This window comes from Prescottella equi, assembly GCF_002094305.1.
In the GTDB taxonomy this organism is placed as follows: domain Bacteria; phylum Actinomycetota; class Actinomycetes; order Mycobacteriales; family Mycobacteriaceae; genus Prescottella; species Prescottella equi.
This window is the reverse complement of the sequence record NZ_LWTX01000004.1, coordinates 1-115,343: the sequence shown is the minus strand read 5'-3', so window position 1 is coordinate 115,343 and position 115,343 is coordinate 1. Positions and strand designations below refer to the sequence as shown.

Genomic DNA, 115,343 nt, shown 5'->3' with positions numbered 1-115,343 from the left:
CCGTACCAGCGCAGCGTGGCGCCTGTGCGCCGGGCAAGCTCCTGCCACGGAACGAGATTCGCGTGGTGCTCGAGTTCGGTGACCACGATCTCGTCGCCGGGCCCGACCACCTTGTCGAAGCGGTCGTCACCGAACACGTACGCGACCAGGTTGAGTGACTCGGTGGCGTTCTTGGTGAACACCAGCTCGTCGGAATCGACGCCGACGAACGAGGCGATCGCGGCACGGGCACCCTCGTACGCGTCGGTGGCCTCCTCGGCCAGCTGATGCGCACCGCGGTGCACCGCCGCGTTGCACGTGGTCAGGAACTCCCGCTCGGCGTCGAGCACCTGCACCGGACGCTGCGAGGTGGCACCGGAATCCAGGTACACCAAGGGCTTTCCGTCACGCACGGTCCGCCCCAGGATCGGGAAGTCCTCCCGGATCCTGGTGACGTCCAGCGCAGCCGCCGTAGTGGTCATCGCGGACTACGCTCCCGCCCCGGCCTGGGTGAAGCGCACGTAGCCGTTGGTCTCGAGCTCGTCGGCGAGCTCGGGTCCACCCGACTCGACGATCTGGCCGTTCACGAACACATGCACGAACTCCGGCTCGATGTAGCGCAGGATCCGGGTGTAGTGCGTGATCAGCAGGATGCCGCCGTTCTCACGCTCCTTGAAACGGTTGACGCCCTCGGACACGACGCGCAGCGCGTCGACGTCCAGGCCCGAGTCGGTCTCGTCGAGGATCGCGATCTTCGGCTTGAGCAGGCCCAGCTGCAGGATCTCGTGGCGCTTCTTCTCGCCGCCCGAGAAGCCCTCGTTGACGCTGCGCTCACCGAAGGTCGGATCGATCTCGAGCTCGCTCATCGCCTCCTTGACCTCCTTGACCCAGTGCCGCAGCTTCGGGGCCTCGCCGCGGACCGAGGTAGCGGCGGTGCGCAGGAAGTTCGACATCGAGACGCCGGGCACCTCGACCGGGTACTGCATCGCGAGGAACAGGCCCGCACGGGCGCGCTCGTCGACACTCATCTCCAGGACGTTCTCGCCGTCGAGGGTGATGGTGCCCGAGGTCACCTCGTACTTGGGGTGACCGGCGATCGCGTACGACAGCGTCGACTTGCCCGAACCGTTGGGGCCCATGATGGCGTGGGTCTCGCCCGAACGGACGGTGAGGTTCACACCCTTGAGGATGTTGATCGGCTCGGCGTTCTCGTCCGAGTTGGCGACGTTGACGTGCAGGTCGCGGATTTCAAGCGTAGACATTCGATTTCCTATGCGGGTATCGGCGAAGTATCTGTGTAAGGGCGGCGAACCGGATCAGGCGCCGACCGCGGCCAGCTCGGCCTCGACAGCGGCCTCGAGACGCTCGCGCACCTCGGGGACGGCGATGCGATTGATGATCTCGTGGAAGAAGCCACGAACGACCAGCCGCCGGGCCTGGTCCTCGGGGATACCCCGGGCCCGCAGGTAGAACAGCTGCTCGTCGTCGAAACGTCCCGTGGCGCTGGCGTGTCCGGCGCCGACGATCTCGCCGGTCTCGATCTCGAGGTTCGGCACCGAATCGGCGCGCGCGCCGTCGGTGAGCACGAGATTGCGGTTGAGCTCGAACGTATCGGTGCCCTCCGCCTCGGCGCGGATCAGCACGTCGCCGATCCACACGGTGTGCGCGTCCGGCTTGCCCGACTCCGGATCACCTTGCAGCGCACCCTTGTACACGACGTTGGACTTGCAGTGCGGCTGCGAGTGGTCCACGAGCAGCCGGTGTTCGAAGTGCTGGCCGGCATCGGCGAAGTAGAGGCCGAGCATCTCGGCGTCGCCACCGGGCGCGGCGTACTTGACCGTCGGGGTGATGCGAACGAGGTCGCCGCCGAGGCTCACCGACGTGTGCCGCAGCACCGAGTCACGACCGAGCCGAGCGTGGTGCGCGGCGGTGTGGACGGCGTCGTCGGCCCAGTCCTGCACCGCGACGACGGTCAGCGACGCGCTGTCGCCGATCACGAACTCCACGTTCTCCGCGTAGGTGCCGCTGCCCTTCTGGTCGAGGACGATCGTGGCCTTCGCGAACTCCTCGAGCCGGATCTGCAGGTGTCCGAACGCGACCTCGCCCTCGCCCGGTCCGGTGACCTCGATGTGGACCGGAGCGGCCACCTCGGTCTCCCGACCGACGGTCACCACGGTGGCAGACTCGAACGACGAGTAGGCCTGCGCGGCAACCCGGTCGAACGGAACGCCACCCTGCCCGAGGCGGGCGTCGTCACGGCCGACGGTCTCGACCTGGACGTCGCCGTGGACCGCGACGACCGCCGGGGCCGTCGCGACGGCGCTGCCGTCGTGCAGCCCGCGCAGCCGGCGCAGCGGCGTGAAGCGCCACGCCTCGTCCCGGCCGGCGGGCACCTCGAACGCGTTGACGTCGAACGAGGTGAAGACCTCACCCTTGTTGGTCGCGGGGGCGACGTTCTCGCCGGCCGCCGCGCCCTGTACTCCCGTCACGGGGGTGCTCACTAGCCCACCGCCCCTTCCATCTGCAGTTCGATCAGGCGGTTGAGCTCGAGGGCGTACTCCATCGGCAGCTCCTTGGCGATGGGTTCGACGAACCCGCGCACCACCATGGCCATCGCCTCGTCCTCGGTCAGACCGCGGCTCATGAGGTAGAACAACTGGTCGTCGCTGACCTTCGAGACCGTGGCCTCGTGACCCATCGTCACGTCGTCCTCGCGGACGTCGACGTACGGGTAGGTGTCCGAGCGGCTGATCTGGTCGACCAGCAGGGCGTCACACTTGACGGTCGCCTTCGACCCGTGGGCGCCCTTGTTGACCTGGACCAGGCCGCGGTACGACGCGCGACCGCCGCCGCGGGCCACCGACTTCGACACGATGGTCGACGACGTGTGCGGCGCAAGGTGCAGCATCTTCGCGCCCGTGTCCTGGTGCTGGCCCTCGCCGGCGAACGCGACGGAGAGGACCTCGCCGCGGGCGTGCTCGCCCATCATCCACACGGCCGGGTACTTCATCGTGACCTTGGAGCCGATGTTGCCGTCGATCCACTCCATCGAGCCGCCCGCCTCGACCTTGGTGCGCTTGGTCACCAGGTTGTAGACGTTGTTCGACCAGTTCTGGATCGTCGTGTAGCGGCAGTGGCCGCCCTTCTTGACGATGATCTCGACCACCGCGGAGTGCAGCGAGTCGGACTTGTAGATCGGGGCCGTGCAGCCCTCGACGTAGTGCACCGAAGCGCCCTCGTCGACGATGATGAGCGTCCGCTCGAACTGACCCATGTTCTCGGTGTTGATCCGGAAGTAGGCCTGGAGCGGAATGTCGACGTGCACACCCGGCGGCACGTAGATGAATGATCCACCGGACCACACCGCGGTGTTCAGCGCGGAGAACTTGTTGTCGCCGGCCGGGATGACCGTGCCGAAGTACTCACGGAACAGTTCCGGGTGCTCACGCAGACCCGAATCGGTGTCGAGGAAGATGACGCCCTGCGCCTCGAGATCCTCACGGATCTGGTGGTACACGACCTCGGACTCGTACTGCGCTGCGACACCGGCGATCAGGCGCTGCTTCTCCGCCTCCGGGATGCCCAGCTTGTCGTACGTGTTCTTGATGTCCTCGGGCAGGTCTTCCCAGCTCTCGGCCTGCTTCTCCGTGGACCGCACGAAGTACTTGATGTTGTCGAAATCGATGCCGTCGAGATTCGAGCCCCAGTGCGGCATCGGCTTCTTGTCGAAGGTGCGCAGTGCCTTGAGCCGGATGTCGAGCATCCAGTCGGGTTCGTTCTTCTTTGCGGAGATGTCCCGCACGACGTCCTCGGACAGACCTCGCTGCGCACTGGCACCGGCGACGTCGGCGTCCGCCCAGCCGTACTCGTAGTTGCCCAGCGAGGCGATCGTCTCTTCTTGAGACAGGGGCGCCTCGGGTGTCACCTGGTCTGGTGTGACGGTCATGCGAGCTCCTTCCGGAGTCTTGTTACGTACCGGTGTGAGCTGTCCACCGGAGAGAACATCTATGAGGTCTTTCGGGGTAATGCGAGAGGAACGTGGGTGGTGCAGGCGCAGTCGCCGTTCGCGATGGTCGCCAACTGCTGGACGTGGGTGCCGAGCAGTTCCGCGAACGCGGCCCGCTCCGCCTCGCAGAGTTCGGGGAACTCCTCCGCGACGTGCGAGATCGGGCAGTGGTGCTGACAGATCTGCACACCGTTGCCGACCGGACGGATCGAGGCGGCGAAACCGGCCGAGGTGAACGCCTCGGCGATCTCCTCCGCCGTCGACTCGACGGCCTCCGGTTCGTCGTCGTCGACCGGAGCGACCGAACCGACGATCGACTGCACCCGGCGACGGGCGAAGTCCTCGATGGCCGCGTCTCCACCGATCTCGCGCAACTGACGCATGGCCGCGCCCGCGAGATCGTCGTACGTGTGGCCGAGCTTTCCGCGGCCCGCCGCCGTGATCTGGAACAGTTTCGCCGGCCGGCCGCGGCCACGCTGGCGCCAGCTGGCGGCACTGGCTTCCTGTGCCTCCCCCGCCTCGATGAGGACGTCGAGATGGCGTCGGACACCGGCCGCACTGAGGCCGAGTCGCGCGCCGATGTCGGTGGCCGAGATCGGCCCCTCCTCGACGAGCAACTGCACGACCGCGGCGCGAGTGTGTCCCTCGTGCGCGCCGGTCACGGGCAGCGCCGCGCCCGTGGACGTCTGAGCAGGCACGTGACCTGCCCTTTCCCCACTCGCGCGTCGAGCCGCTTCCGATTTCACAACACCAGTGTGACGGAATTAAGCGCATCGGTCCACGAAGGGTTACCTGCGTGATCCGGGACACACCCGATTCGGGGCCTGCCCGCACGACCCCGGCCGGGACCCCTCGTTCGCACCGCTACGCTGCACCGTGTGCCGCAGACCGAGATGGAACACGAGTCGGAAGCCCCGGCCCCGTCTCGGGCCGAGAAGGTGACCGCCTTCGCCAAGCGTGCGCTCGGCGTCGACGGCCGCTCCCACCGACCCTCCGTGTCGGACCGCCTGCACGGCGACGAACCGGAGGCGCCCGGACTCGACGGGCACGAGACGCGGCAGCTTCATCGGATTCGCCTCTTCGGCGCGACCGGTGCCGTCCTCATGGCGGTCGGCGCCCTCGGCGCCGGCGCGCAGCCCGTCCTGCAGAACCCGGTCCAGGGGCTGCGCATCCTCGGACTTCCCGCCCGCATGCCCAGCGCGACGCTGAGCATGGCGATGACCGGCACGGTGATGGTCGTGTTGGCCTGGCTGCTGCTGGGGCGGTTCGCGGTCGGCAGCATGCGGGGCGGACGTGCGATCCGCCAGCTCAGTCGGTCCCAACTCGATCGGACGCTGCTCCTGTGGGTGATCCCGCTCACGGTGGCGCCGCCGATGTTCAGCCGGGACGTCTACTCCTACCTCGCCCAGAGCGAGATCACGGCCCGCGGACTGGACCCGTACGAGATCGGTCCGGCCGGCGCACTGGGCGTCGACCACGTCCTCACCCGCACGGTGCCCAACATCTGGCGGGACACCCCCGCGCCGTACGGCCCCCTGTTCCTCTGGATGGGCCGCGGGATCACCTGGCTCACCGGCGACAACATCGTGGCGGGCATCTTCCTGCACCGCCTCCTGGCCCTCGCCGGCGTCGCGATGATCGTGTGGGCGCTGCCCCGGCTCGCCCGGCGCTGCGGGGTGTCGAGCGTGAGTGCCCTCTGGCTCGGCGCCGCGAACCCGCTCGTGCTGTTCCACCTGGTCGCCGGGATCCACAACGAAGCGCTGATGATCGGCCTCATGCTCGCCGGCGTGGAACTCGCGTTGCGCGCCGTCGAGGGCAAGGATCCGATCCGCGGGCGCGCGCTCGTGCTGCTGCTGGCGGGTGCGACGCTGATCGCGCTGTCGTCGACGATCAAGATTCCGTCCCTGCTCGCGCTCGGGTTCGTGGGGATGGCGCTCGCCCGCAGGTGGGGCTCGAACACGAAGGCACTCGCGTCCGCCGCCGCACTGCTGGGTGTGGTCGCGATTGCGGTGACCGTCTTCGTCAGTGTCGCCAGCGGGCTCGGCATGGGCTGGACCCAGACCCTGGGTACGGCGACCGAGGTGCGCAGTTGGATGTCCATTCCGACCCTGCTGGGACTCGGGACCGGGCTCGTCGGCGTCCTGCTGGGACTCGGCGACCACACCACCGCAGTGCTGAGCCTGACCCGCCCGATCGCATCGCTGGTCGCGGCATTCATCACGCTGCGCATGCTGGTCGCCGTGCTCGTCGGCCGCATCCACCCGGTGGGCGCGCTGGGCGTCTCGCTCGGAGCGATCGTGTTGCTGTTCCCGGTGGTCCAGCCGTGGTACCTGCTCTGGGCGGTGATCCCGCTGGCCGCATGGGCGACCCGGCCGGTGTTCCGAGTCCCGACCATCGCCTTCTCGTCGGTCGTCGGCGTGATCCTGATGCCCAACGGGGCCGAGTATCAGCCGTTCATGATCGTGCAGGCCGCGGTGGCGACGACCCTCACCTGCCTGACCGTCATAATCCTCACCCGGAACCTGCTGCCGTGGCGGGCGCAGCAGACCACCGCACCGGTCTGATCGGGCCGGGGCTTAGGCTGGATCCTCGTGATTGGCAGAACGTCGGCGACGACGTTGAAGAAGGGTGAGCCCGCGGTGCGGCTCGAGGGCGTCGTCAAGACGTTCGGCGAGGTACGGGCCGTCGACGGGTTGGAACTCCGGGTCGAGCGGGCCCAGGTGCTCGCGCTCCTCGGCCCGAACGGTGCGGGCAAGACCACCACCGTCGAGATGTGTGAGGGCTTCGTCGCACCCGACACCGGTTCGGTGCGGGTGCTGGGACTCGACCCGATCGCCGACTCGGCGGCCCTCCGGCCACGCATCGGTGTGATGCTGCAGGGCGGCGGCGCATATCCGGGTTCCAAGGCGGGCGAAATGCTCGACCTGGTCGCGTCGTACTCGGCGAATCCACTCGATCCCGAGTGGCTGCTGCGCAGCCTCGGCCTGCAGGACGCCCGCCGTACCCCGTACCGCCGTCTGTCCGGCGGACAGCAGCAGCGACTGTCGCTGGCGTGCGCTCTCGTCGGACGCCCCGAACTGGTCTTCCTCGACGAGCCGACCGCCGGGCTGGACGCGCAGGCGCGCCTGCTGGTCTGGGAGCTGGTCGACGCGCTGCGCCGGGACGGTGTCAGTGTGCTGCTGACCACGCACCTGATGGACGAGGCCGAGGAGCTGGCCGACGAACTCGTCATCATCGACCACGGCAGGATCGTCGCGTCCGGCACCCCGTCCGAGGTGACCCGAACCGGCGCGGAGGGTCTGTTGAGCCTCGTCGCCCCGCCCGGGCTCGATCTGACGCCGCTGCAGGCGGCACTGCCCGCCGACTTCCAGGCGCAGGAGGTCTCCCCCGGCGACTACGTCGTGCGCGGCGCGATCGATCCACACATCGTCGCGGCGGTCACGTCGTGGTGCGCGGGTCAGGACGCCCTCGCCACGGAGATCCGGGTCGACCAGCGCCGGCTCGAGGACGTCTTCCTCGAACTCACGGGACGGGATCTGAGGGGATGAGCGTGACGAACCACGAACGTTTGGCCGACAACCGTTTCGCCGCCGGCACGTTCGCCCCGAATCCGCAGCCGGCGCCTCCCGCTCGGATGCTGGCCTCGCAGACCAAGCTGGAGCTGACGCTGCTGCTCCGCAACGGCGAGCAGCTGCTCATCACGATGTTGATCCCCATCACGCTGCTGATCGGCCTCACGCTGCTGCCGATCGGCGACTTCGGGACCGATCGGGTCGACACGATCGTTCCGGCGGTGATGATGGTGGCGATCATGTCGACCGCGTTCACCGGACAGGCCATCGCCGTCGGCTTCGACCGGCGGTACGGGGCGCTCAAACGCCTGGGCGCGACCCCGTTGCCCAAGTGGGGCATCATCGCCGGTAAGAGCGCCGCGGTGGTGATCGTCGTTGCGATGCAGACGCTGATCCTCGGCGCGATCGGCTTCGCGCTCGGCTGGCGGCCGAGCGTGCTCGGCCTGGCCCTCGGCGCCGTCGTGATCGCGCTCGGCACCGTCACGTTCGCGTGCATGGGTCTGCTGCTCGGCGGCTCACTGCGGGCCGAGATCGTCCTCGCCCTCGCGAACATCCTGTGGTTCGCGATGGCGGGCATCGGCAGCGTGATCTTCGCGGACCAGATCAACGACGGCGTCCGGATCGCTGCCCAGATCGTCCCCTCCGGCGCGCTGGCTCAAGCCCTCGAGGACGCCACCGGCGGGACCGTCAACTTCGCTTGCGTGGCCATCCTCGCGGCATGGGCCGCAGTGACCGGTTTCGTCGCGACCAGGACTTTCAAGTTCGTCTGACACGAGTATTCGTGCATTCGGCGCGTGTCCGGCGAAACACTTCCCGGAACCGACCGGCCGGATCGACAATGACCGGCGTGACCGATTCCCTGATGACCGGACTCCGCCGAACCTCCGTCGCGGCGTGCGGCGCACTCGCCCTCGCCCTGGCACCGCTGACGGCCGACGCGGCCCCCGTGTGGGGCCCGCTCGCTTCCCCGAACCCGCACCTCGGCCCCGACGGGACGTCGACCATGCACGGCGACGCGGGCTCCTCGGACGCAACCCGCCTCGCCGGCCCGGGAACGGGGGACGTCTCGATCGCGCAGTACCCGCTGGCGTCGGCCTGCCCGACGCTGCTGCAGGGTTCCGACGGTCTGGTCGTGGCGCTGTGCACGACGATGATCGGGCAGAACCCCACGGTCCACCTGATCGACCCGGAGGCGCCGACATTCCCGGTCGGCGGCTCACTCGCCCAACTGCAGCTCACCAAGGGCAGCCTGCTCGGCGGGGTGTACGCGTACCTCGACTCCGACGATCGTCTCGTCGTCGTCGACGGCACCCGGCACCTGTTGCGCATCGGGCACGAGCAGGTGAACGGCACGTGGCAGCTCGCCGTCGACACCAGCGTCGATCTGACCACTGCGATCCCGGACGGTGACAACGTCACGGGTCTCGCACCGGACTGGGCGGGCAACGTGTGGTTCGCGACGGGCGGCGGGATCGTCGGCACCGTCGACGCCCAGGGCGCCGCCCGCACGATTGCACTGCCGGACGGCGAGCAGGTGCAGAACAGCATCTCGACCTCTGAGTACGGCACCGCGGTGGCGACCACCCACGCCACCTATCAGCTCAGCGCGGGACCGGACGCCCAGCCCGCGATCGACTGGCGGCGGGAGTACGACCGAGGATCGGCACGCAAGCCCGGGCAGCTCAGCTGGGGCACCGGTTCCACGCCCACCTACTTCGGTCCGGTGACCGGCTCCGAGTACCTGACGATCGTCGACAACGCCGACGGCCAGGTCAACCTGCTGGTGTACCGTTCGGCGTCCGGCGAGGAGGTCTGCAAGGAACCGGTACTGCCTCCAGGTGACGGCGGCAGCCTGTCGGGCAGCAGCGACAGCTTCGGCGGTTCGGGCGGCAGCCTGTCCGGCAGCGTGAGTGGCAGTGTCGGGTCGGGCAGCGGCAGCGAGAACTCCCCCATCGGCGTCGGTAACTCTGTCTTCGTCGCAAGCACCTACGGCTACCCGTACCCGACGGTCCCCGCCGGCGCCGGTGAAGCGGTGCCCGCCTCGGCGCCGTTCCGCGGCGGAATGACCCGGGTGGACGTCGACGCGGACGGCAACGGCTGCGAGACGAAATGGCAGAACCAGGTCCGCAGCTCCGCGGTCCCGCACCTGTCCATCGCCGACGGCAACATCTACACGATGGTCCGCCAGGGCCTCGACACCACGACGCCGCTCGACGGTTTCGCGTACGCCGTCCTCGATCCCGAGACGGGCGCAGTGAAGACCACCAGGACGGCTACCGGCACGCTGCTCGGCGACACGCTGCAGATGTCGGCGCTCATCACCGACGACGGCCGGTACATGCAGGGAACCATCTCCGGCATCGTGTCCATCGCTCCCGGCGCCGGTGGTTCCGGTGGGTCGACCGGATCGTCGGGGTCGTGAGCGCCGTCGAACGTCACACCGACCGAACCGGGGCCAACTACACCTCGTAGTGGATCGCCCTCTACCATCGGGGCGTGCTGTATCGCGGGTTTGTGAACCTGGTCAACCGTCTACCGCTGCCGTCGCTGGCGGTCCAGAAGTGGATCGCGATCGCGGTGATCGTGACGCAGGGCGGAATCGCCGTCACCGGATCGGTGGTCCGGGTCACGGCGTCCGGTCTGGGCTGCACGACGTGGCCGCAGTGCTACCCGGGTAGCTTCGTTCCGACCGGCGACTCCACGGCGCCCTGGATGCACCAGTTCATCGAGTTCGGTAACCGGCTGCTCACGTTCCTGGTGGTCGCCACCGCGGCGGCGGTCGTCCTGGCCGTGACCCGTGCCGGACGCCGTCGCGAGGTCCTCACCTACGCGTGGCTGATGCCACTGTCGACCGTGGCCCAGGCCGTCCTCGGCGGCATCACGGTGCTCACCGGGCTCCTCTGGTGGACCGTCGCGCTGCACCTGCTGGTGTCGATGGCGATGGTGTGGCTGTCGGTGATGCTCTACCACAAGATCGACCAGCCGGACGACGGCGTCGAGGTGACCACTCTCCCCAAGCAACTCCGCTGGCTGACGGCGCTGACCGGCGTCGCACTGGCCGGCACGCTCGTCGCGGGCACCATGGTGACCGGCGCCGGGCCGCACGCGGGCGACAAGAACCCGGAACGAACCGTCGAACGTCTCGACCTCGACATCACCAACCTCGTGCACCTGCACGCCGAGTTGCTCGTCGCCTACCTCGCTCTGCTCGTCGGGCTGGGCTTCGCGCTCTACGCCGTCGGTGCGAGCGCCGCGGTGAAGTTGCGGCTGAAGGTAGTCGTCGGGCTCGTCGTCGCGCAGGCGTGTGTCGGGCTGGTGCAGTTCTGGACGCACGTCCCGGCAGCACTGGTGACCATCCACGTCGCGCTCGCGGGTGCCTGCACCGCCGCGACCGCGGCCCTGTACGCGGCCGGCCGGGTCCGCGTGCCGGTCGACGCCCGCACCGACGCCGAGGCGGTCACCTCCGTCTGAGCGGCGGCACCCACCGACGACGAAGGCCGGGACCCTGCATCGCAGGATCCCGGCCTTCTCGGTATGTCAGCGCTCGTTGCGCGCCTTGGGGAAGCGCGTCTGATGGGCCACCCACCCGGCCATCTTCGCGAAGTGGCCCTTACGCGGCGTCACGACGCTCGTCAGCGCACGGTCCCACTCGGAGACGGTGAGCTCGTCGATGGACGCGACAATCGCGTTCGCGATCGCGACGTTGTCGACGACCTCGTCGCCGAGGATGCCGTCGGCGCCGACGAGCGTGATCCGCACGCCCGCCCGACCCACCGGCTGGATGACCGCGCTCGCGGATCCGCCGTGCTCGGAGACGAACTTCCGGATGGCGGCGACCGTGCCCGAGGGCAGGACCGGGGCCGCAGCGGTGCTCTGGGTATCGGTGCTCATGGGGTCAGACTACTGTGCGGTAGCCGCGGAGCCGACACGACCGTCCGCCGACGCGACCGTGGGGTCGGTGTAGAACAAGAACATGCGTGCAATCGTGGTGTCCCGGTTCGGCGGTCCGGAGGTTCTCGTCCCCTCGGAGGTGCCCGATCCGCCGGTCGGCCCGAACGATCTACTGGTGGCCACCGAGGCCGTCGGCGTCAACTTCATCGACACGTACTTCCGCACCGGCACATACGCGCGCGAGGTGCCGTACATCCCCGGCGACGAGGGGTCGGGTGTCGTCCTCGAGGTGGGCTCGCAGGTGTCGGAGTTCGGCGTCGGGGACCGCGTAGCGTGGGCGGCCGCGCCCGGAAGTTACGCCGAGAAGGTCGTCGTCCCGGCCGCCGTCGCAGTGGACGTCCCGGACGCGGTCGCGCCCGAGTCGGCGGCGTCGGCGTTGCTGCAGGGCATGACCGCCCACTACCTGATCGAATCCGCTCATCCTGCCCGGGCCGGCGAGACGGTGCTCGTCCACGCCGGAGCGGGCGGCGTGGGACTGCTGCTGACACAGATGGCGGCCGCGAAGGGCGTCAAGGTCATCTCGACGGTGTCGACGGACGAGAAGGAGGCGCTGGCGCGGGAAGCCGGGGCCTGGCGGGTCCTGCGCTACGACGCCGGCCTCGCCGACAAGGTTCGTGAGCTCACCGGCGGCGAGGGCGTGGCCGCGGTGTACGACGGCGTCGGCAAGGACACCTTCGATGCCAGCCTCGACTCGCTCCGCATTCGCGGCACGCTGGTGCTGTTCGGTGCCGCCAGCGGGCCGGTGCCCCCGTTCGACCTCCAACGCCTGAACTCGGGGGGCTCACTCTTCGTCACCAGGCCGACCCTCGCCCACTACGTGCGCGACCGCGAGGAGCTCACGTGGCGGGCCGGCGCCGTCCTCGACGCGATCGCGGCCGGGACGCTGAAGCTGCGGGTGGGCGGCAGCTACCCGCTCGACCGGGCGGCGGACGCGCACCGGGATCTCGAGGGGCGACGCACCACCGGTTCGATCGTGCTGGTGCCGTAACGCCTGCACGTACGACGAAGGCCCGCTCCGGAGAGCGGGCCTTCGTCGTACGCGTCCGGTCAGAAGAGGCTGCCGATGGTGTCCCAGCCGAGGACCGAGTCGACGGCCAGCCCGCAGCACACCACCGCAAGGTAGTTGTTGGACTGCAGGAACAGCTTGAGTGGCTTGATCGGTGTGCCGCCGCGGACGCTGTTGTACAGCTGGTGCGCGACGAACAGGAACCAGGCACCGGCGAGCAGAGTGACGATCGCGTAGATCCAGCCCGCGGCCGGGACCAGCGCCAGCGACGCGAGCACCGTCGCCCACGTGTAGACGACGATCTGCTTGGTGACGTGGGTTTCGGAGGCGATGACCGGGAGCATGGGCACGCCGGCCGCCTTGTAGTCCTCCTTGTACCGCATCGCGAGTGCCCACGTGTGCGGCGGCGTCCAGAAGAAGATGATCAGGAACAGGACCACCGGCTCCCAGCTGAGTGAGCCGGTGACCGCGGCCCAGCCGACCATGACCGGCATGCAGCCCGCCGCGCCGCCCCAGATCACGTTCTGCCACGTGCGGCGCTTGAGCACCATCGTGTAGACGAGCACGTAGAACGCGATCGTCAGGACGACAAGGAAGCCCGCGAGCAGGTTCGCCCGCCACCACAGCCACACGAAGGAGGCGACGCCCAACGTCATACCGAACACGAACGCGTGCTTGGTCGGGACGGCCTGACGCGCGAGAGGACGCAGCGCAGTGCGCTTCATGACCTTGTCGATGTCGGCGTCCACCACACAGTTCAGCGAGTTGGCGCTCGCGGCACCCATCCAGCCGCCGAACAGCGTGCTCAGGATGAGGACCAGGTCGATGTGCCCGCGATCGGCCAGCAGCATCGCCGGAATGGTCGCGACCAGCAGCAGCTCGATCACCCGCGGCTTCGTCAGCGCGACGTACGCCAGAATCGTCGCCGTCACCCGCCCCCACAGCGTGGTGGTGTCCCGCGCAGCCTTCGCCTCGGATGCGCCGGAGGGGCCGCCGAAGCCGTGTCCGCTCGGCCGATGCCCTGTACGCACGCTTTCTCCTTGCCCCACGCGACTACATCCTCGCTTACTACTTCACTACTACAAACGATGGTAGACGGCGGCTACCCCTGAACCGAATCGACCCGATCGGGGCGGCACACTAGGCTGGAGGCGCACTCGAGGTCGGGCGACGCCCACTGCACCCTCCGGACAACCTCCGGCTCCACGTACAACCATGTCAGGAGACATCTGCCCGTGTCGATCACAGACGAGATCCGCGTCCTCACGCAACCGGTCCACCCCACCGATTGGACCGACCTGGACACCAGAGCCGTCGACACCGCCCGTGTACTCGCCGCGGACGCAGTCCAGAAGGTGGGCAACGGCCACCCCGGCACCGCGATGAGCCTCGCGCCGCTGGCCTACACGCTGTTCCAGCGTGTCATGCGGCACGACCCCGCGGACGCCGACTGGATCGGCCGGGACCGCTTCGTCCTCTCCTGTGGTCACTCGAGCCTGACCCTGTACGTCCAGCTGTACCTCGCCGGTTACGGCCTCGAACTGGAAGATCTCGAGTCGCTGCGCACGTGGGGTTCCAAGACCCCCGGCCACCCTGAGCACGGCCACACCCGCGGTGTCGAGATCACCACCGGTCCCCTCGGGCAGGGTCTGGCGTCGGCCGTCGGCATGGCGATGGCCGCTCGTCGGGAGCGCGGCCTGTTCGATCCCGAGGCGGCGCCGGGCGAGAGCCCCTTCGACCATCACATCTACGTCGTCGCGTCCGACGGTGACATCGAGGAGGGTGTGACGTCGGAGGCGTCCTCGATCGCCGGGGTGCAGCAGCTGGGCAATCTGACGGTCATCTACGACGACAACAAGATCTCGATCGAGGACGACACGGCGATCGCGCTGTCCGAGGACACCGCGGCTCGCTACGAGTCCTACGGCTGGCACGTCCAGGTCGTCGAAGGCGGCGAGAACGTCGTGGCCATCGAGCAGGCGCTCGAGAAGGCCCGCGAGGTCACCGACCGGCCCTCGCTGGTCCTGCTGCGCACGATCATCGGATACCCGGCGCCGACCAAGATGAACACCGGCGCTGCGCACGGCGCCGCTCTGGGCGCCGACGAAGTCGCCGCGGTCAAGAAGGCACTCGGGTTCGATCCCGAGCGGAGCTTCGAGGTGGCGCCCGAGGTCATCGCGCACACTCGCAAGGTCGTCGATCGCGGCGTGCAGGCGCACAAGGAGTGGCAGGCGCTGTACGACGAGTGGGTCCAGCGCGCGCCCGAGGGCAAGAAGCTCCTCGACCGTCTGACCGGCCGCGACCTGCCCGCCGACTGGGCCGACGTCCTCCCCACGTGGGAGCCGGACGCCAAGGGCCTGGCCACCCGCAAGGCGTCCGCCGCGGTACTCAACGCCGTCGGTCCGGTCCTGCCCGAGCTGTGGGGCGGCTCGGCGGACCTCGCGGAGAGTAACAACACCACGATCAAGGGCTCCGATTCGTTCGGTCCCGAATCCATCTCGACGGACATGTGGAAGGCCCAGCCGTACGGCCGGACCCTGCACTTCGGCGTTCGCGAGCACGCGATGGGCTCGATCCTCAACGGCATCGCCCTGCACGGCCCGACCCGCCCCTACGGCGGCACGTTCCTCGTCTTCAGTGACTACATGCGTCCCGCCGTCCGTCTCGCGGCGATCATGAAGACCCCGGTGGTCTACGTCTGGACGCACGACTCGATCGGTCTCGGCGAGGACGGTCCGACGCATCAGCCGATCGAGCACCTGGCGGCACTGCGGGCCATTCCCGGTCTGTACGTGGTCCGCCCCGGCGACGCCAACGAGACCGCCCACGCCTGGCGGGCCGTTCTGGAGAAGGGTTCCGACGAGGCCACCCGCGCTCCGGCCGGCCTGGCCCTGACCCGCCAGGATCTCCCGGTCCTCGAGGGAACCCACTACGAGGGTGTCTCGCGCGGCGGTTACGTGCTGGCCGAGGCCTCGACCGGCACCCCCGAGGTCGTGCTCATCGGAACGGGTTCGGAGCTGCAGCTCGCCGTCGCCGCCCGCGAGGCGCTCGAGGCCGAGGGCGTTCCCACTCGCGTCGTGTCGATGCCGTGTGTCGAGTGGTTCGACGCGCAGGACCAGGCGTACCGAGACGGCGTCCTTCCCCCCACGGTCAAGGCGCGGGTCGCGGTCGAGGCCGGTATCGCGATGCCGTGGTACCGCTTCGTCGGAGACGCGGGCGAGATCGTCTCGATCGAGCACTTCGGCGCGTCCGCCGACTACAAGACCCTGTTCCGCGAGTTCGGCATCACCGCCGAGGCCGTCACCGCTGCTGCGCAGCGCTCGCTCGCTCGAGTGAAGGGATGAATCGCACCATGACTCAGAACGCGAATCTGCAGAAGCTGTCCGAGGCCGGCGTCTCGGTGTGGCTCGACGATCTCTCGCGGGACCGTATCCAGTCGGGCAATCTCGCCGAGCTCGTCGCCACCAAGAGCGTCGTCGGCGTCACCACCAACCCGTCGATCTTCCAGGCCGCCCTGAGCAAGGGGCACGTCTACGACGCCCAGGTTCGTGAGCTCGCGGCCCGCGGCGCCGATGTCGAGGACACCATCCGCACGGTGACCACCGACGACGTCCGCGCGGCGTGCGACGTGCTCGCTCCGCAGTTCGAGGCCAGCAACGGCAAGGACGGCCGCGTGTCGATCGAGGTCGACCCGCGGCTGGCGCACGACGCCGACAAGACCGTCGCGCAGGCGGTCGAGCTGTGGAAGATCGTGGACCGGCCCAACCTGTTCATCAAGATCCCGGCCACGGAGGCCGGGCTGCCCGCGATCACGAAGGTGATCGGCGAGGGCATCAGCGTCAACGTGACGCTGATCTTCTCCGTGGAGCGGTACCGCAAGGTCATGGACGCCTACCTGACCGGGCTCGAGGCTGCCGTGACCGCAGGTCACGATCTGTCCGAGATCCACTCGGTGGCGTCGTTCTTCGTCTCCCGCGTCGACACCGAGATCGACAAGCGGCTCGACAAGATCGGCACCCCGCAGGCGCTCGAGTTGCGCGGCAAGGCGGGCGTGGCGAACGCGCGCCTCGCGTACGCCGCCTACCAGGAGGTGTTCGAGGTCGACGCCCGCTTCCACGCTCTGCTCGAGCGCGGCGCGCGCCCCCAGCGTGCGCTGTGGGCGTCGACGGGTGTGAAGAATCCCGCGTACCCCGACACCCTCTACGTCACCGAGCTGGTTGCGCCCAACACGGTCAACACCATGCCGGAGAGCACCCTCGACGCGGTCGCCGACCACGGCGTGGTCACCGGGGACACCACGTCCGGGACGGCGGTCGCCTCGCAGCAGGTGTTCGACGAGCTCGCGGCCGTCGGCATCGATCTCACCGACGTCTTCCTGGTGCTCGAGAACGAGGGCGTCGAGAAGTTCGAGGTTTCGTGGAACGAGCTGCTCGACGCGACCTCGCAGCAGCTCGCCGCTGCCCGAGAGAGCTGATCAGTGAGCGGACCCGCGGCGGACGATTGGATCAACCCACTCCGGGACAGCAGGGACCGGCGACTACCTCGCATCGCCGGCCCCTGTGGCCTCGTGATCTTCGGGGTCACAGGCGATTTGGCACGCAAGAAGCTGATGCCCGCGGTGTACGACCTCGCCAACAGAGGGCTTCTGCCGCCCGGGTTCGCTCTCGTCGGGTTCGCCCGGCGCGACTGGGCGGACCAGGATTTCGCGCAGGTGGTGCACGACGCCGTGCGCGAACACTCCCGCACCCCCTTCAGCGAGGACGTGTGGGAGCAGCTCGCGAAGGGCATCCGCTTCGTCCACGGCAGCTTCGACGACGCCGAGGCCTTCACCGAGTTGTCGCACACTCTCGACGCACTGGACCGCGAACGCGGGACACGCGGTAATCACGCGTTCTACCTGTCGATTCCACCGGCCCAGTTCCCGACGGTCTGCGAGCAGTTGTCGCGGTCGGGACTGGCGAAGTCGGCGGACGGCCAGTGGCGGCGCGTGGTGATCGAGAAGCCGTTCGGCCACGACCTCGAGAGCGCTCGTGAACTGAACGCTGTCGTGAACAACGTGTTCCCCGAGGACACCGTGTTCCGGATCGACCACTACCTGGGCAAGGAGACGGTCCAGAACATCCTGGCGCTGCGGTTCGCCAACCAGTTGTTCGACCCGATCTGGAACGCCCACTACGTCGACCACGTGCAGATCACGATGGCCGAGGACATCGGTCTCGGCGGCCGGGCCGGCTACTACGACGGCATCGGTGCGGCGCGCGATGTGATCCAGAACCACCTGCTCCAGTTGCTCGCGTTCACCGCGATGGAGGAGCCGATCAGCTTCGAGCCCGCCGAACTGCAGGCGGAGAAGATCAAGGTGCTGTCGGCGACCCGCCTCGCGGAACCGCTCGACGAGACCACCGCCCGCGGCCAGTACGCCGGCGGTTGGCAGGGCGGCCGCAAGGTCGTCGGACTCCTCGAGGAGGAGGGTTTCGCGAAGGACTCGAAGACGGAGACCTACGCGGCGATCACCCTCGAGGTGGATACCCGCCGCTGGGCGGGCGTGCCGTTCTACCTGCGCACCGGTAAGCGTCTGGGCCGCCGGGTCACCGAGATCGCCGTGGTGTTCAAGCGGGCGCCGCATCTGCCGTTCGACGCCACCATGACCGAGGATCTCGGTCAGAACGCGCTCGTGATCCGGGTCCAGCCCGACGAGGGCGTCACCATGCGGTTCGGTTCCAAGGTGCCCGGGTCGAGCATGGAGGTCCGGGACGTCAACATGGACTTCAGCTACGGGCAGGCGTTCACGGAGTCGTCGCCCGAGGCCTACGAGCGACTGATCCTCGACGTTCTGCTCGGTGAGCCGTCGCTGTTCCCGGTCAATGCCGAGGTGGAGCTGTCCTGGAAGATCCTCGATCCCGTCCTCGAGCACTGGGCGGAGAACGGCAAACCCGAGCCGTACGAGGCAGGAACCTGGGGTCCGCCGTCCGCGCAGGAAATGATGCGCCGCACCGGTCGTGAATGGAGAAGGCCGTGATCATCGAGCTGCCCGGAACCACCACCGGGGCGATCAACAAGAAGCTCGTGGAGCTTCGTGAATCCGGTGGCGCCGTGACGTTGGGCCGGGTCCTGACGCTGGTCGTGTGCACGCGGGACAGCAAGAACTCCGAGGACGTCATCGACGCCGCGAACGAGGCCAGCCGGGAGCACCCGTGTCGCGTCATCGTCGTTGCGCGCGGATCTCGTTCGGAGGAAACACATCTCGACGCCGAGATCCGGGTCGGCGGCGACGCCGGCGCGTCCGAGGTCGTGATCCTGCGCGTGTTCGGCGAGCTCGCCGACCACGAGGCGAGTGTCGTGGTGCCGTTCCTGCTGCCCGACACCCCCGTCGTGGCGTGGTGGCCGGACGACGCCCCCACCGTGCCGGCACTGGATCCGGTGGGACGGTTGGCGATCCGCCGGATCACCGATGCGACCGGTGCGGACGATCCGACCGCGACCATCAAGAGCCGACTCGGCTCGTACACCGCCGGCGACACCGACCTGGCGTGGAGTCGAATCACCTACTGGCGTGCGCTGCTGACGTCGGCGCTGGATCAGCCGCCGCACGAGCAGATCGTGTCTGCGACGGTGTCGGGGCTGGCCACCGAGCCTGCGCTCGACATCCTGGCGGGCTGGCTTGCGGACCGTATCGACGGCCCGGTCCGGAGGCAGACGGGTCCGCTGTTCGTCGAACTGCAGCTCACCAACGACGACCGCATCGCGATCAGCCGTCCGCAGGTCGAGACCACCGCAACCCTGAGCCGCGTCGGGCAGCCGGATGCACTGGTTGCCCTGGCGCGACGCGAGACCCGGGACTGCCTCGCGGAGGAACTGCGTCGTCTCGATCCCGACGAGATCTACGAGGCCGCCCTGACCGGACTGTCGAAGGTGGAATATGTCTGATCCGAACGAGATTCACCGCTTCGCCGACACCGACGCCCTCGTGCGCGCGGCCGCCGAGCGTTTCGTCGATGCAGTGGTCGCGGCCCAACGGTCGCGCGGTTCCGCCGCCGTCGTCCTCACCGGCGGCGGTACGGGGATCGCCCTTCTCGAACATGTCCGCGCCGACCCGGGGGCGATCGACTGGGCCGCGCTGGACGTGTTCTTCGGCGACGAGCGCTTCCTGCCCACCGGCGATCCGGAGCGTAACGAGGTCCAGGCGCACCGGGCACTGCTCGATCACGTGCCGGTCGATCCGGCGCGCGTGCACGTCATGGCGGCGTCGGACGGCGCGTACAACAGCGATCCGGTCACGGCCGCAGCCGCGTACGGAGAGGTGCTCGAGACGTTCGCCGCCGGCCGCACCGGTCCCCTGTTCGACGTGCACCTGCTCGGCATGGGCGGAGAGGGGCACGTCAATTCGCTGTTCCCCCACACCGACGCGGTTCGTGAGGCGGAACAGTTGGTGGTGGCGGTCACCGATTCCCCCAAGCCGCCCCCGGTGCGGGTGACGCTCACGCTGCCGGCGTTGCAATCTGCGCGCGAGGTGTGGCTGATCGTCTCGGGTGAGGCGAAGGCCGACGCGGTCGCCGCGGCGGTCGGCGGCGCCCGTCCCGACGAGATCCCGGCCGCGGGCGCTCGGGGTATCGAGAAGACCGTGTGGCTGCTCGACGAGGGCGCGGCGAGCGGACTCCCCCGCTCCTGAGCTCACCGGTCACTCCGACTCGTCCTCGAGAGCCGTTCCCGGATTCCACGGCGGCGCAAGCTCTCCGGTGTCGGTCACGTTCGCGCGTGGCCGACACCCGGCAGCCAGCAGCGCCCGGCTCCGTGGTCCGCTCACGCCACGCGATCCGAGACGCCGGTACGTCGTCTCCCTCGGCCGTCGCTCCATGTTCCGACTCCCCTCTCGTTCGCCAGACCTCTTCCGTTCGATCAGTAGGACGTGGGCGGAGGTCGATCGGTTCCCTGCGGACCGCGGGGACGATTCCGGCGGTAGTCTGCGGCAGTGGACCGTGACGAGTACCTGACGACGCTGGCTGCCGTGCTGGACGCACACACCGATGCCGCTGCCGCGAAACTGTCGGCGATTCTCGATGCGCTGCCGGCGGAGGCGACCGAACTGTGCATCGACGTGTTCCCCGATCAGGACGGTGAGGGCACGTTCGACGTCTGGGTTCGCCTGGAAGGGCCCGACTACTTCACGCTCAACAAGCACATCGACGCCCACCGACACCTTTTCGGCATCGTATACACGGAGGACGGGGTCGTACCCGACGTGCCACTGATGTCCCGCAATGCGCCGTTCGTCGTCGAGGATGCGGTCGTCGATGCCGCCGCGGCGTGGCTGACGGACCTGTGGACACGCGTCGGCGCCTCCCGTTCCTCGGTGCCGTGGCTGATCGACGGCGAAGACGGCAGCGGCACCGTCACACCACTGGCGTTCGAGCCCACCGGCACCTGACGAGGACCACGCCACCACGCCCGCTCACCCGCGCAGGGCGTCGGACAGGGCCACGGTCGACTCGGCACCCGCCATCGGCAGGGTGTAGTGCGAGACGCCGGCCACCGTCTCGATCCCGGCGTGGGGCAGTCTCCTCCGGACACCCGCCTCCACCTTCCCGATGTCGTGGATCCGGCTGCGCCCGGCGAGCAGCACCGTCGTCGGGCACACCACCCGCTCGAGGTCCCCCGGTCGTGGACGTCCGGGCACGACCGGCCGCGTCGACGGAAAGTGTTCGGCGCCGTAAGCGACGAGATCGAGCCAGTCCCGGTCGATCTCCGATCCTGCTGTCTCCCAGCCGATCAGCGCTCGCTGCCGTGCAGCAGTGGGACGCGACAGCAGGGGCACCGCCCGCAGGAGGTAGTCCGGGCGAAAACCGGCGAAACAGGAGTTCGGGTCGAGCAGGACCAGACGGTCGACCCGTCCGGAGTGCCGCACCGCGAAGGCGAGGGCAACCATCGCCCCGTACGAATGCCCCACGACGGCCACGGATTCGAGCCCGAGTGCGCCCAGCACGTCGCTCAGCCACGACATCAGGTCCTCGACCGAGCGCAGTCGCTCGCCGACGACGCTGCGACCGGGATCGCCGAGGAAGTCGATCGCGTACACGCGGTGCTCGTCGGCGAGTTGGCTCGCGCCGACGAACCACGACGTCGACGTCGCCCCGCCGCCGCTCAGCAGCACTACCGGCGCCGCATCGGTCGGACCGCACGCGTTGACACGGGTGATCCCGTGCCGAGTCGGGACGTCGACGCCGACGGTCCCGGCGGGCCACTTGGCCAGGACCCGGTCGTAGCGCTGCAGGAAACCCAGCCCCGCCGCCGTGACGGCGAAGTCTTCGGTGGTGCCGCGCCTCATCTCGTCCCCCTCAACCCATTATCTCGATGATCGAGAGACTAGACTAGCGAGAGAACCACGTCGAGGATCGGAGCCCACGCGCATGACCCACAGTCGGGACGACGACGCAATGGCGCTCGTGCACCGGGTCCGGGCACTCACCGTCGAACTGAACCTCCTGGGCGCAGAGTTCGCGAACCGGAACGACCTGCACACCACCGATCTGCGGGCCCTCATCTGCCTGCTCGACGCCGCGCGTTCCGGCACTCCGTCCACACCCGGATGGCTGGGCGGGCAGTTGTCCCTCAGCTCGGCCTCGACGACCGCACTGATCGACCGACTGGAGACGGCGGGACTTCTCGAGCGGGGCCGCGACACGGCGGATCGCCGGCGGGTCCTGGTGACGGTGACGCCGAAGGCGGAAGAACTCGGGTGGTCCTTCTTCGGCCCGCTGATCGGCCGGGCCGTGGCCGCGATCGAGACGTTCTCGCACGAGGAGCGGGAAACCGTCTCGGCGTTCCTCACCCGGATGCGCGAGGCCGCCGCCGACGCCCGAACCGAGCTCGCACCGGATCGCTGAGGGACGGGGCTGCGCCGCGGACCCGGCGCTACCCGCTGTTGCGCAGCGCCGTCGCGAGCCCGTTCATGGTGAGCTGGATCCCGCGCCGGACATTGTCCGAGTCGTCACCGGCGCGGTAGCGGCGCAACAGCTCCACCTGCAGATGGTTGAGCGGCTCGAGATACGGGAAGCGGTTGTGCACCGACCGATCCAGCGCGGGGTTGTCCCACAGCAGGTTGTCGTGACCGGTGACGGCCCGGTACATCGCGAGGGTGCGCGCGTGTTCGGCGGAGATCTTGCCGAACACCTCTTCGCGTAGCTCCGCGTCGGGCACGAGTTCGGAATACCGTGCAGCCAGCCCCATGTCGGACTTCGACAGCACCTGCGCCATGTTCGAGAGCACCGTTCGGAAGAACGGCCACCGCTCGTACAGATCGGTCAGTGTCGCCAGCCGACCCGCGTCGTCGCCGACCCACTTCTCGAACGCCGTTCCGGTGCCGTACCAGCCGGGCAGCATGACCCGCGACTGGCTCCACGACAACACCCACGGGATGGCGCGCAGATCCGAGATCGACTGCGTCTGTTTGCGTGACGCCGGCCTGCTGCCGATGTTGAGTGCGCCGATCTCCGCGACCGGCGTCGACGCCTCGAAGTACTCGACGAACCCCGGGGTGTCGTGCACGAGATCGGCGTACGCGACCCGTGCCAGTTCCGCGAGTTCGTCGAGGACGGCGTACGCCGGCGCGGCGTCGTCGCCCAGGCCCTCGACGTCGAGCAGGGTCGATTCGAGGGTCGCCGACACCAGTGCCTCGAGGTTGCGCCGCGCCAGACGCGGCTCGGCGTACTTCGCGGCGATGATCTCGCCCTGCTCGGTGATCCGGAGCGATCCCTCGACGGCACCGGGAGGCTGCGCGAGGATCGCGTCGTAGCTGGGGCCACCGCCGCGTCCCACGGTGCCGCCGCGACCGTGGAACAGTCGCAGCCTGATTCCCTTCTCGCGGGCCACTCGGACGAGGTCCAGCTCGGCCCGGTACAGCGCCCAGTTCGCGGCGAGGTAGCCGCCGTCCTTGTTGGAGTCGGAGTAGCCGAGCATCACTTCCTGGCTGTCCCCGCGGTTGGCGACGAGAGCCCGGTACAGCGGGACATCCAGGGTGGCGGTGAGGGTTTCCGCGCCGTGCCGCAGATCCTCGATCGTCTCGAACAGCGGAACGATTCCCACCGGGCACCGCGGTCCGGCCTCGCCGTCCGGGTCGAACAATCCCACCTCGGCCAGCAGGATCGCCACCTCGAGCATGTCGCTGACCGACTCGCACATGCTGATGACGTAGTTCGGGATCGCCTCGGGGCCGATCCGGTCCACGGCGTCGGCGGCGGCGCGCAGGATGCCGAGTTCCTTCGTGGTGAGTTCGCTGAACTCGGCGTGCGGGCCGGCGAGAGGACGACGCGTCGCCAGCTCGCGCGTCAGCAACGCGATCCGCTCGTCCTCCGGCAGCGACGCGTAGTCCGGGTGTACGCCGGACCAGGCCAGCAACTCCGCCACCACCGTCTCGTGTACTTCCGAGTTCTGCCGCATGTCGAGACCACACAGGTGGAACCCGAACACTTCCACGGAGTTTCGCAGCTGGGCCAGGCGGTCGTCGGCCACGGTGCCGTCGCCGTGCGAGCGCAGCGACGTGTCGATGATCTCGAGATCCGCGAGCAGCTCGGCGGGGTCGCGGTAGTCCGGAAGCTCTCCGGCGACCGCATGCGCGGCCGGGTGACCGAGGATGCGTGCCGCCGTGCCGGTGAGCCTCGCCCGCAGGCCCCGCACGGCCCGGCGGTACGGCTCGTCCGCCCGGAACGCCGACTCGTCACCGGACTCGTCGGCCAGCCGGTTCAGCTCCGGGGTGACGGTGACCAGCCTCGCCGACATCGACAGCTCCCGCTCGAGGACCTCCAGTTCGGCGAGATGGTGTTCGAGCGCGGTCTCCGATGCGCGGTGGGTGGCACGTGCGACCACGTCGGCGGTGACGTACGGGTTGCCGTCGCGGTCGCCGCCGATCCACGAGCCGGGCCGCAGCATCGGCTCGGTGAGCACTCCCGAATCCGGCCAGCGGCTGCGCAGCGCATCGCGCAGTTCCGCATTGATCCTCGGCACCACCTCGAACAGGGACGCGTCGTAGTACCGCAGTCCCACCTCGATCTCGTCCTGGATCCGCAAGCGCGACAGCCGGATCAGCGCCGTCTGCCACAGGGTGAGGATCTGCCGCCGCAACTGCCGGTCGACGGCGTCTGCCTCGGCGGGATCGACGGACACCCACTCCCGCCTCCGCATCAGTTCCATGATCCGGTTCTGGGTCTCGAAAACCGTCCGTCGGCGCGTTTCGGTGGGATGAGCGGTGATGACTGGTGCGACGAGGGCACCCGCGAGCGCACCCGCAGCGATCTCCGGATCCACCGGTGCGGCATCGAGTTTCGCGTAGGTGGCCGCGAGGGTGCTGTCCTGCGGAGGTTCGCCTGCCCGGACGTGGATCGCCCGCCGGCGTTCGCGGTGGATGTCCTCGGCGACGTTCGCAAGCAACGCGAAGTGACTGAAGGCACGAATGACAGGGATCGCGTCGGCGGTGTCGACGGTCGAGAAGAGCTCGGCCAGCTCGGCCCGGTCGATCTCCGAGCGGCGGACCCGGAACGACTCGACACGGGCTCGTTCGACCAGGTCGAAGACGTCCTCGCCGGCCTGCTCGCGGACGATGTCGCCGAGGATCCCGCCGAGGAGGCGGATGTCGTCACGCAGCGGCTCGGTGGCGGCGCGCGGCGCGGACGTGACGGAAGAGGCTGCAGATGAATCCGAGGTCCCGGTCATCCCCCGATTATCGGCCGACGGCCGGTCCCCCGCACAGCAACGACGCGACGGCGTCAGCCCTTCCAGATCACCTTCGACGGGGTCAACCGGACGATGACCCGCGGGGTGTCGGGGGCGTCGTGTTCCCACCGCTGCGCGCCGGTGTACTTCCGGGCCAGCTTGTGGATGAGGGATCCGCCGGGGTCGTCGGCGATCGTGGTGGTGCCGCGGATCTCGACGTAGCTGTACGGGCCACTCGCCGGGTAGATGAGCACCGTCGCACGAGGATCGCGCAGGAGGTTGTCCGTCTTGCGGCGTCCCCGGACAGTGGATATGAGGACGTCGTCACCGTCCCGCTCGAGCCAGACGACGGACAGCTGCGGCTGGCCGCCCGGTTCGACGGTGGCGAGCGTCGCGAACTCCGGCGCATCGATCAGCGCCGCAGCAGCATCGGGGATGGTCGCGGAACTGTGGTACCCCGCCATCGTCAGCTGAACTTGATCTCGAGTCCGATGCCGAGGATCGCGATCAGCCAGATCGCCGCCGTGAAGACCGTCATACGGTCGAGGTTCTTCTCGACGACGCTCGAACCGGCCAGACTCGACTGGACACCGCCACCGAAGAGGCTGGACAGACCGCCGCCCTTACCGCGATGCAGCAGAATCAGGAGAATCAGCAGCAGGCTGGTGATGACCAGCAGGATGTCCAGGAACAGTGCCATTTCGGTATTCGCTGCCCTTCACGCACGACGGAATTCGGCCACTAGCGCGCCCAGCTTACCTGGTACTCCCCCGGCGAGCCGCAAGCCCGACATCCGGAGCGCCTCGGCGTCGGCCAGGGGGTGGATGCCGGGCGCCACAGTCCTCCCGCACAGTGAGATGCCCCACTTTTGTGGCACAACGTGCCGCACTACCTTCCGTGCTGTCAGCACCCCGACGAGGAAGGCCTCACCATGACGCACCGCTCCACAGCTCTGCGCCGCACCACCCGAGCCGCCACGGCAATCGCCGTGTCCGGCTCGTTCCTGTTCGCCGGAACCGCCGCCGCCGAGGCCGCCGGGTCGGTCGACCTGCCGTCGTTCGGCTCGCTCGGGACGTTCGGCTCGTCGGCTCCGACGACGGTGGAGGCTCCGCGGCTCGCGACCGTCGACAACTTCCGCGACGTCGCGGGCCCCGGCTACGAGACCCCTTTCGGCCACATGCGCACCGGCGTGTTCTATCGCGCGAACGCGATCACGCCCGACGACGCGGGCCTCGCCACCCTCGACGGGCTGAAGCTGTCGGCGGTCTACGACCTGCGGACGAACGAGGAAGTGGCGCAGAAGGCCGACCGGCTCCCCGACGGACCCGAGTACGTCCGCATCCCGATTCTGTCCGGCGACCTTGCCGCCGGCGTCGCCCAGTTGCGGACCCCCGACGACGCCCGACGCTTCATGCAGGACATGAACCGCTCGTTCGTCACCGATCCGGCCGCGCGCGCAGGCTTCGCGCAACTGCTCACGGACTTGGCGAGCACCGCCGGACCGCAGGTCTACCACTGCACCGCCGGCAAGGACCGGACCGGCTGGACGTCGGCACTACTGCAGAGCATCGCCGGGGTTTCCGGTGCCGACATCATGAGCGACTACCTGCTCACCAACGAGTACACGGCCGCGTCGATGGAACGCACCTACGAGGGCATCAAGGCGAGCCGGGGGCAGGCCGTCGCGGACATCTATCGCCCCCTGCTCGGTGTGGACGCCGGCTATCTGCAGGCGGGCCTCGACGAGCTCGCGGCGAAGTACGGCAGTGTGCAGAACTATCTGCTCGACGGTCTCGACCTGTCGCCGGTGACGATCGCCAAGCTGCGTATCAAGCTGTTCGCCTGACCCCGCAGACGAACAGCGCTGGGCGTGAGCGAATCTCGCGCACGCCCAGCACGGCGCCCAACCGCTGAGTGAGACGCGTCACATCGACCGTCCGTCCACGCGCTACCTTCCGGGCGGAAGCCACCATCGCGGAAGGACTCACTGTGACGAAACCTGTGCACGACAAGCGTTTTTCGCGCACCCGCGCCACGACCACCCTCGCCCTCACAGCCGCACTGCTGCTCGCCGGACCTGTCGTCGCCGAAGCGTCGTCGCTCCCCGGCTTCGGATCGTCGGGATCCGGATCCGCCGCGGTCGATACGCCCGAGACCCCGAGACTGGCGTCGGTGAACAATTTCCGGGACATCGCCGGCACCGGAGCCGGCTACGAAGGTCTCGGCGGCCTGCACGTCAACCGCGGCGTGTTCTATCGCTCGAACACTCTCGCCCCGACGCCTGCAGACCTGCAGACACTCGGTTCGCTCGGACTGACCGCCGTGTACGACCTGCGCACCGACCAGGAGATCGCCGCGAACCCGGACGTGCTCCCGGACGGCGTCCGGTACCAGCAGATCCAGGTCCTGTCGGCCGACCCCAGTGGCGACATCGCCGGGCTGCGCAGCCCCGAGGAGGCCCGCGCCTACGTAGAGGCCGGTTACCGTGACACCGTCACGGACGAGACGTCCCGCCGCGGCTACGCACTGCTACTCACGCAACTTGCGAACACCTCCGGGCCGCAGGTCTTCCACTGCACCGCCGGCAAGGACCGCACCGGTTGGGCCACCGCCCTGCTCCTCGGCATCGCCGGTGTGCCCCGGCAGACGATCGTGGACGATTACCTGCTCTCGAACGAATACTCCGCCGAGACGATCCGGGCCACCCTGGACCGGATCACCGCCACGAAGGGTCCCGAGGCAGCCGAGATCTACCGGCAGCTGATCGGGGTCGACGCCGGCTACCTCGAGGCGTCGTTCGACGAACTCGAACGCACCTACGGCTCGTTCGACCGCTATCTGACGGAGGGACTGGGACTGACGATCGGCACCGTCACCGAGCTCCGACTGAAACTGCTCGCCTGACGCTGCACACTGTCGCCCTGATCCACCAAGAGCGCGGGGCGCGTGACCTTTCCGGCCACGCGCCCCGCGCATCGTTCAGTCGCTACCCGGCCACGGGAGCGGTCCGCCGGCCGCGATGGCCGACAGGGTCGCGAACTCGTCCGCCTTGAGCGAGGCCCCGCCGACGAGGCCACCGTCGATGTCGGGCTGAGCGATGAGCTCGCCGACGTTCTTGGCGTTGACCGAACCGCCGTAGAGGACCCGCACGGCCTGGGCGATCTCCGCTGACGCCAGCTCGGCGAGCGTGTCACGCACCGCCTTGCAGACTTCCTGCGCGTCGGCAGCCGAGGCCACCTTGCCGGTGCCGATGGCCCAGACGGGTTCGTACGCGACGACGATCTTCGAGATCTCGTCGGGCGACAGACCCGCCAGCGAAGCCTTCAGCTGCGCAACGTTGAACGACACGTGCTCGCCGGCCTCGCGGATGTTCAGGCCCTCACCGATGCAGACGATCGGGGTGATCCCGTATCGCAGCGCGGCCTTGGTCTTGGCGAGGACGGTCTCGTCGGACTCGCCGTGCAGCGTGCGCCGCTCGGAGTGGCCGACGACCACGAACGTGCAGCCCAGCTTGGCCAGCATCGAGCCGCTGATCTCGCCGGTGTACGCACCCGACTCGTGGGCGGAGACGTCCTGGGCACCGTAGGTGAGCAGGAGCTTGTCGCCCTCGACCAGCGTCTGCACGGTGCGGATGTCGGTGAACGGCGGGAGCACGGTCACGTCGACCTTCTCGAAGTACTTCGCGGGCAACGAGAAAGCGATCTTCTGCACCAGAGCGATGGCCTCGAGATGGTTGAGGTTCATCTTCCAGTTGCCGGCGATCAAAGGCTTACGTGCCATGCCTCAGTCCTCCAGCGCTCGGTCTTCGAGGGCACTGATGCCGGGAAGCGTCTTGCCCTCGAGGTACTCGAGGGACGCGCCGCCGCCGGTCGAGATGTGCGAGAAGCCGTCCTCGGGCAGGCCGAGCTGACGCACGGCCGCCGCGGAGTCGCCGCCGCCGACGACGCTGAACGCGCCCTTGCCGGTGGCCTCGATGATCGCTTCGGCGACACCCTTGGTGCCGGCCGCGAACTTCTCGAACTCGAACACGCCCATCGGGCCGTTCCAGAACACCGTCTTGGCACCCGAGAGGATCGCCGCGAAGCGCTCCACCGACTGCGGTCCGATGTCCAGTCCCATCCAGCCGTCCGGGATGTCCAGGACGGAGACCGTCTTCGACTCGGCGTCCGCCGAGAACGAATCGGCGATCACCACGTCCTGCGGGATGTGGATGACGTCCGCGTAGCGCTCGAGCAGGCCCTTGCAGGTCTCGATCATCTCTTCCTGGCACAGCGAGTTACCGACCGAAACACCCTGTGCGGCAAGGAAGGTGTAGTACATGCCGCCACCGATGACGAGGGTGTCGACCTTGGGTGCCAGCGCCTCGATCACCGCGAGCTTGTCCGACACCTTCGAACCGCCGAGCACGACCGCGTACGGACGCTCGGAGTCCTGCGTCAGCTTCTGCAGGACGTCGACCTCGGCCGCGACCAGGTTGCCCGCGTAGTGGGGCAGCAGTCTGGCAATGTCGTAAACCGACGCCTGCTTGCGGTGCACGACACCGAAACCGTCGGAGACGAACGCGCCTTCCCCGTCGACCAGGTCGACGAGCGCCTTCGCGAGCGCCTCGCGCTCGGCGTCGTCCTTGCTGGTCTCACGCGGATCGAAGCGGATGTTCTCGAGCAGGAGGACATCGCCGTCCGTCAGGCCCTCGGACCGCGCGAGCGCATCCTGGCCGACGACGTCACCTGCGAGCTGGACGTTGCGCCCCAGCACCTCACCGAGTTTCGCGGCGACCGGCGCCAGCGACAGCGCGGGGTCGAACTCACCCTTGGGACGGCCCAGGTGCGCCATCACGATCACCTTGGCGCCGGCCTCGGCCAGTGCCGAGATGGTCGGCGCCGAAGCGATGATGCGGCCCGGATCGGTGATGGTTCCGTTGTCCAGCGGGACATTCAGGTCGGAGCGCACCAGCACGGTACGGCCCTCGACACCTTCGTCCAACAGGTCTTGCAGAGTCTTGACAGACATAGTTGTAGTAGTGCTTCCGTTCAGAGTGACTTGGCGACGAGGCCGACGAGATCCGCCAGGCGGTTCGAATAGCCCCACTCGTTGTCGTACCAGGAGACAACCTTGGCCTGATCATCGATGACCTTGGTGAGGCCGGCGTCGAAGATCGAGGAATGGGGGTCGGTGACGATGTCCGACGACACGATGGGTGCCTCGGTGTACTTCAGGATGCCCTTCAGCCGGCCCTCGGCGGCAGACTTCATGGCGGCGTTGATCTCCGCAGTCGTGGCCGGTTTCGACAGGTTGACGGTGAGGTCGGTGACCGAGCCCGTCGGGATCGGCACGCGCAACGCGTATCCGTCCAGCTTGCCCTGCAACTGCGGGAGGACCAGGCCGATGGCCTTGGCGGCACCCGTGCTGGTCGGGACGACGTTCAACGCGGCCGCGCGGGCGCGACGCAGATCTCTGTGTGGGCCGTCCTGCAGATTCTGGTCCTGCGTGTAAGCGTGGACCGTGGTCATCAGACCCTTGACGATTCCGAACTCGTCGTCGAGGACCTTGGCGATCGGGCCGAGGCAGTTGGTGGTGCAGGACGCGTTGGAGATGATGTTCTGGCTGCCGTCGTACTCGTCGTCGTTGACGCCCATGACGATGGTGATGTCCTCGCCCTTTGCGGGCGCGGAGATGACGACCTTCTCGGCACCGGCCTCGAGGTGCCCCTTGGCCTTCTCGGCGTCCGTGAAGATGCCCGTGGACTCGACGACGACGTCGACACCCAGATCGCCCCAGGGAAGTTCGCTGAGCGGACCGCGGTGCGCCAGTGCCTTGATCTTGGTATCGCCGACGACGATGGTGTCGTCGCCCTCGAGCGAGACCTCGTGCGGCAGGCGACCCAGGATCGAGTCGTACTTGAGCAGGTGAGCCAGCGTTGCGTTGTCCGTGAGGTCGTTGACCGCCACGATTTCGATGTCGGTGGTGCCGAGCGCCTTCTGCGCATCGACTGCCCTGAAGAAGTTACGCCCGATACGACCGAAGCCGTTGATGCCTACCCGGACCGTCACAGTTCGCTCCTTTGCTCATCAGTCGGTGCGCATCCCACCCTAGTTGGCGGACGCTGTTCGGCGCGCAACTGTGAGGACATCGGATCGGGCGTAGGACACCGTGGACGGAACGTGACCTCGACGAGACCGTTCCGGGCGCCGTCATGCCTCCTCGAGCAACTCCGGCGTCACGGCGGACTCCGTGTCCGGGAGCCCGAGATCCTTCGCCTTGCGGTCCGCCATCGACAGCAGCCGACGGATGCGGCCCGCCACCGCGTCCTTCGTCATCGGCGGATCCGCAAGTTGGCCGAGTTCCTCGAGCGAGGCCTGCCGATGCTTGGCCCGCAGCGTGCCCGCCGCCGCCAGATGGTCCGGAACGTCCTCCCCGAGGATCTCGAGCGCCCGCTCCACCCGTGCCGCCGCCGCGACCGCCGCTCGCGCCGAGCGGCGCAGGTTGGCGTCGTCGAAGTTCGCGAGGCGGTTGGCCGTCGCGCGCACCTCGCGGCGCATCCGACGTTCCTCCCAGGTCAGGCGCGTGTCCTGCGCACCCATCCGGGTGAGCAGGGCGCCGATCGCCTCACCGTCGCGGACCACCACCCGGTCGGTGCCGCGCACCTCGCGTGCCTTGGCCGCGATACCCAGGCGCCGGGCGGCGCCGACCAGCGCCAGTGCGGCCTCCGGACCGGGGCAGCTGATCTCGAGCGCCGACGAGCGCCCCGGCTCGGTGAGCGAACCATGAGCCAGGAAGGCGCCGCGCCACGCGGCCTCCGCGTCGCCGACGCTGCCTCCGACCACCTGAGCCGGCAGCCCCCGCACGGGACGCCCGCGCATGTCGAGCAGCCCGGTCCGGCGCGCCAGCGCCTCACCGTCCTTGGCGACGCGGACCACGTATCGCGAACTCTTGCGCAGCCCGCCGGCACTGAGCACGTGCACGTCCGACTGGTATCCGTACAGGTCGAGGATCTCGCCGCGCAGCCGCCGGGCGGTCGAGCCGAGATCCACCTCGGCCTCCACCACGACGCGGCCGCCGACGATGTGCAGGCCGCCCGCGAATCGGAGCAGCGCCGACACCTCCGCCTTGCGGCAGCTGACCTGCGTGACCGTGAGCCTGCTGAGCTCGTCCTTGACCTCGGCTGTCATCGCCACGAGGCGCTCTCCCTTCCCCCGGCCGTCCGTTCGGTGGCTCGTTCGATGTCGTCGTATCCGGTTGCCGACCCGGCCGGCGCCCGCCGGTCCACGAGGCCCGCCAGCACATCCGCGAGTTTGCCCGCGTGGTGCTTGTGGGTGCCGTCCTCGGCGACGTCCGCGTAGACCACCTCGGCGCCCAGATGTGTCGCGGCGCGGCAGAGATGGTCACGCTCGCGACCCGCCGGGACCGACGCCGAATCGACGACGACGTGGTCGACACGGAATTCGGGCGCGTGTTGGCACAGTACGTGCAGATGACGCTCGGCGGAGAATCCGGCGGTCTCCCCCGGCTCCGGCGCCAGGTTGAGAACGAGCACCTTCCGGGCCGGCGTCCGCAACAACCCGTCGAGAAGTTCGGGAACCAGCACGTGCGGAATGACGCTCGAGAACCAGGATCCGGGTCCGAGAACCGCGAGATCCGCGGCGCCGAGAGCCGCGAGCGCGTCCGGGCACGCCGGAGGGTCGGCCGGCAGCAGACGCACACGGCGCACCTTGCCCGGTGTGGTCGCCACCGCCACCTGACCCCGGATGCACCGGCTGACCCGCGGATCCGTCTCCAGACCCACGACGTCGGCCTCGATCTGCAGCGCCTGCGTCGACATCGGCAGCACTCGCCCCTCGACCTGGAGGAGGCGGGCGACAGTGTCGAGCGCGGCGACCGGGTCGCCCAGGACCTCGGTCAGCCCCGCGAGGATGAGGTTGCCGACGGAGTGGCCCGCGAGTGCGCCGGACCCTCCGAAGCGGTGCTGCACGGTCTCCGTCCACGACCGGACATCAGGGGTCTGCGCGGCGAGCGCCGCGAGCGCCATCCGCAGATCGCCGGGCGGGATCATGCCGAGCTCGTTGCGCAACCGGCCGGACGAGCCGCCGTCGTCGGCGACGGTGACGACGGCCGTCACGTCGGAGCTGAGCCGACGCGCCGCACTCAGGGTCGCGTACAACCCGTGTCCGCCGCCGAACGCGACGATCCGGGGCGCCCGGGAGTCGGTGGTGGTCGATGCGTCCGTCATTCGCGACCCACATCGCGGTGGACGACCCGGACGGCCAGGCCGTCCTCAGTGCCGAGGCGCGCCGCGAGCGCCTCGGACATCGCGACGCTCCGATGCTTGCCGCCGGTGCAACCGACCGCGATCGTCATGTAGCGCTTTCCCTCCCGGCGGTATCCCGCCGTCGTCAGTTCGAGGAGCCGCCGGAAGGTGTCGAGGTACTCCTCGGCACCGTCACGGGACAGGACGTAGTCCCGTACCGCCTCCTCCAGTCCGGTGTGCGGACGCAGTTCCGGGATCCAGTGCGGATTCGGCAGGAACCGCACGTCGCACACCAGATCGGCGTCCATCGGCAGCCCGTGCTTGAAACCGAAGGACTGCACCGTCACCTGGATCACGCTGCTGGCCTCGCCACCGAACGCGGTCTCGATCTTCTCCCGCAACTCGCGCACGGCGAGGGCGGAGGTGTCGACGACCAGATCCGCGGACGCCCGAACCTGCGCCAGCTTGGCCCGCTCGGCTGCGATTCCCTCGGACAGCGTGCCTTCCTTGCTGTCGCTCTGCAACGGATGGCTGCGACGCACGTGCTCGAATCGGCGGATCAGCACGGGATCGTTGGCCTCGAGGTAGAGCACCCGGATCTGCACCGGCATGGCTTCGAGCGCCGCGACGACCTGCCCCAGGTCACCTGTGAAGGGGCGGCTGCGGACGTCGACGACGACAGCCAGGCGGCGGATCGGTGGATCGGATTCGACGCCGAGTTCGACCATCCGCGTGATCAGTTCGGGCGGAAGATTGTCGACGACATACCAGCCGAGGTCCTCGAGCACCTTCGCCGCGGTGCTCAGCCCTGCCCCGGAAAGACCCGTGACGAGCGCGACCTCCACATCTGCCCCACCGCGTTCCTGCTGGTCGTTCACTCGCGACTGTGTCCTGTTCGTTCCGATGCGCCGATGTCCGTCACATCATCCCCCACCACGTCGCCTCCCGCAGCCACATCTGCGCTGGGTTCGGCCTCGGCCACGGCCGCGGTCCGGTCCGATTGCGGTTCGGCGAGCGCCGCGAGCACGGCCTGCGCGGTGGCCACGCCGATGCCGGGTACCGCCGTGATCTCCTCGACCGTCGCCTCGCGCAGCTTGGCCACCGAACCGAAGTGTGTGACGAGCGCGGTCCGCCGCGTCTCGCCGAGACCGCGAACCGAATCGAGCGCCGACGCCGTCATCCGCCGCGACCGCTTGCTGCGGTGGAACGTGATCGCGAAGCGGTGTGCCTCGTCGCGAATTCGCTGCAACAGGTACAGCGACTCGCTGGTGCGGGGCAGGATCACCGGATCTTCCTCCCCCGGCACCCACACCTCCTCGAGGCGTTTGGCCAGCCCGATCACCGCGACGTCGGTGACGCCGAGTTCGTCGAGCACCTCAGCGGCCGCGTTGACCTGCGGAGAACCGCCGTCGACGACGAACAGGTTCGGCGGATACGCGAACCGGCGCGGCCGTCCCGTCTGCGGATCCAGTGCGGCTTCGGGGGCCTGGTCGCCACCGTCGGCACCGCCGCCGGCCGCGACGTCGCGGTTGTGCCGCAGGAAGCGCCGCCGGGTCACCTCGGCGATGCTGGCCACGTCGTCCGAGCGGCCGTCGCCGGCGGCCTCCCGGATCGCGTAGTGCCGGTAGTCGGACTTGCGCGGCAGACCGTCCTCGAACACCACGAGGGACGCCACGACATCGGTGCCCTGCACGTGGCTGATGTCGACACACTCGATTCGCAGCGGCGCGGAATCGAGATCGAGCGCCTCCTGGATGCCTTGCAGCGCTGCAGATCTCGACGTGAAGTCGCCGGCGCGCCGCAACTTGTGCTGCGCCAGCGCCTCCTTCGCGTTCCGTTCGACGGTCTCCGCGAGCGCCTTCTTGTCGCCGCGTTGCGGCACACGGAGCTTGACCGAACTGCCCCGCAGCCCACCGAGCCACTGCTGCAGGCCCTCGACGTCCCGCGGGAGCGCGGGCACGAGCACCTCCCGTGGAACCGCGTTCGTGGGTTGGTCGGCCGCCGCGCCGCTGTCGGACAGCGCGGCCTGCTCTCCGTAGAACTGGGTGAGGAACTGCTCGACGAGCAGCGCCAGCTCCGATTCCGCCCCGGCGTCGGCAGCGACCGCGTCGCGTTCGATGACGTCGCCGGCCTTCTCGACCACCCAGCCGCGCTGTCCACGCACGCGTCCACCGCGGACGTGGAAGACCTGCACGGCCACCTCGAGTTCGTCGGAGGCGAACGCCACCAGGTCGGCGTCGGTGCCGTCGCCGAGCACGACCGCTTGCTTCTCCAGTGCCTTCTTCAGCGCGCCGACGTCGTCACGCAGGCGCGCCGCCGTCTCGAAGTCGAGGTCCTCGGCCGCCTCCTGCATGCGGGTCTCGAGCTGCCGCACGAGACGGTCCGTACGGCCCGACAGGAAGTCGCAGAAGTCCTCGACGATCTCCCGGTGCTCGGCCGCACTCACGCGGCCGACGCACGGAGCCGAGCACTTGTCGATGTAACCGAGCAGGCACGGTCTGCCGATCTGGTTGTGCCGCTTGAACACTCCGGCCGAGCACGTGCGCGCCGGGAAGACGCGCAGCAGCAGGTCGAGTGTCTCGCGGATCGCCCACGCGTGCGAGTAGGGCCCGAAATAGCGCACGCCCTTGCGCCGCGGACCGCGGTACACGAACAGCCGCGGGTACTCCTCGTTCAGGGTCACCGCCAGCACCGGGTAGGTCTTGTCGTCGCGGTAACGGACGTTGAACCGCGGATCGAACTCCTTGATCCAGTTGTACTCGAGCTGGAGCGCCTCGACCTCGGTACTGACTACCGTCCACTCGACACTGCCCGCCGTCGTGACCATCTGCCGGGTGCGCGGATGCAGCGACGAGACGTCGGCGAAGTACGAGTTGAGTCGCGACCGCAGACTCTTCGCCTTGCCGACGTAGATCACCCGGCCGTGCGGGTCGCGGAACTTGTAGACACCCGGTGCCACCGGGATGCTTCCCGGCGCGGGTCGATAAGTGGAGGGATCGGGCACGATTCCAGGCTAGTCGGCGGTACCGACGGTATTCACTCGGCGCGCGAGCTCGTGTACTTCGCCTCGAGCTCGCGGAACCGGCGAACGGCCTGCACAGCGTGCTCGCGGTCGTTGGCCTGGATCGCCATGACCGGGACGTACTCGTCGTCGGGCAGCTCGATCCGCGCCCACGAGGCCCCGTCCCGGAAGGACAGTCCCTGGTCGAGATCCCAGTCGACGATGCGCTCACCCAGGATGTTGCGCACAGCGATGCCGCGCGGGCCGACACGCAGACGCGGCCGGGTGAGCAGAAGCACGCCACCCGCCAGCAGCAGACCGATGCCCGCCATGGCGAACTGGTCCACCAGACGGAAGTACACGCCCGTGGCGGAGGTGCGCAGCAGGATCGCCAAGGTGACGTGCACCAGCACGAGCACTCCGGCCGCGACCATCGCGTAGCGCGCCGACTTCTTGGACCGGACCTCGAACTCCCAGTCACCGTTGGTGCTCATCGCGACGCCGACCCCGTCCGCTTACGTCGCAGCTGCGCCAGGGTGACGGCAGTGTCGATCGCCGCCGCGCACGCCTCGCCGCCCTTGTCCTCCACCGAGCCCAGCAGACCCGAACGGTCCAGTGCCTGCTTCTCGGTGTCGGTGGTGAGTACCCCGTTGCCGACCGGAACGCCCTCGTCGAGCGCGACCCGGGTCAGCCCGGCCGTCACGGCGTCACACACGTACTCGAAATGCGGTGTGCCGCCACGGATCACGACTCCCAACGCCACGACGGCGTCGTGCGACTTCGCCAGTTCCTGCACGACGACCGGCAACTCGATGGCACCGGCGACGCGGACGAGCGTCGGATCCTCGATCTGCGCCTGCTTGGCGACCCGCTTGGCGCCCGCGACGAGCGCCTCACTGATCTCGGGATGCCACTGTCCGGCGACGATCGCCAGCTTCAGATTCTTCGCCATCCCCAGCTGGAGATCGGGGCGTCCCTCGCCACTCACAGCGCGTCACCGGCCTCGAACTCGTCCAGACCGATCAGGTCGTGGCCCATGCGGTCGCGCTTGGTGCGCAGGTACGTGAGGTTCTCGGCGTTCGCGCGCAGCGGCATCGGGACCCGATCGGTGATCTGGAGTCCGTAACCGTCGAGGCCGACGCGTTTGGCCGGGTTGTTGGTGAGCAGGCGCATCGACTTGATACCGAGATCGACCAGTATCTGCGCACCGATGCCGTAGTCGCGGGCGTCGGCCGGCAGGCCGAGCTGCAGGTTGGCGTCGACCGTGTCGGAACCCGCGTCCTGCAGCTGGTAGGCCTGCAACTTGTGCATCAGACCGATGCCGCGGCCCTCGTGGCCCCGCATGTACAGGACGACGCCGCGGCCCTCCTGCGCGATCATGTCGAGCGCGGCGTCGAGTTGCGGGCCGCAGTCGCAGCGCAGCGAACCGAACACATCGCCGGTCAGGCACTCCGAGTGCACGCGGACCAGGACGTCGCTACCGTCACCCTCGGCGATGTCGCCGCGCACGAGCGCGACGTGCTCCACCTCGTCGTAGATGCTCTTGTACCCCACGGCCGTGAAGTCGCCGTGCCGGGTGGGGATCCGCGCCTCGGCGACGCGGACGACGTGCTTCTCGTGCTTGCGACGCCACGCGATGAGGTCTGCGATCGAGATCAGGGCCAGGTCGTGGTCGTCGGCGAACACCCGCAGCTCGTCGACCTTGGCCATGTGGCCTTCGTCCTTCTGGCTGACGATCTCGCAGATCACGCCCGCCGGACGCAGATCCGCCATCCGGGCGAGGTCGACGGCCGCCTCGGTGTGACCGGGACGACGCAGGACGCCGCCCTCCTTCGCGCGCAGCGGGACGACGTGGCCCGGACGGGTGAAGTCGTTGGCGCCGGTCGTCGGGTCGGCCAGCAGGCGCATCGTCGCCGCGCGGTCGGATGCCGAGATTCCGGTACCGATTCCCTCGCGCGCATCGACGGTCACGGTGTACGCGGTACCGTGCTTGTCCTGGTTGGTCGCGTACATGGGCGGGAGCCCCAGCCGGTCGCAGTCCTCGCCGTCGAGCGGGACACACAGGTAGCCCGACGTGTAGCGCACCATGAACGCCACGAGTTCGGGGGTGGCCTTCTCGGCCGCGAAGATGAGGTCGCCCTCGTTCTCGCGGTCCTCGTCGTCGACGACCACAACCGCCTTACCTGCGGCGATGTCTGCGACTGCGCGCTCGATGCTGTCGAACCTGGTCACGTGCTTGGGCTCCAAAATCTTGAACTGGCGTGCTCGAGTATGTCCCGGCGCATCGCTTCAGATGCACCTCAACAGTACGACCTCGCGTGACGAGGTCGTTATTCCGGCTAGCGGCCCGCGGCCGTGTGCAGGCGTTCGACGTACTTGGCGATGACGTCGACTTCCAGATTGACCGGCGTGCCGGGCTCGGCAGCGCCGAGCGTGGTCAGTCCCAGCGTCGTCGGGATCAGCGAGATCTCGAAGTACTCGTCGCCCGGCTCCCCGCCGAGCGCGGACACCGTCAACGAGACGCCGTCGACGGTGATCGAGCCCTTCTCCACGACGTACCGGGAAATGCTCGACGGCAGCGAGATCCGCACCACGGTCCAGTTCTCGGACGGGCTACGGCTGATGACCTCACCGGTGCCGTCGACATGGCCCTGGACGATGTGACCGCCGAGCCGGCTGTTGACTGCGGCGGCGCGTTCGAGGTTGACCCGACTTCCGATCCCCAAGGAGCCGAGACTGGAGCGGACCAGCGTCTCCCGCATGACGTCCGCGGTGAACGCCTCGCCGTCGAGCACGTCGACCACCGTCAGGCACACACCGTTGACGGCGATCGAGTCACCGTGGCCGGCGTCCGAGGTGACCAGCGGTCCCTTGACTGTGAAGCGGGCCGCGTCGGCCAGGTCTTCCTTGGCGACGATCTCGCCGAGTTCCTCGACGATTCCCGTGAACATGTCTTCGCTCACTCCTTGGATCGATAACTACTGAGCCCGAGGGATCAGGTTCAACAACAGGTCGTCGCCGAGGACCTCGACGTTCTCCCGACGAAACCGTAGCGCCTCGGTGATGGTGGACACTCCAGCGTCTTCCACTGCGTGGGACCCGGCACCCAGTACCACCGGCGCGATGTAGGCCTGGACGCGATCGACCACGCCCGCCGCGAGGAAGGCGCCCGCGAGACGCGGGCCCCCCTCGACCAGGACATCGTCCTGATCGGCGAGCGCAGAGAGGATCTCGCCGACGTCGTGCGTGCGAAGTACCAGGGTGGGCGCCGCATCGTCGAGGACCCTCGCGGTGGATGGGACGGGCCGGTTGCCGACGACCACGCGCAGCGGTTGGTGCGGCGCGAGCGAACCGTCGGGCAGCCGGGCCGTGAGCCACGGGTCGTCCGCCAGGACGGTGCCGGTTCCGACGACGATCGCATCGAGCCGCGCCCGGTCGGCGTGCACGCGCGCCCGCGCCTCGGGTCCGGTGATCCACTGGCTGGTGCCGTCGGCGGCGGCGCTGCGACCGTCGAGCGTGGCGGCGAACTTCCACGTCACATGGGGTCGTCCGGTTCGCTGCCGGTGCAGCCATGCCCGCAGAGGTCCGCGTCCGGCGTCGTCGGCGAGCAGCCCGCCGGTCACCTCGATGCGCGCAGCACGCAGGGTGTCGGCGCCGCCGGCCGCGGCCGGGTTGGGGTCGGCCACCGAGTAGTGCACCGCCGCGATTCCCGCGTCGATCAGCGCACGCGAGCAGGGACCGGTGCGGCCCTGGTGATTGCACGGCTCGAGCGTGACGACCGCGGTTCCGCCGCGGGCCCGTTCCCCCGCCGCGGCGAGCGCGACGACCTCCGCGTGCGGCCCGCCCGGCGGCCGGGTGGCACCGACGCCGACGACCGCGCCGGACGCGTCGAGGATCACCGCGCCGACCGGCGGGTTGGGACTGGTGCTGCCGCGCGCGGCCTCGGAAGCGTCGATCGCGAGCCGCATCGCGGCGTCGAGCGAGGTCACCGCGAGGCCGTCAGATCGACAGCGTCAGGTGCGGGGAGGCCTTGGCCGCCTGCTCGCGCAGGCCGCGGACCGCTGCGGCAGGATCGGCCGCGCCGTAGACCGCGGAACCGGCGACGAAGCAGTCGATGCCCGCCTCGGCCGCCTGCTCGACGGTGTCGGCGTTGATCCCGCCGTCGATCTCCACGAGCAGGCGCAGTTCGCCCGCGTCGACGAGCTTGCGGACGGCACGCGCCTTGTCGAGCACGGCCGGGATGAACGACTGACCGCCGAAACCGGGTTCGACGCTCATCACCAGCAGTGTGTCGAAGCTCTTCAGGATCTCGAGGTACGGCTCGATCGGCGTGTTCGGCTTGATGCTCAGGCCTGCCTTCGCGCCCGCGGCGCGGATGTCCCGGGCGACCGAGATCGGGTCGTCGGTGGCCTCGGCGTGGAACGTGACGTTGTGCGCACCCGCCTCCGCGTACGGCGGCGCCCAGCGCCCCGGGTCGTCGATCATCAGGTGGCAGTCCAGCGGGATGTCGGTGGCCTTCAGCAGGCTCTGCACCACCGGCAGGCCCAGCGTCAGGTTCGGCACGAAGTGGGCGTCCATGACGTCCACGTGCAGCCAGTCGGCGCCGGCAACGGCGTCGGCCTCCTCGGCCAGGCGCGCGAAGTCGGCGGAGAGAATGGACGGTGCGATCATCGGGGTTGCCACGTCGGCGAGTTTAGTCGGCGGGTGACGGGCGACCGCCGGTGCCGGGCCGACGTCGGACCGGAGCCCGGCCCGCGGGTTGCGTCACCACCGGACCGGCCGGCGGCCGGACCGTGGGCATCACCCGAACCTCGTTGCCGTGCAAGGTCACCGGCTCCCCGTCGTGGTGGACCGTCAACTCGTCGCCGACCACGAGGTGGTACCTCGTCTCGGTGGGCTCGATCTGGACGCGCAGCCGACATCCCGCCGCCGCGACACCGAACGCGAGGCGCTCGATGCCGCGCGGGAGCGTCGGCCGGAACGTGAGACCGGTACGGCGCCGGCGTGCACCGCCGAACCCCTGGACGAGCGCGATCCAGATCCCGGCCAGCGACGCGAGGTGCAGTCCGTCGCTGGTGTTGTGCTCGAGGTCGTACAGGTCGATCAGGGCCGTCTCCCCGAGATAGTCGTACGCGAGATCGAGGGCACCGACGTCGGCGGCGACCACGGCCTGGCTGCACGCGGACAGTGACGAGTCCCGCACCGTGAGCCGCTCGTAGTACGCGAAGTTCCGCGCTCGCTGCTCCTCGGTGAACTCGTCCGGAACCCACTGCATCGCCAGCACCACGTCCGCCTGCTTCACGACCTGCTTGCGATACAGATCGAAGTACGGGTAGTGCAGCAGCAGCGGGTAGTGCTCGGGCGGCGTCCCCACGAAGTCCCATACCTGCCGATCGGTGAATCCGGACGATTGCGGGTGCACGCCGCGCCGCTCGTCGTACGGCACGTACATCCGCGCCGCAGCGGTACGCCAACCACCGACCTCCTCGTCGGTGACCCCGAGGTCGGGCATCCGATACCGGTGACGCTCCACGACGGCCACCGCGGCATCGAGGTTCTCGCGCGCCATCAAGTTGGTGTACAGGTCGTTCCGCACCAGCGCGCTGTACTCGTCGGGGCCGGTGACGCCGTCGATCCGGAACGTGCCCCGCTCGTCGAAGTAACCGAGCGACCGCCACAGCCGCGCGGTCTCCACCAGCAGATCCAGGCCGACGGTCCGCTCGAACTCGCCGTTCCCGTTCGCGCGGATGTATCCGATCGCCGCGCGCGCGATCGCCGCGTTGACGTGGAACGCGGCGGCGCCCGCGGGCCAGTAGCCGCTGCACTCCTTGCCGGTGATGGTCCGCCACGGGAACGCGGCACCGGCGAACCCCAGTTGGCGGGCCCGCTCCCGCGCCCGCGGAAGTGTCGAATGCCGCCAGCCCAGCGCATCGGCGACGGCCTGCGGCAGCACCGACGTCAGGACCGGCAGCACGAACATCTCGGTGTCCCAGAAGGCGTGACCGTCGTAGCCGCGTCCGGTGAGCCCCTTCGAGGCGATCGCGGTGCCCTCGGCGCGGGCCGACGCCTGCAGGATGTGGAACAGCGCGAAACGCACCGCCTGCTGGACCTCCGGATCGCCGTCCACAGTCACGTCCGCGTGCGCCCAGAACCTGTCGAGATAGGCGCGCTGCTCCGAAACCAGTCCGTCCCAGCCGCTCTCACGCGCGAGCGTCAACTCGCCCGCCACCTGGTCCCGCATCGCGGGCGGGGTGCGCCGTGCCGACCACGCGTGCGAGACGAACTTGACCATGCGGACGCGTTCGCCCCGCGCCAGCTCCGACGTGATCGTCACCCGCCCCTGATCCGGATAGCTCTCGACCTCGACGTGCACGCCCGGTCCGGTCACCTCGTGATCCATCGCGACGGCGATCCGCAGACCACTCTCGGCGGTCGTGTGGGTCAGTTGCACAAGCGCCTCGTGGTCGAAGTGCTCCTCCGCGACCAGCGGCTCCGCGAGTACCGCCGCCGCACGCGGATCTGCCTCCTGTTGCGGCATCGGTTCGTTCGCCACGAGTTCCGACTGGAGTACCACGTGCGCCGGTCCGTCCAGCGCCTCCACCGTGTAGTCGATCGCCCCGATGGTGCGTTGGGTGAACGACACCAGCCGGGTGGTGGTGAGGCGCACCGCGCGACCGGCAGGCGAACGCCACTCGACCTTGCGGCGCAGTACCCCGGCCCGCAGATCCAGTTCCTGCTCGTGCGCCAGTACCCGGCCGCGGCGGACGTCGAACGGCTCGTCGTCGACGAGCAGGCGGACGATCTTGCCGTCGGTGACGTTGATGATCGTCTCGCCGGAATCGGGGTACCCGTATCCCGGTTCGGCGTACGGCATCGGCCGCACCTCGTACACACCGGACAGGTAGCTGCCGGGCAGCCCGTGCGGATCGCCCTCGTCGAGGTTGCCGCGCCAGCCGAGGTGCCCGTTGGAGAGCGCGAACAACGATTCGCTCTGGGCCAGGACGTCCAGATCGAGGCTCGTGGCGCGCAGGCTCCACGGTTCGACCGTGAAAGCGGGATGAGTGATCATGCGGACGTCCTCCCACTCGCGGGCGCGGTCCACGCGATCGGACCGCTCAGTCCACGCTAGGACAGCGTCGTCGTCACGGCACGAGAACGGCGGCGCCGCCGAACACACCGCCCGCGAGATCGGCGAGCGCCTTGTCCGCGGCATCCAACGGGTAGCGGTGCGCGCTGACCCGCAGTCGGTGCCGTTGCGCGAAGGCCAGGAAGTCGCGGGCATCGTCCCGTGTGTTCGCCGTCACGCTCCGCAGTTGCCGCTCCCGGAACAGGTCCCGCTGATAGTTCAACGGCGGGATGTCGCTGAGGTGGATGCCCGCGAGCGCGAGCGTCCCACCCGCGTCGAGCGCCTCCAGCGCCGGCGGGACCAGGTCACCGGCAGGCGCGAAGAGGATCGCCGAGTCCAACGGTTCCGGGGGCGGCTCCGCGGCACCCTGCACGGAAGCCGCGCCGAGACTGAACGCCAGTTGACGGGCCTCCTCGCCCCGCGTCATCACGTGCACGCGCGCTCCCCGGGCAAGCGCGACCTGCGCGGTCAGGTGCGCACTGCCCCCGAAGCCGTAGATCCCCAGCCGACCGCCCTCGGGTAGATCCGCCCGCAGCAACGCGCGATAACCGATGATGCCCGCGCAGAGCAGGGGTGCCAGCTCGACGACGGGATAGCCGGTGGGCAGTTCGAGCGCGTAGTCGACCGGCACCGTCGTGTACTCGGCGTAGCCGCCGTCCGCGTCCCAGCCGGTGTACGTCGAATAGGGGCACAGGTTCTCGTCGCCGCGCACGCAGTACCGGCAGTGCCCGCACGTGCCCCGCAGCCACGCCACGCCCACCCGCTGCCCCACCGAGAAGCGGCCACCCGCGTCGTCACCGACCGCGACGACCTCGCCGATCACCTCGTGGCCCGGCACCACGTTGAGCCGGTGCGGCGGCAATTCGCCCGCGACCACGTGGAGGTCGGTGCGGCAGACACCACACGCCAGCACCTTCACCAGCAGGTCCCTGCTCGTCGGACGCGGAAGCAACTCGCGCCCGAGCTCGAGCGGACGGTCGGTGAGCGGGCCGGGTCTCGTCGTGCGCCAGGCCCGCATGGTGGTGGCCGGCATCGTGGTTGCCGAGGTGCGCGAGTTGTCCGTCCGCATACAAGATCCGTACTTCGTCGCGAAGGCGCCGGCGGAACCGGAACACGGCATCGCCGGACGGTGCCGCGGTCGCCACTACCAGGATGCCTGGTTCCGCGCGTCCGCAACAAGGGGGGAACGACGAGGGGGAACGGAGGAACCGGTCGGGCCGAGGCCCGTTCCCCTGCGGGGGCCGGGGCGAGCGGTCAGGATGGAATCACCTTCGCCCGCGAACGGAGGGTGCATTCGATGACACCGGGCTCGGACGACCACCACACCGACGACGAACTCCGCCTGCTCCACCGGTACTGGATGGCCGCGAACTACCTGACGGTCGCCCAGATCTACCTGCGCGACAACGTCCTGCTGCGCAGGCCACTCGTTCCGCCGGACATCAAGCCACGCCTGCTCGGCCACTGGGGTACCAGCCCCGGTCTGTCGCTCGTCTACGTCCACCTCAACCGGCTGATCCGGCGCACCGGAGCCGATGTGCTGTTCGTCGCCGGCCCCGGGCACGGCGGTCCCGCCGTGGTCGCGAACACGTACCTCGAGGGCACGTACTCCGAGTTGTTCCCGGACGTCACGCCGGACGAGGCCGGTCTGCGGCGCCTCGCGCGCCAGTTCTCCACACCCGGTGGTATCCCGAGCCACTCCGGGGTGGAGACGCCGGGTTCGATCAACGAGGGCGGCGAACTGGGTTACTCCCTCGCTCACGCGGCCGGAGCGGCGATGGACAACCCGGACCTCACGGTCGCGTGCGTCGTGGGCGACGGAGAGGCCGAGACCGGACCGCTGGCGGCGTCGTGGAAGGTGCCGTTCTTCCTCGATGCCAGTCGGGACGGCGCCGTCCTCCCGATTCTGCACCTCAACGGCTACAAGATCTCCGGTCCGACCGTGCTCGGGCGGCGCACCGACGACGAGGTGCTCGCCGTGCTGCGGGCCTTCGGCTGGGACGCGGTGCTGGTCGCGGGCGACGACCCTATGGAGGTGCACCGCGACCTCGCCGAAACCCTCGACCGCGCGCACACCGCCATCACCCGGATCCGGCGCGACGCCCGCGACTCCGGGCTGACCGATCGGCCCCGCTGGCCCGCGATCGTGCTGCGCACCCCGAAGGGATGGACCGGGCCCGACGTCGTCGACGGCCTCGAGATCGAGGGAACGTTCCGCGCCCATCAGGTGCCCATCGCCGACGTCCGTGACGACCCCGAACATCTGCGGAGACTCGAGGAGTGGATGCGGTCGTACGCACCCGACGAACAGTTCGATCCGCAGGGACGGCTGGTACCGGAACTCGCCGCGCTCGCCCCCAGCGGGGACCTGCGCATGGGGGCGAATCCGCACGCGAACGGTGGTCGGCTCCTGCGCGAACTCGAGGTCCCGTCCGCCGATCGCTACGCCGTCGAGGTGCCGTTCCCCGGCGCCGTCCACCACGAGACGACGCGGCCGCTCGGTGAGATGCTGCGTGACATCTACGTCGCGAACCCGGACGACTTCCGGTTGTTCTGCCCGGACGAGACGAACAGCAACCGACTGGGCGCCGTGTTCGAGGTCACCGAACGGTGTTCCGCGGGCACCGTCGTCCCGGGTGACGACCATGTCGGGCTCCACGGACGGGTGATGGAGGTGCTGTCGGAGCACCTGTGCCAGGGCTGGCTCGAGGGCTATCTGCTCACCGGACGGCACGGGCTGTTCGCGACGTACGAGGCCTTCGCGATGGTGAGTGCTTCCATGACCATCCAGCACACCAAGTGGCTCGAGCGGGCCCGGTCGCTCGACTGGCGCGCGCCGGTCGCGAGCCTGAACATCCTGCTCACCTCCACGTGCTGGCGCAACGACCACAACGGGTTCTCGCACCAGGGTCCGGGCCTGATCGACACGGTGCTCTCGCTGTCGGGCGGCGTCACCCGCGTCTATCTGCCGCCGGACGCCAACTCGCTCCTGGTGGTGGCGCAGGACGTGTTCGCCACGCGGGACTGCGTGAATCTGGTCGTGGTCGACAAGCAGTCGCATCCGCAGTACCTCACCCTCGACCAGGCCCGCGAGCACGTCCGGGCCGGCGCCTCCGTGTGGGACTGGGCCGGCACCGAGAACTCCGCACCCGCAGCGGACGACGGCGATCCCGACATCGTGCTGGCGTGCGTCGGGGACGTGCCGACCGAGGAGATCCTCGCGGCCGCGGCTCTGCTGCGCGGCCAGGTTCCCGATCTCCGGGTCCGCGTGGTGAACGTCGTCGACCTGATGTCGATGGCCCCACCCGACGTCCACCCACACGGGCGCTCCCACGAGGACTTCGCTCGCCTGTTCACCGAGGACGTCGACGTCGTGGTCGCATGGCACGGTTACGCGCGGGCCTTCCACCAGTTGCTGCACGGTCGGGTCCGACCGGATCGCTTCCACGTCCGCGGCTACACCGAGCAGGGCACGACGACGACGCCGTTCGACATGGTCGTTCTCAACCACATGAGTCGCTATCACCTGGCGATGGAGGCACTGCGGCGGTGCCGCCGGAGCCCGGAGGGCGCCGCCGATCTCGTCGGCTACTGCGAGCGCATGCTCGCTCGCCACCACGACTACGTGCGCGAGCATCTCGAGGACATGCCCGAGGTCCGGAACTGGGTGTGGCCCGAACCGGTGTGACTCGGCTCCGTTGTCGTGCGGACAAATGGGAAATATGCAAAGTTTGACACAGATTATCTCCCGATGATGCAGCACATCGCCGCGACAGGAGTCCCTGTGTCCGATACAGCAAACCACCCCGCCGCGATCCGTCCCACCACCGCCGCGACACCCGCGCCGACATGCATCGTCACGGTCGTGCCGGCCCACGACGAACGCGAGCTTCTTCCCCGTTGCCTGCGAGCGCTGCAGAGGGCTGCACAGCGCTCGCCGGTGCCGGTGCACACCACGGTCGTACTCGACGCCTGCACGGACGACACCGCACTCGTCGTGCCCGCCGGGATCACCCTCGTGGAGCTGAGTCTGCGCAATGTCGGCGCCGCACGCGCCGCCGGCTTCGCCGCGAGCGGTCTCGTCGGCCGCCCCGACGTGTGGTTCTCGACCACCGATGCCGACTCCGTCGTCCCGGACTCCTGGTTCGTCGACCAGCTCACCTACTGGGCCGACCACGACGCGATGGCCGGGACCGTGCGCGTCGACTGGGCCGCACACGACGGCGAGACCCGGCGCCGGTACGACGACGGCTATCGCCGCCGCCGCGGATCGGTCCACGGCCACGTACACGGCGCGAACCTCGGTGTCCGCGCGGACGTCTACCACGCGGTCGGGGGATTCCGGGCGCTGGCAACCGGAGAGGACGTCGACCTCGTGACCCGGCTGGGCAGCGCTGGTCATCGCGTCGCCTGGGACGAGCACACGGTCGTCACGACGTCGGATCGGCGTGACCCGCGGGCACCGCGCGGCTTCGGCGATCACCTTCTCTCCATCGCTGCCCGCCCCGGATCCACGGCGCCCACTCGTCGGGGTCCGGTCGGCCCGGCACTGTCCGTGGAGCAGCGATGACGCCGAGCGCGACGGCGGTGCATCCGACCGTCACCCCCGACGACGCGGCGCGGTGGCCCCTCCCCGGCTCCGGCCAGACGAGAAAGCGATGGAGCGAACTGGCGGACGCGGCCCGGCGAGACCTGGTGGGCGCTCGACTGCTCGAGGCGCACGCGGACGCGGTCGCCATCCTGGCGGAACTGCACGGGCCGTCACCGCGGCCCGGAGAACTGTGGGGCGTGTGGGCCGCCGAACCGCCGGCGCCTGCGCTGACGGCGCGCGCGACCGACGGCGGATACGTGCTCGACGGCAGGAAGCTGTGGTGCTCCGGCGCTCACTCCTGCACGCACGCACTGGTGACGGCACGGACGGACAGCGAGCGCGCCCTGTTCGCGGTGGACCTGCGCGGCCCGGGCAGCGCCGCCGTGCCCGACACGTGGCACGCGGTCGGGATGGGTGCCAGCGACTCCGGCGCGGTGGACTTCGCCGGCACCCCCGCCGTCCGGATCGGTGAGCCCGGCGCGTACCTCGACCGGCCCGGCTTCTGGCACGGTGCGATCGGCGTGGCCGCCTGCTGGTACGGCGGCGCGGTAGCGGTCGCGGACGAGCTCCGACGGCGCGTGGGTGACGACCCGTTCCGGCTCGCCCATCTGGGCGCCGTCGATGCCGCGCTGTACGCGGCGCACTGTGTGCTGGACGTCGCGGCGGAGGAATTGGACCGCGATCCTACCGACGGACGAGCAGCCCACGTCCGCGCGCGCCGCGTCCGCGCGGTGATCGAGGCGGCCGCGACGGAGACCGTCGACCGGGTGGGACGCGCCCTCGGCGCGGGCCCGCTGTGCAGCGACCGAAGCCATGCGCAACTGGTCGCCGACCTGACCGTCTACCTCCGGCAGAGCCATGCCGAACACGACCTCGCCGATCTGGGCTCCGCCCTCTCTCGCCCGGAAAGGACCATCCCGTGACCACCGACTCACACACTCGCTCACCCCGTGCCGCCACCGCACGCTTCGCCGCCGAACCGATCGAATCCGGCGGTACCCCGGAATCGGTGTGGTCCGGGCACACCGCCTTCCCTCACCTCGAGGTCCACACCTGCCCCGACTTGCTCGTCGTCGCGCCGCACCCGGACGACGAGGTCCTCGGTGTCGGCGCGCTCGCGTCGGAACTCGCGGCCCGCGGCGTCCCGGTCTCGATACTGTCCGTCACCGACGGTGAGGCCTCCCACCCCGATTCGCCGACCGTGACTCCCACCGAGCTCGCCGAGCGGCGGCGGACCGAATCGCTCCGCGCCGCGGACCGGTTGGGGTTGCCCGCCGCGACACCCCTGGGCCTGCCCGACGGTCGTGTCGCCGACCACGAGACGGACCTCGCGACGACCATCGCCGGACACCTGCGGCCCGGCGCCTGGTGCGCCGCGCCGTTCCGGCACGACGGGCACCCCGACCACGAGGCCGCGGGGCGGGCCGCCGCAGACGCTGCCCGACGCTCGGGTGCGGTGCTGATCGAGTATCCGGTGTGGTTGTGGCACTGGTCGCGCCCCGGCGATCCGTCCGTGCCGTGGCACCGGGCCCGGACCTTCCACCCGCCGCGGCACCGGCAGCGATGCAAGCGGGACGCGGTGTCGGAGTTCACCTCTCAGATCACCGACCTCTCCCCCGCGCCGGCCGACCGGGCCATCCTGCCGCGCCACGTGCTCGACCGGCTGTTGCGCGACCACGAGACGGTGTTCGTCCCGTGAACCGCCTCTCCGACGACTACTTCGCCGACATGTACTCGCAGTCCCCGGACCCCTGGGAGTTCGACGAGCGGTGGTACGAGGAACGCAAGCGCGCCCTCACCGCCGCGGTTCTGCCCCGCAGACGATTCCGGTCGGCGTTCGAGCCGGGGTGTTCCATCGGCAATCTCACCGAGGTGCTGGCCGGCCGCTGCGACCACGTACTCGCAACCGACGTCGTCGACGACGTCCTGGCACGCGCGCGGGTGCGGCTCGCGGGTGCCGCCGTCACGTTCCGGCGCTGGGCCCTGGGAGATCCCTGGCCGGCCGGCTCGTTCGATCTGGTGGTGTTGAGCGAGGTCGCATACTACCTGTCGCCCGAGGCACTGCACCGGACGCTGGACGAGCTCGACGACCATCTGACCGACGACGGCGTGATCGTCGCCGTGCACTGGCGGCACCCGGTGCCGGACTATCCGCAGACCGGCGACGCCGTCCACGACGCTCTCGCCGCCCGGCCCGGACTGGTCCGCACAGCGCGCTACGCCGACCCGGACGTTCTGATCGAGACGTTCGAACCGGCGAGCGCTGACCCCGCCTCCGTCGCCGCCCGCGAAGGGCTGGTCGGATGACCCACCGCCCGCGCGCGTCGCCCCCGCACCGCACACCACGACCGAGATTCACCGACGACAAGGAGATTCGATCATGAACAAGATGACCGCGAAGGCCCTGTACAAGCCGCTGTCCCTCGCCACGGGTGTGCTCGGCGGCATCCTGGCCGGGGCCGCCTTCCGCCAGATCTGGAAGCGGGTCGGGGACGACGACAACGCCCCCGACCCCAAGGACCTCGCCCGCTCCAACCGCGAGGTCCTCGTCGCCGCAGCCCTGCAGGGCGCCGTGTTCGCCGTCGTCAAGGCCGCCGTCGACCGGGCCGGAGCGAAGGGCTACCGCGCGCTGACGAACTGACCGCGCCGCCGCCGGCCCCGGATCAGCTCTCCAGGGGCCGGCGCAGCGCCGCCATGAACATCGCGTCCGTGCCGTGCCGGTGCGGCCACAACTGGACGCCCGGACCGTCACCCAGGTTCGGCACCCCGGGCACCAACTCGCGCGTGTCGAGCGCGACCGCGCCGTGACGCCGCACCGCGTCCGCAACCACCGCGACCGTCTCGGACACGTGCGGTGAGCACGTCGAGTACAGCACCACGCCGCCGGGACGGACCAACTGCAAAGCCGACGCCAACAGCTCCCGCTGCAGCTTCACCAGGCCGGACACGTCCGACGGTTGCCGGCGCCACCGGGCCTCCGGACGCCGGCGCAGCGCACCCAGGCCGGTACACGGCGCGTCGACGAGGATCCGGTCGTACCCGCCGTCGAGTCCAGGCTCGCGACCGTCCGCGACGTGCACATCGACGGGCAGATCGCGGGTGGTCTTACGCACCAGGTCCGCCCGGTGCTCGGACGGCTCCACCGCGTCGAGCCGGCCACCGTCGATGCCGACGAGCGCCCCGAGCAGGGCCGCCTTCCCGCCGGGCCCGGCACACAGGTCGAGCCACCGGCCGGTGTCGGGTCCCTCCAACGGCGCCAGCGTCAGTGCGCGAGCGACCAGCTGGCTGCCCTCGTCCTGAACACCGGCCAACCCTTCGCGCACGGCGTCGAGCAGACCGGGATCGCCACCGTCGAGGTGCACCGCGTACGGCGAGTACGGGCCCACCTCACCGCCCGTGACCAGCGCCAATTCCTCTGCCGAGATCTCACCCGGCCGCGCGACCAGATGGACTCCCGGCCGAGCGTCGTCGGCGACCAGCACGTCCTGCAGCTCGGCGGCGTCGGCGCCGAGCGAGTCGGCGAACGCCTGCGCGATCCACTTGGGGTGCGCGTAGCGGAATGCCAGGTGCCCCACCGGGTCGGCGACGGCGTCCGGGGCCAGGCGGGCGACCCACTCGTCCTCGGTCTTCTCGGACACCCGGCGCAGTACCGCGTTGACGAAGCCCGCCTTGCCCGGGCCGGCTTCGGCGCGCACGAGGTCCACCGATGTCGCGACCGCCGCGTGCGGCGCGATACGAGTCCGCAGCAGCTGGTACGCACCGAGCTCGAGGACGTCGAGCAGGGGTCCGTCGATCTCCTCGACGGGCCGGCCCGCACATTCGGCGATCACCGCGTCGAGCAGGCCGCGGGCCCGGGCGGCGCCGTACGCGAGTTCGGTGGCCAGCGCGGCATCGCGTCCGTCGAGGCGTCGTTCCCGAAGCAGGCCCGGCAGAACCAGATTCGCGTACGCGTCGCGCTCACGGACCGCACGCAACACGTCGCGCGCCGCGCGCCGCGGCTGGTCGATCGAGGCCTGGGCGGCGTCCGGACGACGAGCCTGCTTGGGCCGCTCGTTACGCCGCCCCTGTCCGGTGGGACGCCCGCTCCGACTGCGCGCTCCCTGGCCACCGGATCCTCCGGATCGGCGTGCCGGTCGCTTCTCGTCGCTCACTGTGCCCGAACCTCTCCGTCGAGACGCGCACCACGCGCCCAGTCCACCGCCGCCATCTGCTTCTTGCCCTGCGGCTGCACCTGATCGAGCCGGACCGCGGTGGTCGACGTCCCGACGTAGAAGCCGTCCTTGCGGATCTCGATCCGACCGGGCGGCAGGGAGTCCTGGGCCAGTGTCACGGGCCCGATCTTCACCCGGAGATCACCGATCATGGTCCACGCACCGGGTGTCGGGGTCACCGAACGCACGTGGCGGTGCACCGCCAGCGCGGGCTGATCCCACCGGATCCGCGCCGACTCGACCGACACCTTGGGCGCGTGGGAGACACCCTCGCGGGGCTGCGGAACCGCCTGCAGCGCACCGTCCTCGACGCCGTCGAGCACGCTCTCGAGCAGAATCGCACCGCTCTCCGAGAGCCGGGCGAGCAGCGCGCCCGCCGTGTCGGTGGTGCGAATGGCTTCCGTCACCACCCCGTACACGGGCCCGGTGTCCATGCCCTCGTCGAGAGCGAACACCGTCGCGCCGGTCATCTCGTCCCCGGCGTTGATGGCAGCCTGCACGGGCGCCGCTCCCCGCCACGCGGGCAGCAACGAGAAGTGCAGGTTCATCCACCCGAACCGGGGGACGTCGAGCACCGGACGCGGCAGCAGGTTGCCGTACGCGACGACCGGGCAGGCGTCCGGAGCGAGCTCCTGCAATCGGGCCAGGAACTCCGGGTCCGACGCCGACTTCGGGGTGAGCACCTCGATGCCGTGTTCGTCGGCGAGCTGACCGATCGGCGAACGCACCAGCTTGCGGCCCCGGCCGGCAACGGCGTCGGGCCGAGTGACGACGGCAACCACCTCGTGCCGCTCGGATTCGATCAGCCGTCGCAGCGACGGCACGGCCGGTTCCGGTGTCCCGGCGAAGACGATCCGCATCAGCGCCGAACCTCCCTGCACGGAGGACGGGTGGTCACACAGTTCACGAGGGCGGCTCCCGGAGCATCGAATCCCGGCGGCGCCGGAAGAGGGTTCACCCCGCGATTCTACGGAGCGCTCTCCTCCCCGGTCAGCGCCGCCTGCACGCGCGCGGTGTCGGCGTCGGTCCACCCCTCGGGCTGCAGGATCCGCGCCCAGATCCCGGCCGCCTCCGGCCCGTACGAATGCCCGTGGCCGTCCGGGACGTCCGCGGAGAACACCATGTCGAGCGTCACCTGCCAGAAGGTCACGAACGGCATCCACGTCATGTTCGGATCCACGTCGCGACCCCGCGGTTCCCTCAGCCAGTCGGGCTCGTTGAACAGCAGGCTCGGCGACCACCACACGATGGGGTCGCTCGCGTGCTGCCAGTACACGATCCGCCGTGGCTTCCACGGTGTGCCGAGGTCGAGGTCCTCGGGATCGGATGCGAACCGCACCGACGCCCCGTCCCCGACGACGGGCAGGATCTCGGGCGAGCCGGCATCGCGGGCGGCGGTCACCTCCTGCCATTGCGGGGTGAAGTTCGGGGTCCCCACCCACAGGCCCCCGTCGACGCGTGCGGCCATGTCCTGGAAACCCGCGAACGCGTTCTGGCCGCCGTAGGACCCGAGGCTCTCGCCGAACACGACGAGTTTCGGCCGCGTCTCCACGGGCAGGTCGATCCACCGGGCGAACACGGCGTTGAAGAGCGCGCGCCCGGCGATCTGCGGGCTCTCCCGGTCCGCGATGAACGCCAGCGGGCTCGGCAGGAACGAGTACTGCATCGACGCGATGGCGGTGTCACCGCCCTCGATGTACTCGAGCGACGACGCCACGCTCTGATTCACCCAGCCGCGGCCCGTGGTGGTGTTGACCGCCAGGACCTTCCGCTCCCACGCCTTCGTCCGGTCGAGCTCGGCGACCACCAGGTTCGCCACCGCGGGCACGGATTCGGCCGACTCCCGTCCCGCGTAGACCCGGATCGGCTCCTTCGCGGGACGACCGGTGACCGCGGCGATCTCGGCCGCGCCCGGGCCGCGCCCGACGAACGTGCGCCCCTCCTGACCGAGGGTGTCCCACGCCTGCGCGGACGCCGGCGACCCACTTCGCTCCGGGACCGTCGGCTGCTCGACTCCCGGCGCGGTGGCGGTGTCGGCTCCCGAGAAGCTCCAGTTGGCGAACGCGACGAGCCCGTTGTAGAGCGCGCCGTTGACGAGGAGGACGGCCAGCACGACCGCGACCGCCAGGCCTGCGACGTTGGCGGCGGGCCGGGGAATCACCCGCCGGGCCAACGCGGCGAGCTCGCGGGTCCCGGCCCGGACACCGCGGCCGGCCTCGAGCAGCACGAACCAGACCACGAGCGCGATGAGGAACACCAGCAGGACGTTCGCCTGATTGGTGCGCTCGATGCCGACGAGGTCGCGGACGTAGTTCTGCCACACCCCACCGAGCACCAGGAAGACGGGGACGACGATCACGGTCGCCGCAGCGAGGATCCACCAGCCGATCCGCTGGGTGCGCGCCGACCACGCCGGTTGCACGCCGCACGAACGCACGACCCATGCGGCGAGACAACCGAAGCCGTAGCCGGCGGCGACGGAGATACCGGTCGCCACCCCCTGCAGATACCAGGCGCGGGGCAGGAGGGACGGGCTGATCGACCACGTGAAGAGCACGAGTGCGACCGCGAGTCCCACCGGGTGCAGTCCACGCCCGTACTCCCGCATCCGCCGCACGGCACGACGGCTCACGGACGGGGTGCCGACACCGTCGTCGGGTGCGTGCGCGGTGCCGTCGGCACCATCCGCACCCGGGTCGGATGCCCGGATAGCTGCTGTCATGGCCGGAACGATAAGGCCTCGACACCGGATCGAGGCCGCAATCTCGACGTACCCGCCGTGTCCTGCGCTCTACTGCGGGTACGAATCCTGACCGTAACCCAGCGTGTGGAGGTCGACATGACGGGAATCGCGAGCAAGTTCGACAAGGCCTTCGAATCACGCTCGGTGGACGACCTCGCCGACGCCCCGGTCTCGTCGCTGCGGGGAGTCAGCGACTCCGACGCCGAACACCTCCTGGCCGCCTTCGGCATCCGGACCGTACGGGACCTGGGCACCAACAAGTTCTTCCTGTGGGCGCAGGCCGTGGCGACACTCGCCGACTGACTGCCGTTCCGGCGGAACTGTCAGGAATTGCTGACGACGATCATGTCGAGGATCCCGGTGCCCAGCGGGACCGGACGGCACGGCGGCGCCGGCGCGCTCGGGTCGAGTGCGCGCACGACCAGACCGAGCGCGAACGGGTCGTACACCATGTTGAAATGACCGCCCCGGTTCTCGGCACACAGGTCCTGGATCAGCAGATTCGTCGCGCCCGGATCTCGCAATGCGATGTTGGTGTGGGGTTGGATCATCTCGTCGTAGCGCGAGCCGACGGTGGTGTATCGGACGCCGGGCACGGTGTCGCCACCGGCGTTGAGGGCGGCGAGGAAGGGAGACCCCTGCATCTGCTGGCTGATCGCTTCCGAGGTGAGCCACTCGACGATCCGTTCGGGGCGCGGCACCAGTTTGAGCAGAGTCACGATGCCGTACATGTTCCCGCCGTAGGTGGGCGACGCGACGCCCACCCAGCGATCGACTGCGGCGCTGCCCCCGAGCCGGTTGACGTAGTAGCGGGCGACGGTGGCGCCCTGCGAGTACCCGACCAGGTCGACCTTCGCGGCCGCCGTCGCCGCACGTACCCGGTCGACGAACGCGCCGACCTCCGCGGCGCTGAGCGCCATGCCGCCCCGCGCGTACTTGCCGGGCTTGCCGTCCGAACCGTAGTTGAGCGTGAACACGCACATGCCGCGGTCGGCGAGCATCGGTGACAGCGCCGCCCAGTCGGTGTACGAGTCGGAATCGCTGCCGTGGACGAGAACCACCGGATTCGGGTGTGCAGGTGCCGGGCGGCACGTGAAGTCGTTCGAGCCGGGAGGTGCCGTATCAGGATGATCCTCGGCGTACCGCAGCGCCGCCGCGTGCCGGGTCTGTACCGGCCCGGGGTCCACGGGGACGACGTAGGCGGGATGGTCGGTGGCGGTGCCGATCGGGTCCGCAGCGGCGGTCGCGCCCCAGCCCCCGGCACCGACCGCGAGGGCGACACCCACCGTCGCCGCGACCATTCGCATCGTTCGGTTCATGCGCACCTCCCCGACCGGACCTGTTCGAGTGTGTCTATCAAGATCGTTGCGGTGGCGGCGTATCGCAGACCGGTGGATGAGATCACGATCGTGGAACGACTGCCGCACGGCGGCGTTCGAACCGGCAGCGCCGCGGACGTGATGCAATAAGGCCACTGCGCGAGAGAATCAGGGGCACTGATGACCATCGTGGACAACGCGGTCTACGTCGACGGCACGCGGGTGGACACGCCGAAGTCGCTCGACTGTACGTACCGCAGCATGCGCGAGCACGACGGCATGGCCTGGATCGGCCTGTACCGGCCGGACGCGGCCGAGGTCGATTCGCTCGCTCGTGAATTCGGTCTGCATCACCTCGCGGTGGAGGACACGATCGCGGCGCACCAGCGCCCCAAGCTCGAGCGCTACGACACCACCCTGTTCGTGGTGCTCCGCCCTGCCCGCTATCTGGACGACGTCGAGAAGGTCGAGTTCGGCGAGGTACACGTCTTCGTCGGACCGGATTTCGTGGTCACCATCCGGCACGCCGAGTCGCCCGACCTGGCGCAGGTCCGACGTCGGCTCGAAGCCTCCCCCGACCTGCTGAAGTTGGGCCCCGAGGCGGTCCTCTACGCGATCCTGGACCAGATCGTCGACGAGTACCTGCCCGTCGCCGCGGGACTCGAGAACGACATCGACGAGATCGAGAATCAGGTCTTCACCGGTGATCCGGCGGTGGCCAGGCGCATCTACGACCTCTCCGGCGAGGTCATCGACTTCCAGCGCGCCACCCATCCGCTCGTGTCGATCCTCGAGGCCCTCGAACGCGGATCCGACAAGTATCACGTCGAACTCGAACTTCGTCGGCATCTGCGTGACGTCCTGGACCACACCCTGCGGATCGTCGAGCGCGCCGACTCGTCCCGTGCCCATCTGCAGACGGCCCTGACGGTGCACGCCACCCTGGTGGCGCAGCAGCAGAACGAGGAGATGCGCCGTCTGACGCTGACGAGCCTCACCCAGAACGAGGAAGTCAAGAAGATCTCGGCCTGGGCTGCAATCCTTTTCGCGCCTACGTTGGTCGGCACGGTGTACGGGATGAACTTCCAGAACATGCCCGAACTCGGCTGGCAATTCGGCTATCCGATAGCCGTCCTGCTCATGGTCGCGACCTCCGTGACGCTGTATTTCGTCTTCAAACGCCAACACTGGCTCTGACCCGAGACGTTGCCGGTGAGCGGGATCACATCTGCCGGCGACGCGGCGCGTGCCCTACCGTGCCGACATGATCAAAGCCGTTGCGCTACTGGCCCGTAAGCCGGAACTCACCCACGCCGAGTTCGTCGAATACTACGAGAACAATCACGCCGAGCTGATCCGGCGCCTGCTGCCGCAGATCGGCGAGTACCGCCGCAATTACCTCGACCGCGGCAACATGCTGGGCGCGGCCGGCGCGCCTGACCCGGACTTCGACGTGATCAGTGAGTTCGTGTTCGCCGACCGGGAGGCGTACGAGGCGATGATCGCCACCCATGCGCGCCCCGAGGTGGCCGCGGCGATCGAGGCCGACGAGGAGAAGTTCCTCGACCGCTCACGTAACCGGATGTACATCGTCGAGGTCCACGAGAGCTAGCCGATGCGCAGCGGGTCCACCTGCACCCGCACCGGACCTACCGACCGGCGGGCGCTCCGCACTGCCCGCGCCTCGGCCAAGGCCTTCGCGAGCGCTCGCCCGTCGGCACGGGGAACCCGCACCAGCATTCGCTCCACGTCCTCGGGTTCCGGCTCGTCACTCGAGAACGGCAGACGCTCACCGGGCGGCAAGGGCACCGGTCCGAGTACCTCGGCCGACTCGGGCAGCGCCGCGAGCTCGAGGATCTCCCCGATCGACGCGACCGTCCCGTCGATCGCCGCGAGGTGCACGGCCGGAGGGAACCCGACCTCGGCCCGTTCCTCGAGTTGCCCGCGGGCGTGCCACACCGGGTCCCAGCGCACCAGCGCCTGCACGGTGGGTATCCCGGAATCGGCGACCACCACGACCTGTCCCCCGTCGCCGTGCGGCCGCACCAGCGCCGACGCCGTCATCCACCGGCGCAGCGTCTCCTCGGCGGCGCGCAGATCCGCCCGGCCGAGCAGTGCCCAACCGTCGAGCAGCAGCGCCGCGCCGTAGCCGCCCGGCATCACCGGCTCCGCGCCCACGGTCGACACCACCAGCTTGGGCCCGGGCGAGATCTCGGCCTTGACGTCGGATCCCCCCGACGTGTGCACCGCGATCCCCGCGAACGCCCGGCCCAGTTCCTCCGCGGTACGACCGGCGCCGACGACCACCGCCCGCAGCGCCCGGGCGCCGCACGCGTGGCAGCGATGGTTGGTGTCGGCCACACCGCACCACTTGCAGGTCGGCGAGCCCGCACCGTCCGGCCCGGCCGCCGCGGGCAGCGCCAGCGGACCGTTGCAGCGACGGCATCGTGCAGGCGCCCGGCACTTGGCGCACGCGAGCGAGGGGACGTAGCCGCGCCGCGGAACCTGGACCAGCACACCGTGTCCCGCGGCAAGCGCCTGACGGGCCGCCGCGAAGGCGATGCCCGGCAGCCGGGCGGCGCGGGCCCCGGGATCGCGAGCCAGCGCATGGTCGCTGTCCGCGAGCGCGGTGATCATCGGTGCCCGCGCCCGCACGACGTCGCGCGCCGCCACGAGGTCGTGCGCCCACCCGGAGTCGACGAGGGCCTGCGCCTCCGCCGTCCGGGCGTGACCCGCGATCACCACGGCGCATCCGGTGGAATGGGCCCGCAGCAACGCGACCTCCCGCGCATGCGGGTACGGCGACCGTGGCTCCGACAGGCTGCTGTCGCCGTCGTCCCACACCACGACGAGGCCGATGTCCGGCGTCGGGGCGAAGACCGAGGCGCGGGTCCCCACGACGATCCGCGCAGTGCCCCGCAGGGCGGCGAGCCAGCGGCGGTACCGCGCTGCCGGACCGAGCCCGGCCGCGAGTCCCACGACATGATCGGCGCCGACTACGCTTTCGCACGCCGCGAGCAGTCGGTCGAGATCGCGCTGATCGGGCACCACGAGGATCACGCCGCGGCCCGTCGCGGCGACGACACCGGCCAGCTCGGCCAACCGCGTCGTCCAGTCCTCACCGGGAAGGGCCTGCCACGCGGCGCGCGGCCCGCGCCCCGCCTCGAGTGCCTCCAGGAAGTTGATGCCGTGGGTGTACGCCGACCACGCCTCCCGATCCGCCTTCGGCGGCTCGGGGACCGGGCGGGGCGTCCACTCCTCGGACTCGACCTTCGCGTGCCGCGGTGGAACCGCGAGACGCAGGACGTCGGTCCGCGTCCCGGCGTAGCGCTGGGCGACGGCGTCGACCAGATCCCGCACCTCCGCGGTCAGGACGGGTTCGGCGGACACGACCCGGTCCAGCCAGCCGAGCTTGCCGGGGTGCTCGCTGGATTCGATCCGTTCGAGGAGATAGCCGTCGACCAGACGACCGGAGAACCTCACCCGCACCCGCACGCCGGGCTGCGCCTGATCGTCGAGCTCCGCAGGAATCAGGTAGTCGAATTCCCGGTCCAGGTGCGCAACAGGAAGCAGCGGCAGCACTCGCGCCACGGGCGCGTGTGCTGCCGCTGTCTTGTCGGTGCCGGTCAGCGAACCGATCTCTCGGTCGCGATCAGAGGCCGGCGGCCGCGCGCAGCTTCTCCGCGCGGTCGGTGCGCTCCCAGGGCAGATCCACGTCGGTGCGACCGAAGTGGCCGTACGCCGCGGTGTCCGCGTAGATCGGGCGAAGCAGATCCAGGTCGCGGATGATCGCGCCGGGACGCAGGTCGAAGACCTCGCTGATCGCCCGCTGGATGGTCGCGATGTCGACCTTCTCGGTGCCGAATGCCTCGACGAACAGTCCGACCGGTGCGGCCTTACCGATCGCGTAGGCCACCTGGACCTCGATTCGGTCGGCGAGACCCGCCGCCACGGCGTTCTTCGCGACCCAGCGCATCGCGTACGCGGCCGAGCGGTCCACCTTCGACGGATCCTTGCCGGAGAACGCGCCGCCGCCGTGGCGCGCCATTCCGCCGTAGGTGTCGACGATGATCTTGCGGCCGGTGAGACCGGCGTCGCCCATCGGGCCGCCCAGCACGAACTTCCCGGTCGGGTTGACCAGCAGGCGGACGTCGGCGGTGTCGAGCGGGATGGTCAACTCCGACAGAACGTGGCCGAGCACCTTCTCGCGCAGATCCGGGGTGAGCAGGTTGTCGAGATCGATGTCGGCGGCATGCTGCGTCGAGATGACGACCGTGTCGAGGCGCACCGGACGGTCACCGTCGTACTCGATCGTGACCTGGGTCTTGCCGTCCGGACGCAGGTACGGCAGCACACCGGTCTTGCGAACCTCGGTCAGACGACGCGACAGGCGGTGCGCCAACGCGATCGGCAGCGGCATCAACTCGGGGGTGTCGGTGCAGGCGTACCCGAACATCAGGCCCTGGTCACCGGCGCCCTGACGATCGATCTCGTCGTCGGCGAGGCCGCCGACGCGGGCCTCGTGCGAGTGGTCGACGCCCTGTGCGATCTCGGGCGACTGCGCGCCGATCGCGATGTTGACGCCGCAGGAGTTGCCGTCGAAGCCCTTGGCCGAGGAGTCGTAACCGATCTCGAGCACCTTGTCGCGCACGATCTTGGGGATGTCGACGTACGCGGACGTGGTGACCTCGCCGGCGACGTGGACCTGCCCGGTGGTCACCAGGGTCTCGACCGCGACGCGGCTGCGCGGATCCTTCTCGAGCATCGCGTCGAGGATGGAGTCACTGATCGCGTCACAGATCTTGTCCGGGTGACCTTCGGTCACGGACTCACTGGTGAATAGCCGCTTGCCGGACGTGCTCACAGATCTCCCTCTCGACGTTCTGCCCGAATCTCACCTCGCCGAATCCGTGTCAACGGACTCCGGGGACTCGATACGACACCTGAGCTGATTTTGATTTCGACTTCTATTCAATACCGCGGACGACCCTAGTGCCAGGAAGCCGTCCCCGGCGGCAACTGCTCGCGCAGTGTGTTACTCGGGGACCAGCAGACCAGCCAGCGCGTCCAGGACACGACTGGCCATCAGCGACTTCGAACCCGGCTCGATCGCGGTTTCGGTGCCGTCGGAACCGAGTAGCCAACCGTCGTTGTGGTCCACCTCGAACGCCTTGCCATCGCCTACCGCGTTGACGACCAGCAGGTCGCAACCCTTGCGGGCCAGTTTGGTGCGGGCGTGGTCGAGTACTCCGCCGGTCTCGTCACCGGTCTCGGCCGCGAATCCGACGATCACCGTCGACGATCCGACGGCGCCGTCGCGGCGGGCCTGCACGAGACCCGCGAGGATGTCCTCGTTTCGAACCAGCGGAATCGAATCCGGCTCGTCCGCTGCGCCCTTCTTGATCTTGCTGGTGGCCACGGACGCCGGACGGAAGTCCGCGACCGCCGCCGACATGACCACGGCGTCCGCGTCGACGGCGTGCTTCATGACCGCCTCCCGCATCTCCTCGGCGGTGCGGACACGGACGACGTCGACCGCGGCGGGGTCCGAGAGATCCGACACCGCACCCGCGACGAGCGTCACCTGGGCGCCGCGCTGGGCCGCGAGGCGCGCGATCGCGTAACCCTGTTTGCCGGAACTGCGGTTACCGAGGAACCGCACCGGGTCGAGCGGCTCCCGCGTCCCGCCGGCCGACACGACCACACGGTGGCCCTCGAGATCCCGCGGCATCGCCTCGGACCTTTCGAGGAGCAGCGAGGCCAGCGCGAAGATCTCCTCGGGCTCGGGCATCCGGCCGGCGCCGGTGTCCTTCCCGGTGAGCCGACCCGATGCCGGTTCGATGACGACGTTCCCGCGTTCACGCAGCGTCGCGACGTTCCAGACGGTCGCCGCGTGCTCCCACATCTCGGTGTGCATCGCGGGCGCGAACACCACCGGGCACCGCGCAGTGAGGAGGGTCGCGGTCAGCAGGTCGTCGGCACGCCCGGCGACGGCGCGGGCCATGAGGTCCGCGGTGGCCGGGGCGATGACGACGAGATCGGCTTCCTGGCCGAGGCGCACATGCGCCACCTCCGGAACGTCCGCGAACACCCCGGTCTGCACCGGGTTCCCCGACAGCGCTTCGAACGTTGCGCGCCCCACGAACTGGAGCGCGGATTCGGTGGGGATCACCCGCACACTGTGGCCGCTCTCGGTGAAACTCCGAATGAGCGCACACACCTTGTACGCGGCGATACCGCCACCGACACCGACGACGATCCGCTTACGTGCCGGGGAAGTCCCCGAGCCGTCGGTCGCCGAATCGGTTCCCCGATCTGACACGGGCGCTACTCCGCTCACTCGCCTTCGGTGTGCTCGAGGAGGTCGGCGTGGATCTCGCGCAGCGCGATCGACAGCGGCTTCTCCTGCAGACCCGGCTCGACGAGCGGGCCGACGTACTCGAGGATGCCGTCACCGAGCTGGTTGTAGTAGTCGTTGATCTGACGGGCACGCTTGGCCGAGTAGATGACCAGGGCGTACTTCGACGACGTGCGCTCGAGCAACTCGTCGATCGGCGGGTTGGTGATGCCGAGCGGGGTGTCGTAGGCAGGCAGGGCGCCCCGACCTGCGGTGTCGGACACAACTGCTTCGGTGCTGCTCACTCGGTTTCTCCTGAACTGGACTGGGTAAATGGCAAGAGGAAAATGTCGGAACCAGGGGCGACGGTGCCTAGACCTGTCGTCCAGCCAACAAGGATACCAACTCGTCGCAGGCGTGGCTGACGTCCTCGTTCACGATGACGGTGTCGAACTCGTCCTGGGCGGCCAATTCCACCTTCGCGGTCTGGAGCCGGCGCTCGACGACGTCGGCCGGTTCGGTTCCGCGACCGGTCAGTCGGGCGACCAGCACGTCCCAGCTCGGCGGTGCCATGAACGCGAGCACGGCTTCCGGCATCGCGGCCCGCACCGAGCGTGCGCCCACCAGATCCACCTCGAGAAGAACCGGCTTGCCCTCGCTCAACGCCCGGCGAACCGGTTCGGCCGGCGTACCCGAACGCTGTAAGCCGCCGTGGATCTCCGCCCATTCGAGCAGGTCACCGGCTGCGATCATGCGGTCGAACTCGTCACGCGTGACGAAGTGGTAGTCCTGACCGTCCACCTCGCCCGGACGCGGGTCGCGGGTGGTCGCCGAGACACTGAAGACGACCTCGGGGAAACGCTCCCGCAGCAGCCGCACGACGCTGGACTTACCCACGGCCGAGGGGCCGGCCAGTACTACCAGCCGACCCCTCCGCACTGCGCTGCCTGTCTCGGACGTCGCCGAGACGACACTGCCGCCTGACACGTTTTCTGCGTCAGAGATCACGTGCCGCGCTCAGGCCTCGAAATCGAAACGCTGCAGCAGAGCCTTGCGCTGACGGTCGCCGAGGCCACGCAGGCGGCGGGTCGGGGCGATCTCCAGCTCGGTCATGATCTCCTGAGCCTTGACCTTGCCCACCTTGGGCAGAGCCTCGAGCAGTGCCGAGACCTTCATCTTGCCGAGGATCTCGTCCTCTTCGGCATCCTTCAGGACCTGCTTCAGGTCGGTGCCGCCGCGCTTGAGGCGCTCCTTGAGCTCAGCCCGGGCCTTGCGGGCGGCAGCCGCCTTCTCCAAAGCAGCAGCGCGCTGCTCATCGGTCAACTGGGGAAGGGCCACGGTTCCTCCGTCTCATCGTGTGCACATATGGTCTACAACCCCCGGATAACCAGGGGCGATAGCGACCGTACCCACGCGGGGCGACGATTGCTAACCCACCCCCCGACGTAGACGCGCGATTCGGGTGGGATATGTGTTCATTCGACGGGGTGTTCGAAAGGGGGCCGGTACACCCACCTCCGCGGGCCCGGACGTCGCCCCGGCGGCGGGTCCGGCCCGGATACTCCCTGGTGAAACCGCTTTTCCTGCCTCACGCGCCCCAGCCGGCACTCCTCGACGACGTGGCGTGGCCCACACTTGCGCCGGAACGGCACGACATGCCGGAGAAATCGGGAAGAAATCTCGGAAATCCGTCGACCACTGTGCGTGTCGCACCCGCGCGGCGCCGGAAACGGCGCCCCCACAACGACAAAGGGCCGGACCCGGTGAGTTCACCGGGTCCGGCCCTGCCGGGTTTCACACTCGAAGCAGCGCGGTCAGTCCTGGAGGAACGCGAAGGCGTCCACCGAGCGGCCCACGGCCTCCTGCAGCGCCGTCACGGACGGTCCTGCGCGCAGAACCTCGCGCGAGACACTCGGAACGACCGCGCGGAGGGCGGAGCCCGCCAGTCGTCGCACGTCGTCGGCGGTGCCGCCCTGATGCCCGACGCCGGGCATGAGGATCGGGCCGTGCAGCGCGCCGAGGTCGGGGGCGTCGCGCAGCGTCGCCCCCACGACCACACCGATCGACCCGAGGACGTCGGCACCCGCGTTGCGGGCGGCGGCCTCGTCGACCATCACCTGACTGATCCTTCGGCCGTCCGCCGCGGTGGACGACTGGACCTGCGCGCCCTCCGGATTCGACGTCGCCGCCAGCACGAACAGTCCCCCGTTGTTGCGCTCCGCCAACTCCAGCGCGGGGTCGAGCGACCCGAATCCCAGGTACGGCGACACCGTCACCGCGTCCGATTCGAGCGGCGATCCCGCGCCCAGCCAGGCCCGCGCGTACGCGTTCATGGTGGTGCCGATGTCGCCGCGCTTGGCGTCGGCCAGTACGAGCGTCCCGGCCTCCCGCAGCACCGAGACGGTCCGCTCCAGCACGGCCAGGCCGCCGGAGCCGTAGGCCTCGAAGAAGGCGACCTGGGGCTTCACGAGGGCCACCTGCCCGACGAACGCCTCGACGCAGATCTCGCTGAACTGTTCGAGTCCGTCGACGCTGTCGGGCAGGCCCCACGCCTCGAGCAACTCGGGGTGCGGGTCCACGCCGACGCACAGCGAGCCGTGCCGGCCCGTCGCCTCGTGGAGCCGCGCCCCGAACGTCTCCGTGGACGTCACTGCTGCTGATCCCGCAAGCGCGTGTGCAGCTCCTGCAGGGACTGGACCCCGATGTCGCCACGGATCGCGGCCTCGATGCCCTGCACCGCTGCGGAGGCGCCCTGCACCGTGGTGATGCACGGAACGCTCTTCGACACCGCGGCGCTGCGGATCTCGTAGCCGTCGACGCGCGGGCCGGAGTTGCCGTACGGGGTGTTGATCACCATGTCGACCTCGCCGTCCTTGATCTGGTCGACGATGGTGCGGGCACCCTCGGGCAGGTTCTCACCGGACTGCTTGTGCACCTCTTCGCACGTGATGCCGTTGCGGCGCAGCACATCTGCGGTGCCCTCGGTGGCCAGGATCCGGAAGCCGAGGTCGGCCAGACGCTTGACCGGGAAGATCAGCGAGCGCTTGTCCTTGTTGGCCACCGAGACGAACACCGAGCCGCTGGTCGGCAGCGAGCCGTACGCCGCGGTCTGGCTCTTGGCGAACGCGGTACCGAAGTCCGCGTCGATGCCCATGACCTCGCCCGTCGACTTCATCTCCGGGCTCAGCAGCGTGTCGATACCGGTGCCGTCGGCGCGACGGAACCGGTTGAACGGCAGCACCGCCTCCTTGACCGCGACCGGAGCGTCGATGGGCGCATGGCCACCGTCGCCCTCGGCCGGGAGGATGCCACCCGCACGCAGATCGGCAATCGACTCACCCAGCATGACCCGGGCACAGGCCTTGGCCAACTGCACCGCGGTGGCCTTCGAGACGAACGGCACGGTCCGCGACGCGCGCGGGTTGGCCTCGAGGACGTAGAGGATGTCGTCCTTGAGCGCGTACTGCACGTTGAGCAGGCCCTTGACGCCGATGCCCTTGGCGAGGGCCTCGGTGGAGCGGCGCACGTTCTCGAGGTCGGCGCGGCCCAGGGTGATCGGCGGGAGCGCGCACGCCGAGTCGCCGGAGTGGATGCCGGCCTCCTCGATGTGCTCCATCACGCCGCCGAGGTACACCTCGGTGCCGTCGCACAGCGCGTCGACGTCGATCTCCACCGCGTCCTCCAGGAAGCGGTCGACCAGCACCGGCCGGTCGTCGGAGATCTCGGTGGCCCGCGAGATGTAGCTCTCGAGTGCCTTCTCGTCGTACACGATCTCCATGCCACGGCCGCCGAGCACGTACGACGGGCGGACCAGCACCGGGTAACCGATGCCCGACGCGATCTCGCGCGCACCCTCGAACGTGGTGGCGGTACCGAACTTCGGCGCGGGCAGGCCGGCCTCGGTGAGGACGCGGCCGAACTCGCCACGGTCCTCGGCCAGGTCGATGGCCTCGGGGCTGGTACCGACGATCGGGACGCCGGCGGCCTTGAGGCGCTTCGCCAGACCCAGCGGGGTCTGACCGCCGAGCTGGACGATGACGCCCGCGACGGTGCCGGAGAGGGTCTCGGCGCGGTACACCTCGAGCACGTCCTCGAACGTCAACGGCTCGAAGTACAGGCGGTCGGCGGTGTCGTAGTCGGTCGACACGGTCTCGGGGTTGCAGTTGACCATGACGGTCTCGTAGCCGGCCTCGGACAGCGTCTGCGCGGCGTGGACGCACGAGTAGTCGAACTCGATGCCCTGGCCGATGCGGTTCGGACCCGAACCCAGGATGAGGACCTTGGGACGCTCGGTCTGCGGCGCCACCTCGGTCTCGGCCTCGGGGTCGAGCTCGTAGGTGGAGTAGTGGTACGGGGTCTTGGCCTCGAACTCCGCGGCGCACGTGTCGACGGTCTTGTAGACGGGGTGCACGTTCAGCTCGTCACGCAGCGCGCGGACGGCGTCCTCCCCCGCCTGCCCTTCGCCGAACTGCTGCGGACGCAGCGCCGCGATCTGGCGGTCGGAGAAACCGTGGTGCTTGGCGAAACGCAGTTCGGTCGCGCCGAAGGTCTCCGCGGAGCGGACCTCGGCCCCCAGTTCCACGATCTGCTGCATCTGGTCGAGGAACCACGGATCGATCGCGGTGGCGTCGAACAGCTGCTCGAGGGTCGCACCCAGCTCGAAGGCCTGCGCGATCTGGTACATCCGGCCGTCGGTCGGAACCTTGATCGCCTCGAGCAGCTCCTCGAGCGTGCCCTCCACCTCGGGGCCCGTCCAGTAGCCGGCCCGCTTGGTCTCGAGTGAACGCAGGACCTTGCCGAACGCCTCGGTGAAGTTGCGGCCGATCGACATGGCCTCACCGACCGACTTCATCGTCGTGGTGAGCGTGCCGTCGGCGCCCGGGAACTTCTCGAACGCGAAGCGCGGAGCCTTGACGACGACGTAGTCGAGCGTCGGCTCGAAGCAGGCCGGCGTCTCCTTCGTGATGTCGTTGACGATCTCGTCGAGCGTGTACCCGATGGCCAGCTTGGCGGCCATCTTCGCGATCGGGTAGCCGGTCGCCTTCGACGCCAGCGCCGACGAGCGCGACACGCGCGGATTCATCTCGATGACGACCAGACGGCCGTCCTTCGGGTCCATCGCGAACTGGATGTTGCAGCCGCCGGTGTCGACGCCGACCTCGCGCAGGATCGCGATCGAGAGGTCGCGCATCGCCTGGTACTCGCGGTCGGTGAGAGTCATCGCCGGTGCGACGGTGACCGAGTCGCCGGTGTGGACGCCGACCGGGTCCACGTTCTCGATCGAGCAGACGATCACGACGTTGTCGCGGCCGTCGCGCATCAGCTCGAGCTCGTATTCCTTCCATCCGAGGATGGACTCCTCGATCAGGACGTTCGCGGTGGGCGACGCGGCCAGACCGCCGCCGGCGATGCGCTCGAGGTCGACCTCGTCGTACGCCATGCCGGAACCGAGGCCACCCATCGTGAACGACGGGCGCACGACCACCGGGTAACCGAGCTCGGCGACGGTGGCCTTGACCTCTTCCATCGTGTAGCAGACCCGGGAGCGCGCGGACTCGCCGCCGCACTTCTCGACGATGTCCTTGAACTTCTGACGGTCCTCGCCGCGCTGGATCGCGTCGAAGTCGGCGCCGATCAGCTCGACGTCGTACTTCTCCAGAATGCCCTGCTCGTGCAGCGCAACCGCGGTGTTGAGGGCGGTCTGGCCGCCGAGCGTGGCCAGGACGGCGTCGATCTTGTTGCCGTTGGCCGCCTCACGGGCGATGACCTTCTCGACGAACTCGGCCGTGATCGGCTCGACGTACGTGGAATCGGCGAACTCGGGGTCGGTCATGATCGTGGCCGGGTTCGAGTTGACCAGGCTCACGCGCAGACCCTCCTCGCGGAGGACGCGGCACGCCTGCGTGCCCGAGTAGTCGAACTCGCAGGCCTGGCCGATGACGATGGGGCCCGAGCCGATGACCAGGATGTGCTCGAGATCTGTACGACGTGGCATTACTTCTTGACTCCCTCGAGCATGGTGGCGAAACGATCGAACAGGTACGCGGCGTCGTGCGGGCCGGCCGCGGCCTCGGGGTGGTACTGCACCGAGAAGGCCGAACCGTCGAGCAGGCGGACGCCCTCGACGGCGCCGTCGTTGGCGCAGGTGTGGCTGACCACGGCGCGCCCGAACGGGGTGTCGAACTCCTGGCCGGCCTCGCCTTCGAGGGCGAAACCGTGGTTCTGCGCGGTGATCGCGATGCGGCCGGTCTCGTGCTCGACGACCGGGATGTTGATGCCGCGGTGGCCGAACTTCATCTTGTAGGTGCTCATACCCAGTGCTCGGCCGAGGATCTGGTTGCCGAAGCAGATCCCGAACAGCGGCAGTCCCTGGCCCAGCACCTCCTTGGTGAGGTGGACGGCGCCGTCCGCGGTGGCCGGGTCGCCCGGACCGTTGGACAGGAACACCCCGTCCGCCCCGATGTCGAGGATGTCGTGGAGCGTCGCGGTGGACGGCAGCACGTGCACCCGCATGCCGCGCTCGGCGAACATCCGCGGGGTGTTGGTCTTGATGCCGAGGTCGATGGCCGCGACGGTGAAGCGGGCCTCACCGCCGGCGGGCTCGACGACGTAGCCGTTCGGGGTGGACACCTCGCCGGCCAGGTCGGCACCGAGCATCGACGGCTGGGTCTTGACCCGATCGAGGAGGACGTCCACGTCGGCCAGCGCCTCACCGGAGAAGATGCCGGCGCGCATCGAGCCGCGGGTGCGCAGGTGCCGGACGAGGGCACGGGTGTCGATGCCGGCGATACCGACGACGCCCTGACGCTCGAGCTCGTCCTGCAGCGAACCGGTCGCACGCCACGAGGAGGTGCGGCGCGAGGGGTCGCGCACGACGTAGCCGGCCACCCAGATCTTCGATCCGGCGGACTCGCCGGTCGGGCCGACCGACTCGTTGTCCTCCTGGTTCCAACCGGTGTTGCCGATCTGCGGTGCCGTCGACACCACGATCTGGCGGTGGTAGCTGGGATCGGTCAGGGTCTCCTGGTAGCCCGTCATCCCGGTGCTGAAGACCGCCTCGCCCAAGGTCTGTCCCACGGCGCCGAAGGTGGTCCCGCGGAAGACGCGGCCGTCTTCGAGAACCAGGACCGCCGTATTGCTGTCAAAGCCGCTCATGCGTCTTCTCCGTTCTGCTCGACCTCACCAGAGCCCGCCGCATTCGCTGTGTCATCACTGTCTGTCTCGCGTACCCACTGCGGGTACACCGTCTTGTCGTCTCCACGGAATCCCGTATCGATCTCGGTGCCGGTGGGGAGCTCCCACCGGATCACCAGGACTCCGTCCTTCGTCATCACTTTTCCGGCCAGGCCGCGTTCGGTCCGGATCGCCCGGATCGCCGCCTCCGGGATCCAGAGCGTCGACGCGCCGTCGCGCTCGAGCAGGATTCCCCCGGTCCAGCGGCTGATCTCGCCGGTCGCCCGGAACCCCAGGTCGCCGACCGCGACGCGGTCCTGCCAGCTCGGGGCGATCGTGCTGCCCACGTACAGGCCCGTGCTCGGCGCGATCAACCGCTCACCGAGATCCGCCGGCACCTGCGGCAGCTCACCGATCCGGTCTGCCTGGCGCCTGGCGCGGCCCTTCCACCCGCGGTACATCAGGAACACCAGCAGTGCCCACACCGCGATGCAGCCGACCACCCACAGGATTCGTTCCATGACTACCGTGCCTCTCCGAGTGGCCGCACCTTGCCGTCGCGGGCGGTGACCCGGCCGCGCAGCACCGTCGCCGTGACCTTCGCCGGAAGGGTCATCGACTCGTACGGCGTGTTGTTCGCGACGCTGGCCAGTTCCGGACCATGCACCGTCCACTCGGTGTCGGGATCGACGAGCACCAGGTTGGCCGGCTCTCCCACCTCGATCGGGCGGCCCTGGTCGTCGAGCCCGACGATCTCCGCGGGACGCTCGCTCATCACCCGGGCGACACCGCGCCAGTCGAGCAGACCGGGCCGGACCATCGTCTCCACGACGATCGACAGCGCCGTCTCGAGCCCGAGCATGCCGGGACGCGCCTGGGAGAACTCGCAGCACTTGTCCTGTTCGGCGTGCGGCGCGTGGTCGGTGGCCACGCAGTCGATGATCCCCTCGGCCAGGCCCGCACGCAGCGCCGCGACGTCGGACGCCTCCCGCAGCGGCGGGTTGACCTTGTTGACCGCGTCGTACGTCTCGAGCCGCGAGTCGTCGAGCAACAGGTGGTGCGGGGTGACCTCGGCCGTGATCGAGATGCCCTGGCCGCGTGCCCACTTGACGAGCTCGACGGAGCCCGCGGTGGATGCGTGGCAGATGTGCACGCGCGCACCGGCGTCGCGGGCCAGCAGTGCGTCCCGGGCGACGATCGACTCCTCGGCGGCGCGCGGCCAGCCGGCGAGTCCGAGGCGAGCCGCGGTGGGACCCTCGTGTGCAACCGACCCCACGGTCAGTCGCGGCTCCTCCGCGTGCTGCGCGATCAGGACCCCGAGCGACGCCGAGTACTCGAGCGCCCGTCGCATGATCAGCGGATCCGCGACGCAGTGGCCGTCGTCGGAGAACATCTTCACCTTGCCGACACCGGCGGCCATCGTCGCCATCTCGGCGAGTTGGCGGCCTTCGAGGCCGACCGTGACTGCGCCGACGGGGTGCACGTCGACGAGGCCCACTTCCTGGCCGCGGCGCCACACGTGATCGGTGACGACGGCCGAGTCGGCGACCGGGCTGGTGTTCGCCATCGCGAACACGGCGGTGTACCCGCCGAGAGCCGCAGCCGCGGAACCGGTGTCGATGGTCTCGGTGTCCTCGCGGCCCGGCTCCCGCAGGTGCGTGTGCATGTCGACGAAGCCGGGCAGCAGGATCTGGCCGGCGCCGTCGATGACCTCGACGTCGTCGCCTGCGTCCAGACCGGTGCCGATCTCGAGGATCTGCCCCCCGCCGAGCAGCAGATCGGTCGGCTCGCCCTCCCCGTACACCAGAACGTTTCGGATCAACACGTTCCCGCTCGCGGACATCTGCGGCGCCACCTTCTCGTTTCTCGTCTCGTCGATACTTGTCGTGTTCCGGTCGCTCACGCGACCTCTTCCGTTCCCACCAGCAGCCGGAACAGCACCGCCATACGAACGTGGACGCCGTTCGTGACCTGCTGCAGCACAGCCGTTCTCGCCGAGTCGGCGACCGACGACGCGATCTCCATGCCGCGCAGCATCGGGCCGGGGTGCAGCACCACGGCGTGATCGGGCAGCAACCCGAGCCGCTTCTCGTTGAGCCCGTAGGTGATCGAGTACTCGCGCGGTGACGGGAAGAACCCGCCGTTCATCCGCTCCGCCTGCACCCGCAGCATCAGCACCGCGTCCAGTCCGGGGAGTTCGGCGTCGATCGAGTGCGAGACCCGCACGGGCCACGTCTCCACGCCCACCGGCAGCAGCGTCTGCGGCGCCACCAGGACCACCTCGGCACCCAGCATCGAGAGCAGCAACGCGTTCGAGCGGGCCACCCGGCTGTGCAGGATGTCGCCGACGATCGCGATACGACGACCCTCGATGCCGCCGAGTCGCTGCCGGAGAGTGAGCGCGTCGAGCAACGCCTGCGTGGGGTGCTCGTGGGTACCGTCACCGGCGTTGATGACGGCGGGGCCGCCGTCCTCGGCCGCACCGGTCCACGCCGCGATCTGGTGCGCCGCGCCCGACGCCGGATGCCGGACGATCAGCGCGTCGGCGCCCGCCGCACGCAGCGTCATCGCGGTGTCGCGCAGCGACTCTCCCTTCGACACCGACGAACTGGAGGCGCTGACGTTGATCACGTCGGCGCTCATCCACTTGCCGGCGACCTCGAACGAGACCCGTGTGCGGGTGGAGTTCTCGAAGAACACCGTCATCACGGTGCGGCCGCGCAGCGTCGGGAGCTTCTTGACCTCACGCCCGAGCAGGGCCTGCTCGAAACGCTCGGCCTCGTCGAGTAGCTCGGTCGCGGAATCCCGGTTCAGGTCCGCGATGGAGAGCAGGTGCTTCACTTCTCGTTCTCCTCTGCGTGCCCGCTCGACAACACGACACCGTCCCGTCCGTCGTGCTCGGCCAGGAGCACGGCGACATCTTCGGTGCGTGCGGTGGGCACGTTCTTGCCTACGTAATCGGCGCGCAGCGGCAGCTCACGGTGGCCGCGGTCGACGAGGACCGCCAGCTGGACCGCGCGCGGTCGGCCGAGGTCGCGCAGCGCGTCGAGCGCGGAGCGGACGGTGCGGCCGGAGAACAGGACGTCGTCGACGAGGACGACGAGCGCGTTGTCGATGCCGCCCTCCGGCACCGACGTGCGCTCGAGCGGACGGTGCGGCTTCGTCCGCAGGTCGTCGCGGTAGAGCGTGATGTCGAGTGAGCCGACCGGCGGTCGGACCCCCGCGAACTCCTCGATCTTGTCGGCGAGGCGAGCGGCGAGCGTCGTGCCGCGGGTGGGGATGCCGATCAGGACGACGCGCGGGGCCGAGCCGACGGCGGTGGCGCCGTCGACCGTCTCAGTGGCGTCGAGCGCGGTCTTCTCGATGATCTGGTGGGCGATACGGGCGACGGTCCTGCCGACATCTGCCGGGGACAACAGTTCGCGAGCGTTCGCAGGAATGCCGGACGAGGGCCCTTCGGGCGTAGGCATACAGCGACCTCCTTCTCCGCCTCTCTGGACGGATCGTTAAAGGATGTCTGACGCGGCACAGCTTATCAGCGGCCGCGCACGCGCCAGATTCCGGGTAGTGCGAATCCACGGACCCGGACGTCACTGCGTCCAGGGCCGCACGGACGCCGCTGCCGCCCACCCCCGTGACGGGAATGGGCGGCAGCGGCGACACGTCAGGACTCGTCGTCTTCGGCGTTCTCGACGGTGGAGCGCTGCGAGGTGGCGGCAGCGGCGGCCCGGACCTGCGGCGCGACCAGGACCACCTGGCCCAGCACCCCGTTCACGAAGCCCGGCGAATCGTCGGTGGAGAGTTCCTTGGCCAGTTCGACGGCCTCGTCGACGGCCACGACGGGCGGCACGTCGGTTGCATGGAACAACTCCCACACAGCGATACGGAGGATCGCCCGGTCGACCGCCGGCAGGCGGTCGAGGGTCCAGTCCTGCAAGTGGGACTCGATCACCTGGTCCAACCGGTCCAGGTTCTCGGCGACACCCTGGACGACCGTCACCGTGTACGGGGCTACGGGCGCCACCGAATCGTCGCGGCCGGCCAGATCGGACCGCTCGTCCGCGAGGTCGACCGGGTCGACGTCGCGTGCCTCGGCCTCGAACAGGAAGTCGACGGCCCGCTTGCGGGCCTTGTGACGTGCTCCGAGTTTCTTATGCGTGCCCGACACTCAGGAATTCACGCGCCCGAGGTAGTTGCCGTCACGGGAGTCGACCTTGAGCTTGTCGCCCGTGTTGATGAACAGCGGAACCTGGATCTCGGCACCGGTCTCGAGCGTGGCGGGCTTGGTGCCGCCCGTGGAGCGGTCGCCCTGCAGACCCGGATCGGTGTGCTTGACCTCGAGCTCGACCGTGACCGGGAGCTCGACGAACAGCGGAGCACCCTCGTGCGTGGCAACCTGGACCTGCATGTTCTCGAGCAGGAAGCGCGCGCCGTCGCCGACCGTGGCCTCGCCGATCGGGATCTGGTCGTAGGTGTCGCCGTCCATGAAGATGTAGTCGCTACCGTCGTGGTAGAGGTAGGTCATGTCGCGGCGGTCGACCGTCGCGGTCTCGACCTTGACACCCGCGTTGAAGGTCTTGTCGACGGTCTTGCCCGACAGGACGTTCTTCATCTTGGTGCGCACGAACGCAGGGCCCTTGCCCGGCTTGACGTGCTGGAACTCGATGATCTGCCAGAGCTGGCCCTCGATCTTCAGCACGAGCCCGTTCTTGAAATCACTGGTGTCTGCCACTTAGTTCGCGTCTCCTTCAGACGATTGCGAGATCCTTGCTGGTGAGAGTGAGGAGTTCCGGCCCCTGCTCGCGAACGACGAGCGTGTCCTCGATCCTGACGCCACCGCGCCCGGAGAAGTACACACCCGGCTCGACGGTCACCACCGCACCGCCAAGCAGTGTACCGGTGCCGAGCTTGCCGATCCCGGGCGCTTCGTGGATCTCGAGTCCGACGCCGTGCCCCAATCCGTGCAGGAACTTCTCGCCGTGGCCGGCGTCCTCGATCACCGACCGAGCCGCCGCGTCCACCGAACCGACCGCCGCCCCCGGCGTCAGCGCCGCCCGGCCCGCCGCCTGCGCCCGCGCGACCAGGTCGTAGACGTCGCGCTGCCAGTCGGCCGCGCGCTCGAGGACGTAGGTGCGGGTCATGTCCGAGTGGTAGCCGCCGATCTGGGCACCGAAGTCGAGTTTCACGAAGTCGCCGGACGAGAGCACCGCCCCGGTGGGCCGGTGGTGCGGTACGGCGGAGTTGGGGCCGGCGGCCACGATCGTCTCGAACGAGATGCCGTCGGCACCGTGCTCGAACATCAACCATTCGAGCTCGCGCGCGACCTCGCGCTCCGTCCGACCGGGACGCAGGCCCCCGCGCTCGACGAGCGTGGCGAGGGCGTCGTCGGCGGCGGCACACGCCCGGCGCAGCAGTTCGATCTCGCCCTCGTCCTTGACCTCCCGCAACTGCTCGACGATCCCGGGTGAGCGCACGAGATCGATCCCCGGCACCCGGTCACGCCACGCAGCGTGCTGGTCGACGGTGACCACGTGGCTCTCGAACCCGAGCCGGCCGGCGCCCCAGGCCGTGGCCAGTTCGAGGAGTTCCGGCGCGCACGCCCGGGTGATCTCGGCACGCAGATCGGGCACCTGCTCCCCCACCTGCACGAGGTACCTGCCGTCGGTGGCGATGACGGTGCGGTCCTCGGACCCGAGCACGTCGGAGACCGAAACGATCAGGGCCGCATTCGATCCCGTGAAGCCCGTCAGATACCGGATGTTGAGCAGATCGGTCACGAGCAGCGCATCGAGCTCGCGCTCCCGAAGAATCTCGCGGAGCCGCGACCTGCGCGCGGCGGTCGACGTGGTCACCTCATGAATCGACATGCACCGAAACTACCCCGCACCCCCGACGTGTCCGACGCCTCTTCGTGCCGTTTGTGTGGGTTACGACACAAGCGCGGAATCCTGCTGGTTACGCTGTGTCACATGAATGGGTGGGTCGTACGCGGTCTCGGTCTGGCTTTGGTACATGCGGTGGTGCGCACTTTCCTGGGCGCGGCGGTGACGCAGTGGCCCCAGCAGGGCAGCATCCTGCGGTGGTTCTCGTTGATCCTCGTGATCCTCGCCGCGTTCCTGTGGGGCGCTTTCGACGGCATCCGGGACCGGCGCGCCAACCCCGATCCCGACGACGCCGCCGACCTCACGATGATGTGGCTCAAGGCGGCTTTCGTGGCCGGCATCCTCGCTGGGGCGGTGTCGTGGCTGGTGGGTCTGATCTTCGACATCGCGGTGACCAACGGATCGCTGTTCTTCGAGGTGACCTCCGGCGCCGCGTTCACCGTCCTGCTGGTGTTCGTCCCGGCGTCCGTCGCCGTGGCTCTCGGCCGGTTCCTCGCCGGCCGCGAGTCGAAGTCGTCCGACGGGGCGGTCGCCTACGAGCACGACGCCGACCTCGAGGTCGAGGAGAACGCGGCCGAGAACTACGCCGACAGCGAATGGTCGTACGAGCACGGCAACGAGAGCGGGTACAACCCGGCGGCCGACGAGTCCGCCACCGAGGTGTTCAGCCCGGTCGATCCCGACGGCAGCCAGGGCGGGGGCGGAGCGCACCGCGCCGACAAGTAGCAGTCGACCAGCAGGCGGCGGGGAGTACAGGACGGCGAACGGGCCGGGGCGGAGTACCGCCCCGGCCCGTTCTCGTCGGACTCGGCAAATTCGCTGTCGGTCAGCCCCGCTCGGCGAGGAACCGCAGCGCCAGTGCGTAACCCGCGACGCCCAGGCCCACGATCGACCCGGTCGCGACCGCACTCAGGTAGGAGTGCTGCCGGAACTCCTCGCGTGCATGGACGTTGGAGATGTGCAGTTCGACCAGCCCGGCAGTGAGTTCCGCGCACGCGTCCCGCAGGACGACCGACGTGTGGGTCAGTCCGCCGGCGTTGAGGATCACCGGTTCACCGGCGTCGGCGGCGTCGTGGATCCAGCCGAGCAGTTCGGCCTCGCTGTCCGACTGCCGCACGACGACCTCGATGCCGAGTTCCTGTGCGGTGCGCTCACACAGCGCGACGAGGTCGTCGTGCGTGGTGGAGCCGTAGACCTCCGGCTGACGTTTCCCGAGACGGCCGAGGTTCGGGCCGTTGACGACCTGCACCCTCACAGCAGCACCGACCCACCGCTGGGGCTCGCGTCCCGCGCGATCGCACCGTAGGCGCCGACGAGCAGCGCCGGGTCCGGGCCCTCGAGCCGACCGGGCTTGGCGAGCCCGTCGAGCACGACGAAACGCAGCAGCCCGGCGCGGTTCTTCTTGTCGGTCTGCATGCCCTTCAGCAGATCGGCGAACGCGTCCCCGTCGTACGTGGTGGGCAGGCCGACGAGTTCGAGGATGGACCGGTGCCGGTCGGCGGTGGCGTCGTCGAGGCGGCCGGCCAGCCGACCGAGTTCGGCGGCGTACACCAGGCCGACGGCCACTGCGGCGCCGTGACGCCAGCGGTACCGCTCGCGACGCTCGATCGCGTGTCCGAGGGTGTGCCCGTAGTTGAGGATCTCCCGCAGGCTCGACTCCTTGAGGTCCGCGGCGACCACCTTCGCCTTGACCTCGACGGAGCGGCGGATCAGCTCCGGGAGGACGGTTCCGGTCGGATCCAACGCGGCCTCGGGATCGGCCTCGATGAGATCGAGGATCACCGGATCGGCGATGAATCCGGTCTTGATGACCTCGGCCATGCCGGCGACGATCTCGTTGCGCGGCACCGTTTCCAGCGTCGCGAGGTCGATCAGGACCGCGGACGGCTCGTGGAATGCACCGACCAGGTTCTTGCCGGCCTCGGTGTTGATCCCGGTCTTGCCGCCGACGGCGGCGTCGACCATCGCGAGCAGGGTCGTCGGGACGTGCACGATCCGCACGCCGCGCATCCACGTCGCGGCCACGAAACCGGCGAGGTCGGTGGCGGCGCCTCCGCCGAGACTGACGATCGCGTCGCTGCGGGTCAGGCCGATCCGGCCGAGCACCTCCCAGCAGAAGCCCGCGACCGCGAGATCCTTGCCGTCCTCGGCATCCGGAATCTCGATGCGGTGGGCATCGATCCCCTTCTCCGCCAACGCCCCTCGTACCGCTTCCGCGGTCTCGGCGAGCGGCGGCTGATGGAAGATCGCCACCGTGCGGGTGCCTTCGAGCTCCTCGACGAGGTCACCGAGCAGACCCCGCCCGATGATCACCGGGTAGGGATCGGCCGTTGCCACCTCGACGCGTACCGGTTCGGTCACTTCTCTACTGCTCCGCTTCTGTCTCGTCGTGTGCCGGGGTGCCCGGTGCGGGCCCGTCGGTCAACTTCGTCACCAACTGCTGGACCACCCGGCTCGGGCTCCGACTGTCGGTGCGCATCCGGATGGTCGCCACCTGCCGGTACAGCGGCCGACGGCGGCGCATCAGCGCGTGGTACTTCGCCTTCGGGTCGCCCCCGTTGAGCAGCGGCCGACCGGTGGTCGCACCGGTCCGCTTGAGGCCCTCCGCGACACTGATCTCCAGGTACACCACGGTATGCCCGGCAAGCCGGGTACGGGTGCGTTCGGACAGGATCGCGCCACCACCGAGGGACAGGATCCCGTCGTGCTTCTCGAGCGCCTCCCCGACCACCTGCTCCTCGATCTCCCGGAAGTGCGGCTCCCCGTCGGTCGCGAAGATCTCCGGGATGGTGCGGCCCGTCCGGCGTTCGATCTCGACGTCCGTGTCGAGCAGTTCCAGGTCGAGCGCCTGCGCGAGCCGTCGACCGATGGTCGACTTGCCCGCACCGGGCGGCCCGATCAGCACCGCACGTGGTGTCATCCGATCACCGCGGGTGACGTGCCGCGATGCCGTCGACGTAGCGCTGGAAGTTCGAGCGGGTCTCGGCGATCGAGTCGCCACCGAACTTGTCGAGCGCGGCCTGGGCCACGACCAACGCGACCATCGCCTCGGCCACGACGCCTGCCGCCGGGACCGCGCACACGTCGGAGCGCTGGTGGATCGCGACCGCTTCCTCACCGGTCGCCATGTCGATCGTGGACAACGCGCGCGGGACGGTGGAGATCGGCTTCATCGCGGCGCGGACCCGCAGGGCCTCGCCGTTGGTCATCCCGCCCTCGAGACCGCCGGCGCGGTTGGTGGAACGCAGGATGCCGTCGGGCCCCGGACGCATCTCGTCGTGTGCCGCGCTACCGCGACGGCGTGCGGTCTCGAAGCCGTCGCCGACCTCGACGCCCTTGATCGCCTGGATGCCCATCAGGGCGGCGGCCAGCTTCGAGTCGAGACGATCGGCGCCGCTGATGAACGAGCCGAGGCCGACCGGGAGACCGTGGACGATGACCTCGACGACGCCGCCGAGGGTGTCGCCGTCCTTCTTCGCTGCCTCGATCTCGGCGATCATGGAGTCTTCCGCGGCCTTGTCGAACGCGCGCACCGGGCTGGCGTCGATCGCCTCGAGGTCGCCGGCCTCCGGGCCGACGCCGACGTAGGGCTCGGACGCGCCGATCGAGATGACGTGCGAGAGCACCTCGACGCCGAAGAGCTGGCGGAGGAACTGGCGGGCGACGGTACCGGCGGCGACACGGGCCGCGGTCTCACGGGCGCTGGCGCGCTCGAGCACCGGGCGGGCATCGTCGAAGCCGTACTTGAGCATGCCCGAGTAGTCGGCGTGCCCGGGACGCGGACGGGTGAGCGGCGCGTTGCGCGCCTGGCCGACGAGTTCGGCCTCGTCCACCGGGTCGGCGGACATGATGGTCTCCCACTTGGGCCACTCGGTGTTACCGACCTCGACCGCGATCGGTCCGCCGAGCGTGCGGCCGTGCCGTACACCGCCGATGATCGTGACCTTGTCGGCCTCGAACTTCATGCGGGCACCGCGGCCGTAGCCGAGACGACGGCGCGCGAGCTGCGCCGAGATGTCGTCGGACGTCACCTCGACGCCGGCGACCATCCCCTCGAGCATGGCTACGAGGGCGGGACCATGGGACTCTCCAGCAGTTATCCAGCGCAACACGTCCAGCATCTTTCCACGTCCGTAGGGTCACCTTCGACAGCGGGCCGTCGGTCGCAGCCGCCACACCCGCCACAGGCGGGCGGTGCCGCGGTTACCGCGCCGTCGGCGAAGTCAGGAATCGAGTGCGGCAGCCATCGCCGCGCGCGGCGCCGGCATGCCGGTGAACTGCTCCACCTGGCCGTATGCCTGGTTGAGGAGCATCGCGAGACCGCCGACGACGGTGCCGCCGGCCCGCTCGACGGCCTGCGCCAGCGGCGTCGGCCACGGGTCGTAGATCGCGTCGAGCACGAACGGTGCCCGGCCGATCGCCTCGGCCCAGGGCGCAGCCCCCACGGCCGGCACCGTGCTGACGAGGGCGGCGGAGTGCGCACAGACGTCGCCGAGGCGGGCGTCGTCGAACGTCAGGTGCCGCACGTGGAGACCGACGGCCTCCCCGCAGTCCAGGGTCTCGCGCGCGCGGGCGGCATCGCGGGCCACGACGGTCACCGAGCCGACGCCCAGATCCGCGAGGGCCACCAGCGCGGGCCGGGCGGTGCCACCGGCACCGATCACGACGGCCGGCGCGCCCGAGAGGTCGCCGATCCCGCCCTCGACGAGTGCGCCGCGGACCCCGTCGACGTCGGTGCAGTCCGCCCGCCAGCCGTCGTCGATGCGCACCAGCGTGTTCGCCGACCCGATCGCGACGGCGCGGTCGGTGCGTTCGGTCGCGAACTCGAGCGCCGCCACCTTCCCGGGCATCGTCACCGACAGGCCGACCCACTCGGGCCCGAGACCCGACACCAGACCCGGCAACTGTTCGCCGGTGCATTCGATCCGCTCGTACGTCCAGTCGGTCAACCCGAGCGCACGATAGGCAGCGAGGTGCAGGTCCGGGGACTTCGAATGCGCGATCGGGCTACCGAGAACGGCGGCCTTCCTGCCTTCACTGGCCGACACGTCGATCACCTTCCACTGTCGAGAATGCCGCTCTTCTGGGCCAGTTCGATGTTCGCGAGGTGCTCTTCGTAGCTACGGGTGAAGAGCGTCGTGCCCTTCTTGTCGATCGTCACGAAGTACAGGAAGTCACCGGGCGCCGGATTCTCCACCGCGCGAAGCGCATTGATGCTCGGGGACGCAATCGGCGTCGCGGGCAGGCCCGGCATGGCGTACGTGTTCCACGGCGTGACCCGGGCACGATCGGCGTCGGTGGTCGCGACCTCCGTCGTGTCGAGTGCGTAGTTGACCGTCGAGTCGAACTGCAACGGCTGGGCGACCGCAAGCCGGTTCACCACCACCCGCGCGACCTTGTCGAAGTCCGAGGGCAACGCCTCGCGTTCGACGAGCGACGCGACGATGAGCATCTGGTACGGCGCGAGCCCGACGTTGCCACCCGCGCTCTCGAGTCCCGTCGCCTCGTAGCTCTCCGCGCTCGAACTCACCAGCTGCCGGAGAATCTCGGCGGGGGTCTGCGTGGGATCGAAATCCCAGCTGCCCGCGGCGATCAGACCCTCGAGCTGGCGATCCCGGTCCGGGACGTTCGCCACCGCTGCCTGCGCCCAGTCCGGCACGCCCAGCGCCGCGAGGTCCGGGCCCGCGCCCGCCTCGTTGAGCTGGTCGTAGGTGAGGCACTTCTGCGCGTCCGCCGGGCCGACACAGCTGGCCTCGGCGATGAGGGTGTATATGCCTTTCTTCACCGCGCCGGTCTGCACGTCGCGAGTGTCGTGGAGCTGACGCCCCTCCGAGATCACCAGCGCGCCGACACGGGCGTCCGGCGACACGAGCGCCGACACCGCGTCCGAACCGGAAATCCGGGTGGAAATCGAGTAGTAGCCGGGCTGCACCGCACTCATCGCATCGTTGCGCAGCGCCGCCCGATAGAACGCGGCCTCGCTTTTGACGACGTCCTTCGCGGCCATCTCGTCCGCGATCTGGTTCGCCGTGTCGCCGGGATGCACCTGCACGACCACCTCGGGACCGCCCGGGCCCGCGTAGTCCGCGACATCGCGTCCGGAGACCTTGTCGTACACCGCGACCGCGGCCGCGCCCATGCCGCCGAGGAGCACCGCGCCGGCCAGCACGCCGATGATGCGGCCACGCCGCTTGCGGCGCGCGGCGGCCTGGAGTCGACGGGCCTCGCCGCGGCTGATCGGGTGGGTGCCGACCGCGGTCGGCAGGGCGCGGCGCCCGTCGTCGTACTCGTACCTGTCGTACTGGGGCTCGTATCCGTAGTCCGAGCCGTAGTCCGATGTGTGGTCCGAGGTGTAGCCCTGGTCGACGTCCGAGGCCCGGCCCCGGTCGTACGCCGGTTCGTACGGCCGGCTGTACTCGTAGCCGTAGTCGCCGTCGTGACCACCCGCGTACCGCGAGTCCGACTCGTACTCGGGACGCCCCGACGGCGGCCGTTGATCACTCACAGGGCGTCTCCCGTGGGTCGATCGCCTTCTTCCGGATCCGACACGTTCACCGCTCTGCTCCGCTCGTCCAACCATCCCTGCAAGATCGCCACCGCCGCGGCCTGATCGATCATCGGCCGCTGACCCTTGGCCTTCACCCCGCTCTCGCGCAGTGCGCGCGACGCCGTCACCGTCGTCAGACGTTCATCGGCCATCCGCACCGGGACAGGCTCGACGGCACGCCGGAGTCGCCGCGCGAACGCGGACGCCAGGTCTGCGGCCTTGCCGCGTTCACCTCGCAGGGTCTGCGGCAGACCGACGATAACCTCGACGGCCTCGTACTCCTCGACAATCGCGACAATCCGCCGGATGTCCGGCGCGTCGGGGCCCTTCTCCTTCGAGCGCGGAACGGTCTCCACCGGCGTCGCGAGGATGCAGTCGGGGTCGCACGAGGCCACCCCGATCCGCACACTCCCGACGTCGACTGCGATCCGACGCCCGCGCCCGGGGTCGTCCGCCCCAGGCCGGTCGGGACCCGACTGGGCGGAACGGTCGGGACCCGACGAGACCGGGGGCACCGCTAGGAGTTTCCTGCCAGCTCGGCGACCCGGCCCCGCACGCCCTCGAGCGCCGCCGGGATTCCGGAGACGTCGGAGCCGGAGCCCTGCGCCATGTCCGCCTTGCCGCCGCCGCGGCCACCGATCTGCGGGCCGAAGCTCGACACCAGCTCACCGGCCTTGATGCCGAGATCCTGGGCCGCCTTGGTGGTGGCGACGACGAACGGCACCTTGCCGTCGGCGTTGCCGAGCAGCACCACCACAGCGGGCTGCGTGCCGAACCGGCCCCGGATGTCGCTGACCAGACCACGCAGGTCGTTTCCGGCGACACCGTCGGGTGCCTGCTCGGCGACGAGAAGCACCTCGCCGAAGCGGTGCGCCTTGTCGACGAACGTGCCCGCCGACGCCAGCACCGCGGCCGCCTTGGTGGCCTCGAGTTCCTTCTCGGCCGCCTTCAGCCGCTCGACGAGTGCCTCGACACGACCCGGGACCTCCTCCGACGGCACCTTGAGCGACGACGCGACCCCGGCGAGGAGCGCGCGCTCCTTGGCCAGGTAGCGGTACGAGTCGAGACCGACGAACGCTTCGACGCGTCGCACGCCGGAGCCGACGGAGGACTCACCGAGCAGCGTGACCGGACCGATCTGCGCCGACGTCTGCACGTGCGTGCCGCCGCACAGCTCCATCGAGAACGGTCCGCCGATCTCCACGACGCGCACCTCGTCGCCGTAGTTCTCGCCGAAGAGCGCCATCGCGCCCATCTGCTTCGCCTTGTCCAGATCGGTGACGAAGGTGTTGACCGCGTGGTTGGCGGCGACGGCCTCGTTGGTGACGACCTCGATCTCCTGCTTCTGCGACTCCGACAGCTGGCCCTGCCAGTTGAAGTCGAAACGCAGATAGCCCGGCTTGTTGAGCGAACCGGCCTGAACGGCATTGGGGCCGAGCACCTGTCGCAGCGCGGCATGCACCATGTGGGTGCCGGAGTGGCCCTGCGTCGCGCCCTTGCGCCACTCCGGGTCGACCTGCACGAGGACGACGTCGCCCTCGGTGATCTGTCCCTCGGTCACCGAGACCTTGTGGACCCATACCTTCTTGGCGATCTTCTGCACGTCGTTGACCTTGACCCGCAGACCGTTCGCGGTGATCGTGCCGATGTCGGCGATCTGGCCGCCCGACTCCGCGTACAGCGGGCTGCGGTCGAGGATGACCTCGACGTCCTGGCCGGCGGTCGCCGTGGGGACGCGCACACCGTTCGAGATGAGCGCCAGCACGTGCGCCTCGGACACCAGCTCGTTGAAGCCGGTGAACTCCGTGGCGCCGCGGTCGACGAACTCCTTGTAGACCGTGAGATCGGTGTGCGCGTGCTTGCGTGCCTGCGCATCCTCCTTGGCTCGCTTCCGCTGTTCGGCCATCAGCGAGCGGAAGCCGTCCTCGTCGACGCTCAGGCCGGCCTCGGCCGCCATCTCGAGCGTCAGGTCGATCGGGAAACCGTAGGTGTCGTGGAGCACGAACGCCTCGTTGCCGCCGAAGACCTTCCTGCCCGCGGCCTTCACCTCGTCGGCCTCGGCCTCGAACATCTTCGAGCCGGCCGCGATGGTGCGCAGGAACGCGGTCTCCTCACCCACGGCGACACCGACGATGCGGTCGAAGTCGGTGGCGAGTTCCGGGTACGACTGGGACATCGTGTCGCGCACGACGGTCACGAATTCGCGCATGCTGGGCTTCTCGGCGCCGAGCAGCTTCGCCGACCGGATGATGCGCCGCAGCAGGCGGCGGAGCACGTAGCCACGGCCCTCGTTGCCCGGGTTGACGCCGTCGGCGATCAGCATCACAGCGGTACGCGCGTGGTCGGCGATGACGCGGAAGCGGACGTCGGCCTCGGGGTCGGTGCCGTACGTGCGGCCCGACAGCTCCTCGGCCTTGGTGATCACGGGACGGACCAGGTCGGTCTCGTAGACGTTGTCGACGCCCTGCAGCAGGAACGCGACACGCTCGACACCCATACCGGTGTCGATGTTCTGCTTGGGCAGCGGGCCGAGGATCTCGAAGTCGTCCTTCCCGGTGCCCTCCCCTCGCTCGTTCTGCATGAACACGAGGTTCCAGATCTCGAGGTAGCGGTCCTCGTCGGCCTCGGGGCCACCCTCGGCACCGTACTCGGGACCGCGGTCGTAGTAGATCTCCGAGCAGGGGCCGCACGGGCCGGGCACGCCCATCGACCAGTAGTTGTCGGCCATGCCACGGCGCTGGATGCGCTCGTCGGGGATGCCGGCCTCTTCCTTCCAGATGTCGCGGGCCTCGTCGTCGTCGAGGTAGACGGTGACCCACAGCCGCTCGGGATCGAAGCCGTAGCCGCCGTCCTCGACGCTGTTCGTCAACAGCGCCCACGCATGCTTGATCGCGCCGCGCTTGAAGTAGTCGCCGAAGCTGAAGTTGCCGGCCATCTGGAAGAACGTGTTGTGGCGGGTGGTGACGCCGACGTTCTCGATGTCACCGGTGCGCACACACTTCTGCACGCTGGTCGCGGTGTCGTAGGGCGGAGTCTGCTGGCCGAGGAAGAACGGCTTGAACTGCACCATGCCGGCGTTGACGAACAGCAGGTTCGGATCGTCGAAGATCAGCGAGGCGCTGGGCACCTCGGTGTGGCCCGCCTTGACGAAATGGTCGAGGAAGCGCCTACGGATCTCGTGGGTCTGCACCTGGGTTCGTCCTAACGTATGTCCGTCGAAATGTCACAGTGTTCGGCAAGCAGATATCGGCACCGAGGCGCGAATCAGCCATGGGCAAGCTTAACGCCCCGGCGCTCGCCATTTATTCGGCGGCGACCGAGGTGGTCGACCGAACCGCGGATCAGCGTCCGCGCACGATCCTCCGGAGCTTCCCGACCCGCGCCGAGATCTCCCTCTCGGCGCCGTGAGTGGTCGGTTCGTAGTAGTCGACACCCACCAGCTCGTCCGGCGGGTACTGCTGTGGAAGGACACCGTCGGCGTGGTCGTGCGGGTACTTGTAACCGACCGCGTTCCCGAGCTGGGCGGCGCCGGCGTAGTGACCGTCCCGCAGGTGCGGCGGCACGAGACCTGCCTTACCGGCCGCGACGTCCGCCATCGCCGCGCCCAGCGCCGCGATCACCGCTCCGGACTTGGGCGCGGTCGCGAGATGGATGGTGGCCTGCGCCAGGGCGAGCCGCGCCTCCGGCATCCCGATGAGCTGCACCGCCTGCGCCGCGGCGGTCGCGGTCTGCAGCGCCGTCGGGTCGGCCATGCCGATGTCCTCGCTGGCATGCACGACGAGCCGGCGGGCGATGAACCGCGGATCCTCCCCTGCCGTGATCATCCGGGCCAGGTAGTGCAGCGCGGCGTCGACGTCGGAGCCACGGATGGATTTGATGAACGCGCTGATGACGTCGTAGTGCTGGTCGCCGTCGCGGTCGTAGCGGACGGCAGCCTTGTCGACGCTCGATTCGACGGTCTCGAGGTCGAGCAGCGCCGGGCGCTCGTCGGTCCGATCCAGCGCCGTGCCGGCCGCCGCTTCCAGGGCGGTCAACGCCCGGCGCGCGTCACCGGCGGCCAACCGGACCAGGTGCTCGAGCGCGTCGTCGGCGATCTCGACGGAGCCGCCGAGCCCCCGCTCGTCGGCGCGGGCCCGTTCGATGACCAGCCGGATGTCGTCGGACGTGAGGGACTGCAGCTGCAGCACCAACGACCTCGACAGCAGCGGCGAGACCACCGAGAACGACGGGTTCTCCGTGGTGGCCGCGACGAGCAACACGATGCGGTTCTCGACCGCGGCGAGCAACGCATCCTGCTGGGTCTTGGAGAAGCGATGGACCTCGTCGATGAACAGGACCGTCTGCTCACCCTGGAGCAGGCGTCGGCGGGCCAGTTCGATGACGCCCCGCACTTCTTTCACACCCGCCGACAGCGCAGACAACGCCTCGAACTTGCGGCCGGTGGCACCGGAGATGAGCGACGCCAGCGTGGTCTTCCCGGTGCCGGGCGGGCCGTAGAGCAGCACCGACGAGGCGCCGGAGCCTTCGACGAGACGGCGCAGCGGGGCCCCCGGTGCGAGCAGATGCTGCTGGCCGACTACCTCGGACAGCGCCGCGGGCCGCATCCGAACGGCCAGCGGGGCCCCGGGATGAGACGTCGGCGCCGAGCGCGGAACCGACGTGAGGGGCTCGGGTTCCGGCTCGGCGGCGGGGGCCTCGAACAGGCCCGTATCGCTGCCCGGGTCCGTGTCGCCGAAGAAATCAGTCACGCCCCGACGCTACTAGCCGACACCGACGCACCGAGCCGGCTGCACTCAGGAGTGAGCGCGCGCACGGAGGGTCTCGTCGGACGTCGGCGCACGCAGCAACCCCACCCAGGCGTCGATGCACGCCGAGAGCTCGCCGCGATCGGGGGACCCGCTCGAGCGGGCGATTCGCGCCAGCGTCCGCAGCGCGCTCTCGTAGACCATCATGATCCGCTGCAGGCGGACCTCGTCCCGAAGATCATCGAGGGCCTCGCGTAGAGCCTGGTCCACGGCGAGGCCACTCGCGGTCACGGTGGGATCCGCGGAGCCGAACACGCTTCCCAGGATCTCGGCGTCCAGCAGCCGGTCGAGCAGGCCGACGTAGTGATTTCCCTCGCGCACGCTGTCGGCGAGCGGTTGCACGAGGCACCACAGGGCGTCGCGAACGGTCAGCCGACCGTCGGCGGTCCTCCGCTCGCCGATCATCCGCTCGCGGTGCGCGTTGACGGCCGGCAGGCGGTGCTCGAGGACCGCTTCGAGCAGTTTCTCCTTCGACCCGAAGTAGTAGCCGATCACCGATGCATTGTGTTGACCTGCGGCACTGCGGATCTCGGCGAGCGTGACGGCGTCGTAGCCGCGCTGGGCGAACAACCGTTCGGCTGTCTCCACCAGGAGGACGCGCGTTTCCTGGCCGGCGCTGTAGCGGCCGCGTCTGGCAGTCATGGCTGCTCACCCTAATCGCGTCGGATCTCGGGTCGACGTGCCGACGCCGAAGCGCGTCCTGCGCTCACGAATATCGCGCGGCCGCCGATCTGTAAACCCCTGGACGCACACGGAGCGAATCCATTCCAGAAATTAATACTCGGCAATTACTTTGACGATCATCCCAGTCCCCCACACAGATTCGAGGACGACCGATGACGACACTCGAAGCCGCCACGGTGACCGTCACACCGTTGGCCGGAGCGATCGGCGCCGAGGTGCGCGGTCTCCACGTGGCCGCCCTGTCCGGCGCCGACGTCGAGCTCGTCCGGACGGCCCTGCACGACCACGGGGTGCTGTTCTTCCCCGAGCAGGGCGTCGACCCCGCCACCCACCGGGCTTTCGCGCAGCACTTCGGCGACATCGTGTATCCGCACGAGCACCTCGCTCACCTCGGCGACGAGGGCTACCGCGAGATCAGTGTGATCAGCACCGACAACGGCAGCGCCTACCAGGCCAACCGTTGGCACTGCGACGTCGCGTGGAGAGCCGAGCCGTCACGTTTCAGCATCCTGCACATGCAGGTGCTCCCGGAGGTCGGCGGCGACACGCTGTGGTCCAACCAGTACGCGGCGCTCGACGCACTCTCGCCCCCGATCCGCGAAGCGCTGTACGGACTCACTGCGACGCATCGGATCGCGCCACTGCCGAACGTCCCCGAGGCGAGGCACCCGCTGGTGATCCGGCATCCGGAGACAGGACGCGAGGCGCTGTTCGTCAACGACCTCTTCACTTCCGCGATCGACGGGGTCACCGAGGACGAGAGCCGGGCGCTGCTCGGACTGCTGAAGACGGTGTCGATCAGGCCCGAGTTCACCGTCCGCCGCCGCTGGAGCGTAGGGGACATCGCTGTCTGGGACAACCACTTCGTCCAGCACAACGCCATCTACGACTACGGCGACGAGCCGCGTCGGATCCATCGCATCGAGGTCGCGCCCGAGGCACCCGTCCCCGCGCGCTGACACAGCACAGGCCGTACCCGTCACCCACAGCAGAGGAGCAATCGTGACCACCGTCGAGACCCGCCCGTCCACCGCGCACGACATCTACGCCGCCGGCGGCATCACCGTCACCCGACTCGGCGAGAACATCGGCGCCCTGATCGAGGGCGTGCACGTCTCCGGGGACATCCCCGCCGAGACCGCGTACGCGATCCGCTACGCCCTCGCCGCGAACAAGGTCGTCGTCTTCCGCGGCCAGCACCACGTCACCGACGACATCCAGTACCGGTTCGCCGGCACCCTCGGCTCGCAGACCACCACCCATCCGACGCTGACGTCCGAGGACAACCGGACGCTCGTCATCGAGGGCGCCGCCAACAGCTGGCACACCGACGTCAGCTTCGTCGACCGGATCCCGAAGGCATCGATCCTGCGAGCGGTCGACATCCCGCCCTACGGTGGCGCCACCACGTGGGCCTCGACCACCGCGGCTTACGAGCAGCTTCCCGCCCCCCTGAAGGCCCTCGTCGACAGCCTGTGGGCGGTGCACTCGAACGAGTACGACTACGCAGGCGTACACGCCGACCGCAAGGGCATCGCGGTCAACCGTCACGAGACGATGCAGAACTTCACGCGCCTGAAGTTCGAGATCGAGCACCCGGTCGTGCGCGTGCATCCCGAAACCGGCGAGCGGTCGCTGCTCCTCGGTCATTTCGTCAAGAACTTCGTGGGACTCAAGACCAACGAGTCGGCTGCACTGTTCCAGCTCCTGCAGGAGCGCGTCGTTCGGCTCGAGAACACGTTGCGCTGGGCCTGGGCGCCGGGCGATCTGGTGATCTGGGACAACCGCGCGACCCAGCACTACGGCATCGCGGACTTCGGCACCCACAAGCGCAGCGTGCACCGGGTGACCCTGGCCGGCGACGTCCCGGTATCGGTCGACGGGGATGCCAGCCGCATCCTCACCGGCGACGCGTCGCATTTCTCGGTCGTCGACACCCCCGACCGTTTCCCCGGCTTCGACGCCTGACCCACCTGGACCGGGGAAGGAACCGAGCGCAATTCACCTTCGGCGCCTTCGCGACGGAGGAGAATTGCGGCACCGCGGCGCACTTCTCGAATCCGATTCGCCACCGGTCGTCACCCGCGGCGGCTCGACGTCAGCGGCAGCAGCTTCAGCACCTACCGGGCGAATTCCCGGACCTCTCGGACCGGCGCGCGACGGTTCGTTCAGAACAGAGGAGAGCCCCGATGGATCGCACTCAGCTACCGATTCACCTCACCCCGGAGACCGTCGACGCCGCGCACGACGTCCGCGATCAGCAGGTGCCCTTCCCCGGGCCCCCGAGAGTGACCGCACCCCAGGGTGCACCCAACGTGCTGGTGATTCTGCTCGACGACATGGGCTTCGGTGCCTCGTCGGCCTTCGGCGGGCCGTGCTCGATGCCGGTGGCCGAGCAGTTGGCGGCCGACGGGCTGAGGTTCAACCGCTTCCACACCACGGCGATCTGCTCACCGACGCGGGCGGCGCTGCTCACGGGGCGAAACCACCACAGCGTGGGAATGGGAGTCGTCACCGATTTCTCCTCCAGCGCACCGGGCTACACGGGTGTCCGACCGCTGGACGCCGCTCCGCTGGCGCGGACCCTGCGGGAGAACGGCTACGCGACCGGCGTGTTCGGCAAGTGGCACCAGATCCCGCAGGACGAGATCACTCCCGTCGGCCCGTTCACGCACTGGCCGACTCGGGAGGGCTTCGACACCTTCTACGGGATCATCGGCGGGGCCGACGATCAATTCCACCCGAACCTGTACTCCGGCACCGCGCAGGTGGAGCCGCCGTCGACGCCGGAGCAGGGTTATCACCTCTCCGAGGACCTCGTCGACAAGACCAGGGACTGGATCCGATCGGTGCGCGACGTGGACAAGGACCGTCCCTGGTTCGCCTACCTGCCCTTCGGCGCCACCCACTCCCCCTTCCAGGTTCCGGATTCGTGGCGGGACCGGTACCGCGGGAAGTTCGGCCACGGCTGGGACGCGCAACGTGAGCAGACCCTCGAGCGGCAGAAGGAGCTGGGCGTCGTCCCGCCCGGCACGCTCCTGTCGCCCTGGCCCGACGGCGCCCCGCACTGGGACGAGCTCGACGACGACGGTCGCGTCGTCGCGGAACGGCTCATGGAGATGTACGCGGCGTTCGCCGAGCACACCGACGAGCAGGTCGGTCGGCTGGTCGAGTTTCTCCGCGCCGCCGGGGAGCTCGAGAACACGGTGGTCTTCTACATCCTGGGCGACAACGGCGCGTCCTGCGAGGGACGCCTGACGGGCACGTTCAACGAGTCGCGGACCTACAACGGACTGCCGGAAACCGCCGCCGAGATTCGGGATCGCCTCGACGAGATCGGGGGTCCGACCAGCTACGTGAACTACCCCGTCGGTTGGGCCCTGGCGATGGACACCCCCTTCCAGTGGACGAAGCAGGTCGCGTCGCACTTCGGTGGAACGCGCAACGGGCTCGTCGTGCACTGGCCCAAGGGGATCTCCGATCGAGGTGGCGTCCGCACACAATGGCACCACGTCATCGACGTGGCACCGACCATTCTGGAGGCCGCCGGGATCCCGCATCCCGACCGGGTCGACGGGATCGCCCAGCGCCCCATCGAGGGCACCTCGATGCTGTACGCCCTGCGCGACGGCGCCGCGCCGGACCGGCACCTCACCCAGTACTTCGAGATCTTCGGCAACCGCGGGATCTTCCACGACGGCTGGACCGCGGTCACCAAGCACCGTTCTCCGTGGGACCTGTCGCGAACCGACCCCATCCCGTTCGACCAGGACACGTGGGAGCTGTACGACATCACCCGTGACTTCTCCCAGGCCACCGATCTGGCCTCCGAGTACCCGGAACGGCTGGCCGCGCTGCAAGAGCTGTTCCTGGAGCAGGCACGGCTACACCAGGTGCTGCCGCTCGACGACCGAGGCATCGAACGCATGGACGCGGCCGTCGCAGGGCGCCGCGTCCCCGACCTGGGCGGGCGGGTCACCGTGCCGGCCGGCACACGGCGACTACCGACCGCCGCATTCCCCAGCACATCGAACACGTCGTTTCGGCTGAGCGTGCCCGTAGTGGCCGACAGTGCCGAGTCCGACGGCGTTCTGGTGAGCCTGGGCAACTCCTTCAACGGGCTGTCCTTCTACGTCCGGGAAGGGGTGGTGACGTTCGCCCACAACCTGTGCAGTGTGGTCACCACGCACGTACGCGCCACCGAGTCGCTCGCGGCCGGCGAACACCTGCTCGAGTACCTGTTCGCCTATGACGGCGGAGGCATCGGGCGGGGCGGGACCGGTCGCATCCTCGTCGACGGTCGGATCGTCGGGGAGGGTCGCGTCGAACGCACGGCCCTGTTCGGGTCCGGTCGGCTGACGGTGGGTGCGAACCCGGGCACGCCGGTCACCTCCGACTACGCCCGCGGCGACGAGTACCGGTACACCGGTCGGATCGGCGAGGTCACTCTCGAGACCGAAGCAGCCGGCGGCCGGCCCACCGACGCTCAGCGGCTCGCGGCGGAGCTCGTCACGCACTGACCGCGCGACGGTCCTGTGAGCGGCCCTGTAAAGGATTCGACGCACGTGGATCCGATACCTCCGCAATTTAATTCCTCCCAATTACTTTGATCCTCGGAGCTTTTCAGCCCAGGCGCGCCGACATCCCGATCGACGCCCCCACCTCGCCCCTGCGAGTTCACCTCCACACGGCCCCGAAAGGACCCCCTGTGTTCAGCCGTCCCGCGCTCCCCCGGAGTCGCTCCCTACTGGGAGCCCTCGTCCTGTCCGTCGTCGGCGTCCTCGGCGCCGCGGGGTGCAACTCCGCGGTCGACCAGGCCGGCGCCGACACCCGTACCGAGGTCACGGAGGGCGGTATCCTTCGAATCGGTGACGGTGGTGATCTGACCCCCGCGTCGCTGTACTCGGGCGCCCCCGCGCAGGCCACCATCACCGGACTGGTCTACGACACCCTCATCCGCTACCCCGCCGACAGCCTCGATCCGCAGCCGAAACTGGCGACGTCCTGGACGGTCTCCGAGGACAAGCTGTCCGTGCACCTGGAGTTGCGCGACGACGTCACCTTCCACAACGGCAAGCCGTTCACCTCGGCGGACGTCGAGTCCAGCATCCGGACGTACGCCGATCCGGCCCGATCCGGGCAGCTCGCCCGCACAGCCGCCCTGGTCACGGGCTTCGACACCAGCGATCCGCACGCGATCACGCTCACGCTTGCCAGGCCCGCCGGCAACTTCCTCGACCTCTTCGACGTCATGCCGATCATCGACGTCGACACACTGCCCGACCTCGATACCGGCAAGGGGTACAACGGGACCGGTGCGTTCCGGTTCGCCGCCTGGAAGCCGGGAGCGTCGATCACGTTCGACGTCAACGAACAGTACTGGGACGGCGCGCCGCACCTCGACGGGGTGGAGTACGTCATCGTCCCCGACGCCCAGACGCGGGTGTCGCAGCTGCGCTCCGGCCAACTCGACCTGCTGCTCAACGTCGCGCCCCGCGACGCCGACCAACTGGGCGCCGATCCCGGTTTCCGGGTGGTCGACCAGACCGGTGTGCAGCGCACCGCCTACATCGGCGCCAATGTGCAGGCGCCGGGACTCGGCGACATCCGGCTTCGCCAGGCGATCGCCCACGCGGTGGATCGAGACCGGATCGTCGCCGACGTCTACCAGGGGCACGGGGATCTCGCCAACCTGCCGTGGCCGCAGTATTCGCCCGCATTCGACGCGGACCTGAACGGCACGTACGACCACGACACCGAGAAGGCCAAGGCACTGGTCGGCGAGGTCGGCAGCGTGCCGGTCATCCCCGTCGCCTACACGGCGGGATCCACCGAATCCGAGGCGGTCGCGCAGATCGTGCAGGCCGACCTCGCCGCGGTCGGGATCGAGACCACCCTCCAGCCCCAGGATCAGGCCACCACGCTCAAGAACCTGATCGCGGGCACCTACGGCGGCCTGTGGATCACCGAACACACCTTCGCGCAGTACACACCGGCAACCCTGCCCACCAGCGCCTACGTCTACAACGCGAACAAGAACACGTCGAACTTCATCGACCCCGGATACCAGGCCGCCGTCGAAAAAGTCTGGGGGATCACCGATCCGAGCAGTACTGACGCCGAGGACGCGTACCGCGCACTGAACACCGAGCTACTCGACAACGCCTTCGTGATCGGCCTGTTCAACCACGAGAACGAGCTGGCCGCGTCCGCCGCCCTCCAGGGCGTGGGCTGGACCAAGAAGGGCGAGCTCGACCTGAGCGACGCCTACCTGGGTGGGTGACCGACGATGCTGCGCTACAGCCTCCGTCGGATCCCGTCCGCGTTGATCGTGCTCGCCATCGGTTCGGTCGTGATCTTCACCCTGCTGCGGCTGGTACCGGGCGACCCGGCCCAGATCCTCGCCGGCCCCGACTCCTCTCCCAAAGCACTCGAGTCGATCCGTGACGACCTCGGTCTGACCGGCTCCCAAGTCGGCCAGTACTTCTCATGGCTCGGTGGTGTCGCTTCCTTCGATCTCGGGCATTCGCTGATTCTCGGTGGCGACATCGGCTCCCTGCTGCTCGACGCGCTCGGCAACACCGTCGTCCTCGCGGCGGCGGCGCTGCTGCTCGCCGTCGTCATCGCCTTCACCATGAGCACGGTCTCGGTGATCGTCGACCGGCGCTGGCTCAACAGCGTCGTCACCGGGTTCGGCACCGTGGCCGTCGCGATCCCCAATTTCGTCACCGGCACGATTTTGGTGGTGCTGTTCGGTGTGGTGTGGGCGGTGTTGCCCGCGGGAGGTGTGCCGAGGAGCGGCTTTCTCGACGACCCCGGAATCTCCGTGCAGTACCTGATCCTCCCCGCCGTGTGCCTGGCTCTGCCGATCGCAGCAGCGCTCACCCGGTTCCTCACCGAATCGCTGCGCAGCCAACTCGCCGAACCGTACGTCACCACGGCCCGCGCGCTCGGGATCTCACGCCGGCGCATCGTGCTGACCCAGGCCCTGCCCAATGCGCTGCCGTCGACGGTCACGGTACTGGGCATGCAGGTCGGGCATCTGCTCGGCGGAACCGTTCTCGTCGAGGCGATCTTCGCTTGGCCCGGACTCGGGCACCTGATCGAGCGGGCCATCTCGAGCCGTGACTACCCGGTGGTGCAGGTGATGCTGCTGTTCTCCGTCGGGTTGTTCGTCGCCGTCCAATTGATCACCGATCTCGTCAACGCCTGGCTCGATCCGCGCATCCGGCTGGGTGGTCACGCATGAGCGCAATTGTGGACGCCGCACCGGACGAGACCGCCGTCACCACCGATCGGCGCAGTCGCTGGGCCGCGTTGCGCACGGGTCGCGGGTCGGCCGGTGTGGTCCTGGTGACCATCGTTGCGCTCGCCGGCCTCGCTGCGCCCTGGCTCGCACCGTACGCACCCGACGAACAGACCGCCGGCGCGGCGCTGCTCGGACCGAGCGGTGAGCATCTCCTCGGCACCGACTCCGTCGGGCGCGACATCCTGTCCCGGACCCTCTACGGCATCCGGATCGATCTCGTAGTGATCTTCCTGGCGGTGCCGGCCGGAGCGGTGACCGGTTCGCTGCTCGGCCTCGCCGCGACCCGGGACGGCCGGATCGACACCGTTGTCCAACGCGCGTTCGACTTGATCCTCGCGTTCCCGACCATCGTCCTCGCGATCGCGCTCACGATGGTCATCGGTCCCGGCATCTGGACGATCGCGACGGTGATCGTGCTTGCGGAGATCCCGGTGTTCGGTCGGCTGACCCGGACGTCGGTGCTCACGGTACGGCAGGCGCCCTACGTCGAAGCCGCGAGAACGCTCGGAGCCGAGGAGGGATGGATCCTGCGCCGACACGTCCTGCCCAACTGCCTCGAACCACTGACAGTGCAACTCGCGCTGGCGATGTCGGTGGGGGTGTTCATCGAGGGAGCCATGAGCTTCCTCGGCCTCGGCATCACTCCGCCGGCCCCGTCGCTCGGTTCCCTCATCAAGGAGGGGACGCAGAATGCGTACCACTCACCGTTCTTCGTCGTCGGCCCCCTCGCGGTCGTCGTCGTCCTGGTACTAGGACTGCTCCTGATCTCGCAAGCCCTCGCCGCCCGGTCACGGCTGCGGTGAACCACCATTCCAAGGACTCTCGTGACCACTCGACTACTCGACATCCGCGACCTGACGATCGCCTTCGGGGCGGCACGACCCGCCGTCGATTCCGCCTCCCTCGACGTCGACCGCGGCGAGATCGTGGCCCTGGTCGGCGAATCCGGCTCCGGCAAGTCCATGACCGCCCGCGCGATCCTCGGTCTTCTGCCCGACGGCGCGACTCCCCGAGGGTCGATCGTCCTCGACGGCGCTGAAATGATCGGTGTCCCCGACGCCGACTTCGCCCGCGTGCGCGGCAACACGGTGTCGCTGATCTTCCAGGAGCCGCAGAGCGCGCTGAACCCCGTACGCCGCGTCGGCTGGCAGCTACGGGAGGCGATCCGCGCACACCGGAAGACATCGAGGGCAGGCGCCCGAGCGGCGGCAGTGGACCTGCTCCGGCAGGTGGAGATCCCCGACCCCGAGCGACGCGTGGACTACTACCCGCACCAACTGTCCGGGGGGCAGAAGCAACGGGTCGCGATCGCGCTCGCCCTGGCGGGCGAACCCGATCTGCTCGTCGCCGACGAGCCCACCACAGCCCTCGACGTGACGGTCCAGGCCGAGATCCTGGCGCTGCTCGACCGCCTGCGCACCCGAACCGGCATGGGCATCCTGCTCATCACTCACAACATGGGTGTCGTGGCGCAGCACGCCGACCGTGTCGTCGTCATGCGCGCCGGCCGGGTCGTCGAAACGGGCAGTGTGCACGCGGTGTTCGACGCCCCGACACACCCGTACACCCGATCCCTGCTGGCGGCGGTTCCGCGACTACCCGAGGAGGCGGCCGTGACGCCGCCTCCGACGTCCGGTGCCGATGTCGTGCTCGAGTTCGACGCGGCCACGGTCACGTACCCGGCACGGCACGGAAGTCCCGCCTTCCGTGCCGTCGACCAGGTGAGCCTCACGGTCCGCCGCGGCGAAGTTCTCGGGCTCGTGGGGGAATCAGGTTCCGGCAAGACCACCCTCGGGCGGGCCGCGGTGGGACTCGTACCGCTCACCGGGGGCCGGGTGCTGGTCGAAGGGCTCGATCTCGGCGAGATCACCGCCCGGCATCTCCGCGAACTGCGGCGCGACGTGGCGTTCGTCCAGCAGGATCCCGCGACCTCCCTCGATCCCCGGCTGACGATCGGCGCAAGTGTTCGCGAGCCGCTCGACGTGCACGGCGTCGGCTCCGCGGCCGACCGCCGCCGTCGCGTGCTCGAACTCCTCGACGCCGTCCGGTTGCCCGCCGCCTTCGCCGACCGCCTCCCGCACCAACTCTCGGGTGGACAGCGCCAGCGGATCGCGCTGGCCCGCGCTCTCGCGCTTCGGCCGAAGCTGCTCATCGCGGACGAACCGACGAGCGCTCTCGACGTGTCCGTGCAGGCCGAGGTGCTCGAATTGTTCACCGCGATCCAGCAGGACCTGGGGTTCGCATGCCTGTTCGTCAGCCACGACTTGGCGGTGGTCCACCAGGTCGCCGATCGGGTCGCGGTCCTGCGGTCCGGGTCGGTGATCGAGGCGGGACCGGTGGATACCGTGTTCACGACACCCCACGACCCCTACACCCGGGCACTGATCGACGCGGTGCCGTTGCCCGACCCGTCGCGTCGAGACGTCCGCTCCGCCGACCGGCAACCAGCCGCGGTGTGACGCCGAACGCGCGGACCGGGCAGGGCGCACGACGTCACCGCCGAAACGCGCCCGGTCAGCGGCCGAACAGCGATGCGAAGAAGCCCGACTTGGCCGGCTTCTCGCACGTGCAACGCTCACTCGCCGGGACCGTCCGCATGACGCTGTCGACGTGCTGGCCGCAGCCGCCCCACGTGGTCTTGGAGCAGGTCTTGCAGGTGACGGGGTAACACACGATGAATCTCCTCGGGGATGTTGCGGATCGTGCCGTCAACAATACCCCCTGGGGTATCCACGACAATGTGCTTGTGCCCACACCCCCCGAGCCGGGGTCAGCGCCGCTGTGTGGTCGATCGGATCCGGTCGAGGGGCCCCGAGAGCTCGAGACGCCGGCGCAGGACCGGGTTGTCGGTGGCCTGGCTTGCGTGGCACGCGATGGCAGCAGCCTGCATCTCCCGATCGACGGCCACATCGAGCACGTCGTCACCCTCGAACCCGGCGAAGGCCGCGCCGAAATCGCGGTTCAGTGCGTCGGCGACGGCCGGTGCCACGCCCCACTCGAGCACCCGCAGACCTCGTTCACGCGCGACGCGGACAGCGGACGCCGTCGCCGCACGATGGTCGGGATGACCTGTGACGCCGCTCGACTCGAACACGACCAGCGTCGCGGCCGTTCCGAGCGCATCGACCACCACCGCGTCGAGCGCGTCGGGGTCCACCCCGTCCAGACCGCCGTCGGGGAAGTCCAGAAGAGCGACGTCGCCGATTCCGAGGCCGGCGGCGGCGGCCGACAGCTCGTCGCGTCGTATCTCCGCGAGGTCCACGACAGCGCCGAGCGTGCTGGCCTCGCCGGCCGTCAGGCACAACACGCGAATGTCGGCGCCGAGCACCGCCAGCGCGGCCAGCACCCCGCCCAATCCGAAACTCTCGTCGTCCGGATGCGCCACCACCACGAGCGACGGACCGCCCGCAGCGATCTCACCCAGAACCGCGTCCGCTGTACCCGTGTCCATGCCGAATCCCTTCCGAGTCGCTCCAGTCTCGTCCACCCAGCGCCACACCACAGTCGGAACCGCCGAACGGACACAATTCGGCCAGCCTCCACACAATCGGGGTTTACGTTGTAAAGTGATTACTACCTGCAGTCTTTACAGTGTAAGGAGATGGATGGGCACGACGGCCGCACACCCGCGTGTGTCCCGGACGATGTCGATGTTGTGGACGCCCCCGGGCGAGGAACACACCTCACAGACGGGTCTGACGCTTGCCGCGATCATCGACACCGCCACCGCGATCGCCGACGAACGCGGTGACACCGCGGTGCCGCTGCGCGCGATCGGCAAGCGCCTCGGATGTAGCGCGATGGCGCTCTACACCTACGTCGACGGGAAGGACGAACTGCTCGACCTGATGTACGACCGGGCCCACCGAGAGTTCGGGACGGCGGCCCCGGTTTCGGTGATCGAATGGACCGAGCGGCTCCTGGACCTCTATCTCGCCCACCCGTGGCTACTCGACATCGCGCCCGCCCGCCCGGTGCTCGGACCCCATCAGCAGCAGGCCTTCGAGCTTCTCCTCGGCACACTCGTGCCCTACGGCTTCGATCGCCGGGACGTCGTGGCGATCGCCTCGTCGGCGTACTCGCTTCCCGCCGCGGCCGCACGGACGATCGTCGATGCGAGGCGCGCGCGGTCGGCCGGCGAGGACGCCGGAGAACCGTCGTGGAATCCCCGTCTGGAGGCACTGGCCGCGGCCGCGCCCGACTTCGCCGAGAGATTCCCTCTTGCGAGCGGGCTCGGACACGGGGCTCCCGGCGGTGGTGTGCCCAGCATGGAACAGGCGGCACGAGAGAACCTGCGTCGCTCCGTCGAGCTGCTGGTCGCCGGCGCCTCGGATCGGGAAGACTCCGCGGACGCCGGCTGACGAGCTGTCGGTCAGCGCATGCGTTCGCGCAGACGCGCGAGGACCTGCGCGGCGTGCTCCGCAACGGCCTCGTGGCCGGTCTGCTCCGCGAACGTCGCCAGGCTCCCCCATCGCGCCTGCAGAGCCTCGGCTCGCGGCGCGGAGAGCTGGTGGCCCCGCACGGCCGCGATGCGCGTGTAATCCTCCGGCAGGAACAGGAAGGTGCTCAGCCACACCCACACGAGCTGGGCGTCGAGAACGCGCTCGGTGAGGAAGTCGTCGTCCGCGAGGGCTGGCCACATACCGACGACCTCGGCGCGCCAGGCCTCGGTCATCGCCCGCGCCCGCTCGTACGACAACTCGATGCTGCACAGACAGGCGGGGAACGAGACGAGCGCGTAAGCCAGATCGAGGGTGGCGTCGCGGAAGCCGCCCCATTCGTAGTCCAGGAAGCGGACACCCTCGTCGTTCACGATGATGTTGTCCGGGCACAGATCCGACGGACTGAAGGCGCGGAATCGGCCCCCGCCGAACAGCTTGCCGGCCCGGGCCGCGACGTCGAGCACGGCCGGCGAGACCTCGACCCCGAGCTGCTCGGCCAGCAGCGCCGGCACCGTCTCGAGCGAGGCTGCGGCCTGCTCCGCGACCACATCTCCGCAATGGGCCACCTCGGCGCGCCGCAGCAGCGCCGTGAAGTCCTCTTCGCGACCCACCGTGGCCGCGTGCATCCGGCCGAGGGCCTGCGCCATCGCCATCAGCGAGTTCGTGACCGAGTCGGGATCGGAGTGCTTGAGCAGCGTCGCGAACGGCGTGGAATCGCCGAGGTCGCCGAGAACGAGCAGGCGCGTCTCGAAGTCGTAGGCGAGCAGCTCCGCGCCGGGCCGGTTCTCCGTAGCGAGCGCCGTGGCGAACTGGTACGACACCGCTTCCCGCAGGAAGGCGACATCGACGGAGTTGTCGTCGACGCCGTCGAACTCGATCCGCCGCGGGTCGGCCGCCTTGCGGGACGATTCGCGTACCTGCTTGAGAACGAGCGTCCGGGGCAGGGAGAACGGGTTCTCGGCGACGCGGACTCGGAGCACGATCGTGCGGCCGCTCCCCCCGAGATCGACTGGGTCGACGAGTCGGACAGCGGCGCCCGTGCGACGGGCGAGCAACTTCTCGGCTGCGGCAACGACCTCGGAGAGGGGTTCCGCCAATATTGCGGTCATCGCCCCCCAACCTACCTGGCCGACTCGTTCGAGGCCGGGCATTCGGGATCAGGAACGCGGCGCCCAGGGCGCTGACCTGGGAATATTGTGTGTTGCAGCTCGGTCACGACGCGTGCGCGTCTGCTGGAGGAGCAGCACCGCGATGGCCGCGATCACAATTCCGGTCAGATTGACGCCGAGCTGGAGCGCCGACATCGCCGCCACCCGCCACTCGCCGAGGGTGGCGGCAACCGCCGTGAAACCGGCCGCGGGGACCGTCGTCACCGAGATGAACACGCCGACCAGCGCCGCCGACTTCGCGGAGACGAGGGCCAGCATGCCCGCGGCGCCGGCGAGCAGGGCGACGATGAACGACGACAGTCCGACCCGGTAGATGAAGTCGACCTGGTGCAGGTCCTCGATCGTCGCGAGGTCGACCCAGCCCAGCAACTTGGCTATCAGCGTGCACGCCACCGTGACGGCGATGGCGAACGGAAAGCCGGCCACCAACGCGATCAAGGAACGGCGGGCCAGGCTGAACTTCCTGCGGGCGACTGCGACCGCGAGCGCGGCGAGTGGTCCGAATTCCGGCCCCACCACCATCGCCCCCACGATCGTCACCGGCGAGTCCGTCACGATGCCCACCGACGCCAGCAGACACGCAATGGTGAGGAACGCCAGGAACGTGACGTTGAGCGTCGACTCCTCGCGGGTCCGGGAGATCAGTTCCTCCCAGACGACCGTGTCGTCCGGGTCGCCGGGAGCCGCCTGTTCGGCCGCCCGCGCCGAATCCGAGAGCACCGTCTCCGTCGGCACCAACGTGATGGCGCCGATGTGTTCCATTCGCAGCGCGTGGAGTTGATCGAGCACTTCGTTGGCCGACTCGCGCGCGATGTCCGCCTGGACCACGTCACCGGCGGGCTCCACTGCGGAGCCCCGCGCCACCGTGATGTGGGTGGCGCCGGGCTCCTCCTCGAGCAGTGCGAGAACCTCGTCGGTGAAGTCCGCCGGACAGATCACGCGCAGATGCAGCACGTGTGTTCCCCCCGCCCCGGTGTCCTACTCGGACTCGGCTGCCGCAGGTTCGGGCTTGGCGTCGATGCCGGATTCCTTGCGCTGGAGTTCGGTAATGGGTGCGGGCGCGTCGGTGAGCGGGTCGACGCCGCCTCCCGACTTCGGGAAGGCGATGACCTCGCGGATCGAATCGACTCCCGCGAGGAGCGCGGTGATGCGGTCCCAACCGAACGCGATGCCGCCGTGCGGCGGGGCGCCGAACGCGAAGGCATCGAGCAGGAAGCCGAACTTCTCCTCGGCCTCCTCGTGGGAGATGCCCATCACCTTGAAGACGCGTTCCTGGATGTCCTTGCGGTGGATACGAATCGAACCGCCGCCGATCTCGTTGCCGTTGCAGACGATGTCGTAGGCGTAGGCCAGGGCCTTGCCCGGGTCGGTGTCGAACGTATCGATCGACTCCGGCTTGGGCGAGGTGAAGGCGTGGTGGACCGCGGTCCACGCGCTGTACCCGAGGGCCACGTCACCGCTCGCGGTGGCGTCGGCGGTGGGCTCGAACATCGGTGCGTCGACGATCCACACGAACGCCCACGCGTCCCGATCGATGAGGTTCTGCTTACGGGCGATCTCGCCGCGAGCCGCGCCGAGCAGCGCGCGCATCGGCTTGGTTGCGCCGGCCGCGAAGAAGATGCAGTCGCCCGGCTTCGCGCCGACGTGGGCGGCCAGACCGTCGCGCTCGGCATCGGTGAGGTTCTTGGCGACCGGGCCGCCGAGCGTGCCGTCCTCACCCACCAGGACGTACGCCAGACCCTTCGCGCCGCGCTGCTTGGCCCATTCCTGCCAGGCGTCGAGCTGCTTGCGGGGCTGGCTCGCGCCACCCGGCATCACGACCGCGCCGACGTACTCCGCCTGGAAGACGCGGAACGTCGTGTCCTTGAAGAAGTCCATGCATTCGACGAGTTCGATGTCGAACCGCAGGTCCGGCTTGTCGGATCCGAACCGGCGCATCGCCTCGGCGTAGGTCATCCGGGCGATCGGCGTGCTGATCTCGTGGCCGATGAGCTTCCACACCGCGTGCAGGATCTCCTCGGCGAGGAGGATCACGTCCTCCTGCGTCACGAAGCTCATCTCGATGTCGAGCTGAGTGAACTCGGGCTGGCGGTCGGCGCGGAAGTCCTCGTCGCGGTAGCAGCGCGCGATCTGGTAGTAGCGCTCGATGCCACCGACCATCAGCAGCTGTTTGAACAGCTGCGGGCTCTGCGGCAGCGCGTAGAAGCTACCCGGCTGCAGGCGTGCGGGCACGAGGAAGTCACGCGCACCCTCCGGCGTCGAGCGGGTGAGGGTCGGGGTCTCGACCTCGACGAACTCGTGGTGGGCCAGCACGGCCCGCGCAGCGGCGTTGGCCTTCGAACGCAGCCGGATCGCGCGGCCCGGGCCCTCCCGGCGCAGATCCAGGTAGCGGTACTTCAGGCGGGCTTCCTCGCCCGCCTGGTCGTCGAGCTGGAACGGCAGCGGGGCGCTCTCGTTCAGCACCTCGAGCTCCGTCGCGTTGACCTCGATGGCACCGGTGGGGATCTCGAAGTTCTGGTTGCCCTCGGGACGCACCTCGACCTTGCCGGTGACCTTGACGCAGTACTCGGCGCGCAGTCGATGCGCCTGCTCGAGTACGTCGCCGGCACGGAACACCACCTGGGAAACGCCCGACGCATCACGGAGATCGATGAAGATCACTCCGCCGTGATCGCGCCGCCGGGCCACCCAGCCGGTGAGGGTGACGGTCTGCTCAGCGTGCTCGGGTCGTAGCGAGCCTGCCAGGTGGGTGCGCAGCACGGGATTCCTTTCACAAACATCCAGCACAGTGGTCGATCCGTGCGTACGGCACGGTGTTCTGTTGCTGCGATCCTACGGAGGCACCTCGTGTTACCGGAAACGCACGCCCGGATTGCTGGAATGCTGTTACGACCGGCACACACGGATTCGGACAGGGAGCCAACGCGATGACGTTCAACGACGACGTCCCGATCAACGCCGACCGAGTTTCCGTCGGAGGTGGCGGAGGCGGTCGACGCGGCGGGAAGTACGTGCTCGGCGGTGGCGCGGGTGGCCTGATAGTCCTCGTCCTCGCGCTGCTCCTCGGCGGCGATCCGGGGTCGCTTCTCGGCGCGACGGACGGGTCGTACGACGCCGGCACGAGCGCGGTCGGCGGCTCCGGTCTGGAGAACTGTGAGTTCGGCGTCGACGCGAACCGGGACGTCGGCTGCCGAGTGGCCGGGACCGCGGAGAGTCTCGACGCCGTCTGGGGCGCACAGCTGCCCACCCAGACCGGCGTCAGGTACGAGGCGCCGAAGGTTCGGCTCTTCTCCGGCGCGATCGACACCGGGTGCGGTTACGCCACGAGCGACGTCGGCCCGTTCTACTGCCCCGCCGATTCGACGGCCTACTTCGACACCAGCTTCTTCCAGTTGCTCGTCGACCGGTACGGCGCGAATGCCGGCCCGCTCGCGCAGGAGTACGTCGTTGCGCACGAGTTCGGGCATCACATCCAGAACCAGCTCGGCGACATCGGCCGGGCACAACAGGATCCGCGCGGTGCGGCGTCGCTGGCGGTGCGCACCGAACTGCAGGCCGACTGCTACGCCGGACTGTGGGCGCACTACGCGTCGAACCAACCCGGCCCCGACAGCTCGCGGCCGTTCCTGGAGCCGTTGACCGACGCCGATGTCCGCGACGCGCTGTCGGCCGCCTCCGCAGTCGGCGACGACCGGATCCAGCGGTCGGCCGGTGCCCGGGTCAACCCCGAGGGGTGGACGCACGGGTCGTCGGAGCAGCGGCAGAAGTGGTTCGCCGCAGGCTTGGACTCCGGCAAGGTCGCGGCGTGCGACACCTACGCGGCCCGGGACCTGAACAGTCCGCCCGCGCTGCGCTGACCCGCGCCGCCTAGCCTGTGCGGGACCGACATTCGACGACAGTTCCCGGAGGCTTCCCTTGGCGATCGTGCATCGTGAGCGCGCACTCGAGGCCCCCGGCGAGGTGGCGCTGCGTGACGACCGCGTCGAGCTGTCCTGGCGGGACGTCGACCGCACGGTGAACAGGATCGCGAACGCACTGCGCGACAGCGGGTCGGGCCCGGAGCGACGGGTGGCGGTGTTCGCCCGCAACTCCGCCGAGACCGTCCTCGCCCACGCCGGGCTCATCCATGCGGGCTGCTCCCCCGTTCCTGCGAGTTTCCATCTGACGGCGCCGGAACTGGCATACATCCTCGAGGATTCGCATGCAACGGTTCTGTTCGTCGGCCCGGAGACCGCTGCGATCGGGGCCGAGGCGGCGCGCCTCGCGGGAGTGCCGCTGGTGGTCGGCTGGCGCTGCGACACGGGCGCGGTGACACCGTGGACGGGGTGGCTCGCGGCGGCGTCGGACGACGACCCGCCGTCGGACGTCCCGGCTCTGCCCTTCCTGTCCTACACGTCGGGCACCACCGGGACCCCTAAGGGCGTCAACGCGCTTGCGGGCAGCCCGGTCCCGGGTACGACGGTGGACGCGTACGTGCGCTCGATGCGGTCCCTGCCGCTCGCCCAGTGGCCGGGTCACCTCGTGGTGGGCCCGCTGCACCACACCGGCCCGCTCGCCGGCGTGCGTCTCGTCGCGTGCGGCATGCCGGTCACCGTGCTGGAACGGTTCGACGCCGAGTCGGTCCTCGCGGCCGTCGACCGGTACCGCATCGCGACGTCACTCATGGTGCCGACACACTTCCACCGGCTGTTGTCGCTGCCCGACGAGGTCCGCGACCGCTACGACGTCGGCTCGCTGAAGCTCGTCACCCACACCGGTGCCGCATGCCCTCGTGATGTCAAGCAGGCGATGATCGACTGGTTCGGACCCGTCCTGTTCGATTCGTACGGCGGTAGCGAATCCGGCCCACTGTGCGGGATCTCGTCGGCCGACTGGCTTCGACGTCCGGGCAGCGTCGGGCAGGTCCGCCCGCCGTTCGTCCGGGCCGTCGCGGTGGACGCCGACGGCAACGAGCTCCCGGCCGGCGTCGAGGGCAGGCTCGCATTCGAGGAGCGCGACGGGCGGTCCGTCGCGTATCTCAACGCCGCGCAGAAGACGTCGGACGCGCTCGTCCGGCCGGGGCTGTTCACTCTGGGCGACGTCGGCTACGTCGACGACGAGGGCTTCGTGTTCATCACCGATCGCGAGACCGACATGATCATCTCCGGCGGAGTCAACATCTATCCCGCCGAGATCGAAAACGTGCTGGTCACTCACCCGGGTGTCGCGGATGCCGCGGTGATCGGGGTGCCCGACGCCGACATGGGCGAGTCGGTGCACGCGTTGGTCGTTCCCCGCGAGCGGACGCCGGATGTCGCAGATCTCGTCGAGCACTGCCGTGCCTCGCTGGCGGGCTACAAGGTTCCGCGCAGTATCGAATTCCGGGACGACCTCGGCCGCTCGACGATGGGCAAACTCACCAAGCGGGTGTTGCGAGCGCCCTACTGGCCGCAGCGCTGAGGATCACTCGCCGTCCCGGTTCTCGTCGTCGTCATCGGACCCGGCGGCCCGGTCCGGCCCACCGTCGACTTCCTGGACGAGTTCGTATCGGTGGCCGTAGGTTTCGACGATCGCCTGGATGACCGCGACCACCGGCACCGACACCAGCGCACCGATGGCACCGAAGAGCGAGGCGCCGACGATCACCGACCCGAACGCCACCGCGGGATGGATCGACACGGTGCGCGAGGTGATCCGGGGGTGGAGGATGTAGTTCTCGATCTGCTGGTAGGCGGTGCCGAACAGGATCACCCACACCGCGTCCAGGGGCTGCGCGGCGGCAGCGATGACGGCCGGCAGCCCGATCGCCAGGTACGTGCCGAGCGTCGGAATGAACTGCGAGACGACGCCCGTCCAGATCGCCAGCGGAAGCCAGTACGGGACACCGATGATCAGGAAGAAGATGCCGGTGGCGACCGCACTGAACGCCGCGAGGATGACGCGCGACACCACGTACCCGCCGGCCTTGTCGACGGAGATCTCCCAGACCGAAGCGATCACCTTCTGCTGACGGGCCGGGAACCAACTGGAGATGGTGCGGCGCAACTGCGGGCCCTGCGCGGACATGTAGAAGACGAACAGCAGCACCGTCGCGGCCTGGAAGATCACCCCGACGAGCGTCGAGACGACGCCCAGCACACCGGGCGTGTACTTCTCGGCGAGATCCCGGACCGTCTCCGGCGTGATGTTGATGAGGTCCTTGCCGGTGGCGAAGTCGGTGCCGAATTTGCGGTTGGCCCAATCGGTCACGCGGGTCAGGGCGTCGGGTAGGGCTCCGAGCAGCTGCGCGAGCTGTTCGGCCAGGAGCGCCCCGAAGATCGCGATGAATCCGATCGCGAACACGATCGTCCCGAACAGCACGAGGCCGGTTCCGAGTCCGCGGCGCATACCGGTGCGTTCGAGCCGGTCGACGACGGGCTCGATGGTGACGCTGGCCAGCCACGCGAGGAACAGCATGCCGAGGAAGTCCCGGATGTGGTGGAACAGCCAACCCGAGACCTGGTAGGCGGCGACCGCGAGCAGGATGTAGACGATCGCCACCCGCAGTGAACGCAGGTCGGCTCGTCGGCTGCCGCGACCGGTCGCGGCCGGGCCCTCGGCGTCGGCCCGCGGCTCCTCCCCACCCATCGCACCCTCCGCCCCGTCTCGGTTGCCGGTCTATCGCGGAACCTACCCGTCGCAGCGAGATCGGGCGGGGAGGTTGCGACAGCCGAGTCGAGGCTGGACGTGCCCCACCACCTCCTGTATAGATTAATTATCTACCTGATTAACGGCGAGGAGCATCCCATGACCGAGGCGTACATCATCGATGCCGTTCGCACCCCTATCGGGAGAAGGAACGGAGCGCTCGCGGCCGTCCACCCGATCGATCTGGGCGCCGACGTCATCCGGGCCGCGATGAACCGAACTTCCGTCGACCCCGCAGCCGTCGACGACGTCGTCTTCGGGTGCGTCGATGCGATCGGCGGGCAGGCCGGGAACATCGCCCGCACGTCCTGGCTGGCCGCCGGACTCCCCGAGGAGGTGCCTGGCACGACGGTCGACCGGCAGTGCGGGTCGAGCCAGCAGGCGCTGCACTTCGCCGCGCAGGCAGTGATGAGCGGGGCCTCGGACCTCATCCTGGCGGGCGGGGTGCAGAGCATGAGCCGGATTCCGATCTCCGCGGCCATGACCGTCGGTCGCGAGTTCGGCTTCGAGGATCCGTTCTCCGGCTCGGCGCAGTGGCGGCGCCGCTACGGCGACCAGGAGGTCTCGCAGTTCCACGGCGCCGAACTGATCGCCGACAAGTGGGGCATCAGCCGCGTGGAGATGGAGCGCTGGGCGCTGCGCAGTCACGAACGGGCGCAGGCGGCGATCGCCGAGGGACGATTCGCGAGCGAGACGGTTCCGGTCGGCGACTTCACCATCGACGAATGCCCACGCGACACCAGCCTGGAGGCGATGGCGAAGTTGCCCACCCTGCGGCCCGGCGGCACCCTGACGGCAGCGCTGGCCAGCCAGATCTCGGACGGAGCCAGCGCAGTCCTCGTCGCCTCGGAGGCCGCGGTGAAGGCGCACGACCTGACACCGCGGGCACGCATCCACCACCTCAGCGTCCGGGGCGCGGACCCCATCTTCATGCTCAGCGCGCCGATTCCGGCCACGGAGTATGCGCTCCGCAAGACCGGAATGCGGATCGACGACTTCGACGCGTTCGAGGTCAACGAGGCGTTCGCTTCCGTCGTGCTGGCCTGGATCGCCGAGACCGGGGCGGACCCGGACCGCGTCAACGTCAACGGAGGCGGCATCGCGCTCGGACATCCGCTGGGTGCGTCGGGTACGAAGCTGTTCGCCACCCTGCTGCACGAACTCGAACGCACGGGTGGACGATTCGGTTTGCAGACGATGTGCGAGGGCGGCGGAACCGCGAACGTCCTGATCGTCGAACGCCTCGGCTGACCCCGCTGCGCCCGCGCTCCCTCAGAACAGGGTGAGCGCGGGCCCCGTGCCGGCCGTGGCGAGCTCACGCCGCTCCGGAGTGGGTGCGGCGCGGTGCTCGGATCGTGCACCCAGCCCGTACTTCTCGACCATGGGCTCGACGCGCGCTCGCAGCCACGTCTTGTACTCGGGTGCGACGTAGGCACCGCGGCCGTACAACTGCCGGTACCTCCGCACCAGCGCCGGATGCTCGGAGGCGAGCCAGTTCAGGAACCATCCGCGCGTGCTGCCACGCAGGTGCATGGGAAAGATCGTGACACCCGTGGCCCCCGCGTCGGCGATCGCGCAGAGCAACCCGTCGAGGTGCGCGGTCGAGTCGGTCAGGTAGGGAATGACCGGCGCCACCATGACATTGCAGGGCAGGCCCGCGTCGGTGACCGACCGGATCAGATCCAGGCGCGCCCGTGGTGAGGGCGTACCGGGTTCGACGGCCTTCTGCAGTTCGGGATCGTGGATCGCGAGGGAGACCCCGATGCCGACCGAGACGCGCTCGGCGGCCTGCCGCAGCATCGGCAGATCCCGGCGCAGCAGCGTGCCCTTGGTGAGGATCGAGAACGGCGTGTCCGACTCGGTGAGCGCCCCGATGATCGCGGGCATCAACCGGTAGCGCCCCTCGGCCCGCTGATACGGATCCGTGTTGGTACCCAGAGCGACGTGCTCACGCTTCCACGATCGCCGCGCAAGTTCCTTGCGCAGCACCGCGGCGACGTTCATCTTCACGACGACCTGCGAATCGAAGTCGCTGCCGGCGTCCAGATCCAGGTACTCGTGCGTGGGACGCGCGAAGCAGTACCGGCACGCGTGCGTGCAACCGCGAAACGTGTTGACGGTGAACTGGAACGGAAGCGCTGACGCCTCGGGCACCTTGTTCAGCGCACTCTTGCACAGCACCTCGTGGAACGTGATGCCCTCGAACTCGGGAGTCTGGACGCTGCGTACCAGCCCGGCCCGCTCGAGTCCCGGGAGCGCACCATCGTCGGTGTCGATTGTCTGCCCCTGCCACCTCATGCATCCAGTCGAACACGCGTGCGAATCGCTGTCAACCGCAACTTCGAATGGACGTTCGAGGAAATCGGCGGGCGGGGAACATGCCGGAAACACGCGACTGTCACAATTCTCGCCATGACCAGAAAGAACATCTCGTCCGGTTCCGAGTGGGAGCCCAAGATCGGCTACTCGCGTGCCGTGCGGATCGGCAACCAGGTCGCCGTCTCCGGAACCACCTCTCCCGGCGCCACCCTCGAGGAGCAGACCCGCGGCGCCCTGGCGACCATCGCAGCGTCCCTCACCGAGGCCGGTGCGTCCCTCTCGGACGTCATCCGCACCCGCATGTACCTGCGTGACATGAGCAAGTGGGAGGAAGCCGCCCTGGCGCACGGCGAGGTGTTCGGTGAGATCCGTCCCGCCACGACGATCCTCGAGGTGAGCGCCCTCATCGACTCCGACCTTCTGATCGAGATCGAGGCCGACGCCGTCGTCGCCGACTGATCACCCTCCGCCCGGGGCCGCCTGCCGAGAACCACTCAGCGGGCGGCCCGCGTCGTCCCGCGGGTGTCGACGAGAGACGAGGACCTCAGAACATGATGACGCCGCGCGCGGCGAGCCACGGGATGGGGTCGATCTTGATCCACCCCGGCAGGTCCACCTCGAAGTGCAGGTGCGGGCCCGTCGACTGGCCTCGGCTTCCGACCAGACCGATCTGCTGGCCCACCGACACCCGCTGTCCGACCTTGACGAAGTTGACGTCGTTGTGGCCGTACGTGGTCACCGTGCCGTCGTTGTGACGGATCCGGATCCACAGCCCGAATCCCGAGGCGGGGCCGGAGTCGATGACGACGCCGTCGGCTGCCGCGAGGATCGGCGAACGCATCGGCGCCGCGATGTCGATGCCCATGTGGCCTCCGCCGAAGCGCTGCGAGATCGGCCCCGACGCCGGGCGCCCGACCCCACCGAGGCCGAGGCTGCCGAGGGGCAGTCCGGAGCTGGACCCGAAGTCCAGGTTCTGAATGCTCTGGATGGCACCGGAGACGGTTCCGACCAGCGACGTCGCCTGGTCGATGAGACCGGTGATCTCGGACGAGCTGGGCAACGGCGGTAGCGCCGGTTGTGCCGATGCGGCCGGGGCGGACATCACCGCGACTCCGGCCGTGAGGCCTGCAGCCGCCACGACCCCGGCCACCATGCGCCGAACCCCCAAGCGCCACTTGGAACCCGCCATCCCACACCCTTTCATCGAACGTTAGATCAGATCGGTAGAGCCACAGCGGATACGAACTCGTCACGAATCCACGACACGAAGAAGTCCCACATCCGAGCCACCGGCGCAACTCCAACGGCGACGGGCATCGCGGTGCCGATCCCTCGAATCGACCTCCGAGAGCTGTTCGAGAGGCCGGCCGGGCCCTCCCACAGTGGGGACGCTTGCATGAGTTGCATGACGTGGAGATCCGCCTCTCGCGACATAAGGACGGCCAACGCCGTCGGGCCATCCGCGCCCACGTGTGCAGGCGGAGCAAAGCGTCGGAATCGCGGGCGGCGATTCCTTGCCACACGTTCAGCGCGGCGACCGGACCTCACCCGGCGTCGTATCCTGAGGGCGACGATAACGGGAGGAATGTGTGCGTGTGCGCGGATTCGGCGAGCTCGAGGCCGTCGTGATGGACCGATTGTGGGATCGCGGTGCCGCCGCCACGGTTCGACAGGTCTTCGACGAGCTCGCGCAGGAGCGTTCGATCGCGTACACGACGGTGATGTCCACGATGGACAATCTGCACCGTAAGGGCTGGCTCGAGCGTGAACGCGTCGGCAAGGCATTCAGCTACTGGCCGGTCCTCACCCGCGAGCAGCACACCGCCCGACTGATGCGTGACGCCTTCGACGACGGCGGACGCTCGGATCTGGTACTCACTCATTTCATCGAGCAGATGTCCGAGGAGCAGTCGGCGAGCCTGCGTATCGCGCTCGACCGCTTCACTTCCCGGGGAGACGCCGGATGAGCGCGGCGGCGTGCATGGCGGCGTATGCCGTCACCGTCGCCGTCGTCGCCCCGCGCATCCTGCCGCGCCTGACCCGCAGCGGCATCGCACCCCGGCTCGGTGTGGCCGCCTGGCTGGCCGCCATCGCCACCACGGTGCTCGCGGCGGTGGTGAGTGTCGTCGCCGTCATCGCGGAGGCGGTCGTCGGGCGGTCGATCGTGGACGCCTGCGAGCATCTCGTGCAGGCAGTGTCCGGGGTGCACAGCGCGCCCGCCGCACAGTTCGCGACGACCGTGGTGGCGCTCGCTGCGGGCGGAACGCTCACCTTCGCCGGCGTGCAGTTGACGCGCAACCTCGCTGCGCGTCGCCGGGTCACCTTCCACCACGCGCGTTCCGCCCGGATGGTGGGGCGCAGGATCGCCGGCGTCGACGCCGTCGTGCTCGATGCACCGGAGCGGGCCGCTTACTGCGTGCCGGGGCGCCCCCACGCCATCGTCGTGACGCGAGGAGCCCTCGACGCGCTCGATCATCCGCAACTCGACGCGGTACTCGCGCACGAGCGCGCGCACCTCGACGGGCGGCACCCGCAACTCCTGGCCGTCGTGCGTGCCCTTGCCGACACCGCGCCGCGGGTCTCCATCTTCACGGCGGGTGCGGCGGATGTCGCCCGGCTGCTCGAGATGTGCGCGGACGATCAGGCGATGCGTACTCACGAACCGCGCATGCTGTTGCACGGGCTCGTCGCTCTCGCGGGCGTCGGCCCCGTCCCCGACGGCGCGGTGGGCGCCGGGAACGTCGCGGTCCTGGACCGAGCCGGGAGGCTCGCCTCGCCGGCGGATCGGGCCGACCGACTCCGTAACCGTGCGCAGCTCGGAGCGGCGATCGCACTCCTCGCGGCCCTCCCCCTCGCCGCCACTGCGCTGGCCCTCGCCGGCCGGATGCTGTGCATCACCGCAGTGTTCTGACCCCTCCGATCGGCGACACCCGCGGGTGACTCGGGCCACGCTACGGGGCTCTTCGCTTCGCCTTCTACTAACCTACTAAGTAGGTCAGTAGTTTTCGGTGGTCGCACGATCGCCATGTTCAGGAGCCCCGATGATCGAACGGAACAACCACCTGCAGCACGGCATCTCGCGGCGCCGCTTCATGCTGCTCGCCGGAGGCATCGGCGCGGCCGCGGTCGCCACCGCGTGCGGCTCCGGCACCTCGACGACGACAGCAGTGGGATCGGGCGCGTCCGCCGTGACTGCTGCCGAGAACGCCCGACGCAGCGGTACCGGCCGCACCGTCGCCGTCACGCTGCGCGCACGCCCCGAACGCATCGACCTCGGCGGCGTCGTCGTGGACACGTGGGCTTACGACGGACGCGTGCCGGGCCCCGAGATCCGCGCCCGCCGGGGCGACGTCCTCAGCGTCGACTTCGCCAACGAACTTCCCGACGAGTCGACGGTGCACTGGCACGGAATCGCCCTGCGCAACGACATGGACGGGGTGCCCGAACTGACACAGGCGGCGGTCCGGCCCGGGGACTCGTTCCGCTACGAGTTCACCGTTCCCGACGCCGGAACCCACTGGTTCCATCCGCACGTCGGAATGCAGTTGGACCGCGGACTCTACGCGCCGCTGATCGTCGAGGATCCCGACGACGGCGCGGACTACGACCTCGAGGCGGTCCTCGTCCTCGACGACTGGCTCGACGGGGTCGCCGGTACCCCGGACGAGCAGCTCGCGACTCTGCGCCGGGAGGGCATGCCCGGGATGAGCGGCATGGACCACGGGGCGATGGGTGGAATGGGCATGGGCGGTATGGGCATGCGCGCCGATCCGGGGAACCCGCTGGGGACGGACGCGGGGGACGTCAACTATCCGTACTACCTGATCAACGGACGCACGGTGCTCGACCCGGCCAACGTCGCGGGCCGTCCCGGCCAACGCATCCGGTTGCGGATCGTCAACGCGGCTGCGGACACAGCGTTCCGGTTCGCGGTCGGCGGACACCGGATGACGGTGACCCACAGCGACGGCTACCGGGTCGAACCTCTCGAGGCGGAGTCCGTGCTGATCAGCATGGGCGAACGATTCGACGTGACCGTCACACTCGGCGACGGGGCCTTCCCGATCGTCGCCTCCGCCGAGGGCAAGAACGGACATGCGCTCGCTGTCCTGCGGACCGGCGCCGGCGAAACCCCCGGCCCCGATGCCCGGCCGACGGAGTTGACCGCGAATCCGGTGACCGGCGCGCAGCTGCGAGCGCCCGCCGACGTCCGGCTCGCGGCCCGCGCGCCCGACCGCACCCACGACCTGATTCTCGGAATGGAGATGTCGGGATACACGTGGACCGTCAACGGCGAGACCTACGGCGATCACACCCCACTCGAGGTCACCGAGGGTGAGCGTGTGCGGCTGCGTTTCGTCAACGGCACCATGATGTTCCACCCGATGCACGTGCACGGCCACACCTATCAGGTGGTGGACCGATCGGGGGCAGGTGCACGCAAGGACACCTCGCTCGTGCTTCCCGGACAGACGGTGGAGGTCGACCTCGACGCGACCAATCCGGGCCAGTGGATGATCCACTGCCACAACCTCTATCACGGTGAGGCGGGAATGATGACCGTCCTCTCCTACGTCGACTGATCGACGATTCCCGCCCCACACCCATCCCGAGGACGGAGAAGTTACTGATGGCGCGATTCCGCACCGCCGCACTGCCCCTGATCGCCGCGGCGGCCCTGGCCGTGGCCGGGTGCACCACCGACACGAAGACGACGGCCGATGCCGAGACGACCACCCCGCCGGCGCCCAATCCACGACTGACGACCATGCCGCTGAGCCCCGAGCTGGACCATCTGCACGGCCTGCACGTCGACGCCGACGGAACAGTGCTCGCCGGAACGCATTCCGGCCTGCTCGCACTGGCACCGTCCGGGAACACGACGCGGGTCGGGACATCGGACGACGATCTGATGGGCCTCAGCGGAGTACCCGGCACCGACACCCTGTTCTCGTCGGGACACCCGGGGCCCTCGAGCGACGCTCCCGATCCGCTGGGCCTGGCGCGCAGCACCGATGGCGGAGTGACGTGGGAGTCCCGGTCCCTCGTCGGTGAGGTCGACTTCCACGCCCTTGCCAGTGACGGCGACGTACTCGCCGGCTTCGACACCTCGTCGGGCATCCGGGTATCCGCGGACGACGGTGCGACGTGGGCCGACGGTGCGGCGATCGGGGTATCCGCGTTGGCGGTGACCGAAGCCGGCATCTGGGCGGCCACCCCGGACGGTCTGCTGCTCAGCACCGACGGCGCCCGCACGTTCGCCCCCACGCCGGGCGCACCGCGGCTCGGACTGGTCTCGGCGGGGACCGACGGCGCCCTGTGGGGCATGGACGTCGACGGCAACGCATGGCGCAGCCGGGACGGACGCGCGTGGGAGGAGTTCACCCGGGTCGGTGATGTCGAGGCCCTCACGGCGCTCGACTACGACACCGCGTACGCGGCGACCGCGCAGGAACTACACACCCTGCGCTGAACGGTCCGCGCCTGGTTGACTCGAACATTCGTTCGAACTAGGCTCGTGTCATGAATCCGGGGGGACTCAACAATTCGGGCATCGC

105 protein-coding genes (1 of these 105 running past the window's edge) are annotated in these 115,343 nt (G+C 69.3%); 41 read left to right on the top strand and 64 right to left on the bottom strand.

Features of this window, described 5'->3' with window-relative positions; all coding sequences use genetic code 11:
* The 5 genes in view from A6I89_RS12720 to A6I89_RS12700 are tightly spaced (at most 59 nt apart) and all read right to left on the bottom strand, a layout consistent with a single transcriptional unit that may run on beyond the window.
* On the bottom strand, positions 1 to 461 hold the start of the coding sequence (locus tag A6I89_RS12720; RefSeq protein ID WP_022595832.1) for a cysteine desulfurase. Its footprint begins 802 nt before the window's first position; 461 of the gene's 1,263 nt are visible here — the first part of the coding sequence; it begins with the start codon at positions 459 to 461; its stop codon lies off the left edge, out of view.
* 6 nt (positions 462 to 467) lie between these two features.
* On the bottom strand, positions 468 to 1,241 hold the full coding sequence (gene sufC, locus A6I89_RS12715; protein ID WP_005513363.1) for a Fe-S cluster assembly ATPase SufC: 774 nt from the start codon (positions 1,239 to 1,241) through the stop codon (positions 468 to 470).
* A gap of 54 nt (positions 1,242 to 1,295) precedes the next feature.
* The gene (gene sufD / locus A6I89_RS12710) at positions 1,296 to 2,480 is read right to left on the bottom strand and encodes a Fe-S cluster assembly protein SufD (RefSeq protein ID WP_005513364.1); all 1,185 of its coding nucleotides are present in this window, start codon (positions 2,478 to 2,480) and stop codon (positions 1,296 to 1,298) included.
* Positions 2,480 to 3,925 (bottom strand): Fe-S cluster assembly protein SufB, encoded by a 1,446-nt coding sequence (gene sufB, locus A6I89_RS12705; protein ID WP_013415957.1) that lies wholly within the window; start codon positions 3,923 to 3,925, stop codon positions 2,480 to 2,482. Before sufB ends, sufD begins: the two co-directional genes overlap by 1 nt.
* A gap of 59 nt (positions 3,926 to 3,984) precedes the next feature.
* Positions 3,985 to 4,683: a helix-turn-helix transcriptional regulator gene (locus tag A6I89_RS12700; RefSeq protein WP_005513369.1), complete on the bottom strand. Its 699-nt coding sequence runs from the start codon at positions 4,681 to 4,683 to the stop codon at positions 3,985 to 3,987.
* Between the two features lie 195 nt (positions 4,684 to 4,878).
* Here A6I89_RS12700 and mptB point away from each other — a divergent pair, with 195 nt between their 5' ends.
* The 5 genes from mptB to A6I89_RS12675 all read left to right on the top strand — a co-directional run bounded on the left by mptB (position 4,879) and on the right by A6I89_RS12675 (position 11,028).
* Positions 4,879 to 6,549: a polyprenol phosphomannose-dependent alpha 1,6 mannosyltransferase MptB gene (gene mptB / locus A6I89_RS12695; RefSeq protein ID WP_005513370.1), complete on the top strand. Its 1,671-nt coding sequence runs from the start codon at positions 4,879 to 4,881 to the stop codon at positions 6,547 to 6,549.
* 54 nt (positions 6,550 to 6,603) lie between these two features.
* Complete coding sequence (locus A6I89_RS12690) at positions 6,604 to 7,533, top strand: ABC transporter ATP-binding protein (RefSeq protein WP_022595827.1); 930 nt, start codon at positions 6,604 to 6,606, stop codon at positions 7,531 to 7,533.
* Positions 7,530 to 8,327 (top strand): ABC transporter permease, encoded by a 798-nt coding sequence (locus tag A6I89_RS12685; RefSeq protein WP_013415953.1) that lies wholly within the window; start codon positions 7,530 to 7,532, stop codon positions 8,325 to 8,327. Before A6I89_RS12690 ends, A6I89_RS12685 begins: the two co-directional genes overlap by 4 nt.
* A gap of 68 nt (positions 8,328 to 8,395) precedes the next feature.
* Positions 8,396 to 9,979 carry a hypothetical protein gene (locus A6I89_RS12680; RefSeq protein ID WP_022595825.1) on the top strand — a complete coding sequence of 528 codons (1,584 nt, stop codon included), beginning with the start codon at positions 8,396 to 8,398 and terminating at the stop codon, positions 9,977 to 9,979.
* A gap of 74 nt (positions 9,980 to 10,053) precedes the next feature.
* Positions 10,054 to 11,028, top strand: a complete 975-nt coding sequence (locus tag A6I89_RS12675; protein WP_022595824.1) for a COX15/CtaA family protein — start codon at positions 10,054 to 10,056, stop codon at positions 11,026 to 11,028.
* A gap of 66 nt (positions 11,029 to 11,094) precedes the next feature.
* On the opposite strand, the gene A6I89_RS12670 is transcribed toward A6I89_RS12675, so the two are convergent.
* The gene (locus A6I89_RS12670; RefSeq protein ID WP_022595823.1) at positions 11,095 to 11,448 is read right to left on the bottom strand and encodes a hypothetical protein; all 354 of its coding nucleotides are present in this window, start codon (positions 11,446 to 11,448) and stop codon (positions 11,095 to 11,097) included.
* Between the two features lie 82 nt (positions 11,449 to 11,530).
* Here A6I89_RS12670 and A6I89_RS12665 point away from each other — a divergent pair, with 82 nt between their 5' ends.
* A complete protein-coding gene (locus A6I89_RS12665) occupies positions 11,531 to 12,496 on the top strand; it encodes a quinone oxidoreductase family protein (protein WP_022595788.1) in 966 nt (321 codons plus the stop codon).
* Positions 12,497 to 12,555: 59 nt separating this feature from the next.
* On the opposite strand, the gene A6I89_RS12660 is transcribed toward A6I89_RS12665, so the two are convergent.
* Positions 12,556 to 13,545, bottom strand: coding sequence for a heme o synthase (locus A6I89_RS12660; RefSeq protein ID WP_022595786.1), 990 nt, complete (start codon positions 13,543 to 13,545; stop codon positions 12,556 to 12,558).
* Positions 13,546 to 13,749: 204 nt separating this feature from the next.
* Here A6I89_RS12660 and tkt point away from each other — a divergent pair, with 204 nt between their 5' ends.
* The 6 genes from tkt (at position 13,750) to A6I89_RS12630 (ending at position 20,939) form a co-directional block, all read left to right on the top strand.
* On the top strand, positions 13,750 to 15,858 hold the full coding sequence (gene tkt, locus A6I89_RS12655) for a transketolase (protein WP_022595783.1): 2,109 nt from the start codon (positions 13,750 to 13,752) through the stop codon (positions 15,856 to 15,858).
* Between the two features lie 8 nt (positions 15,859 to 15,866).
* Positions 15,867 to 16,988 (top strand): transaldolase, encoded by a 1,122-nt coding sequence (tal, locus tag A6I89_RS12650; protein WP_022595781.1) that lies wholly within the window; start codon positions 15,867 to 15,869, stop codon positions 16,986 to 16,988.
* 3 nt (positions 16,989 to 16,991) lie between these two features.
* Complete coding sequence (gene zwf / locus A6I89_RS12645) at positions 16,992 to 18,533, top strand: glucose-6-phosphate dehydrogenase (RefSeq protein WP_005513383.1); 1,542 nt, start codon at positions 16,992 to 16,994, stop codon at positions 18,531 to 18,533.
* A complete protein-coding gene (opcA, locus tag A6I89_RS12640; RefSeq protein WP_013415948.1) occupies positions 18,530 to 19,441 on the top strand; it encodes a glucose-6-phosphate dehydrogenase assembly protein OpcA in 912 nt (303 codons plus the stop codon). Before zwf ends, opcA begins: the two co-directional genes overlap by 4 nt.
* Positions 19,434 to 20,183 carry a 6-phosphogluconolactonase gene (gene pgl / locus A6I89_RS12635; RefSeq protein ID WP_022595780.1) on the top strand — a complete coding sequence of 250 codons (750 nt, stop codon included), beginning with the start codon at positions 19,434 to 19,436 and terminating at the stop codon, positions 20,181 to 20,183. Before opcA ends, pgl begins: the two co-directional genes overlap by 8 nt.
* 300 nt (positions 20,184 to 20,483) lie before the next feature.
* Positions 20,484 to 20,939, top strand: coding sequence for a DUF6389 family protein (locus A6I89_RS12630; protein WP_022595778.1), 456 nt, complete (start codon positions 20,484 to 20,486; stop codon positions 20,937 to 20,939).
* A 24-nt stretch (positions 20,940 to 20,963) separates the two neighbouring features.
* Here A6I89_RS12630 and A6I89_RS12625 read toward each other — a convergent pair whose 3' ends face one another.
* Positions 20,964 to 21,836, bottom strand: a complete 873-nt coding sequence (locus tag A6I89_RS12625) for an alpha/beta fold hydrolase (RefSeq protein WP_022595776.1) — start codon at positions 21,834 to 21,836, stop codon at positions 20,964 to 20,966.
* Positions 21,837 to 21,918: 82 nt separating this feature from the next.
* Here A6I89_RS12625 and A6I89_RS12620 point away from each other — a divergent pair, with 82 nt between their 5' ends.
* Positions 21,919 to 22,395, top strand: a complete 477-nt coding sequence (locus tag A6I89_RS12620) for a MarR family winged helix-turn-helix transcriptional regulator (RefSeq protein WP_022595774.1) — start codon at positions 21,919 to 21,921, stop codon at positions 22,393 to 22,395.
* Between the two features lie 28 nt (positions 22,396 to 22,423).
* Here A6I89_RS12620 and ppc read toward each other — a convergent pair whose 3' ends face one another.
* From ppc to secG, 3 genes are read right to left on the bottom strand one after another with little or no spacing between them, the layout of a single operon-like run.
* Positions 22,424 to 25,216, bottom strand: a complete 2,793-nt coding sequence (ppc, locus tag A6I89_RS12615) for a phosphoenolpyruvate carboxylase (protein WP_022595771.1) — start codon at positions 25,214 to 25,216, stop codon at positions 22,424 to 22,426.
* A gap of 53 nt (positions 25,217 to 25,269) precedes the next feature.
* Complete coding sequence (locus A6I89_RS12610; RefSeq protein ID WP_005513392.1) at positions 25,270 to 25,680, bottom strand: PPOX class F420-dependent oxidoreductase; 411 nt, start codon at positions 25,678 to 25,680, stop codon at positions 25,270 to 25,272.
* Between the two features lie 2 nt (positions 25,681 to 25,682).
* Positions 25,683 to 25,916 (bottom strand): preprotein translocase subunit SecG, encoded by a 234-nt coding sequence (gene secG, locus A6I89_RS12605; RefSeq protein ID WP_005513393.1) that lies wholly within the window; start codon positions 25,914 to 25,916, stop codon positions 25,683 to 25,685.
* 231 nt (positions 25,917 to 26,147) lie between these two features.
* Here secG and A6I89_RS12600 point away from each other — a divergent pair, with 231 nt between their 5' ends.
* Positions 26,148 to 27,062, top strand: coding sequence for a tyrosine-protein phosphatase (locus A6I89_RS12600; RefSeq protein ID WP_022595770.1), 915 nt, complete (start codon positions 26,148 to 26,150; stop codon positions 27,060 to 27,062).
* A gap of 143 nt (positions 27,063 to 27,205) precedes the next feature.
* Positions 27,206 to 28,120 carry a tyrosine-protein phosphatase gene (locus A6I89_RS12595; RefSeq protein WP_080668402.1) on the top strand — a complete coding sequence of 305 codons (915 nt, stop codon included), beginning with the start codon at positions 27,206 to 27,208 and terminating at the stop codon, positions 28,118 to 28,120.
* 75 nt (positions 28,121 to 28,195) lie between these two features.
* Here A6I89_RS12595 and tpiA read toward each other — a convergent pair whose 3' ends face one another.
* From tpiA to A6I89_RS12520, 15 genes are all read right to left on the bottom strand, one after another.
* On the bottom strand, positions 28,196 to 28,996 hold the full coding sequence (gene tpiA / locus A6I89_RS12590; protein WP_044990956.1) for a triose-phosphate isomerase: 801 nt from the start codon (positions 28,994 to 28,996) through the stop codon (positions 28,196 to 28,198).
* A 3-nt stretch (positions 28,997 to 28,999) separates the two neighbouring features.
* A complete protein-coding gene (locus A6I89_RS12585) occupies positions 29,000 to 30,226 on the bottom strand; it encodes a phosphoglycerate kinase (protein WP_022595764.1) in 1,227 nt (408 codons plus the stop codon).
* A gap of 20 nt (positions 30,227 to 30,246) precedes the next feature.
* On the bottom strand, positions 30,247 to 31,266 hold the full coding sequence (gene gap, locus A6I89_RS12580) for a type I glyceraldehyde-3-phosphate dehydrogenase (RefSeq protein ID WP_022595762.1): 1,020 nt from the start codon (positions 31,264 to 31,266) through the stop codon (positions 30,247 to 30,249).
* A 141-nt stretch (positions 31,267 to 31,407) separates the two neighbouring features.
* Positions 31,408 to 32,385 carry a DNA-binding protein WhiA gene (gene whiA / locus A6I89_RS12575; RefSeq protein ID WP_172504579.1) on the bottom strand — a complete coding sequence of 326 codons (978 nt, stop codon included), beginning with the start codon at positions 32,383 to 32,385 and terminating at the stop codon, positions 31,408 to 31,410.
* Complete coding sequence (locus A6I89_RS12570) at positions 32,382 to 33,443, bottom strand: gluconeogenesis factor YvcK family protein (protein WP_022595760.1); 1,062 nt, start codon at positions 33,441 to 33,443, stop codon at positions 32,382 to 32,384. Before A6I89_RS12570 ends, whiA begins: the two co-directional genes overlap by 4 nt.
* Positions 33,440 to 34,339, bottom strand: coding sequence for an RNase adapter RapZ (gene rapZ, locus A6I89_RS12565; RefSeq protein WP_005513403.1), 900 nt, complete (start codon positions 34,337 to 34,339; stop codon positions 33,440 to 33,442). The genes A6I89_RS12570 and rapZ overlap by 4 nt, the downstream gene beginning before the upstream one ends.
* Positions 34,336 to 36,465, bottom strand: a complete 2,130-nt coding sequence (gene uvrC / locus A6I89_RS12560) for an excinuclease ABC subunit UvrC (RefSeq protein ID WP_037084291.1) — start codon at positions 36,463 to 36,465, stop codon at positions 34,336 to 34,338. Before uvrC ends, rapZ begins: the two co-directional genes overlap by 4 nt.
* A gap of 32 nt (positions 36,466 to 36,497) precedes the next feature.
* Positions 36,498 to 36,956 (bottom strand): PH domain-containing protein, encoded by a 459-nt coding sequence (locus A6I89_RS12555; RefSeq protein ID WP_005513407.1) that lies wholly within the window; start codon positions 36,954 to 36,956, stop codon positions 36,498 to 36,500.
* Complete coding sequence (gene ribH, locus A6I89_RS12550) at positions 36,953 to 37,450, bottom strand: 6,7-dimethyl-8-ribityllumazine synthase (RefSeq protein WP_022595757.1); 498 nt, start codon at positions 37,448 to 37,450, stop codon at positions 36,953 to 36,955. The genes A6I89_RS12555 and ribH overlap by 4 nt, the downstream gene beginning before the upstream one ends.
* Complete coding sequence (locus A6I89_RS12545; protein WP_013415937.1) at positions 37,447 to 38,694, bottom strand: bifunctional 3,4-dihydroxy-2-butanone-4-phosphate synthase/GTP cyclohydrolase II; 1,248 nt, start codon at positions 38,692 to 38,694, stop codon at positions 37,447 to 37,449. Before A6I89_RS12545 ends, ribH begins: the two co-directional genes overlap by 4 nt.
* A gap of 107 nt (positions 38,695 to 38,801) precedes the next feature.
* Positions 38,802 to 39,413, bottom strand: coding sequence for a riboflavin synthase (locus A6I89_RS12540; protein WP_013415936.1), 612 nt, complete (start codon positions 39,411 to 39,413; stop codon positions 38,802 to 38,804).
* Positions 39,414 to 39,440: 27 nt separating this feature from the next.
* On the bottom strand, positions 39,441 to 40,430 hold the full coding sequence (gene ribD, locus A6I89_RS12535) for a bifunctional diaminohydroxyphosphoribosylaminopyrimidine deaminase/5-amino-6-(5-phosphoribosylamino)uracil reductase RibD (RefSeq protein WP_044991010.1): 990 nt from the start codon (positions 40,428 to 40,430) through the stop codon (positions 39,441 to 39,443).
* 31 nt (positions 40,431 to 40,461) lie between these two features.
* Positions 40,462 to 41,145, bottom strand: coding sequence for a ribulose-phosphate 3-epimerase (gene rpe / locus A6I89_RS12530; RefSeq protein ID WP_022595753.1), 684 nt, complete (start codon positions 41,143 to 41,145; stop codon positions 40,462 to 40,464).
* Between the two features lie 10 nt (positions 41,146 to 41,155).
* Entirely contained in the window at positions 41,156 to 43,531 is a 2,376-nt protein-coding gene (locus A6I89_RS12525) for a glycoside hydrolase family 65 protein (RefSeq protein WP_044991009.1), read from the bottom strand.
* A 73-nt stretch (positions 43,532 to 43,604) separates the two neighbouring features.
* On the bottom strand, positions 43,605 to 44,621 hold the full coding sequence (locus tag A6I89_RS12520; RefSeq protein WP_197939419.1) for a zinc-binding alcohol dehydrogenase family protein: 1,017 nt from the start codon (positions 44,619 to 44,621) through the stop codon (positions 43,605 to 43,607).
* Between the two features lie 264 nt (positions 44,622 to 44,885).
* Here A6I89_RS12520 and A6I89_RS12515 point away from each other — a divergent pair, with 264 nt between their 5' ends.
* The 6 genes from A6I89_RS12515 to A6I89_RS12490 all read left to right on the top strand — a co-directional run bounded on the left by A6I89_RS12515 (position 44,886) and on the right by A6I89_RS12490 (position 50,820).
* Positions 44,886 to 47,276: a phosphoketolase family protein gene (locus tag A6I89_RS12515; RefSeq protein WP_022595745.1), complete on the top strand. Its 2,391-nt coding sequence runs from the start codon at positions 44,886 to 44,888 to the stop codon at positions 47,274 to 47,276.
* A gap of 96 nt (positions 47,277 to 47,372) precedes the next feature.
* Positions 47,373 to 48,158 carry a glycosyltransferase family 2 protein gene (locus A6I89_RS12510; protein ID WP_022595743.1) on the top strand — a complete coding sequence of 262 codons (786 nt, stop codon included), beginning with the start codon at positions 47,373 to 47,375 and terminating at the stop codon, positions 48,156 to 48,158.
* Complete coding sequence (locus A6I89_RS12505) at positions 48,155 to 49,102, top strand: acyl-CoA dehydrogenase family protein (RefSeq protein WP_013415930.1); 948 nt, start codon at positions 48,155 to 48,157, stop codon at positions 49,100 to 49,102. The genes A6I89_RS12510 and A6I89_RS12505 overlap by 4 nt, the downstream gene beginning before the upstream one ends.
* Positions 49,099 to 49,878 carry a PIG-L deacetylase family protein gene (locus tag A6I89_RS12500; RefSeq protein ID WP_022595741.1) on the top strand — a complete coding sequence of 260 codons (780 nt, stop codon included), beginning with the start codon at positions 49,099 to 49,101 and terminating at the stop codon, positions 49,876 to 49,878. Before A6I89_RS12505 ends, A6I89_RS12500 begins: the two co-directional genes overlap by 4 nt.
* Positions 49,875 to 50,486: a class I SAM-dependent DNA methyltransferase gene (locus A6I89_RS12495; RefSeq protein WP_013415928.1), complete on the top strand. Its 612-nt coding sequence runs from the start codon at positions 49,875 to 49,877 to the stop codon at positions 50,484 to 50,486. The genes A6I89_RS12500 and A6I89_RS12495 overlap by 4 nt, the downstream gene beginning before the upstream one ends.
* 73 nt (positions 50,487 to 50,559) lie before the next feature.
* Positions 50,560 to 50,820, top strand: a complete 261-nt coding sequence (locus A6I89_RS12490; protein ID WP_005513423.1) for a DUF4235 domain-containing protein — start codon at positions 50,560 to 50,562, stop codon at positions 50,818 to 50,820.
* Between the two features lie 22 nt (positions 50,821 to 50,842).
* On the opposite strand, the gene A6I89_RS12485 is transcribed toward A6I89_RS12490, so the two are convergent.
* The 3 genes from A6I89_RS12485 to A6I89_RS12475 all read right to left on the bottom strand — a co-directional run bounded on the left by A6I89_RS12485 (position 50,843) and on the right by A6I89_RS12475 (position 54,998).
* Positions 50,843 to 52,330 carry an RsmB/NOP family class I SAM-dependent RNA methyltransferase gene (locus tag A6I89_RS12485; protein WP_022595739.1) on the bottom strand — a complete coding sequence of 496 codons (1,488 nt, stop codon included), beginning with the start codon at positions 52,328 to 52,330 and terminating at the stop codon, positions 50,843 to 50,845.
* Complete coding sequence (gene fmt / locus A6I89_RS12480; RefSeq protein WP_005513425.1) at positions 52,327 to 53,250, bottom strand: methionyl-tRNA formyltransferase; 924 nt, start codon at positions 53,248 to 53,250, stop codon at positions 52,327 to 52,329. The genes A6I89_RS12485 and fmt overlap by 4 nt, the downstream gene beginning before the upstream one ends.
* Before the next feature lie 107 nt (positions 53,251 to 53,357).
* Entirely contained in the window at positions 53,358 to 54,998 is a 1,641-nt protein-coding gene (locus A6I89_RS12475) for an alpha/beta hydrolase (protein ID WP_044991007.1), read from the bottom strand.
* Positions 54,999 to 55,229: 231 nt separating this feature from the next.
* On the opposite strand from A6I89_RS12475, the gene A6I89_RS12470 reads away from it, so the two are divergent.
* Complete coding sequence (locus tag A6I89_RS12470) at positions 55,230 to 55,436, top strand: hypothetical protein (RefSeq protein ID WP_037085301.1); 207 nt, start codon at positions 55,230 to 55,232, stop codon at positions 55,434 to 55,436.
* A gap of 20 nt (positions 55,437 to 55,456) precedes the next feature.
* Here A6I89_RS12470 and A6I89_RS12465 read toward each other — a convergent pair whose 3' ends face one another.
* Positions 55,457 to 56,452: an esterase/lipase family protein gene (locus A6I89_RS12465; protein ID WP_232244717.1), complete on the bottom strand. Its 996-nt coding sequence runs from the start codon at positions 56,450 to 56,452 to the stop codon at positions 55,457 to 55,459.
* A gap of 180 nt (positions 56,453 to 56,632) precedes the next feature.
* On the opposite strand from A6I89_RS12465, the gene corA reads away from it, so the two are divergent.
* A complete protein-coding gene (gene corA / locus A6I89_RS12460; RefSeq protein WP_013415922.1) occupies positions 56,633 to 57,649 on the top strand; it encodes a magnesium/cobalt transporter CorA in 1,017 nt (338 codons plus the stop codon).
* Positions 57,650 to 57,716: 67 nt separating this feature from the next.
* Positions 57,717 to 58,064, top strand: a complete 348-nt coding sequence (locus tag A6I89_RS12455; RefSeq protein WP_005513432.1) for an EthD domain-containing protein — start codon at positions 57,717 to 57,719, stop codon at positions 58,062 to 58,064.
* Here the strand turns inward: A6I89_RS12455 and A6I89_RS12450 are convergent.
* The 16 genes from A6I89_RS12450 to A6I89_RS12375 form a co-directional block, all read right to left on the bottom strand.
* Complete coding sequence (locus A6I89_RS12450) at positions 58,061 to 60,082, bottom strand: primosomal protein N' (protein WP_174525762.1); 2,022 nt, start codon at positions 60,080 to 60,082, stop codon at positions 58,061 to 58,063. The genes A6I89_RS12455 and A6I89_RS12450 overlap by 4 nt on opposite strands.
* Before the next feature lie 22 nt (positions 60,083 to 60,104).
* Positions 60,105 to 61,316, bottom strand: coding sequence for a methionine adenosyltransferase (gene metK / locus A6I89_RS12445; RefSeq protein ID WP_060934556.1), 1,212 nt, complete (start codon positions 61,314 to 61,316; stop codon positions 60,105 to 60,107).
* Between the two features lie 171 nt (positions 61,317 to 61,487).
* Positions 61,488 to 62,774 carry a bifunctional phosphopantothenoylcysteine decarboxylase/phosphopantothenate--cysteine ligase CoaBC gene (coaBC, locus tag A6I89_RS12440; protein WP_022595727.1) on the bottom strand — a complete coding sequence of 429 codons (1,287 nt, stop codon included), beginning with the start codon at positions 62,772 to 62,774 and terminating at the stop codon, positions 61,488 to 61,490.
* Between the two features lie 14 nt (positions 62,775 to 62,788).
* Entirely contained in the window at positions 62,789 to 63,073 is a 285-nt protein-coding gene (rpoZ, locus tag A6I89_RS12435) for a DNA-directed RNA polymerase subunit omega (RefSeq protein WP_207390550.1), read from the bottom strand.
* An 88-nt stretch (positions 63,074 to 63,161) separates the two neighbouring features.
* Positions 63,162 to 63,728 (bottom strand): guanylate kinase, encoded by a 567-nt coding sequence (gene gmk / locus A6I89_RS12430; RefSeq protein ID WP_013415917.1) that lies wholly within the window; start codon positions 63,726 to 63,728, stop codon positions 63,162 to 63,164.
* Positions 63,729 to 63,806: 78 nt separating this feature from the next.
* A complete protein-coding gene (gene mihF / locus A6I89_RS12425) occupies positions 63,807 to 64,127 on the bottom strand; it encodes an integration host factor, actinobacterial type (RefSeq protein WP_005513442.1) in 321 nt (106 codons plus the stop codon).
* Positions 64,128 to 64,603: 476 nt separating this feature from the next.
* Positions 64,604 to 65,440 (bottom strand): orotidine-5'-phosphate decarboxylase, encoded by an 837-nt coding sequence (gene pyrF / locus A6I89_RS12420; protein WP_005513443.1) that lies wholly within the window; start codon positions 65,438 to 65,440, stop codon positions 64,604 to 64,606.
* The gene (gene carB, locus A6I89_RS12415) at positions 65,437 to 68,784 is read right to left on the bottom strand and encodes a carbamoyl-phosphate synthase large subunit (RefSeq protein ID WP_022595724.1); all 3,348 of its coding nucleotides are present in this window, start codon (positions 68,782 to 68,784) and stop codon (positions 65,437 to 65,439) included. The genes pyrF and carB overlap by 4 nt, the downstream gene beginning before the upstream one ends.
* Positions 68,784 to 69,944, bottom strand: coding sequence for a glutamine-hydrolyzing carbamoyl-phosphate synthase small subunit (carA, locus tag A6I89_RS12410; RefSeq protein ID WP_005513445.1), 1,161 nt, complete (start codon positions 69,942 to 69,944; stop codon positions 68,784 to 68,786). Before carA ends, carB begins: the two co-directional genes overlap by 1 nt.
* Positions 69,941 to 70,483: a PH-like domain-containing protein gene (locus A6I89_RS12405; protein WP_005513446.1), complete on the bottom strand. Its 543-nt coding sequence runs from the start codon at positions 70,481 to 70,483 to the stop codon at positions 69,941 to 69,943. The genes carA and A6I89_RS12405 overlap by 4 nt, the downstream gene beginning before the upstream one ends.
* Positions 70,484 to 70,485: 2 nt before the next feature.
* The gene (locus tag A6I89_RS12400) at positions 70,486 to 71,805 is read right to left on the bottom strand and encodes a dihydroorotase (protein WP_013415916.1); all 1,320 of its coding nucleotides are present in this window, start codon (positions 71,803 to 71,805) and stop codon (positions 70,486 to 70,488) included.
* A gap of 56 nt (positions 71,806 to 71,861) precedes the next feature.
* Entirely contained in the window at positions 71,862 to 72,803 is a 942-nt protein-coding gene (locus A6I89_RS12395; RefSeq protein WP_013415915.1) for an aspartate carbamoyltransferase catalytic subunit, read from the bottom strand.
* Positions 72,800 to 73,432: a bifunctional pyr operon transcriptional regulator/uracil phosphoribosyltransferase PyrR gene (gene pyrR, locus A6I89_RS12390; protein ID WP_013415914.1), complete on the bottom strand. Its 633-nt coding sequence runs from the start codon at positions 73,430 to 73,432 to the stop codon at positions 72,800 to 72,802. Before pyrR ends, A6I89_RS12395 begins: the two co-directional genes overlap by 4 nt.
* Positions 73,433 to 73,626: 194 nt before the next feature.
* Positions 73,627 to 74,130, bottom strand: a complete 504-nt coding sequence (gene nusB, locus A6I89_RS12385) for a transcription antitermination factor NusB (protein WP_005513451.1) — start codon at positions 74,128 to 74,130, stop codon at positions 73,627 to 73,629.
* Positions 74,131 to 74,694 carry an elongation factor P gene (gene efp / locus A6I89_RS12380; protein ID WP_005513453.1) on the bottom strand — a complete coding sequence of 188 codons (564 nt, stop codon included), beginning with the start codon at positions 74,692 to 74,694 and terminating at the stop codon, positions 74,131 to 74,133.
* 16 nt (positions 74,695 to 74,710) lie between these two features.
* A complete protein-coding gene (locus A6I89_RS12375) occupies positions 74,711 to 75,829 on the bottom strand; it encodes a M24 family metallopeptidase (RefSeq protein WP_013415913.1) in 1,119 nt (372 codons plus the stop codon).
* A 102-nt stretch (positions 75,830 to 75,931) separates the two neighbouring features.
* Between A6I89_RS12375 and A6I89_RS12370 the strand changes: the two genes are divergently transcribed.
* The gene (locus A6I89_RS12370; protein ID WP_041674205.1) at positions 75,932 to 76,570 is read left to right on the top strand and encodes a B-4DMT family transporter; all 639 of its coding nucleotides are present in this window, start codon (positions 75,932 to 75,934) and stop codon (positions 76,568 to 76,570) included.
* A 100-nt stretch (positions 76,571 to 76,670) separates the two neighbouring features.
* Here A6I89_RS12370 and aroQ read toward each other — a convergent pair whose 3' ends face one another.
* The 10 genes from aroQ to A6I89_RS12320 form a co-directional block, all read right to left on the bottom strand.
* On the bottom strand, positions 76,671 to 77,099 hold the full coding sequence (gene aroQ / locus A6I89_RS12365; protein WP_005513456.1) for a type II 3-dehydroquinate dehydratase: 429 nt from the start codon (positions 77,097 to 77,099) through the stop codon (positions 76,671 to 76,673).
* Positions 77,096 to 78,205, bottom strand: a complete 1,110-nt coding sequence (aroB, locus tag A6I89_RS12360) for a 3-dehydroquinate synthase (RefSeq protein WP_005513457.1) — start codon at positions 78,203 to 78,205, stop codon at positions 77,096 to 77,098. The genes aroQ and aroB overlap by 4 nt, the downstream gene beginning before the upstream one ends.
* Positions 78,206 to 78,209: 4 nt before the next feature.
* On the bottom strand, positions 78,210 to 78,764 hold the full coding sequence (locus A6I89_RS12355; RefSeq protein WP_005513458.1) for a shikimate kinase: 555 nt from the start codon (positions 78,762 to 78,764) through the stop codon (positions 78,210 to 78,212).
* Between the two features lie 4 nt (positions 78,765 to 78,768).
* Positions 78,769 to 79,956 (bottom strand): chorismate synthase, encoded by a 1,188-nt coding sequence (gene aroC / locus A6I89_RS12350; protein WP_022595716.1) that lies wholly within the window; start codon positions 79,954 to 79,956, stop codon positions 78,769 to 78,771.
* A 111-nt stretch (positions 79,957 to 80,067) separates the two neighbouring features.
* The gene (locus A6I89_RS12345) at positions 80,068 to 80,892 is read right to left on the bottom strand and encodes a shikimate dehydrogenase (RefSeq protein ID WP_080668405.1); all 825 of its coding nucleotides are present in this window, start codon (positions 80,890 to 80,892) and stop codon (positions 80,068 to 80,070) included.
* 5 nt (positions 80,893 to 80,897) lie between these two features.
* The gene (gene mltG / locus A6I89_RS12340; protein WP_022595712.1) at positions 80,898 to 82,349 is read right to left on the bottom strand and encodes an endolytic transglycosylase MltG; all 1,452 of its coding nucleotides are present in this window, start codon (positions 82,347 to 82,349) and stop codon (positions 80,898 to 80,900) included.
* A complete protein-coding gene (gene ruvX, locus A6I89_RS12335) occupies positions 82,346 to 82,906 on the bottom strand; it encodes a Holliday junction resolvase RuvX (protein WP_022595710.1) in 561 nt (186 codons plus the stop codon). The genes mltG and ruvX overlap by 4 nt, the downstream gene beginning before the upstream one ends.
* 2 nt (positions 82,907 to 82,908) lie before the next feature.
* Positions 82,909 to 85,581 (bottom strand): alanine--tRNA ligase, encoded by a 2,673-nt coding sequence (gene alaS, locus A6I89_RS12330; protein WP_005513463.1) that lies wholly within the window; start codon positions 85,579 to 85,581, stop codon positions 82,909 to 82,911.
* Positions 85,582 to 85,732: 151 nt separating this feature from the next.
* Positions 85,733 to 87,139, bottom strand: coding sequence for a replication-associated recombination protein A (locus A6I89_RS12325; RefSeq protein WP_013415906.1), 1,407 nt, complete (start codon positions 87,137 to 87,139; stop codon positions 85,733 to 85,735).
* A 45-nt stretch (positions 87,140 to 87,184) separates the two neighbouring features.
* Positions 87,185 to 87,838 carry a TetR/AcrR family transcriptional regulator gene (locus tag A6I89_RS12320; protein ID WP_005513465.1) on the bottom strand — a complete coding sequence of 218 codons (654 nt, stop codon included), beginning with the start codon at positions 87,836 to 87,838 and terminating at the stop codon, positions 87,185 to 87,187.
* A gap of 194 nt (positions 87,839 to 88,032) precedes the next feature.
* Here A6I89_RS12320 and A6I89_RS12315 point away from each other — a divergent pair, with 194 nt between their 5' ends.
* The 7 genes from A6I89_RS12315 (at position 88,033) to A6I89_RS12285 (ending at position 97,648) form a co-directional block, all read left to right on the top strand.
* The gene (locus A6I89_RS12315) at positions 88,033 to 88,839 is read left to right on the top strand and encodes a TauD/TfdA dioxygenase family protein (RefSeq protein ID WP_005513467.1); all 807 of its coding nucleotides are present in this window, start codon (positions 88,033 to 88,035) and stop codon (positions 88,837 to 88,839) included.
* 43 nt (positions 88,840 to 88,882) lie between these two features.
* Complete coding sequence (locus A6I89_RS12310) at positions 88,883 to 89,848, top strand: TauD/TfdA dioxygenase family protein (protein WP_022595705.1); 966 nt, start codon at positions 88,883 to 88,885, stop codon at positions 89,846 to 89,848.
* 221 nt (positions 89,849 to 90,069) lie between these two features.
* Positions 90,070 to 92,400, top strand: coding sequence for an arylsulfatase (locus A6I89_RS12305; protein WP_022595703.1), 2,331 nt, complete (start codon positions 90,070 to 90,072; stop codon positions 92,398 to 92,400).
* A 188-nt stretch (positions 92,401 to 92,588) separates the two neighbouring features.
* Positions 92,589 to 94,163 carry an ABC transporter substrate-binding protein gene (locus A6I89_RS12300; RefSeq protein WP_022595701.1) on the top strand — a complete coding sequence of 525 codons (1,575 nt, stop codon included), beginning with the start codon at positions 92,589 to 92,591 and terminating at the stop codon, positions 94,161 to 94,163.
* A 6-nt stretch (positions 94,164 to 94,169) separates the two neighbouring features.
* Positions 94,170 to 95,129 carry an ABC transporter permease gene (locus A6I89_RS12295; protein ID WP_022595699.1) on the top strand — a complete coding sequence of 320 codons (960 nt, stop codon included), beginning with the start codon at positions 94,170 to 94,172 and terminating at the stop codon, positions 95,127 to 95,129.
* Positions 95,126 to 95,992 (top strand): ABC transporter permease, encoded by an 867-nt coding sequence (locus A6I89_RS12290; protein ID WP_044990945.1) that lies wholly within the window; start codon positions 95,126 to 95,128, stop codon positions 95,990 to 95,992. The genes A6I89_RS12295 and A6I89_RS12290 overlap by 4 nt, the downstream gene beginning before the upstream one ends.
* 21 nt (positions 95,993 to 96,013) lie before the next feature.
* Entirely contained in the window at positions 96,014 to 97,648 is a 1,635-nt protein-coding gene (locus A6I89_RS12285; protein ID WP_022595697.1) for an ABC transporter ATP-binding protein, read from the top strand.
* Between the two features lie 55 nt (positions 97,649 to 97,703).
* Here A6I89_RS12285 and A6I89_RS24625 read toward each other — a convergent pair whose 3' ends face one another.
* Positions 97,704 to 97,862, bottom strand: coding sequence for a hypothetical protein (locus A6I89_RS24625; protein ID WP_013415898.1), 159 nt, complete (start codon positions 97,860 to 97,862; stop codon positions 97,704 to 97,706).
* Between the two features lie 97 nt (positions 97,863 to 97,959).
* Positions 97,960 to 98,640, bottom strand: coding sequence for a PIG-L deacetylase family protein (locus A6I89_RS12280; protein WP_022595696.1), 681 nt, complete (start codon positions 98,638 to 98,640; stop codon positions 97,960 to 97,962).
* Between the two features lie 154 nt (positions 98,641 to 98,794).
* On the opposite strand from A6I89_RS12280, the gene A6I89_RS12275 reads away from it, so the two are divergent.
* Complete coding sequence (locus A6I89_RS12275) at positions 98,795 to 99,550, top strand: TetR/AcrR family transcriptional regulator (RefSeq protein WP_022595695.1); 756 nt, start codon at positions 98,795 to 98,797, stop codon at positions 99,548 to 99,550.
* A gap of 11 nt (positions 99,551 to 99,561) precedes the next feature.
* Here A6I89_RS12275 and A6I89_RS12270 read toward each other — a convergent pair whose 3' ends face one another.
* Genes A6I89_RS12270 through aspS form a run of 3 tightly spaced genes read right to left on the bottom strand, consistent with a single transcriptional unit; the run spans position 99,562 to position 103,560 of the window.
* Positions 99,562 to 100,740: a hypothetical protein gene (locus A6I89_RS12270; RefSeq protein WP_005513479.1), complete on the bottom strand. Its 1,179-nt coding sequence runs from the start codon at positions 100,738 to 100,740 to the stop codon at positions 99,562 to 99,564.
* A gap of 48 nt (positions 100,741 to 100,788) precedes the next feature.
* Positions 100,789 to 101,754: a DUF389 domain-containing protein gene (locus tag A6I89_RS12265; protein WP_022595694.1), complete on the bottom strand. Its 966-nt coding sequence runs from the start codon at positions 101,752 to 101,754 to the stop codon at positions 100,789 to 100,791.
* 24 nt (positions 101,755 to 101,778) lie between these two features.
* The gene (gene aspS / locus A6I89_RS12260) at positions 101,779 to 103,560 is read right to left on the bottom strand and encodes an aspartate--tRNA ligase (protein ID WP_022595693.1); all 1,782 of its coding nucleotides are present in this window, start codon (positions 103,558 to 103,560) and stop codon (positions 101,779 to 101,781) included.
* A gap of 167 nt (positions 103,561 to 103,727) precedes the next feature.
* Between aspS and ypfJ the strand changes: the two genes are divergently transcribed.
* Together ypfJ and A6I89_RS12250 are read left to right on the top strand one after the other, a co-directional pair.
* A complete protein-coding gene (gene ypfJ / locus A6I89_RS12255; protein ID WP_022595692.1) occupies positions 103,728 to 104,657 on the top strand; it encodes a KPN_02809 family neutral zinc metallopeptidase in 930 nt (309 codons plus the stop codon).
* A gap of 67 nt (positions 104,658 to 104,724) precedes the next feature.
* The gene (locus A6I89_RS12250; protein ID WP_232244938.1) at positions 104,725 to 106,239 is read left to right on the top strand and encodes an AMP-binding protein; all 1,515 of its coding nucleotides are present in this window, start codon (positions 104,725 to 104,727) and stop codon (positions 106,237 to 106,239) included.
* Positions 106,240 to 106,242: 3 nt separating this feature from the next.
* Here A6I89_RS12250 and A6I89_RS12245 read toward each other — a convergent pair whose 3' ends face one another.
* Positions 106,243 to 107,406 carry an AI-2E family transporter gene (locus tag A6I89_RS12245; protein WP_022595690.1) on the bottom strand — a complete coding sequence of 388 codons (1,164 nt, stop codon included), beginning with the start codon at positions 107,404 to 107,406 and terminating at the stop codon, positions 106,243 to 106,245.
* Positions 107,407 to 107,565: 159 nt separating this feature from the next.
* On the opposite strand from A6I89_RS12245, the gene A6I89_RS12240 reads away from it, so the two are divergent.
* Positions 107,566 to 108,717: an acetyl-CoA C-acetyltransferase gene (locus tag A6I89_RS12240; RefSeq protein ID WP_022595689.1), complete on the top strand. Its 1,152-nt coding sequence runs from the start codon at positions 107,566 to 107,568 to the stop codon at positions 108,715 to 108,717.
* A 21-nt stretch (positions 108,718 to 108,738) separates the two neighbouring features.
* Here the strand turns inward: A6I89_RS12240 and A6I89_RS12235 are convergent, their stop codons facing one another.
* Positions 108,739 to 109,764 carry an Rv2578c family radical SAM protein gene (locus tag A6I89_RS12235; protein WP_022595688.1) on the bottom strand — a complete coding sequence of 342 codons (1,026 nt, stop codon included), beginning with the start codon at positions 109,762 to 109,764 and terminating at the stop codon, positions 108,739 to 108,741.
* Between the two features lie 114 nt (positions 109,765 to 109,878).
* Here A6I89_RS12235 and A6I89_RS12230 point away from each other — a divergent pair, with 114 nt between their 5' ends.
* Positions 109,879 to 110,244, top strand: a complete 366-nt coding sequence (locus tag A6I89_RS12230; protein WP_037085313.1) for a RidA family protein — start codon at positions 109,879 to 109,881, stop codon at positions 110,242 to 110,244.
* Between the two features lie 85 nt (positions 110,245 to 110,329).
* Here A6I89_RS12230 and A6I89_RS12225 read toward each other — a convergent pair whose 3' ends face one another.
* Positions 110,330 to 110,974, bottom strand: a complete 645-nt coding sequence (locus tag A6I89_RS12225; RefSeq protein ID WP_022595687.1) for a M23 family metallopeptidase — start codon at positions 110,972 to 110,974, stop codon at positions 110,330 to 110,332.
* A 400-nt stretch (positions 110,975 to 111,374) separates the two neighbouring features.
* Between A6I89_RS12225 and A6I89_RS12215 the strand changes: the two genes are divergently transcribed.
* From A6I89_RS12215 to A6I89_RS12200, 4 genes are all read left to right on the top strand, one after another.
* Positions 111,375 to 111,752 (top strand): BlaI/MecI/CopY family transcriptional regulator, encoded by a 378-nt coding sequence (locus A6I89_RS12215; RefSeq protein ID WP_005513497.1) that lies wholly within the window; start codon positions 111,375 to 111,377, stop codon positions 111,750 to 111,752.
* Complete coding sequence (locus A6I89_RS12210; protein WP_044990939.1) at positions 111,749 to 112,696, top strand: M56 family metallopeptidase; 948 nt, start codon at positions 111,749 to 111,751, stop codon at positions 112,694 to 112,696. Before A6I89_RS12215 ends, A6I89_RS12210 begins: the two co-directional genes overlap by 4 nt.
* A gap of 130 nt (positions 112,697 to 112,826) precedes the next feature.
* Complete coding sequence (locus A6I89_RS12205) at positions 112,827 to 114,368, top strand: multicopper oxidase family protein (protein ID WP_022595683.1); 1,542 nt, start codon at positions 112,827 to 112,829, stop codon at positions 114,366 to 114,368.
* 47 nt (positions 114,369 to 114,415) lie between these two features.
* A complete protein-coding gene (locus A6I89_RS12200) occupies positions 114,416 to 115,258 on the top strand; it encodes a F510_1955 family glycosylhydrolase (RefSeq protein ID WP_022595682.1) in 843 nt (280 codons plus the stop codon).
* The last annotated feature ends 85 nt before the right edge of the window (positions 115,259 to 115,343 follow it).

Excerpts from the sequence above, each read along its gene's own strand:
- secG (WP_005513393.1), bottom strand. The coding sequence starts at position 25,916 with ATGGCACTGTTCCTGGACATCCTGCTGGTCATCACCAGCCTGCTGCTG.
- A6I89_RS12295 (WP_022595699.1), top strand. The coding sequence starts at position 94,170 with ATGCTGCGCTACAGCCTCCGTCGGATCCCGTCCGCGTTGATCGTGCTC.
- A6I89_RS12315 (WP_005513467.1), top strand. The coding sequence starts at position 88,033 with ATGACGACACTCGAAGCCGCCACGGTGACCGTCACACCGTTGGCCGGA.
- whiA (WP_172504579.1), bottom strand. The coding sequence starts at position 32,385 with ATGACAGCCGAGGTCAAGGACGAGCTCAGCAGGCTCACGGTCACGCAG.
- fmt (WP_005513425.1), bottom strand. The coding sequence starts at position 53,250 with ATGCGGATCGTCTTCGCCGGGACACCGGAACCGGCCGTGCCGTCGCTG.
- A6I89_RS12305 (WP_022595703.1), top strand. The coding sequence starts at position 90,070 with ATGGATCGCACTCAGCTACCGATTCACCTCACCCCGGAGACCGTCGAC.
- A6I89_RS12490 (WP_005513423.1), top strand. The coding sequence starts at position 50,560 with ATGAACAAGATGACCGCGAAGGCCCTGTACAAGCCGCTGTCCCTCGCC.
- A6I89_RS12320 (WP_005513465.1), bottom strand. The coding sequence starts at position 87,838 with ATGACTGCCAGACGCGGCCGCTACAGCGCCGGCCAGGAAACGCGCGTC.
- A6I89_RS12525 (WP_044991009.1), bottom strand. The coding sequence starts at position 43,531 with ATGATCACTCATCCCGCTTTCACGGTCGAACCGTGGAGCCTGCGCGCC.
- mptB (WP_005513370.1), top strand. The coding sequence starts at position 4,879 with ATGGAACACGAGTCGGAAGCCCCGGCCCCGTCTCGGGCCGAGAAGGTG.
- A6I89_RS12540 (WP_013415936.1), bottom strand. The coding sequence starts at position 39,413 with ATGTTCACGGGAATCGTCGAGGAACTCGGCGAGATCGTCGCCAAGGAA.
- carA (WP_005513445.1), bottom strand. The coding sequence starts at position 69,944 with ATGAGCGGCTTTGACAGCAATACGGCGGTCCTGGTTCTCGAAGACGGC.
- tal (WP_022595781.1), top strand. The coding sequence starts at position 15,867 with ATGACTCAGAACGCGAATCTGCAGAAGCTGTCCGAGGCCGGCGTCTCG.
- A6I89_RS12370 (WP_041674205.1), top strand. The coding sequence starts at position 75,932 with ATGAATGGGTGGGTCGTACGCGGTCTCGGTCTGGCTTTGGTACATGCG.
- A6I89_RS12670 (WP_022595823.1), bottom strand. The coding sequence starts at position 11,448 with ATGAGCACCGATACCCAGAGCACCGCTGCGGCCCCGGTCCTGCCCTCG.
- A6I89_RS12475 (WP_044991007.1), bottom strand. The coding sequence starts at position 54,998 with ATGCGGGAGTACGGGCGTGGACTGCACCCGGTGGGACTCGCGGTCGCA.
- A6I89_RS12620 (WP_022595774.1), top strand. The coding sequence starts at position 21,919 with ATGACCCACAGTCGGGACGACGACGCAATGGCGCTCGTGCACCGGGTC.
- A6I89_RS12275 (WP_022595695.1), top strand. The coding sequence starts at position 98,795 with ATGGGCACGACGGCCGCACACCCGCGTGTGTCCCGGACGATGTCGATG.
- sufB (WP_013415957.1), bottom strand. The coding sequence starts at position 3,925 with ATGACCGTCACACCAGACCAGGTGACACCCGAGGCGCCCCTGTCTCAA.
- A6I89_RS12280 (WP_022595696.1), bottom strand. The coding sequence starts at position 98,640 with ATGGACACGGGTACAGCGGACGCGGTTCTGGGTGAGATCGCTGCGGGC.
- A6I89_RS12680 (WP_022595825.1), top strand. The coding sequence starts at position 8,396 with ATGACCGGCGTGACCGATTCCCTGATGACCGGACTCCGCCGAACCTCC.
- A6I89_RS12270 (WP_005513479.1), bottom strand. The coding sequence starts at position 100,740 with ATGACCGCAATATTGGCGGAACCCCTCTCCGAGGTCGTTGCCGCAGCC.
- A6I89_RS12235 (WP_022595688.1), bottom strand. The coding sequence starts at position 109,764 with ATGAGGTGGCAGGGGCAGACAATCGACACCGACGATGGTGCGCTCCCG.
- A6I89_RS12375 (WP_013415913.1), bottom strand. The coding sequence starts at position 75,829 with ATGTCGATTCATGAGGTGACCACGTCGACCGCCGCGCGCAGGTCGCGG.
- A6I89_RS12570 (WP_022595760.1), bottom strand. The coding sequence starts at position 33,443 with ATGACGGACGCATCGACCACCACCGACTCCCGGGCGCCCCGGATCGTC.
- A6I89_RS12245 (WP_022595690.1), bottom strand. The coding sequence starts at position 107,406 with ATGGGTGGGGAGGAGCCGCGGGCCGACGCCGAGGGCCCGGCCGCGACC.
- A6I89_RS12515 (WP_022595745.1), top strand. The coding sequence starts at position 44,886 with ATGACACCGGGCTCGGACGACCACCACACCGACGACGAACTCCGCCTG.
- A6I89_RS12455 (WP_005513432.1), top strand. The coding sequence starts at position 57,717 with ATGATCAAAGCCGTTGCGCTACTGGCCCGTAAGCCGGAACTCACCCAC.
- A6I89_RS12600 (WP_022595770.1), top strand. The coding sequence starts at position 26,148 with ATGACGCACCGCTCCACAGCTCTGCGCCGCACCACCCGAGCCGCCACG.
- A6I89_RS12290 (WP_044990945.1), top strand. The coding sequence starts at position 95,126 with ATGAGCGCAATTGTGGACGCCGCACCGGACGAGACCGCCGTCACCACC.
- A6I89_RS12625 (WP_022595776.1), bottom strand. The coding sequence starts at position 21,836 with ATGAGGCGCGGCACCACCGAAGACTTCGCCGTCACGGCGGCGGGGCTG.
- tpiA (WP_044990956.1), bottom strand. The coding sequence starts at position 28,996 with ATGGCACGTAAGCCTTTGATCGCCGGCAACTGGAAGATGAACCTCAAC.
- A6I89_RS12685 (WP_013415953.1), top strand. The coding sequence starts at position 7,530 with ATGAGCGTGACGAACCACGAACGTTTGGCCGACAACCGTTTCGCCGCC.
- ppc (WP_022595771.1), bottom strand. The coding sequence starts at position 25,216 with ATGACCGGGACCTCGGATTCATCTGCAGCCTCTTCCGTCACGTCCGCG.
- A6I89_RS12505 (WP_013415930.1), top strand. The coding sequence starts at position 48,155 with ATGACGCCGAGCGCGACGGCGGTGCATCCGACCGTCACCCCCGACGAC.
- A6I89_RS12240 (WP_022595689.1), top strand. The coding sequence starts at position 107,566 with ATGACCGAGGCGTACATCATCGATGCCGTTCGCACCCCTATCGGGAGA.
- carB (WP_022595724.1), bottom strand. The coding sequence starts at position 68,784 with ATGCCACGTCGTACAGATCTCGAGCACATCCTGGTCATCGGCTCGGGC.
- A6I89_RS12610 (WP_005513392.1), bottom strand. The coding sequence starts at position 25,680 with ATGGCGGGGTACCACAGTTCCGCGACCATCCCCGATGCTGCTGCGGCG.
- A6I89_RS12555 (WP_005513407.1), bottom strand. The coding sequence starts at position 36,956 with ATGAGCACCAACGGTGACTGGGAGTTCGAGGTCCGGTCCAAGAAGTCG.
- pgl (WP_022595780.1), top strand. The coding sequence starts at position 19,434 with ATGTCTGATCCGAACGAGATTCACCGCTTCGCCGACACCGACGCCCTC.
- A6I89_RS12225 (WP_022595687.1), bottom strand. The coding sequence starts at position 110,974 with ATGGCGGGTTCCAAGTGGCGCTTGGGGGTTCGGCGCATGGTGGCCGGG.
- A6I89_RS12405 (WP_005513446.1), bottom strand. The coding sequence starts at position 70,483 with ATGGAACGAATCCTGTGGGTGGTCGGCTGCATCGCGGTGTGGGCACTG.
- ypfJ (WP_022595692.1), top strand. The coding sequence starts at position 103,728 with ATGACGTTCAACGACGACGTCCCGATCAACGCCGACCGAGTTTCCGTC.
- ribD (WP_044991010.1), bottom strand. The coding sequence starts at position 40,430 with ATGCGGCTCGCGATCGACGCTTCCGAGGCCGCGCGCGGCAGCACCAGT.
- A6I89_RS12470 (WP_037085301.1), top strand. The coding sequence starts at position 55,230 with ATGACGGGAATCGCGAGCAAGTTCGACAAGGCCTTCGAATCACGCTCG.
- A6I89_RS12665 (WP_022595788.1), top strand. The coding sequence starts at position 11,531 with ATGCGTGCAATCGTGGTGTCCCGGTTCGGCGGTCCGGAGGTTCTCGTC.
- A6I89_RS12400 (WP_013415916.1), bottom strand. The coding sequence starts at position 71,805 with ATGTCCGCGAGCGGGAACGTGTTGATCCGAAACGTTCTGGTGTACGGG.
- A6I89_RS12585 (WP_022595764.1), bottom strand. The coding sequence starts at position 30,226 with ATGTCTGTCAAGACTCTGCAAGACCTGTTGGACGAAGGTGTCGAGGGC.
- A6I89_RS12210 (WP_044990939.1), top strand. The coding sequence starts at position 111,749 with ATGAGCGCGGCGGCGTGCATGGCGGCGTATGCCGTCACCGTCGCCGTC.
- A6I89_RS12465 (WP_232244717.1), bottom strand. The coding sequence starts at position 56,452 with ATGAACCGAACGATGCGAATGGTCGCGGCGACGGTGGGTGTCGCCCTC.
- A6I89_RS12200 (WP_022595682.1), top strand. The coding sequence starts at position 114,416 with ATGGCGCGATTCCGCACCGCCGCACTGCCCCTGATCGCCGCGGCGGCC.
- A6I89_RS12230 (WP_037085313.1), top strand. The coding sequence starts at position 109,879 with ATGACCAGAAAGAACATCTCGTCCGGTTCCGAGTGGGAGCCCAAGATC.
- A6I89_RS12355 (WP_005513458.1), bottom strand. The coding sequence starts at position 78,764 with ATGACACCACGTGCGGTGCTGATCGGGCCGCCCGGTGCGGGCAAGTCG.
- A6I89_RS12520 (WP_197939419.1), bottom strand. The coding sequence starts at position 44,621 with ATGCCGGCCACCACCATGCGGGCCTGGCGCACGACGAGACCCGGCCCG.
- pyrR (WP_013415914.1), bottom strand. The coding sequence starts at position 73,432 with ATGCCTACGCCCGAAGGGCCCTCGTCCGGCATTCCTGCGAACGCTCGC.
- sufC (WP_005513363.1), bottom strand. The coding sequence starts at position 1,241 with ATGTCTACGCTTGAAATCCGCGACCTGCACGTCAACGTCGCCAACTCG.
- corA (WP_013415922.1), top strand. The coding sequence starts at position 56,633 with ATGACCATCGTGGACAACGCGGTCTACGTCGACGGCACGCGGGTGGAC.
- A6I89_RS12205 (WP_022595683.1), top strand. The coding sequence starts at position 112,827 with ATGATCGAACGGAACAACCACCTGCAGCACGGCATCTCGCGGCGCCGC.